Source organism: Aggregicoccus sp. 17bor-14 (assembly GCF_009659535.1).
GTDB lineage: Bacteria > Myxococcota > Myxococcia > Myxococcales > Myxococcaceae > Aggregicoccus.
This window is the reverse complement of sequence record NZ_VJZZ01000015.1, coordinates 1-112014: the sequence shown is the minus strand read 5'-3', so window position 1 is coordinate 112014 and position 112014 is coordinate 1. Positions and strand designations below refer to the sequence as shown.

Below are 112014 nucleotides of genomic sequence, written 5' to 3'. Positions count from 1 at the left end.
CCTTCGCGCCCCAGGGGATGCCGTGCAGCGGGCCGCGGTAGCGCCCCTTCGCGATCTCCTGGTCCGCTGCGCGCGCCTGCTGCAGCGCGAGCTCCGAGGTGAGCGTGATGACGCACTTGAGCTTCGGGTCGAAGCGCTGCAGGCGCTCGAGGTAGAGGTGCGTGAGGCGCTCGGAAGTGAGCGCGCGCGACTGCACCCAGCGCGAGAGGTGCGTGAGGGGCGCGAACGCGATGTCCTCGTCCTTCGCGGGGAGCGCCGGGGCCCTCTCGCTGCTGCGCACGAAGCGGCTGCGCGCGGGGCCCTGGGTGCCCCTGGCCACCTGCGCGGGGTTCCACTGCGTCGCGGGTGAGATCCCGGGCTCGAGCGCCACCTTGCGCGGGCCGGTGCGCCGCTCGTAGGCGGGCGCCATGGACTGGGCCCAGTTGCCGGCCGCCTGGGCGCGCTCGGCCGGGGTGAGCTGGACCTGCATCAGCTTCTCGGCCTCGGCGAAGGTGGCCGGCCCCACCTGCGGCCCCACCGCGGGCGCGGTGCCGAAGGCGGGCGGGGAGCCCGCGGGCGTGGCGCCGGGCGTGCCCGCATCAGGGCTTGCCGCCTCGGCGCTGCTGCTGCGCGCGGCGGTCAAGGCCCCGGCGACGCCGAGAGCGGTGGTGGTGAGGAACTGCCTTCGCGAGCCGGACATGGATGGGGACTCCAGGGCAAGGGGGCCCGCGGAGCTTGCCATGCCCGCACGGCGGCGTGCGCGCCCGGGCGCACCCGGCGCGCGCGCCAGCCAACAGGCGCCTCAGCCGCCGTGCAGCGGCAGGCGCTTGCGCGGGCCGCCCTTGCGCTTCACGCCCATCTGGCTCGGCGCCTTCTTGCGGCCCACCACGTCGTCCTTGCGCGTGCTCTGGGCGCGCCGGCGCAGCCCCGCCTCGCTCGAGGGGTGCTTGGGCTTGCCGTCCTTGCGGTAGCCCGCGGCCGCCTCGCTGGGCAGCGTCTTGCGCCGCGAGCTGCTGCTGCCAGACGCGTCGGGCAGGGGCAGCGAGTGCCCGCGGGCGCCCTTGCCCATCCCGGGGCTGCGCCGCGAGCTCACGCTGCGGTCGTCGAACTCGCCCTTGATCGCCCGCGACTCGACCGCGGCGATGCCCCGGCTCTTCTTCGTGGCGTGACTGCTGCGGCCGCTCGCCGCGCCCACGTCCGTGTCCTTCAGGATCACCGGCGTGCCCTTCTTCTTGGCCGCCTTCATGCGGATCCCCAGGCTCTTCTCAGGCATGTCTCGTCCTCCTGAACGCTCGCGTGCGCCGTGGCGCGCGCGGGCCGTGTGAGCCTTCAGGTAGGGACGATGGGGACCATCGGGCAGGGCCCGCCCCGCCCGCCGGGCTGGCGTCCGGCGGTGCGGCCGACCCTGGGCGCTAGAGCGTCTTGAGGTACTCGATGACGTCGCGCCGCTCGCGCTCGCTCAGGCCCTCCACCTGCTTCTCGTGGCCGCGGTTGGAGCGGCCCGGCTCGCGCGTGTCCACGAGCTTCGGCTCGCTCCAGGAGACGTAGCCCTCGGGCACGTCCCACAGGCCGTCCGGCCCGGGCTGCCCGGCGATGCCCACGCGCTCCAGGTCCAGCTTGTGGCCGCCCACGTAGAAGCGCGTGGGGCGCTCGGCGGGGGTGAGCAGGTGCCAGAGCGTGGGCACGCTGCCGTTGTGCAGGTAGGGCGCCGCGGCCCACACGCCCAGCAGCGGCGGGGGCTGGTAGCCGCCGGTGGGGCTGAGCTGGGCGACCTTCCCCGCCTCGCTCGCCGCGAGCGTTGCCGCGTCCGCCTCGGTGGTGGCCTGCGCGCGCGTCGCGTCCGTGCCCACCGCCGCCACGCTGAAGAGCCGGTCCGGGTACTGGTAGCGCCCGTCGCTGCCCTTGTCCCCGTGGCAGCCCGCGCAGCGCCGCCCGTACAGCGCATGGCCGCGCTCGGCCGCAGCCGCGTCCACCGGCCCGGGGAAGCGCGGGGGCTGCAGTTCGTCGAGGAAGGCGGTGAGCTGCGCGAGGTGCTCGCCCTCGGCCGCCGCGCGCGCGGGCGGGGTGCCCACGCGCGGCAGGTAGCCCACCAGGCGCTGCGCGAGCGCCACGTCCGCGGTCGCCTCCGCGTCCACCGCCTGCAGGCTGCCGTCCGCGAGGCTGCGACGCTTGAGCAGCGCGCCGAAGAGCGAGGGCGTCTTCACGTACGACGCCGAGAAGTCCCCCTCCCCCTGCGCCCCCGTGAGCGCCGAGCGCGAGAGCGCGCTGCCGTTGTGCATTCCCGGCCCGCCGAAGGACCAGGGCAGCGCGCGCCCGCCGCGGCCGCGCGCCGCCTGCGCCTGCTCGCGCAGCACCGGCAGCACGAGGCGCTGGTAGGTCTCGCGCTCCTGGGGCGCGAGGTTCGGGTACTTGCGCTGCAGCGCCGCCATCACCAGCGCGTCCGTTGCGCGCGCATCCAGCAGCGCCGCGGCCACCGCGGCGCGCAGGCCGTCCAGGTCCACCGAGTGGTTGGGCACGCCCCAGATGACCTCGCGCGTGGGGTTGCCCTGCGCGTCCCAGCTGCGCCCCGCGTGGCAGAGGCTGCAGTTGGCGGAGGCCAGCTCCAGCATCACCCCGCCCCGCTCCACCACCCCGCGCGCGAAGCCCACCGGCACGCCGCGGAAGTCGCTCTGCGCCTTCATGCCCACCGGCTGCGCCACGCGCGTGCCGTACACCACGCCGAAGCGGCGCAGCGGCTCCTCGAAGCGCGCCACCCACTCGTGCTGGCCCTGCGAGAAGAAAGGCTCGGGCACCAGGTCCGCGAGCACCCCCACCAGCTTCCAGGGCAGCGCCACCGAGCGCAGGTTGTCCGTGGAGAGGTTCCCGAAGTCGCCGTACAGCGCGTAGAAGCCGCCGCGCTGGGCCGGCGTCCACGCGTCCGCCCCCGGCGGCGGCGCCTCCACCAGATCCGCGGTGCCCGAGGCGCTGCTCCCGCCCACCGCCCCGCCCACGGACTTGCAGCCGGCGGCGACGAGCAGCGCGACAGAGAGGACGGACAGCGAGCGCAGGGCAAGGGAGCGTGGGGACATGGGCCCGTCCAGTTTAGCCCACCGCGTCATGGCGCGCGCCTTTCTGTCCACTGTCAATGCGCGCTTGAGCGCCCGGGCGGACTTTGGAGTATAGGGGGCGTCCCTTTCAGCCTGTGAGTCTCGCGTGTCCCGACCCCGTCTGATCAACCGCGACGAAGCCTCCTCCCCTCCGATCGAGCGCGAGCTGCTCGTCCGCATGCACGACCTGATGATCAAGGCGCGCGTGCTCGAGGAGCGCCTCATCCAGATGTACAAGCAGGGCCATGGCTACTTCTGGATCGGTGGCCCCGGCGAGGAGGCGTTCAACGTCTCGCTCGGCCTGCTGATGAAGAAGGGCCAGGGCCCGGCCTTCGACTACCTGCATGCGCACTACCGCCAGAGCGCGACCCTGCTCGCGCTGGGCGAGGAGCCGATCGGGGCGCTGCGCCAGATGAAGAACACGGCCAGCGACCCGTACTCGGGCGGCCGCAACTTCGCCGGCCACTTCAGCGCCAAGCGCCTCAACGTGGCGCCCGTGACCAGCCCCATCGAGGTGCAGTACGCCATCGCCCCGGGCACCGCCATGGTGCAGAAGCGCCACGGCGGCGACGGCATCACCATCGTCACCGGCGGCGACGCGGGCACGGCCGAGGGCGACTTCGCCAGCTGCCTCGTGTGGAGCAGCCGCCCGGCGAACCCCCTGCCCATCCTGATCATCGTCACCAACAACAAGTGGGGCATCAGCACCTGCTCGGACGGCCAGCACGGCGAGACCCGCATCTCGGACCGCGCCAAGGCCTTCAACATCAAGAGCAAGACCATCGACGGCAACGACGCCCTCACCTGCTACGCCGAGCTGAAGGAGGCGATGGAGTACGTGCGCACCGAGCGCAAGCCCTACTTCATCGAGGCCATGGTCAGCCGCCTCTACGGCCACTCCTCCGCCTCGGGCGCGAACTACGTCACCGAGGAGGTCGACTGCATCAAGCAGTTCGAGGCGCGCCTGGAGAAGGACGGCGTGCTCACCCGCCAGCAGATGGACGACGTGCGCGCCAAGTACACCGAGGAGATCGCCGCGGCGGCGCGCACGGTGCGCGACGAGCCTCAGCCCTCGGGCGATTCCATCTACAACCACATCTACGCGGAGAAGCGCTAACCATGGCCAACATGGCCCAGGCCATTCGCATGGCCCTCCACTACGCCGAGGAGAACCTCGGCGTCACCGACATCTTCGGCGAGGACGTGGGCGCGCCCTTGGGCGGCGTCTTCACCGCCACGCAGGGGCTCAAGACCACCTGGAACGCGCCGCTGGACGAGCGCGGCATCATCGGCGCCGCCATGGGCATCGCCATGGCGGGCGGCCGCCCGGTCGCCGAGATCCAGTTCGCCGACTACATCTTCAACACCATCGACCTGCTCAAGCTCGCCGGCAACACCTGCTGGAGCACGAACGGCGACTGGAACCTGCCCATGGTGGTGCGCACCCCGGTGGGCAGCGGCATCCGCGGGTCCATCTACCACTCGCACTCGTTCGACGCCGGCGCCACCCGCATCCCGGGCTGGAAGATCGTGATGCCCAGCAACCCGCTGGACGCCTACGGCCTGCTCATCAGCGCCTGCCAGGAGCTGGACCCCGTGATGTACCTGGAGCCCAAGGCGCTCCTGCGCGTGAAGGGCGACGAGCGCATCCCCGGCGAGCCCGAGGACGACCGCGCCCTCTCCAAGATGATCGACGCCCCGCTGGGCGACCGCTCCGCGTGGAAGGCGCAGTGGCCGCAGCTCGAGGCGTACGCGGTGCCCATCGGCAAGGGCAAGATCGTGCGCGAGGGGCGTGGGCTCACCGTGGTCAGCTACGGGCGCACCCTGCCCCTGTGCGTGAAGGCCGCGCAGGCGCTCGCCGAGGAGGGCGTGGACGCGGAGGTCATCGACCTGCGCAGCCTCTGGCCCTACGACTGGGAGATGATCAAGGCGAGCGTGCAGAAGACCGGCCGCGCGCTCTTCGTCAACGAGGACACCGAGGTCACCAACTTCGGTGAGCACCTCATGCGCCGCACGGTGGAGGAGCTCTTCTACCACCTGCTCGCCGCGCCCAAGCTGGTCGCCGGCAAGCACGTGCCGGGCATCGGCCTCGCGGACGCGCTCGAGATGGCCAGCGTGCCGCAGCTCGCGGACATCACGCAGGCCATGCGCACGCTCGCTGCAGAGCAGCCGTAAAAGTGCCGTCCCATGCGGCGTCCGGGGCTCCGGGCGCCGCATGTAGAACGGTGTAAGCGTCCGGGATTCCAGCAGAACCGTGGCCGGCGCGCCCCCGGGCGGGTCCTGGGTCGAGAGAGCGCAGCACCTCCCCCCTCGACCTGGAGTCCCCCTTGAAGCGCAGCCTCCTCCCCCTCCTCGGCGCCGCGGCCCTGCTCGCGGCCTGCGGCAGCGACGACCCGAACTGCGACCCCACCGATCCCAAGGCCTGTGACGCCGCGCTCGTGTGCGAGCAGGTGTCGGGCCTCGAGGCCGGCAAGGACTTCCGCTGCCTCGCGCCGGTGCAGGTGCAGGGCCGCGTGTTCGACCTCGCGAGCAACGCCGCGGTACCGAACGCCCTGGTCGCCGCGGTGGACGTGAACGGCGCGCCCGTGGGCACGCAGACCACCACCGGCGCGGACGGCAGCTACACGCTGCGCATCCCGGCCCTGCGCTCGGACGAGGCCGGCACGCCGGTGAACCAGCGCATCAGCCTGCGCGCCGCGGCGCGCGACTTCGCCCCCTTCCCCTCCGGGCTGCGCGTGGCGCTGCCCTTCGACACCTCGGTCGCCGCGCGCCCGGACGCGCAGGACGCGCAGTCGCCCTTCGTCATCCACGCGGACGTGACGGACGTGGGGCTGGTGGGGCTGCCGCAGGATCAGCGCGGCCGCCCGTCCATCTCCGGCCACGTGGACGTGGGCGATACCCACGGCGTGCTGGTGGTGGCCGAGGCCGGTGACGCGCTGGACCAGGGCCACAGCGGCATCGCGGATGCCTCGGGCTCCTTCACCCTCTTCAACGTGCCCGCGGGCGACTACAGCGTGAAGGCCTTCGGCCGCGGCGCGAACTGGACCCCGGCCAGCGTGACGGTGGCGACGGCGGACGTGGCCAACGTGCAGCTGCAGCGCTCGCAGACAGCGCCCGCCACCCTCACGGGCGCGGTCTCCTTCGTGGGCCCCGGCGCGGGCCCGGCCACCAGCGTGGTGATGGTGGTGGCGAGCACCTTCGATCCCGTCAGCGGCCGCGGCGAGGTCCCCCCGGGCCTGCGCGCGCCGGAGCCCGGCGTGGTGCCCAACGTGACCAGCGCCTTCACCATCACGGGCGTGCCGGACGGCCGCTATGCGGTGCTCGCGGCCTTCGAGAACGACAACAACGTGCGCGACCCCAACCCCGGCACCGCGGGCACGGACGTGCAGTTCGTCACCGTGACGAATGGCCAGATCGCGGTCGCTCCCTCGACGTTCAAGGTGACCAGCGCCATCACGCTCGTGGGCCCCGGCGCCGGCGAGGCAGTGGACGCGGTCGGCGCCACCCCCACCTTCTCCTGGCAGGCCTACCCCCAGACGGCCACCTACGACGTGATCGTGTTCGACACGCTGGGCAACACCGTCTGGGAGAAGACCGGGCTCACCGCCGTTACCAGCGGCGCCAACAGCCTCGTCTACGCCGGACCCGCGCTCACGGCCGGCAGCCTCTACCAGTGGCGGGTGACCGCGCGGCGCAACGGCGGCGACCCCATCAGCCGCTCCGAGGATCTGAAGGGCCTGTTCCGCGTGCAGCCGTAGACGTTCGCGTCCGCTGCCCGCTGCAACAGCCGTTGAGCTTCCAGGGCGCTCCGGTATGGTCCGGAGCGCCTTGGCCAACTACCCCACGAAGACCGGTCCGGATGGTCCCGCCTTCCGCATCCGCCGCGCCCGCCGCGGAGATGCCGAGGCGATCGGCAACCTGCTCAAGGAGCTGGGCTACCCGCTCGGCTCGGACATGCAGACGACCAACTGGGTCATCAGCCATCCGGAGATCGAGATCTTCGTGGCCAGTGACAGCCTGGACAAGCCGGTGGGCATGGTCACCCTCAGCCACCGCCCGCAGCTGCGGCTGCGCGGGCGCATCGGCACGGTGGACGAGCTCGTCGTCACCGAGAGCTGGCGCAAGAAGGGCGTGGGCCGTGCGCTGCTGCAGACCGTGGTGGAGCGCGCGCGCGCCTTGAGCATGAAGCGGCTCGAGATCGTGAGCCACGTGGCCCGCCTGGACACGGCGACCGGCTTCTACGCCTCCTGCGGCTTCGTGGAGGCGGACGCCATGGTGCTGCGCCACGCGGAAGTGGAGAGCCGCCGGACGTAGCGCCGCCGCACCTAGCGCGCGGCGCGCCGGGGCTCCTCGCCCACCACTTGCTGCAGCCGCGCCTGGTCGGGCGCGGCCACATCGACGAAGCGCACCCCCACCACCTTCGCCTCCGGGCGCACCCAGGCCACCACCGCCGCGAGCGCCCACGCCTCGCCCGCGATGCGCAGGCCCAGCTGCACCGGGTCGCCCACGGAGAGCGTGCGCGCGGTGCGCAGGCACAGCCCGCCGAGCACCTTCCCGATGGAGTAGGCCCGCAGCGCCCGCGCTGCCGTCTCCTGCTGTTCGAACCGCACCTCGAAGCGCGCCGGCACCGGGGTCCCTTCCTCGTCGCTCCGGCGCCAGGCCCTACATCCCGCCACACCGGAAAGTTGTGGCGGAGACACTACTCCAAACCGCCCCTCCTCGGGCAGCCCCCGCTGTAGGTCCGCGGACGGGGGTCGGGGCCGAGCCGGGGCCGCTCAGGTGGCGATCAGGTGGCGATCAGGTACCAATGCGCCGCAGGGAGATGAGCGGCCGCTCGTCCACCTTGCGGTCCACGAGGTCCACCACGCAGTCCAGCATCCAGTCCGCGTGGCCCTCGGGGTCGAGGATGCGCTGCTGGGCGTCCCACTGCCGCTCGCCCGTGGGCTTGAGCAGGGTCATGTGGGGGCGGCGCGCGGCCGGGGTGAGCACCACGCGGCCGTGCTCCTGGAGGTAGGGCTCCATCGCGGCCTCGAGCGTGCTGGGCATCCACTGGCCCTCGGGGTCGTGCAGCAGCCCCGCTGCGTCGTCGTAGCGCCGCTCGCCCAGCGCCTTGAGCAGCCGGTGCAGCTCCTCGCGCACGCGCGCGGCGAAGGCCTTGGGGTCGTCCGTCAGCTCGCGCGGCCCCTGGGGCACCACCTCCGGGCGCGCCTGGAGGATGGCGGCCGGGTTCTTCATCCGCTCCCACTCGTCCAGGAGGCTCGAGTCCACCTGGCGCAAGGTCGCGCGCAGGTGCTCGAGGATGTCCTCCACCTCCTCGGTGCGGAAGCGCTCGGGCACGGTCTGGCCGAGCGTCTTGTACGCATCCCCGAGGTAGCGCAGGAGCACGCCCTCGCTGCGCTGCAGCCCGTACTCGCGCACGTAGTCGTGGAAGGACAGGTAGCGCTCGAACATGTCGCGCGCGATGGACTTGGGCCGGATGTTCTCCTGGCCCACCCAGGGGTGCTTCGCGGCGAACCGGTTGAAGGTGAAGTAGATGAAGTCGCGGTTGGGCTTGGGCCACTCGAGCTTCTCGAGCTCCTCCATGCGCTGGTCGTACTCCACGCCCTGCGCCTTGAGCTCGTTCACCTTCTCGCCCTTGAGCTGGTTGAGCTGCGCGTAGAGCACCACCTCGGGGTTCTCGAGGATGCTCTCCACCAGCGTGAGCACGTCCAGCGCGTAGGTCTCGGCTTGCGGGTCCAGCTTCTCCAGCGTGTCCAGCAGGTAGAGCGAGAGCGTCTGGTTGAGGGAGAAGTCTCGCTGCAGGTCTCCCTTCAGGTACACGGCCGCGCCCACACCGAACTTGCCCTTCACCACCTCCACGATCCCCGCCTCGCGCAGCGTGCGGAACGCGCGGGCGGCCGTTCGCAGGTGCTGGCGCTTCGTGTAGTCGTTGCCGTGCGAGCGGCGGATGAGCTGCACGAGGCGGCGGTAGCCCGGGGTGGCCTCGGTCTCGTCGCTCTGCAGCAGGTTGAGCAGCAGCCCGTGCGTCACCTCGAAGCGGCTCTGCAGGGCCTCGGGCGTGCCGCTCTTCAGGCGCTCGAAGGTATTCGCGTCGAAGTGGACGTAGCCCTTCTCCGGCGGCTGCTTCTTCGGGCTCTTCTTCTTGCCCGCCGCCTCCTTCTGGGCCTGCTTCACGTTCTCCACCACGTGCTCGGGCGCCTGGGCGACCACGCTGCCCTGCGTGTCGTAGCCCTTGCGCCCCGCGCGGCCGGCGATCTGGAGGAAGTCGCGCACGCTGAGCACCGCGAGCTTCTCGCCGTTGAACTTGAAGAGCTGGGTGAAGAGCACGGTGCGGATGGGGATGTTCACGCCCACCCCCAGCGTGTCCGTGCCGCTGATGACCTTGAGCAGCCCCTTCTGCGCGAGCCGCTCCACCAGCAGCCGGTACTTGGGCAAGAGCCCCGCGTGGTGCATCCCGATGCCGTGGCGCAGGAAGCGCTGGAAGTCCTTGCCGTAGGGGGTGTCGAAGCGGGCCTCCAGCAGCTCCTGGCGGATGAGCTCCTTCTCCTCCTTGGTGCTGAAGTCCACGGACATCAGATTTTGCGCCTGCTCGGCGGCGGCGCGCTGGGTGAAGTTCACCAGGTAGACGGGGCTCTTCTTCTTCTCCACCAGCTCCTGGATGGTCTCGTGCAGCGGCGTGTCGCGGTACTCGAAGTCCAGCGGCACCGGGCGCTCGCTGCTCTTCACCACCGCCACCTCGCGGCCGGTGTAGTCCTGCAGGCTCTCCTCGATGAGCCGCGTGTCCCCGAGGGTCGCGGACATCATCAGGAAGGTGGTGTTGGGCAGGCTGATGAGGGGGATCTGCCAGGCGCCGCCGCGCTCCTTGTCCGCGTAGTAGTGGAACTCGTCCATCACCACGTAGTCCACGCGCGCGCTGCTCTGGCGCATGCCCAGGTTCGCGAGGATCTCGGCCGTGCAGCAGATGATCGGCGCCTCGCGGTTGATGCTCGCGTCGCCGGTGAGCATGCCCACGTTGTCCGGCCCGAAGGCCTCGCACAGGGCGAAGAACTTCTCGTTCACCAGCGCCTTGATGGGGCAGGTGTAGAACGACACCTTCCCCTCGCACATCGCCTTGAAGTGGAGCGCGGTGGCCACCAGGCTCTTGCCCGAGCCCGTGGGCGTCTTGAGGAACAGGTGCTTGCCCGCGAGCAGCTCCAGGATGGCCTCCTCCTGCGCCGCGTAGAGGCTCAGGCCGTTCTGGGCCACGTAGGTGACGAAGCGGTTGAGGATCTCGTCCGCGTCCAGCGGGCCCTCGCCGCGGGCAGGCAGCAGCGCTGCGAGGGGGGCGGCGGGAGCGGGGCTCGAGGGGCTCGGAGTGGGCTCGTTCAAGGGTCGGACACCCTATCGAAGTCGCCTCCGCGCCTCCACCCTCGTGAGACGTGCCGCGCCGTCCCCCGTCCGCGCACCCCTGAACACACATTCAGGAGAGAATTGACGCAGTAGCAACGGAATTATACAGCCTGCTACACTCCCAGTCGCGGGCGCTCGTCAGCCCGGTTCCCTAGGATGCTGCCCCCATGAGCACTTCGAACTCTGTGAAGCAGATCCCTGCGTCCATCGTGGAAGGCCTCTTCGTCCGCGCGCTCGGCACCCGCCTCACCCCCACCGCCCACGAGCGGCTGCGCCAGGCGGGCCTCGCGCTCGACCAGAAGCTCGAGCCCACCTATCCCCTGGAGAAATGGAAGGATTTCCTGCGCGTGGCGGCGGACCACGTCTACGCCGGCATGCCCCTGGAGGCCGCCTACTACGCCATGGGCGAGCGCCTCATGGACGCCTGGAGCGAGACCCTCACCGGCCGCGCGCTGCTCGGCGTGATGAAGCTCGCGGGCCCCATGCGCACCCTGAACCGCGCCGGGCGCACCTTCCTCTCGCACGACGCGGCGAGCGAGGTGCGCCTCACCGAGAAGGGCCCCAGCAGCGCCGAGCTGCGCGTGGGGGACGTGCTCGCGGACATGCCCACCTTCGCGGCCGGCGTGCTCAGCCGCTCGCTGGAGCTGGTGGGTGCGCACAACGTGGTGGCGCTGCCGGAGGCCTTCGACGGCACCGCCTGCACCTTCCACGTGCGCTGGAGCGAGGAGCCGGTGGGCTACATCACCGAGGTGCTGGCGGACTCCACTGTGGATGCTGCCGCAGCCGAGTCTCGAGAGCAGGCGTGAGCGGCTCCCCGTGCGGTGCCCGGCTGCTCGAGCGCTCCCAGCGCTCGAGCCAGCGGGCGCCGAGCGGGGCCTGCAGCGCCCCGGGGTGGACGGCCGCCACGGTCGTCTCCCCCTTCGTCCCGGTGGAAAGCCCCGCCCCCACGTAGAAGCCCGCGAGCAGCAGGGACACCCGCGTGGGCGTGGCGGCGCTATAGGTGGTGAGCAGGGCGTGGGCCTCTGGCTCCTGCCGGCACGCCCCGCGCACCCGTGAGAGCGTCCCCGGGGTCCACATCTCCGGGTTGGACGCCGGGCTGAAGGGGTCGAAGAAGACCAGCTCCGCGGGCGGAAACGCGCCTTGCGCCAGGTGCCCGCGCGCATCCCCGGGCAGCAGCTCCCAGCAGAGCCCCTCCCCCTGCCACCTGCCCTCCCCCATCAGCCGCTCGCAGGCGGCGCGGAAGGGCACGAGGAAGGGAAAGCCCGCGGGGTCCGCGAGCGCGAGCCGCAGCGGCGCGAGGTCCACCTCGAAGCTGACCACGTGCAGGGGGCGCCTTCGCGCGGGCCCCAGGCCCACGGCGCAGGTGAGCGCCGCCACGGCGTTGGTCGCGGCGCCCAGGCCCACGTCCAGCAGCACCAGGGGGGTGGCGTCCTCCCGCTGCAGCCGCTCGGCGAGGGCCCCCTGCTCCACGTAGAGGCGCTGCGCCTCGAGCCAGGGGCCCACCGCGGGGTGCATCACCTCGCCGTGGCCGAGGTGGCGCACGGCGCGGTGGCCGTTGCGCAGGGTGACCAGCTCGAAGTCGCCGTCGCGCGGGCCGGGCTCGCTGCCCGGCGCCGGCGCTGCCGTGAGGGGGCCTGGCACTAGCCCACCGCCTGCAGGTCCTTGAGGTCCTTCGCCGGGCTGATGCTCTCCTTCAGCTCGCGGTAGGCCTGGGCGTAGGAGCCCTTGAGGATGGCGTCGCGCATCTTCCAGGTGAGGACCTGGTAGTGGTGCACGTTGTGGAGGCTGAGCATGCGGCTGCCCAGGTGGTGCTTGCCGCGCATCAGGTGCTGCAGGTAGCCGCGGCTGTAGCGCTTGCACACGAGGCAGTCGCAGGTCGGGTCCAGCGGCTCGTCGCTCAGGCGGTACACCTGGCGCGTCGTGCGCACGAGGCCCTGGAAGGTGTAGGCGTAGCCCTGCTGCGCCATCTTGGTGGGGATGATGCAGTCGAACATGTCCACGCCGCGCGCCACCGCCTCGAGCAGGTCCGTGGGGGTGCCCACGCCCATGAGGTAGCGCGGCTTGTCCTGCGGCAGCGCGCGCGCGGCGCGCAGGGTCATGCTCTTGCGGTCCTCGTTGCCCTCGCCCACGGCCAGGCCCCCGATGGCGAAGCCGTCGAAGGGGTGCTGGGTGAGGAAGGCGGCGCTCTCGTCGCGCAGGTGCGGGTGGATGCCGCCCTGCACGATGGCGAAGAGGGCCTGGCCGGTCGAGACCTTGTCCTTCGCCTCCAGGCTGCGCAGCGCCCAGCGGTGGGTGCGCTCCATCGCCTCGCGCGTGCCGGCCTCGTCGGTGGTCGAGTCGATGCAGACGTCGAGCACCATCATGATCTCCGAGTTGATCGCCTGCTGCATGGCGATGCTGGTCTCGGGGCTGAGCAGCTGGCGGCTGTTGTCGTAGAAGGAGCGGAAGTGCGCGCCCTTCTCGGTGATGAGCCGGTCCTCGGGGAGGCTGAAGATCTGGAAGCCGCCCGAGTCCGTCAGCACCGCGCCCGGCCACTGCATGAACTCGTGGATGCCGCCGAACTTGCGGAACACGTCCGCGCCGGGGCGCAGCATCAGGTGGTAGGTGTTCGCGAGCAGGATGCGCGCGCCCGTGGCCCACGTCTCCTCCATGCCCAGGTGCCGGAAGCCCGCGTGGGTGGCCACCGGCATGAAGATGGGCGTGGGGAAGGAGCCGCGGCGGGTGTGCAGCACGCCGGCGCGAGCGCCGGTGGGGTCGGTGGTGACGAGTTCGAAGCGGACGGGCATCGCGGAGGGCCTTATACCCGGCCGGGCCCCCGGCGCACGCCTCCCCTGCGGGCCCTCGGCTGGCCGGCCGGGCCCCCAGGAATGGCGCGGCCCCGGGCGCCGGGACGGCGTGCACCGCCGCGGCATGAAGCGCATCCGAGCGGGGTTACATTCTGCCCCTCCGGAAGGCCCGGAGGTGCTAATGCGGCGCGCCGTCCGGCCGCGCCGGCCCCTTTACTCGGCAAGCGAGCACCCGCCCATGTTCACCATCTCCAACGTCTCCAAGGCCTACGGGCCCAAGAAGCTCTTCGAGGACGTGAACGTCGCGTTCTCGCCCGGCCGCCGCTACGGCCTCACCGGCCCCAACGGCGCCGGCAAGTCCACGTTCATGAAGATCCTCGCGGGCGACGAGGAGGCCGACAGCGGCACCATCAGCCGCCCCAAGCGCCTGGGCATCCTGCGCCAGGACCACTTCCGCTACGAGAACGAGCGCGTGCTCGACGTGGTGCTGATGGGCAACGCGCCGCTGTGGGCCGCGATGCAGGAGAAGAACGCGCTGCTCGCCAAGGCTGAAATCACCGAGGAGGACGGCAACCGGCTCGGCGAGCTCGAGGGCGTCATCGCCGAGGAGGACGGCTACGTGGCCGAGAGCGACGCGGCCGCGCTGCTGCAGGGCCTCGGCATCGACGAGAGCTTCCACGAGGGGCCGATGAAGCAGCTCACCGGCGGCCTCAAGCTGCGCGTGCTGCTCGCCCAGGCGCTGTTCGGCAAGCCCCAGGGCCTGCTGCTCGACGAGCCCACCAACAACCTGGACATCGAGTCCATCCGCTGGCTGGAGAGCTTCCTCAAGCAGTTCGAGGGCGTGCTCATCACCATCAGCCACGACCGGCACTTCCTCAACGCCATCTGCACGCACATCGCGGACATCGACTACGAGACCATCATCGCCTACACGGGCGGCTACGACGACATGGTCCACCAGAAGTCGCAGATCCGCAGCCGCGTGGAGAGCGAGACGGCGGAGAAGCAGAAGAAGATCGCCCAGCTGCAGGACTTCATCGCCCGCTTCAGCGCCGGCACGCGCGCGAGCCAGGTGCAGAGCCGCGCGAAGCAGATCGAGAAGCTCAAGAGCGAAGATCTCAAGCGCTCGAACATCGCCCGCCCCTTCATCCGCTTCGACCAGAAGGTGCCCAGCGGCAAGCAGACGCTGATGATCGAGGGGATCGCCAAGAGCTACGACGGCGAGAAGGTCATCCGCCCCTTCAACGCGCTCGTCACCAAGGGCGAGAAGATCTGCGTCATCGGCAAGAACGCGGTCGGCAAGAGCACCCTGGTGAAGATGATCGCCGGGCAGGTGGAGCCGGACGCGGGCAAGATCGTCTGGGGCCACCAGGCCAGCGTGGGCTACCTCCCGCAGGATCACCACGGCACCATCCGCAAGGGCACCACGGTCTTCAACTGGCTGCGCGACATCGAGGAGAAGCTCAGCAACGAGGAGATCTCCGGCATCCTCGGCCGCATGCTCTTCAGCGGCGAGGAGCGCATGAAGCCCACCGACACGCTCTCCGGTGGCGAGACCGTGCGCACCCTGCTCAGCAAGCTGATGATGACCCAGGACAACGTCCTGGTGCTCGACGAGCCCACCAACCACCTGGACCTCGAGAGCATCAGCGCGCTCGCGGAAGGGCTGCAGAAGTACCCCGGCACCGCGATCGTGGTCACCCACGACCAGGAGCTGATCAGCGAGGTGGCCACCCGCATCTGGTCGCTCGAGCTGGGCAAGGAGGTCGTGGACCACAACGGCCCCTACGCCGAGTTCCGCGAGAAGTACGTGCCCGAGCAGGGGCAGGGCCGGCGCCGCTAGGCGCGCGCGCCCTCTGCGCCCTGCCTCAGAACGGGATGGGGCGCGCCCCGGGCCGCACCAGGTCGATGGGGTTTCGCCCCCAGAGCCGGCAGGGCTGGTACGTGGCGACGAAGTTGATGGCGAACGAGACCAGCGCGAGCGCCACCACCGGCCCCACCAGCCACCGGCGCCACCGCCCCGCGAGCACGGGCATCAGGCCGAGCGCCACGAACGGGACCACGGGGATGAACAGGCGCGGCCCGTAGCACCAGGCGCCGTGCCACTGCACCCAGGCGGCCATCAGCCCCGCATAGAGCGCGAAGCCGCAGGCGCACAGGAGTGCGGGCCGCCGCGCCGCACCGCGCAGCAGGAAGGGCCAGCCCAGCAGCCCGAACGCCATCACCGGGGCGAGCGGCAGCAGGCCCCGGTTCCAGTCGAAGAGCATGCCCAGCGCTCCCTCGCGCAGGCTGCCCACCTGGAACACGATCGCCGTCTTGAACGGCGAGCCGAGCATGTACGCGTTGAGCGCGAGCACACCCAGCGCGGAGAGCGCCGGCAGGAGCGAGAGCAGCGCGAGCCGCCGCCAGCTGCGCTGCAGGAGCAGGTCCACCCAGAGCGGCACCAGCAGCAGCCCGAAGGGCGGCTTCATCTGCATGCCCAGGGCGATCAGCAGCCCCGCCAGCAGCGGCCGCTGCCGGAAGTGGAGCGCGTACGCCCCGAGGCAGAAGGCGAGCAGGAAGGGCTCGTTGAAGAAGGTGCGCGCGTAGTTCCACACGGGCGTGCACAGCACGCCGATGAGCATCACGCCATTGGCGAGCCGCACCGAGCCGCCCAGGCTCCGCACGATGGAGCGCAGGGCCACGGCCGCGAGCAGCGTGGCCAGGGCGGCGAGAAGCAGCCCGCCCACCTCCACACCTCGGGTTCCCCGGAAGGGCCAGAGCAGCAGCGCCAGCATCGTGGCGCCGGGGGGATGGAAGCTCCACTCCGGGGCGCCCTCCTTCGGCCTCGGTGCACCGGGAACCCGCGCGTGCCCATCCTCACCGCGGCCGTGCTCGAAGCGGCCGTCCCAGACGAAGGCCTCGCTCCACAGGACGTAGCGACCGTTCACGTTCACCACGGTGTGGTGGTTGCCGCCGTCGCCGCGAAAGAATTCCCCCTCCTCGCGGCCTCCCTCGTGCACCGCGGTGTAGTTGTTCGAGACGTCGAGATCGAGGTCCTCGAGGACGCTGTTGATCTGGACGAGGTAGTGCGGCTCGTCGCCCCCGCACACTCCCGCGAGCCCTACGCGGTGGTGGGGGCCCACCGTCACGAAGTGGGGAAGAAGCAGGGCGCAGGCGAGCAGCGCGAAGAGGAGCCGCGTGTGCGAGAGCGGGTCGGGCCGCCGCCACGGCGCCGGGCGCAGCGGCTCGGGTGCGGCGGTGCGCGGCATCGCTCCTTCCAGGGGTGCGGAGGCGTGGTGCACGTTCAGACCTCGCATGGAGAGCGGCGAAGAGGTGCGGCGAGGTGCCCCCTACCCGGCGGGCGCTGCGGTTTGGCCACGCCCTGCGACCCGGCGCGGCCACGGGCTCACGGCTCGGGAGGCTGCAGGTAGCGGAAGCGCTCGCTCTCCCCCACCTGCACCGCGGTGGTGTAGCCGAGCATCTGCAGGTACGCCGGGACCTGGGGGTCCGTTTTCAGGACCGCAATGCGCAGCGAGTGCTGCGGCAGCCCCCGCCAGCGGTTGCGGTTGCTCTGCGAGCGGTGGGTGAGGCCCCAGAAGGGCGTCGGGTCCCCGCTCTCGTAGCGCTTCCAGTTGATGTGGAACACCGTGGGCCAGACGAGGAAGTAGTCCCCGAGCATGTGGGTGGCGTGGTTGCGGGTGAGCTCGTCCGAGTAGCCACCGAGGCTCGTGTCGAGGGTGCGGTAGACCTCCGCGTAGGACGGTGGCCCGAAGCGCAGGTAGAGCATTCCCGCGAGCGCGACCAGCAGCGCGCCCGCGCGCCGCGGCGACAGGGTCCACTCCACCCTCCCCACGGCGAGGACACAGGCGCCGGCTGCCCACAGCGCGACCACCGGGATGAGGTAGCGCACGCCGTACAGATTCATCTTCAGCCACGTGAGTGCGCCCAGCAGCACGAAGTAGCAGATCGCGGCCGCGAGGAGCCCCAGACCACCGAGCGACGCATGCCGCACGCGTCGCCGAGCCCACGCGAGCAACCCGACGAGCACGAGCGCCACGCTCACCGCGAGCGCCCAGTCCCACCAGATCTGGTGGAAGTTGTCGCCCAGCGTCCTCCACGCCGGGACCCAGTCGGAGGTCGGAGCCAATCCGGTCTTCGTCACCCCCGCGTACCGTGCGAGGCGGGCCAGCTGCCCCATCAGCACGGCCTGGGCGATCGTGGGCAGGAGCAGCCAGAGCAGGTTGCGCAGCGCGTGGCGCGGCGTGTGCCCGGCAAGCACCTCCCGCGCGACGATGACGAGGCCGAGCACCAGCGTGGTGCTCGGGCTCACCCAGCTTGCCAAGCACATCGCCCCGAAGCCGAGCGCGTCTCTCGCCGAGGGCCGGTCGCGCCCCTCCGGGTCGAGCAGGACCAGCCCGAGGAACCCCAGCCCCATGGAGACGCCGTAGGGCTGCCCCAGGAGCCACTCGAAGGCCCACCTATGTGGCAGGCCGCAGAGCAACAGCACGTCCGCCGCGAGGCCCGCCCAGAGCCAGGAGCGCCCTCGCAGCAGGAAGCGCGAGACGAGCAGCGGCCCGAGCAGCGTGAAGAAGGACGCCACGGCGAACTGGGCGATCACGTTCCCCAGCGGGTGGCGGATCGGCCAGACCAGAAGCGGGACGAGCATCCCGAAGCGGTCCTGCTCCCAGTAGAAGGGCTCCCAGTCGTAGAGGCTGACCAGTGCCGGCACCAGTGAGTCCCCGTGCTGCATGGACTGGAGCCTGCTGAGGCTCAGCCAGGCGCTGGAAGCTGCGACCGAAGCGACCACGTACCACCACACGCGCGGCGCAGACACGGGGGCGGGGCTCTCGCGTTCGAGGCGCTCCGGCATGCCCTCCGGCGCGTCGGGGAGGCGGACCACTGCGGCTGTCTCGCTCGAACTCACTGCAAGCCCTCCCGGCGTGGCCCTCGTACTCGACTGCTCCAAAGCACTCTCTCTCCCTGGGCGCTCCGGCCCCCGGCAGGGTCGGCGCCTCGAACTGGTGAAAATGGGGCCGGCTTCTACCACGGTTTCTCGCGCGAGGACCTGAGAGCCCGGGGAAGCCCCACTACTCGGCTCACGCTGCGGGGCGCCCTCCCACCATGACCTCCAGCGTCGCGGCGTAGAAGAGGCGGGCTCCAGCGGGCCCGCCGAGCAGGCGAGCGCGTGGACCGTCGGCGAGGCGCAGGGCGTGCCTGCCTCCTCGCCCCCCGCGTGCTCCGTCCCATTCGACGAGGGGGGGCGGCCGGACAGCCGGGACCCGCTTTGCTCGTGCACCCCGGACAGCTAGTGTGCGCCGCTTCTCCCGCACCACCGCCGGTAGGGCCCGATGTCACTTCCCGCTTCCGCCCCGCAGCTGCCCGATGCTCCGCCCGCGTCCGCCCCGGGCGCGCTCACGCCGGCCTCCCAGGGCCAGGCCGCGCCCCCGGCCGTGGCCGTGCGCGGGGGGCGACTCGAGTTCCTCGACGCGCTTCGAGGGATCGCGGCGATGCTCGTCGCCGTGCAGCACTCGGTGGAGATCGTCTCGCCCCGCTACCTTCGCTGGTCCGTGGAGGTGTGGCGCCCCGGCGAGTTCGGCGTGGTGCTCTTCTTCCTCTGCAGCGGCTTCATCATCCCGGCCTCGCTCGAGAAGTATCACTCGCTCAAGCGCTTCTGGGTGGGGCGCGCCTTCCGTCTCTTCCCCCTGTACTGGGCGTGCATCGCGATCATCTGGGCGCTGCACGCCGTGCTGGGCCGGCCAGGGCTCTACGAGAAGATCGTGCAGCACCCGCTGCGCGAGACGCTGGTGAACATGACGATGGTGCAGTACCTCCTCAACCGCCCGCTCATCATCGGCGGCTCGTGGACGCTCGCCTACGAGATGGTCTTCTACATGCTCTGCTCGCTGCTCTTCCTCGCGGGCGCGCACAAGAAGACGGTTCCCCTCACCTTCCTCATGCTGTGCGCGGCGCCCGCGGCGGGCTACCTCGTCCCCACGCTGGTCTTCATGAAGGGCACGCGCACGGGCGCGCTCCTCGCCACCACCGCGTTCACAGCGCTGGCGCTCGCGGGCCTCTGCATGTGGACCGCAAAGCAGGACCGCGGCACCCGCCTCTCGATCGCGCTGCTCTCGGGCACGCTCGTGGCCCTGATCTTCAACCGCTGGCATCCGGGCTACTTCACGTTCAGCCTCCTCGCCACGATGTTCGTGGGCTCGCTGCTCTACCGGTACATGAAGGGCGAGGTCTCGCCGCGCCTCGCGTGGGGCCTCTTCGCCTTCGGCCTCGTCGCGATCTTCACGGCGCAGTTCCTCTACACCCCGGACGAGGTGCAGGAGATCTACGCGCACGCGTTCCACACGTGGCGCCCGGAGGTGGCGACCTTCCTCTCCGCGCACCTCGTGTTCGCGGCGGGCCTGGCGCTGCGCAAGTACGCCTTCCCGCGCGTCATCACCTTCCTCGGCACCATCAGCTACTCGGTGTACCTGATGCACGACGTGGTCATCCACGTGGTGCCGCAGGTGGGCGGCCGGGTCACGACCGTGGCCGTGTGGCTGGCCCTCACGGTGGCGTTCTCCGCCGTCACCTACTACGCGGTGGAGAAGCCCTTCCAGAAGTGGGGCCACCGGCTCGCGCAGAAGGGGCTGGCACCGCGCCCACGTGAGCAGGCGACCGCCGCCAGCTAGGCGCGCGTCCCGCGGCGCAGCAGCACCACGCCCAGCCCGAAGCCCGCGGCCCAGATGGCTGCGGCGAGCCCGGGCGGCTGCATCGGCGGGGGCGGCTTGCGGGCGGGCGGCCGCGGCGGGTGGAAGTCGGTGTTGCCCGGCAGCGAGGCGCCGCCCTTCTCCAGCTCGGTCTTGGTCGCGGCCGGCCCGCCCTCGCCCAGCTCGTGCTGGCCCGGGCTCTTGCCGTCCGGCGACTTGTGCTCGAGCACCGCGTTGATCTCCGCGCCCAGCAGGATGACCTGGCCGGAGATCCACATCCACATCAGCATCACGATCACGCCGCCCAGCGCGCCGTAGTTCGCGTCGTAGCTGCCGAAGTTCGCCACGTACTTGCTGAAGCCGTACGAGGCGAGCACCCACAGCGCCACGCCCACGATGGACCCGAAGGTGAGGAACTTGAACTCCTGCTCCACGTCCGGCAGCAGGTAGTAGAGCGCGGCCCACAGCAGCATCATCAGCAGGCCCGCCACCGGCAGGCGCGCGTAGAGCACCACGCTGCCCAGCGGCTCGCCCAGCCGCGCGGCGATGGCCGGAGTGGCCACGGCCACCAGTGCCGCCAGCAGCGCGATCAGCGCACCGCCCAGCGTGCACATCAGCGCGATGCCGCGCACCTTCCAGAAGGGCCGCGTCTCCTTCACGCCGTAGATGATGTTGAGCGCCTCCATGAGCGCGACCATGCCGCCGGAGGCCGCCCACAGCGCGCCGGCGCCGCCCACCGTGAGCAGGCCCACGCTGTCGCTGCTCGCCAGGTCGCGCAGCCGCTGCGCGATGATGTCCGTGGCCTCCCTGGGCGCCACGGTGGCCAGCTGCTGCACCAACTGCTCGGCCTGCTTCGGGTCGATGATGATGCCCGCGAGCGAGACGAGGAAGAGCAGGAAGGGGAACAGCGCCAGCACGGAGAAGAAGGTCAGCGCGGCGGCCGTGTTGCTCACGCGGTCGCGCCCCCACTCGTCTTTGAGGGTCTTGAAGAACTTCATCCAACCCATGGTCTTCCCGGGCCTTGCGATCTCCATGCACACCCTCCTCGGCGTCCTGAGGAAGGTGGGCATTCCGCCACCGAGCGACCCGCCGATCCTGCGCGGATGCCAGCCCCGAGGGCAGGCGACCGGGCAGGCAGCGCTAGCGGGCCGCGCGCCACTCGGCGTGGAAGCGCGCGAGGGCCTCGGCGAGCGGGAGGGGCCGGGCCTCGAGCTCGGCGGTGGCGCGTGCGCACGAGAGCCCGCCGCGCAGGGGCCGGGGCCCGGCGAGCGCCACGTCCGCCACCCGCACGGGGACGATGAGCCCGGGGTCGAAGCCGAACTCGGCGCACAGGGCCCTGCCGAAGGCGACGCGGTCGAGCACCTGCGCGCCGCAGGTGTGCCACACCCCGGAGTGCCGCGCCTCGCACAGCTCCAGGAGCTGCGCCGCCACGCTCTCGGCGAGGCTGGGCGAGACCTGCTGATCCTCGAAGAGGCGCACGGGCTCGCCGCGCGAGAGCGCCTGCACGAGCCACGCGCCGAAGTTGAGCCTCGCCGCGGGCGGCCAGCCGTACACCACCGCCGTGCGAGCGATGGCGCACCCGGGCGCGAGCGCCGCCGAGCGCTGCTCCCCCTCCCACTTGCTCGTGGCGTAGGCGCCGCGCGGGTGCGGGCGCGCGCGCTCCGCGTAGGGGCCCGCCTCGCCGTCGAACACGTAGTCGGTGGACACGTAGACCAGGTGCGCGCCGGCGGCGTGCGCCGCGCGGGCGACCGTCTCGCTGGCCTGCGCGTTGTTCGCGTGCGCCTGCTCGGGCGCGCGCTCGCAGGCGTCCACGTCCGTCATCCCGGCGGCGTGCACGACCGCATCCGGAGCAGCCCGCGCCACTGCGGCCGCCGCGTCCCCGGCGCGGGTGAGATCCACCGCCACGTAGTCCCAGGCGCCGGGCAGCCTGCGCGCCGCGCGCCCGAGGCCGATGACCTGGTGGCCACGCCGCTGCGCGAGCTCGCAGAGCCGGCCGCCCACGAGCCCGTTCGCGCCGGTGACCAGCAGCTTCACGGGCCCTCCGCCTCGAGCCGCCCCCGGTACTGCGTCTCGTAGTAGCTGCGGTAGGCGCCGTCGAGGACGCGCGCCCACCAGCCCTCGTGCTCCACGTACCAGCGCACCGTCTCGCGAAGCCCCTCGTCGAAGGCGTGGCGCGGCCGCCAGCCGAGCTCCTGGCGCAGCTTCGCGCTGTCCAGCGCGTAGCGGCGGTCGTGCCCCGGGCGGTCCGCCACGTGGCGGATGAGCTGCTCCGGCTTTCCCAGCTGCAGGAGGATGGCGCGCACCAGCGCCAGGTTCTGCCGCTCCTCGCCCGCGCCCACGTTGTAGACCTCGCCCGCGCGCCCGCGCTCGAGCACCGCGAGCAGCGCGGCGCAGTGGTCCTCCACGTGCAGCCAGTCGCGCACCTGCAGGCCGTCGCCGTACACGGGCAGGGGCTGGTCCCTCAGCGCGCTCACCACCATGAGCGGGATGAGCTTCTCCGGGAACTGGTAGGGGCCGTAGGTGTTGCCGCTGCGGGTGACGACCACGTCGAGGCCGAAGGTGCGGTGCGCCGCGAGCGCGAGCAGGTCCGCCGCCGCCTTCGAGGCCGAGTAGGGACTCGAGGGCTGCAGGGGGCTGTGCTCGCCGAAGAGGCCGGTGGGGCCGAGGCTGCCGTACACCTCGTCCGTGGACACCTGGAGGAAGCGCCCCACCCCGCAGGCCCGCGCCGCCTCCAGGAGCCGCTGCGTGCCGAGCACGTTGGTCTCCACGAAGGCGTCCGGGCCGAGCACGCTGCGGTCCACGTGCGTCTCGGCCGCCAGGTGGAGCACCGCGTCGATGCGCTCCTCGCGCAGCAGCGCCTCCACGAGCGCGCGGTCGCGGATGTCCCCGCGCACGAAGCGCAGGCCCGGGTCGCTCTCCAGCCCGCGCAGGCTCTCCAGGTTTCCCGCGTAGGTGAGGCAGTCCAGGTTCACCACCCGCCAGCCGGGGCGCTCGCGGCGCAGGTGGCGCACCAGGTTCGCGCCGATGAAGCCGCAGCCGCCGGTGACCAGCACCCTCACGGGAGGCCCCCGGCCGCAGGAGAGGGGCCCGGGCGCCGCCTGCTCGCCTGGGCTCGCCCGGAGGGGAGCGGCCCGCCGGGCCGGCGGATGGTGCGGCTGTTGGCCTTTTGACGTAAGAGTGGCGCCCGCATGTTCCAGAACCTCACCGAACTCTACCAGTACCGCGTCCTGCTCTGGAGCCTGACGCTGCGCGAGCTCAAGGCCCGGTACCGCGGCTCGGTGCTCGGCTTCCTCTGGACCTTCCTCAACCCCACGCTGCTGATGCTGGTGTACGCGCTGCTCTTCACCGTCTACATGAAGCAGTCGCTCGAGCACTACACGCTGTTCATGTTCGTGGGGCTGCTGCCCTGGATCTGGTTCTCCACCTCGGTGGGCTCGGGGGCCTCGGCCATCTCGGACCGCCGCGACCTGCTGACGAAGGTGAAGTTCCCGCCGCAGGTGCTGCCCGCCACGGTGGTGCTCACCAACGGCATCAACTACGCGCTCTCGCTGCCGCTGATGGTGGGCATCTCGCTGCTCTCCGGCGTGCGCCCCACCCTGCACCTGCTGCTGCTGCCGCTGGTCGCCCTGCTGCAGCTGCTCTTCACGCTCGGCGCCACCTACCTGGTCAGCGCGCTCAACGTGAGCTTCCGCGACCTGCAGCACGTGGTGAACAACCTGCTCACGCTCGCGTACTTCCTCACACCGGTGCTCTACCCCGTGACGAACATCCCGCTCGAGTACCGGCCGCTCGCGCTCTACCTCAACCCCATGGCGGGCTTCGTCACCGCCTACCAGGATCTCGTCTACTACCACCGGCTCCCCGACCCCGGCCCCCTGCTCTCCGCGGGGCTGGTCTCGGTGTTGCTCCTCGTCCTGGCCTCCAGCTTCTTCAACGCGCGCCGCGAAGACTTTGCGGAGCTCGTCTAGCCCGCATGTCTCCTCCCGAATTCGCCGTCGAGGTCCGCCAGGTCACCAAGCGCTTCAAGCGCCGCACGGTGAAGGGCGGCTACACCACCTTCAAGACCCAGCTGGTGGGGCTGCTCTCGCGCAAGCGCCGCGAGCGCTTCGAGCTGCAGGACATCCAGGTGCTCAAGGGCGTGGACCTGCTCGTGCCGCGCGGCAAGACCGTGGGCGTCATCGGGCAGAACGGCAGCGGCAAGAGCACGCTGCTCAAGGTGCTCACCGGCATCTACGCCCCCTCCAGCGGCACGGCGCTCATCCACGGGCGCGTTTCCGCGCTGCTCGAGCTGGGCGCCGGCTTCCACCCGGACTTCTCCGGCCGCGAGAACATCTTCATCAACGGCGTCATCCTCGGGCTCACCCGCGCGCAGATCCGCGAGAAGGTGGACGAGATCATCGCCTTCTCCGAGCTGGGCGACTTCATCGACGAGCCGGTGCGCACCTACAGCAGCGGCATGTACATGCGGCTCGCCTTCGCAGTGGCCACCTTCGTGGACCCGGACGTGCTCATCATCGACGAGATCCTCTCGGTGGGTGACGAGCACTTCACCCGCAAGAGCCGCGCGAAGATGGAGGAGTTCAAGGAGCGCGGGAAGACCATCGTGCTCGTCACGCACGACCTGGGCACCGTGGAGAGCTGGTGCGACCTGGCCGCGTGGATCGACGGTGGGCGCATCGCCGAGTTCGGCGACCCGCGCCGCGTGGTGGCGGCCTACCGCCAGCGCGTGGCGGAGCGCGAGGTGGCGGCAGACCGTGCCGCGGAGCTCTCCCCTGCCCCCACCCTGCCGGACGCCGGGCCCGCCCAGGCGGAGGCCCCCGCCGACGGCGCTCCCGCCGGCGCCCCCGCGCCCGAGGCCCACCGCTGGGGCAATGGGCTGGTGCGCCTCACGGACGTGCGCCTGGTGGATGCGAAGGGCGAGCCCGCGCCGGTGCTCGACCCGGAGGCCAGCGCCACGATCGAGCTCGCCTTCGCCACGGACGCGAGCGTGCACGACGCCGTCTTCGGCATCGGCCTCTTCCGCGCGGACGGGCTGCAGCTGTACGGCAGCAACACGCTCATCGAGCAGGTGCCGCTGCCCAAGCCGCTGCCCGCCTCGGGCAGCGTGCGCATCCACCTGGAGCGCCTCGGCCTGCTCGAGGGCAACTACCTGGTGGACGTGGCCGTGCACGCCAAGGACGGCACCGCCTACGACTACCGCAAGGGCGCGCTGCACTTCGCCGTGCGCTCCACCCAGCACGACGTGGGCGTGGTACGCCCCGCCCACCGCTGGGAGCTCAGCGCGCCGGGCCTCGAGTCACGCGCCCGGCTTCAGGCGCGGTAGCCGACGATCGCGTAGTCCTGCGGGCCGCAGAGGATGGCGTTGAGGGTGTCCGCGAGCTGGGCGCTCTCGCCCGTGGCGTGGAACTTCTTGTCCATGGGGTGCAGCGGCAGCGCCTGCACCCGCACCAGCCCCCGCGCCTCGGCGAGGAAGGACATGGTCTGCGGGTGCAGCGGCCGGCGGTGCGTGGGATCCATGTAGAAGGTGTTCGCGCCCACCAGCACGTTCTCCGGGTTGGGCGTCTCGAGGATGACCACCCCGCCGGGGCGCAGCACGCGCAGCGCCTCGTCGAAGAGCCGCAGCTGCTCCTCGTGCGAGAGGTGCTCGATGACGTGGATGGCGGAGAGCGCGCCGCAGCTCTCGTCCGGCAGCGTCTCGAGGAAGCCGAAGAGGTCCCCCTGGGTGACGTCCAGCCCCAGCGCGCGGCACTGCTCCACGGCCACCTGGTTCATGTCCAGCCCGCGCGCCGCGAGGCCGTTCTCGCGCAGCAGCTCCAGCCACTCGCCGCGGCCGCAGCCGAGGTCGATGACGGGGCGCTCCTTCGCGCCCGCGCCGGCCGCCTTCACCAGGTCCAGGTAGGGGCGGCTGCGCTCCTTGATGTCCTCGCGCGTGCCGCGGAAGCGGTCCTCGAAGGAGATGTAGAGCCCGTCCGCCATCTGGGCGCCCGCGTCCGCGAGCACCTTGAGCTGCTGCTCGTCCAGTGCGCCCGGCATGCGCTTGCGCGCCTCCTCCAGCAGCACCGAGAGCCGGTTCTGCTGCAGCGACACGCTGGTGCGCAGCCGATCCACCGCGGCGAGCACCTCCGCGCGCTGCCGCTCCTGGGCCGCGGAGAGCTCGCGCACCCGCCCGTCCAGCGCCTCCACCACCTGCTGCAGCGCCCGCCCCTGCTCCGCGAGCCGGTCGTCCAGCGCGCCCTTGTGCGCCGCCACCTCCTGCTCCACCAGCGGCCGCAGCGAGCCACCCTGCTGCTGCACCGCATCGCGCAGGCCGCGCAGCGCCCCGAGCACGTTCTCGTTGAAGGAGCGCTGGTCGCGGGTGATGAGCTGCGCCACGCGCAGGGCCATCCGCGCCGCCGGCGTCACCACCTTGCGCGCCACGCCCGAGACGCGGTGCATGGGCGGCAGCTCCAGGCCCACCGCCCACACCCGCTCCGCCTGCTTCAGCGCGTGGTCCACCACCGTGAGCGAGGGGCGCTCGATCGGCGTGAGCGGCACCGGGCGCTCCCCGGCCTGCTCCGAGCGGCGCACCACCTCGCGCACGCGCTCCAGCAGCCGCTCCACCTCGATCTTCGGATGCTTCACGACCAGCATGCTGACCTCGTCCGCGCGGGCAGTGCCCGACGCATCGATGTGCCGCGCCTTCAGGCGGCGAGATTCTCTCCGGCCCGGGCCGGAGCGTCGAGGCACAGCCCCTCGACCATGTGGGCGAGCCGGCGGGCGAGCACGCCCCACGCGTTCGCCTGCACCCAGCGCGTCTGCAGCTCCAGCTTGCGCTCGCGCTCGGCGTCGTCCGTGAGCACGCGCGCGAGCCCCTCCGCCATCGCCTCGGAGGTCCAGCCCGGCAGCCGGTGCACCACCTCGGACACGTCGTGGAAGATCTCGTTGGGCGTGCACACCACGGGGCGCCCCGCCGAGAGCCCGAAGCGCACCGCCCCGCTCGCCCCCTCCGCCGTCTGCTGGTAGGGGAAGACCACCGCGTCCGCGCACTCCAGGAGCCGCAGCGACTGCGCGTCCGGCAGGAAGTCGTGCACCCGCACCACGCGCTCCTCCAGGCCCAGCTGCGCGACGAGTTCCTCGCAGCGCCGCTCGAGCACGCTCGACTCGGCCACCGGGTAGAGCGCGTTCACCATCAGCAGGCGCAGGTCCGGGAAGCGCTTGACCAGCGCCGGCATCGCGCCGAGCAGCTGCTCGAGGCCCTTGTGCGGCAGCAGGAAGCCGTAGGTGGCCAGCACCGGCCCCTGGGCGGGCAGCCCCAGCTCCGTGCGCGCCTGGGATACCGTGCGGCCCGAGATGGGCAGCATGCCGTGCGGGAACAGGGTGCTGTTCTTGTGCAGCCCGAGCCCGTAGAGGAACTGCAGGTCCGGCTCCCCGTGGACGAGCAGCCGGTCCGCGAGCGCCAGCTCCTCGCGGATGGTGCGCAGCGAGGCCTTGAAGTCCGGCTTGTCCACGTCCTTCGTCGAGTGGAAGGTCACCACGGTGCGCACGCCGCGCCGGTGCAGCTGCGTGAGCAGCCGCCCGAGCGCCGCGACCGGGAAGAAGCCGAAGTTGAACTGGATGACCACCGCGTCGAGCGGGCGGCGCAGCAGCTCCGCCTCCAGGTCCTCGAGGTGCGGCACGTTGTAGTCGTCCCAGCAGCGCACCACGTTGGTGCCGTCGGGGCCCAGCGGCGTGTCCTTGCGGCTCGCGAACACGGTGGTCTCCACCGAGGGGGGCAGCCGCTCGATGAGGAACTGCGAGTAGGTGGCGATGCCGCACTTCGCATTCCAGCTGCTCACCCACCCGAGGCGCAGCGAGGGCCGCGCGAGCGGCGGGCGCGCCTGCAGCTGCTCCGCGAAGTCGCGCAGGCCCTCGGCGCAGCGCGTCCAGGTCAGCTGCTCGCTGGCCACGGCCTTCGCCGCGCGCACGCGCCGCTCGAGCTGCGCCTTGGAGGCGCCGCGCACCTCGCGCAGCTGCTGCACCAGCGAGGCCTCGTCCGGCTCGAGCCACAAGGAGCCCAGCTGCCCGATGTGGCTGCCCGAGCGCGCGGGCTTGCAGCCCACCAGCCACGCGGTCTCCGGCGTGCAGAAGTCCGCCTGGCCGCCCCAGGAGGTGGTGATGACCGGGACCCCCAGCAGCATCGCCTCCGCCATGGGCAGCCCGAAGCCCTCGCCGCGCGTGGGCGCCACGAAGGCGTTCGCGCGCTGGTAGAGGTCCAGCATCATCCCGGCCGGCAGGTCCTCGTTGATCAGCACCACGCGCGGGAAGTCCGCGCGCGCGGCGCGCAGGCGCGCGAGCTGCTCGGGCACGTCGTTGTGCGGGTTGGGGAACACCTTGAGCACCAGCGTGACGTCGTCCGCCGCGCTGAAGGCCTGGCCGTACGCGCGCAGCAGCACGTCCGCGCCCTTGCGGGGGAAGGCCGAGGAGACGTGCAGGAAGCGGAAGCCCGAGCCCAGGTCGCCCGCGTAGCGCTGGCGCTGCTCGCGCAGGATGTGCTCCACGCCGTGGGGCACCACGCGCACGGGCACGCGGGTGCCCGAGTCGATCAGCGCCTTGCGCACGAACTCGGAGGGCACGGCGATGCCGTCCAGCGCGTCGTTGAAGTCCTCCACCCACCGCGCCGGGACCTGGCTCTCCTCCCAGGCGAAGTACAGCAGGTTGCACTGGCCATCGGCGTCCGCCACCCGGGGCGGGTAGAGGTTGCGCAGCAGCACCGGGGGGCGCGCCGCGGGACCGCCCCGCCGCCACAGGGGCTCCAGGTCCGGCACCTTCGCCAGGTCCTCGGGGCGCGGCACGTAGTCGCCCGGGCCCTCGGTGGCGTGCAGCGCGACCTCGCCCGGCATCGCGCGCTCGAGCGCGCGCGCCACCTCGCGGTTCACCAGCGCCAGGCTGTAGCTCGTCTCGAAGGGCCCCTCGAGCTGCCAGCGCGGGCCCGGCGCCTCGGCGCGCCGCGGCGGCAGCGGCCGCTCGGCGGAGATCCCTGCGTCGCCCAGCGCCAGGGACAGCTCGCTCAGCAGCCGCGCCTCGGAGAAGTCCTGCACCCGCGCGCGCTGCGTCTCGAGCACGGCCGTGCGCAGCGGCCGATCCTCGGCGAGCACCTGCAGCAGCCCGGCCACCATCGCCGGGTCCTTCTTCTCGAGGAGGATCCCCGCGCCCGAGAGCGTGCCGGGGATGCTGCTGCTCGCGTACGCGAGCACCGGGACGCCGAACACCATCGCCTCGATGAGCGGCACCCCGAAGCCCTCGTGGTCGCTCATGCAGACGAAGGCGCGCGCCGCGCGGTACCAGCCGTAGAGGTCCGCGGTGGGCACCTTGCCCGTGAACAGCACCCGGCCCTCGAGCCCCAGCGCGCCCACCAGCTCCTGCAGCCGCAGGTAGTAGGGGCTGTCCGGGTCGTAGCCGCCCACCAGCACCAGCTGCGCCTCGCGCTCGTGCATGCGGCTGAAGGCGGCGAAGGCGCGGATGACGTCGTCGATGCCCTTGTGCTCGGAGACGCGGCCCACGAAGAGCACCGTGAAGCGCCGGGCCTGCTCGGCCGCGAGCGCCGCGTTCCACGGCGCGCGCAGCATGCGCTCCGGGTCGAAGAGCAGCGGGACGACGTGGATGTTCTCGTACCCCAGCGCCTCGAGCTCGGCCGCGTTGTACGCGGACACGCAGATGCTCGCAGCCACCGCCCGGCGCAGCGTCTCCAGCTGCCGCCGCCCCTTCTCGGCGTAGGCCCGCAGGGGCGACTCCGGCGCGAAGAAGTGGGAGGGGGTGATGTTGTGGTAGACGAGGATGCGGGTGACCGGCAGCTTCAGCAGCCAGTCCTCGAGGTCGTGCCCCATCGAGTGGTGCACTAGCAGCGCGTCCCCGGGCTGCGGCTGGTAGCTGCGGTAGGGGCGCAGCTGCGAGGCGAGCTCGGGCGCCACGTGCTCGACGTAGATCTCCGAGCGGTAGCCGAGCTGACGCAGGAGCCCCTGCGTGAGCAGCATCGAGTTCGTCACCGCGTCGCCGTAGGCCGACCCCGAGTGGAACTGGTGGATGGCGCCGCACCGGGCGCGCGGCGGCTGCGAAGAGGTCTGGGAGTCGGACATGGGGACGGGAGCCGATGTCGGCCGGCAGCGGCGAGCGAGCCCTCCGTCTAGCATCCTCGCCCCACGGCGCAAGAGGCAGGCGGCCGGGCACGGAGCCCTGCCCGAGCGGCCCTGGCCGCGATCGAGGCGGCGGCCACGGGGAGGGCGGGAAAAGAAAAAGGCCCCCTGGTTTCCCAGGGGGCCTCTTTGGAGCGGGAAAAGGGATTTGAACCCTCGACCCTCGCCTTGGCAAGGCGATGCTCTACCGCTGAGCTATTCCCGCGTATCGACTTCGTTTTTCCTGCTGCGTGCTGCCGAAGTGAGGCGGTTTATAGAGATCTCCCCCGCGCTCGTCAAACACTTTGTGCATCGGGGCGATCTTCGTCCCCCCGGCGAGCGAGCATGGCCAGGAACGCCCGGAAGTACACCACCATGCTCCACACGGAGAACGCGGTGGAGAGGTACACGAGCACCTTGCCCACCAGGTTGAAGTTCACCGGCACCACCCGGTAGCCCAGGTCCAGCGGGTGCACGTAGTGCACACACAGGGAGATGATGCCCACCAGCTGCAGCGAGGTCTTCCACTTCCCCTCCTGCCCCGCCGCAATGACCATCCCCTCGCTCGCGGCGATGGTGCGCAGCCCCGTGACGATGAACTCGCGCGCGAGCAGCACGATCACCACCCACGCGGCGATGCGCCCCAGGCGCACCATCATCACCAGCGCCGCCATGGCGATGAGCTTGTCGGCGAGCGGGTCCATGAACTTGCCCACCACCGTGATGAGGTTCCAGCGCCGCGCGAGGTAGCCGTCCACCACGTCCGTGATCGAGGCCACCGCGAACACCACCGCGGCGAGCATCGAGTAGAGCGGGTCCGCGTCGTAGGTGAACCAGACGAAGAGCGGGATGAGGGCGATGCGCCCCAGGGTGAGCATGTTGGGCAGGTTCCAGAACTCCTGCACGAGCACGCTCGGACGGCGCTGCGCGCGCCGCGCCGCGCGCGCCTCCCGCTGCCGCTGCTTGCGATTGGCTCTCTCCACGGCGCTGCCTCTTAGCCCATCACCGGACGCAACGGCAGCGCGATGAGCGCGTGCCCCTCGCCGGACAACTCCACGCCCACCCCACCCTGCTGCAGTCCCAGCAGTCGCGGCGCGAGCGAGCCCTGCCAGCCCACCAGGTGCTCGATGGGCACGCTGACCGCCTCGCCACCGCCCACCGGCACGCTGCGGAGGATGCCCGGCAGGCTCAGGAGCACCGCCCCCGGGCCGTGCAGGTGGACCAGGTCCAGGTCCGTGGGGCTGCCCGGCGGGGCGCTCCCCTCCAGCGGCACCCGGCCGTTCTCGAAGGTGACGGACTCCTGGAAGCCGAAGACGCAGCCCTCGCTCAGGTACGCGTCCTCCTCGCCGAGCAGCACCGGCACGAGCACCCGGCCCCCCGTCTCGAGGAACACGCTGCCCTCGCCCTGCAGCCGCATCATGCGCGAGGCGCCCTCGCCGAAGGGCTTCTCCGTCGCGCGGCCGCGAAAGCGCTTGGGCTCGGCCGCGAGGTGCAGGCTCCCGCGCGAGGCGACCAGCCCCTGCAGCCGCAGGAGCAACTCCCCGGAGACGCGCACACAGGCCACCCCGTGCTCGACGTGGAAGGGCTGCGCGGCCTCGGGCTGGGGCAGCGCCACGGCGTGCACCAGCGCCGCGAGCTGCCCGGCCTGCGCAGGTCCCGCCGGGCCCGCCTCCGCAGGCGCAGTCCCGAGCCGCGGCGGGTGCACGGCCTCGTCCGCCGAGAGCGCCAGCTCGGGCAGGCCCGCGGCGAGCGGTGCGCTCGCGGCGAGCGCGGCCGAGGTCTCGGCGAAGGGATCGTCCACCGGCACCGGCGTCCGGGCGGAGCGCGCGGCCGGGGGTGGGGGCGGCGGTGCGGCGCGCTCGTCGGCGCTCGGCCCCTCGTCCTCGGCGAAGCGGATCTCCTCCTCCTCGAGCGGCTCGGGGGGCAGCGCATCGGGCGGGGCGGCGGCGCTCGTCTGTCCCGCGCCGTCCTCGAGGCCGAACTGCGCGCCCCAGTCCTCCTCCGAGCTCCCGGACGCGCTCGCGGCCGGCGCGGGAGGTGGCGGGGGCGGCGCCGCGCGCGACGAAGCAGGAGGCGGGGGAGGCGTGGGGCGCGCGTAGGCCTCGCCCGCGATGGCGCGCGCCATCTTCTCCGCCATGGCGTCACTGCCGGCGAGCAGGAAGTGCTCGCGCGCGCGCCCGTACTCGCCCGCCTGCGCGAGCGCGAGCCCCAGGTAGTTCTGCGCCTTCTTGTGCTCGGGCGCGAGATCCGTGGCCACCTCGAACTCGCGCACCGCGCGCGCGAGCGCCTGGGTCTTGAGGTAGACGAGCCCCAGGTTCACCCGGAGCGTCGGCTCCACGGGGTTGTCGCGCACGAGCCGCTCGTACAGCTCCGCCGCGCGGTCGAAGAGGCCGAGCCGGAAGTAGGCCAGCCCGAGCAGGTTCTGCCCCTTCTCGTTCTTCGGCTGGAGCCGGTGCGCGCGCTCCAGGTAGTCCTTCGCCTCCGCCACCTTGCCGGCCGCGAGCAGCTCGCCGCCGCGGTGCAGCTGGTGGAGGAACTCGTCCTCAAGGGAGGGTGCTTCGCTGGGACCCGTCGGGCCCCGCCCCATCACGCGCGTCGTCGCCATCGCTGTTCGCCTCGCGGGGCTCGTTCAGCGCGAGCCGCTCGCGCTCTTTGTAGTGGAAGTAGAGCTGGATGACCTTGCGCACGTAGGCCTGGGTCTCCGCATAGGGAGGCACGTTGCCCCCGTACTTGCGGATGGCCTCGGGCCCGGCGTTGTACGCGGCGACCATCTTCACCATGTCGCCGCCGTACTGGTTGGCCAGCACGCGCAGGTAGCGGGTGCCGCCCTCGATGTTCTGGCGCGGGTCGAAGATGTCCTTCACGAACATCTCGCGCGCCGTCTCCGGCATCAGCTGCATCAGGCCGCTCGCGCCCTTGGGCGACAGCGCGCGCGAGTCGAAGTTGCTCTCCGCGTGCACCACCGCGCGCACCAGGCTCGCGGGCACCTTGTAGCGCCGCGCCGCCGCCTCGATGTGCTGGTCCAGCTCCGCCGTCGGGGCGGCCTTGAGGCGCGCGGGCTCCGAGGGGCTCGGCGCCGGGTGGAAGGTGCCCTTGAGCTTCTGCGCCTTGCGCCCCGCCGGCGGCGGCACGTTCGTGTACACGATGGTGCCGTCCTTCTCCTCGTAGCGGTAGATGCCCGCGCCCGCACGGGCGGTGAGCGGGGCGAGCAGCAGCGCGAAGAGGAGGGAGGTGTGCAGGCGCATGGGAGTCAGGCCCGTGAACCTTAAACCTCCGCTGGAAAGTCCTCAAGAAATCGCCTTGTTTCCAGCACTTAGGACAGTTAAGGCTGCGACCATGCCCCAGCGGTTCGACTTCCTGGTCCTCGGCGGCGGAGTGGCGGGTCTCTCGTTCGCCCTGAAGGCAGCCGAGCACGGCAGCGTGGCGGTGCTCACCAAGCGCGAGCGCGGCGAGGGCAACACCACCTACGCCCAGGGCGGCATCGCGAGCGTGCTCGCCCCCACCGACACCTTCGACGCCCACATCCAGGACACCCTGGTGGCCGGCGCGGGCCTCAACCACCGCGACGCGGTGGAGGTCACCGTGAAGGAGGGCCCCACCCGCGTGCGCGAGCTGGTGGAGCTGGGCGCGGAGTTCGCGCGGCGCGCGAGCGGCGAGTTCGACCTCACCCGCGAGGGCGGACACACCGCGCGCCGCGTGGTGCACGCCGGAGACATCACCGGCCGCGAGGTGGAGCGCGCGCTGCTCGCCGCCTGCGACGAGCAGAAGAACATCACCTTCTTCCCGCACACCGCCGCCATCGATCTCATCCTCGACCGGCGCCGCACCGCAGGCGCGAGCCGCTGCCTCGGCGCGTATGCCTTGCGCGACGGCAGCGCGGACGGCGGCCGCGTGGAGACCTTCCTCGGGAAGGTGACGGTGCTGGCCACCGGCGGCGCGGGCAAGGTGTACCTGTACACGTCCAACCCGGACGTGGCCACGGGCGACGGCGTGGCCATGGCGTGGCGCGCGGGCGTGCGGGTGGCGAACATGGAGTTCTACCAGTTCCACCCCACCTGCCTCTTCCACCCCGAGGCCAAGAGCTTCCTCATCAGCGAGGCGCTGCGCGGCGAGGGCGGCAAGCTGCGGCTCAAGAACGGGCAGAGCTTCATGGAGCGCTACCACCCCATGGGCGCGCTCGCCCCGCGCGACGTGGTGGCGCGCGCCATCGACGCCGAGCTCAAGCGCACCGGCGAGGAGTGCGTCTACCTGGACATGACGCACCTGGGCCGCGCCTTCCTCATGGAGCGCTTCCCCAACATCTACGCCACCTGCAAGGCCTTCAACGTCGACATGACGGTGCAGCCCATCCCGGTGGTGCCCGCGGCGCACTACCAGTGCGGCGGCGTGGTCACGGACCTGGACGGGCGCACGGACCTGCAGGGGCTCTACGCCATCGGCGAGGTGGCGCACACGGGCCTGCACGGCGCGAACCGCCTCGCCTCCAACTCGCTGCTCGAGGGGCTCGTGTTCGGCCACCGGGCCTCCATCGCCGCGGCCGCCGAGCTGCGCACGGGCAGCGTGCCCGAGCGCGAGGTGCCCGAGTGGGACCCGGGCAGCGCGGTGGAGAGCGACGAGAGCGTGGTCGTCACCCAGAACTGGGAGGAGGTGCGCCGGCTCATGTGGAACTACGTGGGCATCGTGCGCACGGACAAGCGCCTGATGCGCGCGCGCCGCCGGCTGGATCTGCTGCGCGAGGAGATCCGCGACTACTACTGGCACTTCAAGGTCACGCGCGACGTCATCGAGCTGCGCAACATCGCCGACGTGGCCAGCCTCATCGTGGACTGCGCGAGCCGCCGCAAGGAGAGCCGCGGCCTGCACTACACGCTCGACTACCCGAACCTCGACGATCACCACTGGCTCAAGGACACGGTCGTGTCCCGCGAGCTCTAGAGGCCCCATGGTCAGCCCCCGCGAGCCACGCCGCGTGCTCGAGCCCGTCGACCCGCTCGAGCCCCTGCCCACGCAGGAGCAGACGCCCGTCCCCGCGCGCCGCATCCCGTGGGTGTGCGGGTTCGTGATGGCGGCCTCTGTCGCCCTCTTCCTCCTGCAGGCCCGGCTCGCCATCCCGGTGCAGGTCAGCGGCGGAGGCGTCGAGGAGGTGCCGCGCTTCGCCCTCTTCGGTCCGTGGGTACAGGCCGGCCAGTACTGGCGCCTGCTCAGCTGCGCCTTCGAGCACGGCGGCGCGCTGCACATCTTCTTCAACATGTCGGTGGTCTACAGCCTCGGCTTCGGCCTGGAGCGCGCGATCGGCAGCGCGCGCTTCCTGCTCATCAGCGTGGTGTCGGCCCTCGGAGCCAGCGCCTTCTCGCTCTTCTTCAACTTCCACACCGTGATGCTGGGCGCCTCCGGGATGATCCTCGGCTGGGCCGGCGCGATGCTGCTGCTCGTCACCCGCGAGGGGCGCCGCAGCCTCGGCGTGTGGCTCGCACAGATTGCCGTCATCAGCCTCATCCCTGGCGTGAGCTGGGCGGGCCACCTGGGCGGCTTCCTCTTCGGGCTTCCCTGCGGCTTCGCGCTGAAGAAGGGGCCTCAGGTCTTCCGCTACGCCGCGCCCGTCATCCTCTTCGTCACCGCGGTGGTTGCGTTCGTGTCCGCTCACCCCGAGCGCTTCGGACTCGCGCGATGACCGCTCCCCTCCCCTTCACCAGCGTCTGTGTCTTCTGCGGCTCGCGCCCCGGCGCGCGCCCCGCCTTCATGGAGGCCGCGCGTGCCTTCGGCGCGGAGCTCGCGCGGCGCGGGCTCACGCTGGTGTACGGCGGCGCCGGCATCGGGCTGATGGGCGCGGTGGCGGACGCGGTACTCGAGGGCGGCGGGCGCGTGGTGGGCGTGCTGCCGCGGGGGCTCGAGAAGCGGGAGATCGCCCACAAGGTCCTCACCGAGCTGCACGTGGTGGACTCCATGCACGCGCGCAAGGCGCTGATGGCCGAGCGCGCCGGCGCCTTCGTGGCGCTGCCCGGCGGCTACGGCACCTTCGACGAGCTCTTCGAGATCCTCACCTGGGCGCAGCTCGGCCTGCACCACAAGCCGGTGGGCCTGCTGGACGTCGAGGGCTTCTGGCAGCCCCTGCGCGCGCTCGCCCAGCGCGCCGCGGACGACGGCTTCCTCGCCCGGGAGCAGGCGCGTGCGCTGCTCGTGGAGTCCTCGCCCGCCGCGCTGCTGGACCGGCTGCAGGAGGGCGCGGCGCGCATCCCACCGAGCGCGAGCCCGCCGCCGGCGCCTAGCGTGAAGCCCTAGGCTACTGCGCGTCCACCTGCAGCTCGAGCTGCCCCAGCGTGGAGGCGACCCGCAGCGTGACCTTCCCGGTGCCCTCGGGGATGACGGGGGTGCCGTTGGAGAACTGCCGCGGGAAGCGCAGCCAGTACCCCACCCAGAAGTCGCCCGCGTACGGATAGTAGGCGCGCATGGGCAGGTTCGCGCGCCCGATGCGCCGGATCTGGATGGGCGTCACCTCGCCCGCGGGGGTGAGCAGCGTGAGGCGCCACACGGACTTCCCCGTGCCCTTGTCGAAGTCGTCCATGCGCGGGTCGTTCACGTGCGCCGCGAAGAAGAACTCGTGCGCCGCGGCGGCCTGGGCCTGCTCGTTCGCGAGCAGCGCCTGCACCTTTTCGGGGGGCAGCAGCTCGAAGGCCGCCTGGCGGCGCACGCGCGCCTCGCGGTACGCGGGCGCCTGGAAGGTGGCGCCGGCGAAGGCGCGCGTGTCGAAGAGGGCGTAGATCTCCCCCCGCGCGCTGTAGCGCTCGAGCACCTTGGTGTACGCGCGCTCGGCGTCCAGGTCGCGCAGCGTGGGCGCGGGGTCGCCGACGATGGGCGGAACCTTGGCACAGGCGGCCAGCGCGAGCAGCGCCAGCGCGAGGCGGGGCAGCCCCTTCACGGGATGAAGTCCTTGCGGGTGAACAGCGTCGCGAGCTTGTGGCCCTGCGCCTCCACCGCCTCGCGCCCGCCCTCGAGCCGGTCCACCAGCGCGAAGGCGCCGAGCACCTGCAGCCCCTCCTGCTGGGCGCGCTCGATGGCCTTGAGCGTGGAGGCGCCCGTGGTGACCACGTCCTCGAGGATGGCCACCGGAGCGCCCTTGCGCAGCGCGCTCATGCCCTCGATCCACTGCCCCGTGCCGTGGCCCTTGGGCTCCTTGCGCACGATGAAGGCCGGCAGCGGGTGGCCCGCGAGGTAGCTGGTGAGGCTCACCGCGGAGGCGAGCGGATCCGCGCCCAGCGTGAGCCCACCCACGCCCTCGGCGGTGGGAGCGCCCGCGCGCACGGCCTCGAGCAGCAGCCGCCCGATGAGGAAGTGCCCCTCGGCGAGCAGCGCGGTGCGCTTGCAGTCGATGTAGAAGTCCGACTCCTTGCCGGACGAGAGCACCACCTTGCGCCGCTCGAAGGACTTCTCGGTGAGCAGCTCCAGCAGGCGGGCGCGGTCGCGCATCAGGGGCGAGGCCATGGGCAGGGTGTCCTAGAGGTTCTCGAGGTAGGCGACGAGCTCGGCCGAGTAGCGCAGCTGCATCAGCAGCTCCGCGCGGCGCGACTCGTCCAGCGCGGCGAACACGTCCGCGAGCAGGGAGAGGTCCTGGTTCAGGGCGCCCAGGCGCTGCGCCACGTCCGCGGCGAGCTCGTCCGCGTCGATCTCCTCTTCCACGCCCTCGGGCGCGAGCGAGCTCTCGGTGGCGAGCGCCTTCTCGAACATGTCGCGCGCGGCGGCCGACAGCCGCCCCTCGGCGTCCAGGCGGTCGCGCAGCTCGGTGAGCTCGTCCGCCGAGACCGGCGCCGCGTGCACCGCGGCCGCCACCGCCATCAGCAGCGCGTCCTCGTCCGAGAGGTCCGTGTGCAGGCGCGCGAGCACCACGTCGCGCTGCAGGAAGCGCAGCGCCGCCACGCGCCGGAAGCCGCAGATGAGCTGGTAGCGGCCCTCGCCCACCTGGCGCACGTCCACGGGGAAGAGCTGGCCCAGCCGCGCGATGTCCGTGGCGAGCCCCGAGAGGTCCCCCTCCGGGCGCACCCGGAAGGTCGCGTCCTCCTCGATGCTCGCGAGCGACAGCGCCGCGGGCGCCACGTGGCCCCGGCGGCGCGCCTCCACCGCGGGGAGGCCCGTGCGCGCAGGCGGGCGCGGGGGCGCGGGCGGAGCAGCCGGCTCCGTGTCCGCGGCGCCCGGCGCCTCGCTCAGGCTCTCGCCCAGGGTGTCACCGAGGGTCTCACCAAGGGTCTCCTCCGTGTCCGCGTCCGGGCCCACCTCGAGCACGTCCACCTGCCGCGAGGTGACCTCCCCCGGAGCCTCGAGCTCGGCCTCGCCGCGCGGCGTCTCGTCCGGAAAGATCCCGGTGCGGCTCGCCTCCTCCGCGAGCACATCGCCCTGAGGCGCTTCGCCCTGGGAGGCCTCCGCCGGAGCAGACGCCTCCGCGGGCGCCGCATCCTGCGCCGTGGGCAGCGCCTCGTCTCCGTCCACCTTCGAATCCCCGTGCATCGGATCCCCTGGCTGGGCAAGGCGCCGCGCCCCCGGAAGGGCGCGGCATCCGCTCGCCCTAGCGTCCCTTCTTCTTCAGGACGACCTTCTTCTTGGCACCGGCCGCCACCGTCGGCGGCACCGGCGCGGCGCGCGTGTCCGCAGCCGTCTTGGCGGCGGGCGGAGGCGGCGGCGGCAGCGGCTTGGCGCCCGCAGGCCGGGCACCGGCCGGGGTCGCACCGGCGGCAACGCGCGGCGCCGCAGTGGCGGTACCGGGCGCGGGCGGGCGCGGAGGCGCCGGCGGGGCCGTGGGCCGTGCGACCGGCGCGGGGGCCGCGCGCACCGTGGGGCGGGCCACCGGGGGACGCGCCACCGGCACGCGACCCGGCTCCACCTCGCCCATGTCCACGCGGCCGCGGAAGCTCGCGCCGTCCACGATGATCACGCGCGGGGCGCGGATGTCGCCCACCATGCGGCCCTCGCGGGTGAGCTCCACGCTCTCGGTGGCGTTGATGTTGCCGACCACCACGCCGCTCACGATGGCGTTCTTCACCGCCACGTTCGCCTTCACCACGCCGGAGGGCTCCACGATGAGCGTGTGGCTCAGCGTGACCTCACCCTCGACGCGGCCGCGGACCGTGAGGTCCTCGTCACCGGTCAGCCGACCGCTGATGAGGATGGAGGGCCCCACCACGGTGTTGTTGCTCGCTCCTGCCAGATCCTTGGTCGCCATGCGTCAGCGGCCCTTCTGGTCCATGTCGACGTTGCCCTTGAACGAGGCCCCGTCGGCGATGAGGATGCGCGGCGCCTTGATGTCGCCCACGACGCGGCAGTCGCTCTTGAGCTCGACCTTGTCGCTCGCGGCGATGTTGCCCGTCACGCGGCCGGCGATCTCCACGTTCTGCGTGTCGATGTCCGCCTCGACCACGCCGCTACCCTCGACGTAGAGGCTCTCCTTGAGGGAGATCTTCCCCTTGACCGTGCCCTGGATGACCAGGTCCTCGTCGCCGGAGATCTCCCCGTCGATGACGATGCTCGAGCCAATGACCGTGTTCGCCATGAGTGCCTTCCACTCCTCGTGAAGCGTGGTGGGGGATGCGTGCGCTTGCGGGTGACTGCGCCTAGATGTCGTCGGGCAGCTTCACGTCCATCTCGATGGACCCGTTGAAGACTGCCCCGTCTTCGATGACCACGCGCGGCGCCTTGATGTCACCGGCGACCTTCGCGCTGGTGTTGATCGCCACGCGGGTGGAGGCGTCGATGTTGCCGCTCGCCTCGCCGTTGATGGTGAGCTCCTCGGCGCGGATGTCCGCCTGCACGCGTCCGGTGCCCTCGATGGTCAGGTGGTTCTTCAGGGCGATCTGCCCCTCCACCCGTCCCTCGATGACCAGGTCCCCACCGCCGGTGAGGTTGCCCTTGATGACGATGCCCTTGCCGATGATGTTGATCTGATCGCCCTGTGCCATGCGGTGTGTCCCTCGGAGCGCCGCTCGTCGTCAGTGTGGGTGCCGGTGCCGTTTCATCGCGCCGCCGCCGGGCGGCGCAAGCTACGTCAGAGATGCCTGGAGATCCAGCCGGAGATGTCCCGGAACACCTCGTCCCGGCCCACCTCGTTCAGGGGCTCATGTCGCATGCCGGGGTACTCCTTGTAGGTCTTGTCGGCAGAGGCGACGGACTCGAAGAAGGCGCGCGAGGCCACCGTGGACGCCACCCCGTCCTTCTCCCCGCAGAAGAGGAACAGGGGCACCTTCACCGAGGGGCCCGACGCGAGGGTCTGGACCTGGGCGCGCGAGGACTGGGTGAACCAGCCGGGCGTCGCGATGTCCAGGTAGAGCGGGTCCGAGAGGGTGGCTGCCTGGATGGCCTCGTCCCGCGTGAGGTCCGCCGCCTTGAGCCCGCTCTTGATGGGCAGCCAGGGCAGCACGGTGCCGACGACCCGCGCCGCCGCGACCTTCAGCGCGGGCGGCGAGAGCGCGAGCTGCAGGTAGGGCGCCGAGAGCACCAGCCCGCTCAGGCCCTGCACGTCCCGGCTCAGCCACTGCAGCGCCATCAGCCCGCCGTGGCTGTGGCCGAGCAGGAAGGTCTTCTGCGCCCCGGCCGAGCGCCGCACCCGGGCCCAGAAGACCTCCAGGTCGTCCACGAAGTCCTGCCAGCGCTCCGCATGGCCGCGCCGCCCGTCCGCCCGGCCGTGGCCGCGGTAGTCGAAGCTGTGCACCGCGAAGCCGTCCGCCACCAGCGCCTCGATGGCCGGCCGGTAGCGCCCCGAGTGGTCGCCGTAGCCGTGCACGAGCGCCACGTGCGCCCGGGGTGCCTCGGGGACGTCCAACACCCAGAAGAGCCGGAGGTTGTCCTTCGCGTTGAAGAAGCCCTCGTCGTGGTGCGGCATAGGCGTGTCACCTTAGTCAGCCGGCGCGCGGGAGGACAGCATCTTGAGCTTCTGCTCGAGCGCCGCGCGCTCCGGGACAGGCTCGCCTGCCTCCGGCTCGAGCACCGCGAGCGCCTCCAGCGCGCGGCGGTACGCCCCGGCGGCCTCGGTGTGCCGCCCCGCGGCCCGCAGCGCATCTCCCAGGTGCTCGTACACCCCGGGCTCCACCGGGCCGAGCGCCACCGCGCGGGCGAGCAGCTCGGCCGCCCGGGCGGGCTCCCCGCGCTGCGCGAGCAGCGTGCCCAGCAGCCCCAGGCCGGGACCGTGCTTCGGGTGGGCCTTCAGCAGGCGCCCCAGCGTCTGCTCCGCCTCGCTCCCCCTCCCCGCCCCGGCCTGCACCCGCGCGAGCGCGTAGAGCAGGCGCTCGTCCGAGGGCGAGCGGGCGAGCGCCGCGTCGAGCAGCTGGGTGGCCTCCTGGGGAGCGCCGCGCCGGGCGCGGACCTGGGCCAGCGTCACGTACAGCTCGCTGCCGGGCGACCGGGCAATCGCCTCGCGAAGCGCATCCTCCGCCGCCTCGCCCTGCCCGCTGCGCTCGAGCGCCTGCGCGAGGGCCCGGGCGCGCTCGGGGTCCTCCGGATGGGCCGCGAGCGCCTCCCGCAGCAGCGCGATCGCGGCCGGGTGCTCGCCGAGCAGCGAGAGGCAGCGGGCCCGGCGCAGGCGCGCGTCCTCGAAGAGGCTCTCGCCGTCCTCCGCACCTGGAGGCGCGACCGCGGCATAGGCCGCCGCCGCGCTGGACAGCTCCCTCCGTTGCTCGTGGATGCGGCCGGCGAAGTAGGCCACCCGCGCATCCCCCACCCCGCCCGCGCGCGCCGCGTCCAGCAGCCGCGCCGCGGGCGCGACCGCGTGCGCGCCCACCAGCGCGGAGGCCGCCTGCAGCGCCCACTGCGAGGCCCCGTCGAGCGCGAGCAGTCGCTCCAGCAGCGCAAGCCCCTCGGGCTCGCGCCCCTGGCGAACGGCGAGGAGCCCTGCGGAGAGCAGCGCCTCGCCGGACTCCGGCGCCTGCGCGAGCGCGCGCGCATAGGCCTCGGCGGCGGCGTCCCGCTGCCCCAGCGCCTCCCGGGCTGCGCCCAGGGCCCGCCACGCCTCGGCGTCCCCGGGGGTGCGCGCGAGCGTCCGCTCCAGCAGCGGGGCCGCGCGCGCGGCATCCCCGCGCCCGGCGAGCGCGAGGCCCAGGCGCCGCGAGGCCCGGGCGTCGCCGGGACGCACCGCCTCCAGCGCCTCCACCGCCGCGACTGCGCGCTCGGCCGCGCCCGCGTCGAGGCAGGCCTGGGCCAGCGCCAGGTAGGCCGCGGGCTCGCGCGGCCGGAGGGCCAGGGCGCGCCGCAGCTCACGCTCCGCCGCCGCGGGGCGCCCCGCCTCCAGCAGCACCCGCCCGAGCAGCACGCGGGCCTCGTAGTCGCCGGGGGAGTGCGCGAGCACCGTGCGCAGCTCGCGCTCCGCTGCGCCGCGCTGGCCCAGCCGCGCGTAGGCCTCGGCAAGCCGCGTGCGCAGCAGCGCGCTGCCGTCGTCGCTGGCGAGCGCCTCTCGCAGCGCCTCCACGCTCCCCGGCACGTCGCCCGCGTGCGCGCGCAGCCGCGCCTCGAGGAACTGGGCGTAGCTCGACGCGGAGGCAGACTCGTCCTCCAGCGCCGCCGCCTCCATCGCCTCGCGCATCGCCGCCTCGTCCACGCCGAGGGGCGGGCGCGGCGCCGAAGCGCCGGCGAGCAGCGGCGCCAGCGCCAGCAGGGCGAGGGCGCGCAATGGGCGGTGGCGGAAGGGAGCGCTCACGGCGCCCCGCAGTGTAGCGCGGCGCCGGAGCGCCTGCGGGAGGCGCTGATGTAGGTACGGGTGTCGGTGTTCAGGCGCGGGGCGGCAGCGCGCCGAGCCGCTCGAGCAGCCGCTCCACCGGCTCCGCGTCCTGGGTGAGGTCGCGCACCGCGCTCTGGTACGCGAGCCCCGTCGCAGCCTTCAGGTCCGGCAGCAGCCGCTCGATGACGGCGCGGGCGGCGGGCTCGGCGCACTCGGGCAGCACCACGGTGAAGATGCCGGAGCCCAGGTGCGCGAGGATGTCCGGCACCCGCAGCCGCAGGCGCAGCACGTCCCCGACGTTGCGCGGCACGTCGAAGAGGGGCCGCTCCGGGCGCAGCACCGCCACGCTCAGGGGCCGCTCGTAGCGGCGGCTGCGGGAGATCTCCTCCTCGAGCCGCACCAGCAGCCCCGGGTGATCCAGCAGCCCGGTCACCGGATCGCTGCCGGGGCTGCGCCGGCCCGCGCCGAGCATGCCCAGGCCCGCGCCGCGCGACGTCCCCGGCTGCTGCAGGGCCCGCTCGGTGCGCGCGAGCAGCTCCAGCGCCTGGAAGGGCTTGGCCAGGTAGTCCACCGCGCCGAGGTTCAGCGCCCGCACCTTCTCCACCACGCCCTGGTGCGCCGAGAGCAGGATGACCGGGATGTCCGCCGTGTCCGAGGAGGACTTGAGCGCCACGGCGCAGTCCAGGCCGTCCAGCTTGGGCAGGAACACGTCCATCACCACCAGGTCCGGGTGCAGGGCGCGCGCCTTGGCGAGCCCCTCCTGACCGTCTCGCGCGAGCTCCACGCGGTAGCGCGCGCGCAGCACCTCGGAGAGCTGCGCGGCCACCTCCGGCTCGTCCTCGATGACCAGCACGCGCGCCTGCTCCACGGCGGGCACGGGCGGGAGCGCGGCGGTGGGCAGCGCGCGCTGCGCCTGCTGCGCGAGCGGCAGCGTGAAGACGAACGCACAGCCGCCCTCGGGAGGCGTCTCGGCCCAGATCTCCCCGCCGTGCAGCTCCACGAACTCCTTGCAGATGGCGAGCCCCAGGCCCGTGCCGCCGGGGCCGTGGCGGTAGCGGTCGAAGACCAGGTGCAGCTGCTCGGCGGGGATGCCGCGCCCGTCGTCCTGCACCACCACCCGGGCCGCGTCTCCGTCCGGCCGCTTGAGGCGCTGCGCGCGCACCTGCACGGTGCCCGCGGCGGCCGCGTGGTGGATGGCGTTGGTGACGAGGTTCTGCAGCACCTCGTGCAGCTTCGTGGGGTCGCCGATCGCCATCAGCGTCTCGCTGCAGTCGGCGCGCAGGCGCACCTGCCGCTCGGCGGCGAGGATCTCCAGCTCCGCGGTGGACTCCGCGCACAGCTGCGCCACGTCCAGCAGCCGCGGCTCGAGCGAGAGCCGCACCGCCTCGCCCTTGCCCTTCTCCAGCAGCGACTCCACCAGCTCGAGGATCTTGCGCCCCTGGCGCACCATCGCCTCGGTGCTCGCCTGCTGCTGCGGCGGGAGCTCCTCGTCCAGCAGCAGCCGCCCGTGGCCGAGCAGGATCTGCAGCGGCGCACGCAGGTCGTGGCTGCAGACGGCGATGAGCTCGTCCTTGAAGCGGTTGAGCTCCTTGAGGCGGCGGTTCGCCTCGCTCAGCTCGCGGTAGCGGTCCACGTACGCGGACTCGAGGTCCTCGTGCTTGCGCCGCAGCGCCGTGTGCAGCTGCGCGTTGCGGATGGAGTTGGCCAGGGCCGCGGCCACCGCGCGCGCGAACTCCTGGTCCTCGCGGTCAAAGGAGCTCTCCGCGCGGCTCATGCGCAGGAACAGCGCGCCCACCAGGTCGTCCTGGCTGATGAGCGGCTGCACCAGGATGGAGCGCACGCCCAGGGGGGTGATGGCGTCGCGCACCTCGGACATCAGCGGGTCGCGCGTGGCGTCCTCCACGTGCACCGGCTGCCGCGTCTCCAGCGCACGGCGCAGCTCCGGGTAGCGCGCGAGGTCCAGGTCGAGCGCCCCCAGCTGCGGCGCCTCGCGGGTCGCCACCACGCTGGCCACCCGCGGCTGGGTCGCCTCCACCAGCACCACCGAGCAGCGGTCCGTGGAGATGACGCGGCCCACCTTCTCCACCGCGATGCGCAGGATCTCCTCGAGCTGCAGCGAGCTGGTGGCCGCCTGGGTGATCTCCAGCAGCATCTCCATCCGCAGCCGCGAGCGCTCGTCGCGCGCGACGAGGCGGCGCGCGCGCAGCGCGGACTCGAGGCGCAGGGAGAGCTCGTCGAGGCTGTGGACCCAGTCGTCCACGCCCAGCTTGCGCAGCGCGCTCGCGCGCGGCCGCGTGCCGTCCGCGAGGACGGGAAGCCCCTGCAGCTGCGCGTCCTGGCGGATGAAGCTCAGCGCCTCGGCGGCGTGGCGGCCGCTCGTGGAGAGCAGGATCGCCTCGGGCTGCAGCGTCTGCGCCACGCTGCGCAGCGCCTCGGCGCTGTCCGCCACCGCGGCCTGGAAGCCGCTGAAGGACAGCCGCTCGAGCAGCGCGTCGCAGGCCTCGCTCGCCCCCACGACCAGCACCCGGCCTCGGGCCGGAGAAGGCGGGGCGCTGCGCGCGACGACCTTGGCGCTCATGCGCCCTCCCGGACTGCAATGTCCTGGCGCCCAGAGGAACTGCGTGCGCCGTGTGCAGAAAAACCCATACCAGACGGACATCATGCCTGGTCAAAGCGGGCGAAGCCAGAGAGGTCCAGATTTCTACGGCCGGGCAGGCGGGCTGACCACGGCCTGACCCTTCTCTGCGACCAGGAGCGCCTCGACATTGCCCGCCGGGCCCGGGACGGTGGAGTCCATCAGGCCGCGCACGCCGAGGCCCTGCTCGCGCACGAAGGCGGTGACGGCGTCGATGGCCTCCTGGCGCGCCTGCGCATCGCGCACCACGCCGCCCTTGCCGAGGCGGTCGCGGCCCACCTCGAACTGCGGCTTCACCAGCGCCACCAGCAGGCCGCCGGGCTGCAGGAACGGCAGCACCGCGGGCAGCACCTGGGTGAGCGAGATGAAGCTCACGTCGATGACCACCACGCCCACCGGCTCGGGCAGGTCCTCCGCGGTGAGGTAGCGCGCGTTGACGCGCTCGCGCGAGCGCACCCGCGGGTCCACCCGCAGCTTCTCGTGCAGCTGGCCGTAGCCCACGTCGATGGCGTGCACGCGCACCGCCCCCTCCTGCAGGAGGCAGTCCGTGAAGCCGCCGGTGCTGGCGCCGATGTCCGCCGCCACCCGGCCGCGCACGTCCAGGCCGAAGTGGTCGAGGGCGCCCTTGAGCTTGAGCCCGCCGCGCGACACGTAGGGGAGCACCTCGCCCTTGAGCCTCAGCTCGCTCTCCGTGGCCACCAGCGCCCCCGGCTTGTCCACGCGCTGGTCACCCACGACCACCTGCCCGGCGAGGATGAGCGCCTGCGCCTTCGCGCGCGACTCGGCGAGCCCGCGCTCCACCACCAGCACGTCCAGCCGCTCCTTGCGCGCCTTCATCGGCCCTCCAGCGCCCGCGCGGCCGCCGCGAGCCCCGCTGCATCCAGCCCGTACGCCGTGCGCTGCACCCGCGCATCCCCGTGCGGCACGAAGGCGTCCGGCATGCCCACCAGCCGCACCCGCGGCCCCAGGCCCTCGGCGGCGTAGAGCTCCAGCACCGCGCTGCCGAGCCCGCCGCGCGTGCTCCCCTCCTCCGCCACCAGCACGCGCCCGCAGGCGGCCGCCTCGCGCAGCGCCGCCACGTCCAGGGGCGCGGCGAAGCGCGCATCCAGCACGCTCCAGGTGGGCTCCCCTGCCGCGGCCTCCAGCGCAGCGAGCCCCACGGGCCCCAGCGTCACCAGGGTGAGCGTGGGCTTCGCCGCACGCTTGAGCCAGCGCGCGCCCTCGACCGGGGGCACCGGCAGCGCGAGCCCGGGCGGCACGGGGGGCAGCGTGCCGCGGGGAAAGCGCAGCGCCGTGGGCCCGCTGCTCGCGAGCGCGTCGCGCAAGAGCCCCGGCAAGTCCTCTCCCACCACGGGCGCCGCCACGCGCATGCCCGGAAGGGGGCGCAGCATGCTCACGTCGTAGGCGCCCTGGTGCGTGGCGCCGTCCGCGCCCACCAGCCCCGCGCGATCCAGGCCGAACACCACCGGCAGCCCGGGGAGGCACACGTCGTGGATGACCTGGTCCAGCGCCCGCTGCAGGAAGGTCGAGTAGATGGCGCACACCGGCTTGAGGCCTGCCGCTGCGAGCCCCGCGCAGAAGGTGACGGCGTGCTGCTCGGCGATGCCCACGTCGTGCACGCGCGCGGGGTAGCGCTCCTTGAGCGCCACCAGCGCCGAGCCCTCGAGCATCGCGGGCGTCACCACGTGCACGAGTGGATCCTCCGCGAGCACGTCCTCCAGCGCCGCGGCGAAGGCCTCGCTGTAGGTGCGCTGGCCTCCGCGCGAGCGCACCAGCTTGCCGTCGCGCCACTCGTAGGGGCCCATGGCGTGGCCGCGCGTCTGCAGGTCTGCCTCGGCCGGCGGAAAGCCCCGCCCCTTCTGGGTGAGCGCGTGCACCACCACGGGGCGCGAGGAGCGGCGCGCCTCGCGAAGCGCCGGCACCAGCGCGGCGAGGTCGTGCCCGTCCACCGGCCCCAGGTAGGTGAAGCCCAGCGCCTCGAAGAAGGCGCGCGCCTCGTGGGTGCGCAGCAGCGCCGGGATGGCGCCCACGTTGGCCGAGATGGACATCTGGTTGTCGTTGAGCACCACCACGAGCGGCAGGCTCGCGCCGCCCGCGTTGTTCAGCCCCTCGAAGGTGAGCCCGCCGGTGAGCGCGCCGTCGCCCACGATTGCCACCGCGTGGCCTGCGCGCCCGCGCGCCCGCTTGCCCTCGAGGATGCCCAGCGCCGCGGACACCGCCGTGCACGCGTGCCCCGCGGCCACCGCGTCGTGGGGGCTCTCGCGCGGGTCGAGGAAGGGCGCGATGCCGCCCGCCTGCCGCAAGGTGCCCATGCGCTCGCGCCGCCCGCTCAGCAGCTTGTGCGCGTAGGCCTGGTGGCCCACGTCGAAGACGAGCGCGTCCTGCGGCGAGCTGAACACGCGGTGCAACGCGACGATCAGCTCCACCGCGCCGAGCGAGGCGCCCAGGTGGCCGCCCACCTTGCCGCAGACGGAGACGATCTCCTCGCGCAGCTCCTCGCACAGCCGCGGCAGCTCGGCCTCGGGCAGCGCCCGCACGTCCGCGGGCGTGGCCACGCGGGCGAGCACCCCGGTCACGAGCTGCGCTCCACTGCGTAGCGCGCAAGCGCGGCGAGCGGACCGTCACCCGGCTCCAGCGGCCGCACCGCCTCCACCGCCTCGGCCACCTTGCGCGCCGCGAGCTCGCGCGAGCCCTCGAGCCCCAGCACCGCGGGGAAGGTGAAGCGCCCCGCCGCCGCGTCCGCGCCCACCGGCTTTCCGAGCTCGGCCGCGCTGCCCGTCACGTCCAGCAGGTCGTCGGCAATCTGGAACGCGAGCCCCACCGCCTCGCCGTAGGTGTGCGCGCGCTCGAGCGCGCCGGCGTCTCCGCCCGCCGCGAGCACGCCCATGCGGCAGGCGGCCCGGATGAGCGCGCCCGTCTTCAAACGGTGCAGGCGGGTGAGGTAGCCGAGCTCGGCGGGGCGGTCCTCCGCGATGTCCAGCACCTGCCCGCCCACCATCCCCGCGGCCCCCGCGCCCTGCGCGAGCTCGCGGCAGAGGCCCGCGCGGCAGGGCTCCGCCCCCGCCGCCACCAGGCCCAGCGCCTCGGTGAGCAGCGCGTCGCCGGCCAGGATGGCCATCGCCTCGCCGTAGACCTTGTGGTTCGTGGGGCGGCCGCGGCGCAGGTCGTCGTCGTCCATGGCCGGCAGGTCGTCGTGCACGAGCGAGTAGGTGTGCACGTACTCGAGCGCGCACGCCGCGTCCTCCGCCGCGCGCCCGCCTGCGCCGCTGCTGCCGCCCACGGCCTCCGCGAAGGCGAGGCACAGCACCGGGCGCAGCCGCTTGCCACCGCCCAGCAGCGAGTAGCGCATCGCCTCGAGGAGGCGCGGCGGCACCGCGGGCGCGAGTGAATCCATGCGCGCCGCGAGCAGCGCCTCCACGCGCGCCGCCTGGCGGCGCAGGTAGGGTTCCAGGACGAAGTCGGACGTCATGTGGGGACTCAGGGGAGAATCAGGGGGCCCGGCCGGGGCTGGGCGCGGAGCCAGAGCCGGGAACCAGCGTACGGATGCGCGTGATCAGCGCATCGAGGTCCAGCGGCTTCACGAAGTAGTCGGAGGCGCCCACCTCCTTGCCGCGCTGCAGGTCTTCCGGGCTCGAGCGCCCGCTCACGAAGATGACCGGGATGTCCCGGAAGCCCTCGTTCTTCTTCACCGCGCGGCACAGCTCGAAGCCGTCGATCCAGGACATGTTCACGTCCAGCAGGATGACGTCCGGGCGGTTGAGCTGCAGCGAGGCGATGAGGCGCAGCCCGTTGGCCGCCGCCGTCACCTCGAAGCCCTCGCCCTCGAGCGCGACCGCGAGCAGCTCCCGCGTGTCGCGGTCATCGTCGACAATGGTGACCTTGAGCTTTCCCATGGCGCTCACGAGGGGGCTAGAAGGGCACGTCCTCGTCCGCGGAGGGAGGCCCCTTGCGCGGGGCAGCCGGCAGGGTGGGCGGCTTCACGCCCGTCTGCAGCCGCACGGCCGTGTCCTTGCCGTCCTCGCTCAGCAGCAGCTCGATGCGCTGCTCGGCGGCATTGAGCAGGCTCTCGCCGCGGCGCACCAGCTTGATGCCCTCCTCGAAGGCCTTGAGCGAGTCCTCCAGCGAGAGCGTGCCGGCTTCCAGCTGCGCCACCACCCCCTCGAGCCGGCCCACCACGTCCCCGTACTGCTCGGGCGGGGCGCTGCCCGGCTCCTTGCCGTCCTTCGCCGTGTCCTTCGCGCTGTCCTTGGCCACGATGTGCTTGCCGCCTTCGAGAAGAGAGAGAGCTTGGGCCCTCTATAGAGGACGGCGCGCTGGCTTGCACCCCCCTTTGTCCCGGGGAGCAGGGGTCAACAGTCGCCCGGCCCACTCAGCGCCGTCACCGTGGCCTCGATCTCCTCGCAGGCCCCCAGCGTGCGGGCCCCGCCGTTGGCGAACTTCACCCCCAGCGCGTCCCCCACCTGCACGTCCGCCATGCTGCGCACCACCCGGCCGTCCGCCTTGCGGAAGGCCACCGCGTAGCCGCGCGACATCACCTTGAGCGGGCTCATCGCGTCCAGCCGGGCCGCGAGCCGCTGGAAGTGCGCCTGGGCCTGCCCCTGGGCGAGCCGCTCGCCAGCAAGCAGGCGAGCGCGCCGGTCCAGCAGGGCCGTGCGCTGGGCGGCCACGAGCGCCGCGGGCGAGGCGCGCTCGAGCCGGAGGCGGTCCCCCGTGAGCTGCGCGCGCTGGGCGCTGAGCTGCGCGCGCAGGGCCTCGGTGAGCCGCGCATGCAGCTTGAGCAGGCGCTGGCGCTGCTCGGCGAGCCGCGCCTGGGGCGCCGCGCGCTGCAGCCGCTCGTCCAGCGCCTGCAGCCCCGCGCGCCGCTGGCGCAGGGAGGGGCGCAGCACCCGCATCGCGCGCTCGAGCTGCTCGGAGAGGTGCAGCCGCTGCTGCCCGAGCTGCCGCCGCGGGTCCACGAGCCGCCCCGACTGCGCGCTCAGCCCCCCGCGCAGCTCCAGCACCCGCCGCGTCGCCGCCTGGCGCAGCCGCGCCTCCTGCGTCGCGAGCGTGAACTGCAGGTCCGCGAGCACCGGCGCGAGCCGCTCGGCCGCCGCGCTCGGCGTGGGCGCGCGCAGGTCCGCGACGAAGTCCGCGATGGTGAAGTCGATCTCGTGGCCGATGGCGCTCACCACCGGCACGGGGCTCGCGTGGATGGCGCGCGCCACGCGCTCCTCGTTGAAGGTCCAGAGGTCCTCCACCGAGCCACCGCCGCGCGTCACCACGATCACGTCCACGTCCGTGCGGGCGAGCCGCTCGATGCCGCGCGCCACCTCCTCGGCGCTCCCCTCCCCCTGCACGCGCGCGTCGCACACCAGCACCGGCAGGCGCGGGTGGCGCGAGTGCAGCACGCGCAGGAAGTCCTGCAGCGCCGCGCCCGTGCGGCTCGTCACCACGCCGATGCGCCGGGGCAGGAAGGGCACGGGCCTGGGCGGCCGGATGCGCCGGTCGCCGATGAGCCCCTCGGCCGCGAGCCGCTCCTTGAGCTGCTCGAAGGCGAGCGCGAGCGCCCCCTCCCCCTCCGGCTCCAGCCGGCTCACGATGAGGCTGTAGCGCCCCTGGGGCTCGTAGAGGTCCACGCTCCCCTCGGCGACCACCGCGAGCCCGTCGCGCAGCGCGAAGCGCAGGCGCGCCGCCTGCGAGGCCCACAGCTTCGCGTCGATGGAGGCGCCCGCGTCCTTCATCGTGAAGTACAGGTGCCCGCGCGCGTTCGCACCGCGGAAGCTCGAGACCTCGCCGCGCACGATGACGCGCGTGTACTTCGTCTCCAGCGTGTTCTTGATCTGCCGGGTGAGCTCGCCCACCGTGAGCACGGTGCGCGCGGCCTTGGCGGCGCCGTTGGGCGCGCTCGCGGCGGGGCTGCCCGCGAGCGGCGCGAGGGGCTGGGAAACCTCCTGAGCAGGGGCGGGAGCGGGAGGCGGCGCCGGCGCACGCTCGGCCGCAGGGCGCACGGCCCCCGCGCGGGTGGGAGGGGCGCTCTTCGGCAGAGCGGTGCCGAAGAGGTCGGCCTGCTGGAGCGGGGACTGGGGCGGCGCCTCGGGGGCGCCCTTGCGCTTCGTCATCGGGAGAGCTTGTCCACCCAGCCCTTGGCCTTCTCGTAGGTCTCGTCGCCAGGTGCCGTCATCTGCATCACCTCGCGAAAGCGCGGGAGCGCCTCGTCCGGGCTGGTGTCCTTGAGGGAGTAGGCGGAGAGATACAGGTCCTTGGCCCGCGTGCGAAGCTCCGTGAGCAGGTTCGAGGCGCCCGCGTGTCCGGGATCCGCCTGCAGGGTGCGCCGCGCGTACTCGCCCGCCTTGCCCCACTGCCCGCTCGCCTTCGCCGCCGAGGCGCTCTTGTAGAAGATGCTCGCCGCGCGCGTACCCGCAGTGCGGGCCATCTTGCTCGCCCGGCCGTCCGTGATCTCCCGGTCCAGCGCGAGCAGGCGTGCGAGCCCCTTCGCGTCCAGGTCCTCGAGCTTGCGGTACAGGCCCCCGAACTCGCTCATCTGCCCGAGCAGCGCCTTGCAGCGCGGGGCGCGCCCCACGCAGGCGTTGGCCAGGGCGGCAGCGCCGGTGAGATCCCCATCGATGAAGCGCGCCACCGCGGGCTCCCACGGCCTGGGCGCGGCGCCCTGCGCGGAGGGCGGCGGCGCATCGCGCAGGCGGATGGCCTGCGCGGCCTGCTCGTCCAGCAGCTTCGCGTCGCGCTGGTCGGGGAAGGCCACGAGCACGTCCGCCGTGACGGCCTTCGCCGCGTCCAGCTCGCGCGCGTCCAGCAGGCGCTTCGCCTCCAGCACCCGCTGCCCGGAGAGCGTGAGCAGCTGGGCGCGCAGCGCGCGCACCGCGTCGTACTGGGTGGTGTCCGGCGTCACCTGCGCGAGCGCCATGGCGGCAGGGCCCAGCGCGCTCTTGGCGAGCGCGCCCCGCGCCTCCTCGAGGTGCGCCTGGTTGGGGACCTCCTTCGCCGCGCGCTCCAGGTAGTCCTGCACGCCGGGGTAGTCCGGCCGGGCGGCGGCGAGCGTGTCCAGGCGCGCCTTGGCCTCGGCCCACTTCCCCTCGCGCACCAGGTTCTTGCTCTCCTGGAACAGCGCGCCGAGCCGCGCCCGCTGCGCCGCGGCCACCCGCGCGCTCTCCTGCGCGTGGCGCGCGTCCGCATCCAGCTTCGCCTTGAGCCCGATGAGCAGCAGCATCAGGACCGCGAACGCGCCGCCCGCGATCATCAGGCGCTTCTTGCGCAGCGCCTGCGCCTCCGGAGCGCTCGCCGCGGCCGCCCGGCTCGCCCGGGCGCTGCGCACGCGGGGGCCGGGGCGCGCGGGCCCCCCGCCCGCGTCCGCCATCGGCACCGCGTGCACCGTGACGGGCGCAGGCACCGGCAGCCGCGCCGGCAGCGTCATCAGGGTGGTGGCCTGCCCGCCGTCCTCGAAGCGCAGCTCGGAGTCACCCAGGGTGAGCGTGTCGCCGCTCGCGAGCGGGCGCTCCTCCTCGACCGGCTCGCCGTTGACCAGCGTGCCGTTGCCCGAGCCCAGGTCGCTCACCGCCCAGCCGCCGCCCACCCGCCGCAACAGCGCGTGCTTGCGCGACACCGAGCTGTCGGGAATCGCCACCGGGTTGTCCACGGCGCGGCCCACCACCACCTCGTCCAGCTCCGGCAGCTGCAGCTCCTCGCCCGCGCGCGGTCCCGCGGTGAAGCACAGGCGCGCGCTGGAGGGCGGCGCCTCGGGCAGCTGCACGATGGCGGTGTTCGGCTCGGTGCGCGCGAGACGCTCCGCCTCGGGCGGGAGCGTGCGCGCCCCGCGGCGCACGGGCGGCGTTCCGGTGGACATCGCGAGACCCCTTCCAACCCGGCCGCCGCGCTACAGCGCGTACCGGTTTCGCTGTTCGAGTGCGAGAGTGTGGCAGCGATGCTCGGTCGTAGGGAAGTGCCGCAGCACGTCCTCGAAGGCCTCGCGCACCGCCTTCGCGTCCCGGTACTGCACCCCTCGCTGGAATTCCAGCATCAGCCGCGCGCACTCCCGGTCCAGGTCGGCGCTCACCTGGGCGAGCGCGTAGCGCACGTCCCGGTACAGCTCGGGGCGCTCGTCCAGGGCCTCGAGCGTCACCCACGCGAAGCGGTAGTTCTTCCAGGCGCGAAAGAGGTTCTCGCTCCCCGCCGCGCGCTGCACGTCGTAGGCGCGCGCCTTGGCCACCGACTCGCGCGCGCTCGCGAGCAGCTCCGCGGGCGGCAGCTCGGGCACGGGGATGATCTCCACCCGCAGCCCCTCGATGCGCCAGGGCTCGTGGCCCGGCGGGTTCTTCACGTTGTCGAAGATGAGCTGGTTGCGCGCGTTGCGGTGCAGCGCCGAGGGCGGGAGCACCAGCTCCAGCTCGCGCTCGGAGGCGCCGCCCGCGTCCGGCGGGACCCAGCCCTGGTCGATGCCGTTGACGCTGACGCTCACCTCGTCCTTCGAGATGCCGCTCGCCTGGTAGCGCAGCAGCGCCACGGCGCGCGTGGGCGCGGTGAACTCGAAGGTGAACACCTTCATGTCCGGCCGCTCCCACGTCACCCCGTCCCCGAGGCCGAAGGAGCCGCGCAGGGGCGTGGCCGTGAGCTGCGTGGGCTCGGGGCCGAGCTCCTCTCGCGCGGCGCTGCGCGGCTGGAACAGCGCCACCAGCGTTCCCGCCATGGCGAGCAGCGCGGCGAGCGCGAGCGCACCCGCGACCGACTTGCCCCGGCGATCCAACCCCTCCCACGCGAGGCGCAGCTGCCCGCCCAGGGTGCCGCTCACCGCACGGCGCCGGCGGGCGCGCTCGGCGGCGGTGGGAGCTGTCTCAAGCGGTGCCTCGGTGCGTGCCGCCGCCCCGGCAGGCAGCTTCGCACCGGGGCGCGGCGTCACGGTCTCCAGCGCCGCGGCGCGGGCAGGCGCGCGCGGGCGCACCTCGGCCGCGGCGAGGATGCGCGTGCTGTCCGCTGCGGCGTGGGAGAAGACCAGCTCCACGGGCCCCAGGCAGATGCAGTCGCCGTCCTCGAGCGCCTGCGGGCCCTCGAGCAGCACGCCGTTGAGCTCGGTGCCGTTCGCGCTGCCCACGTCCTCCACCAGCAGCGCTCCACCTTGCGCATAGATGCGCGCGTGGCGGCGCGACACCCCCGCGTCCGGCAGCACGAGCTCGTTCTCCGGCCCGCGTCCGATGCGCAGCTCGCCCTGCCCGAGCGCGAGCTCGCGCCCCGCCTGCTCCCCCTTCGAGATCCGCAGCGAGTAGCCCACGCGCGCCTACTCCATCTGCCCGAAGAGCATCTTGAACACGATGGGCCCGAACAGGACCATGAACACCGTGGGGAAGATGCACGCGATGAGCGGGAAGAGCATCTTGACCGGCGCCTCGCCCGCGAGCTTCTCGGCGCGCTGTGTGCGGTCGATGCGCATCTGGGTGGACTGGATGCGCAGCACCTTGCCCAGGCTGGTGCCCATCTTGTCCGCCTGGATGAGCGCGGTGACGAAGGTGGTGAGCGCGGGCAGGTCCACCCGGGCGATCATCGACTTGAGCGCCTCCTCGCGCGTCTTGCCCATCTTCAGCTGCTTGAGCACCAGCTGCAGCTCCTCCTTGAGCGGGCCGTCCTTGCCCTTCTCCACCACCTTCGCGAGCGCGCCGGTGAAGTCCAGGCCCGCCTCCACCGAGAGCGTGAGCAGGTCCAGGCTGTAGGGCAGCGCGCGCCCGATGAGCAGGTGGCGCTTCTTCACCTGATCGCTCACCCAGAGCAGCGGGTAGTAGGCGCCGAGCAGGAGGAAGAGCACGCTCCAGCCCAGGCTCTGCCCCACCCCGTTCACCAGGATGAGCCCGGCGAAGAGCCCCACCACCGCGGAGAGCTCCTGCAGCGCGAGGATGTCCTCGGGCTTGTAGGCCTGCGGGTCGCCGCCCTTCACCAGGCTGCGGCGCACGCGCGCCTCGTAGGCTGGCGTCATGAAGCGCCGGTTCACCACGCCCAGCTTGCGCACCAGCACCATGCCGGCGCCCTTCACGCCGCCCGAGGACTCCTCGCGCACCTCGGTGAGCAGGCGCCCCAGGTAGCTCTGGTACAGGCCGTGGCCCAGCAGGCTCACGGAGGCGGCCACCGCCACCGCCGCCGTGCCCAGCATCATGTTCGAGAGGATCTCCATCGCGCCGGCCCTGCCCCTAGATGTCGATGTTCACGATGCGCCGGATGATGAGGACCCCGAGGACCTCCATCACCGCCACCAGCGTCACCAGCACGTAGCCGAAGAGGTGCTCGAGCATCGGCTGCATCAGGTCCGGGCGCATGGCGTTGAGCACCAGCCCCAGCACCAGCGGCATCGCCGCCACGATCCACCCCTGCAGCTTTCCCTGGCTGGTGAGCGCGTCGATCTTCCCCTCGAGCCGGAAGCGCTCGCGGATGACGTTGGAGATGGTCTCGAACATCTCCGCCATGTTCCCGCCCAGCTGGCGCGAGATGTTCGTGGCCACCACCACCAGCTCCAGGTCGTCGCTGCCCACGCGCCGGCCCATGTTCATCAGCGCGTCCTCCATGGGGACGCCCAGCTTGATCTCCTTCACGAAGAGCCCGAACTCCTGGCCCAGCGGCGCGAGCGCCTCCTTCGACACCGTCTCGATGGCCTGGGGGAAGGTGAGCCCCGCCTTGAAGGCGTTCGCCATGGCCTGCAGCGCGTCCACCAGCTGCACGTTGAACTTCTTGATGCGCCGCTTGCGGTAGTGGCGCACCAGCAGCATCGGCAGGAAGAAGCCGAACACCGTGGCCACGATGCACAGCAGAGGATTGAAGAGCACGTAGCTCAGGATCCCCAGCAGGCACATGCACGCCACGTTGAGCGCGAGCATCTGGCGCGGGTCGATGAACAGGAACATGTCGCTCAAGTCGTTCATCGACTTGACGACGTAGCGCTCCTGGTACTGCTCGTACGCCTTCGCCAGCACGGTCGCGATGACCAGGCTAAAGAAGAAGACCGAGCCGGTGACGAGGAGGAGGACGAGTCCGGAGAGCATGGGGAGCGCGCTCGCGAGGGCGACGGGCTACGGCGCGCTGCGGCTTCCCACCGCGCTGTGCTCGCCCGAGCCCTTGATGATCTGGATGACCTCCTGGCGCCGCTGCTCGAGCACGCGCGTGCGCTCGCCCGAGAGCAGCGTGCTGATCGTCGCGCGGCCGCGCTCCTCGATCATGTCCACGTCGTCCTCGTTGCGCAGGCTCACCGTGAGGCTGCCGAGCTCCTGCGCGAGCGTGATGATCTCCGCCTCCTCGGGGATGACCAGCAGCGTGATGTTGTTGTAGTCGCGGTCCGCCTCGGGCAGCAGGTTCACGTTGGTGGTGCCGGTGATCTTCCCGGTAGCCAGCACGATGATGTTCTGCAGCAGCGTCACCGACACCGTGTCGTTGCTCTGCGGGTCGCGGAAGGTGCCGATGAGGTCCACGTGATCGTTGGGGCGGATCCACCCGCCCACCGAGGTCTTCGGGCTCGCATCGATGGTGATCGCGCGCCCCTTCTTCTGCACCTTGGTGCTGAGGCGCTCGCCACCCTTGTTGCTCGCGAACTGGCTCCACAAGAGCGGGTCGCCCGCCTGCAGCGGGACCAGCACCTTGCTGCCCTCCACGTAGCTCGCGGACTCCGGCTTCACCACGGACGAGGTCACGAACTGCTCGGGCACCTTGCGGTTGGCCATCATGTCCGCGGTCACCACGGTGCCCTGCGGGATGTCCTGCTTGGCCACCACCACCATCACCGGCGTCCAGCCCTTGCGCACCGCCGCTTCCTTCGTCTTCAGGGCCGTGTACGCGAGCACGCCCGCGAACAGGCCGAGCACGAGGGCGACGACGAGGGGGGTCTTACCCTTCAGCATGGCTCGAGTTCTCCAGAGGCGCGCCCGCAGGGACGAGGCGGGCAGTTGAGTCGATGAGACGACGATGCGGGGAGCGCTGCGCCGCGAGCGTGCTGCTCGATGCTAGCGAGCGCGCTTCGAGGGTGTCAAAGCGCGCGTCCCCATTCCATGAACGCCGTGCGTCTTGCCGCCCAGTTGCAATTGCAGCACTGCGGCATGCGCGCTGGAGCCGGGAAAACGGCCTCATGGCACCGCCGGGAGCACGGACGCGGGCTCGGAAGCGCGCGGCAGATCCGGGTTGAACAGCCCCTTGAGCACGAGCGCTCCATGCGTCTCCGGATCCATCAGGAGCGCAGGCTGTCCCCCGTCGGGCGCGAAGCCTGCGAGCCGCAGCTCGAAGGTGGCCCCGTCCGGGGACACCCAGACCAGCACTTCGCCCGGGACGAGGCCCTCGGGCACGGCGTCCGCAGCAGCGGTGACGCGCACCCGCGGCGGCTGCGCTCGCAGGAGACGGTCGCGCACGCGGTCCTCGCGCGCCGTGGCGCCCGCGAGCGCTCGCGCCCACGTGGCCTCGTCGCGGGCGACCTCGCCGTCCTTCTGGAGTGCGCCCACCATCGCGAGGTGCACGCGCCGCCCCACCTGCAGGAACGCGAGGTTCGCGCGCGCCTCCGAGCGCTCCAGCCCGGTGCCCGCGCCGCGCCCCTGTGCGGCCCACGCGAGCAGCAGCGCCGTGAGCACCGCGCCCGAGGCCCACAGCGGCGCGGAGCGGCCCCGCACGAGCCCCCCGAGCAGCCGCAGCGCGCCCGCCGCGGCGAGCAGCGCCCCCGCGAGCAGCGCGGCACTGGGCGGCGCGCCCGCGTGGAAGGGCTGCGAGAGCGCGTGCGCGAGGTGGCGCCACTCGGGCGCACTGCCCCAGAGCACGGGCGCCGCGAGCGCGAGGAAGACGAGCGCGTGGAGGACGCGCAGCGCGAGCGGCGAGGCCGCGGCGCGGGACGGGGAGGCGCTTCTCACGGGATGGGCAGGTTCAGCACGAACAGGTAGGAGTCGTAGTAGGTCTGGTAGCTGCGCAGGAACAGCTCGATGACGCTGCCCTTCACGTCGTCGGTCCACTCGATGCGCACCGAGGCGCCGAGCGCGAGCGCCATCACCAGGAACCAGGTGACGACCGAGTACTCGAGCATCGCCTGGCCGCGCTCGCTGCGGCGCGGAGCGCGCGCCGGCCTCTTCACGGGTCGCATCACTCGCCCTCCCCTTCCGGCAGCTGCGGCAGCTTCGCGAAGGCCTCGTCCAGGTACTCGAGCCTCACCTTCGGCGCATCCGGTGGCGGAATCTGCATCAGCGGCTTCGCGTCCACGCCGAAGTCGCGCACCTCCATCGCCTGGCCGATGCCCGGGATCTCGATCTTCGCGATCTGCAGCACCGGGATCTCGCGGCTGAACCACAGGCGCTTCACCACCGTGTTGCGGTAGCGCATCTCCAGCGGCACCGCCGGCACGGTGCCAGCCAGGGTCATCAGCTGTACCTCGCGACCGGCCTGGATGGCAGGGCGCGGCCCCTGCCCGGGCCCCGGCGGCGCGGGCGCGGCCGTTGACGGTTCCTTGCGCAGCGCCGCTGCGAGCGCCTCGGGCGAGTACTCCTGCGGCCGGTCGAAGCCGGTGGCCACGATGAGCCGCGTGATGCCCTGCGCGCTGAGGCCCACGTCTTTCGCCACCAGCATCTTCATCTGCGCGAGCGGCGCCGCCATGCCGGGGTGGGTGCCCATGTCGACCTCGATCCACAGCGCGTCGCGGCCCAGCCGGTCCTTCTCCGCGGACACCGCCGCGAGCCGCCAGTAGTGCACGCGCTTGCCGCCGCCATCCAGCTTGTAGGTGACCCAGTCGCCCACCTGGGTCTTGCGGATGCCGCGCGCCATGTGCTCCACCAGCGTGCGCACGGCCGGGGGCGTCTGCGCGCGCGCAGGCAGCGCCGCGAGCAGCACTCCGAGGACCAGGGCCCTCATCGCTGGGCCCCCTTCTCCTCGCGCTTCGCCTTGCCCGCGCGCACGGCCGCGTCGTTGGAGACGCCGTCCAGGCGGTCCGAGCCCACCGACATCTGCACCACCGCGGTGAGCTGCGGCTCCATCTCGGTGAGGCTCGCCACCACCTGCTGCGCGCCGGAGGCGAACTCCAGCGTGAGCTGGGGCCGGCCGTCCACCTGCTGGCGCGTCTCGCGCGTGCGCCTGAAGCCCGCGCTCGCGAGCTTCGCCTCCAGCTCCTTCTGCACGCTCGCGAGCGACTGCTCGATGAGCGAGGTGCGGTGCTGCGAGTCGCCGTCCGCGTCCCGGCTGCCCACGTCCGCGCTGTACATCGCGCCCTCCAGCTTCACCAGGCCCGGCGTGGCGGAGGCGGGCGGACGCTCCCACAGGTCGCGCAGCACCGTGAAGCCCAGCGTCTTGCCGTCGTGGCGGCGCAGCACCACGCCGCGCTGCAGCCCCTCGCGCGTGTAGAGCGCGGAGACCACCGCCTCCTCGTGCAGGTCCCCGTCCACCACCGTGGGGTAGCCCTGCTCCTTCCACTGCTTCTCGAAGTAGCGCGCCACCTGCTCCATCGGGTCCGTCGTGGTGAAGTACGCGAGCCGGTAGAACTCGCCGCCGATGACCAGGTCGTTGCCGATGCGGGTGTGCACCACGCCCGGGTACACGGGCAGCTGCTGCTCGGCGCGCGCGAGTCCCGCGAGGAGCAGCGCCGCCATGAAAACGAGCGCCCTACTCACAGTTCACCACCGAGGTGTTCTCGTCCGCCGTGGTGGCCTCCTTGCTGTTGAGCTCGGAGGGGTCCTCGGCCTGCGCGTTCTTGCACCCGAGGAAGTACTCCCCGCGCGACTTGAACATGGCCATGTAGCCATTGAGGTCGCGGCCGTCCGAGCCCTTGTTGTTGTAGTCCATGCGGTCGCGGAAGGGCGCGGTGTCGAAGCAGCGGGGACGGTACACGTCGTCGCCGTCCAGGTTCTCGTACTTGCCCTTGCGGTAGAAGCTCTGCAGGCCGCCGCGCGCGTCCTGCGAAGGGTTGTTCGCGTAGCCGGGGTAGCCCGGGATGCCGGCGCAGTCCGGCGCGTCGGCCGCGTTCTGCGGACCGTAGTTGCGCGCGATGACGAAGGTGCCCAGCGGGTTGGGCAGCGCCTTGCCCATGTAGTCGAGCACCTGCCCGATGCCCACGTTGTTGAGCTTGTCGCGCAGGCCCAGGAAGGTCATGCGGCTCACCTGCTTGTACAGGCCGTGCGGCTTGCTCAGGTCGCCGTCGCGGTGGGCGCCGGCGCGCCGCGAGCGCACCACGGCATCCTTGCCGTCCGCCATGGCCCACGAGTCCGCGTAGAGCGAGAGGTGGCTGTTGAGCGTGAGCGTGGTCAGGTCGTGGCCGCCGGTGAAGTCCGTGGTGAAGAGGCCGCTCTCGCCCTCGTCCAGGTAGTGGCGCGGCAGGAGCCGGTTGTTGAAGTCCATCCTCACGCGGGAGGTGACCATTCCCTCCTTGTTGAAGCCCCAGAAGCCCAGCAGGTAATTGGCGCCGCCGTTCACGGCGCCGAGCACGTCACTGGCCCAGCCGCCCTCGGGGTCATTGCCCAGCACCAGCCCCGCCTCGATGAAGGGGATCTCGCTCTTCTCGATGGTCACCTGCAGGTTGCTCACGTCCGCGATGAAGCTGGGCTGCAGGTCCACCTCCACCGAGTCCATGTCGCCGAAGCGGTTCACGGCGTCCTCGTGGACCTTGTCGTGCGCCTCCGTCCACGCCTTGTCGTGGTCCCCGGTGGCGAAGTCGCTCAAGGGATAGCTCGTCATCTCCCAGGCCGCGTGGCGCGCGGCCTCGTGCATCTTGAGCTTCGCGCGCACCAGCTCGGTCAGGTACATGCTGAAGAGCAGGACGACCACGAGCAGCGGCACCACGAGCGCGAACTCGACGGTGGCGGCGCCGCGGCGCGAGCGCAGGCTTCGGGCGGGGTTCGATCGCATCGGCGGCCCTCTCAGTGCGTCACGATCTTCGGCAGCGCCACGTTGGCGGGCCCGAGGAAGCCCTTCACCTTGTCCAGCAGGGGCAGCTGATCCAGGCCCTGGTAGACGGAGGCGAGGCGCGGGCGCCAGTACGGGTTGAAGAAGTTGGGCTGCTCCGCCCAGTTGCCCGGCCGGTGGTAGTAGGTCTGCCCGCGCGCGATGACGAAGGGGCTGCTGTAGCCGAGGAAGCCCTTGCGGTTGTTCTCCATCACCAGCGTCTGGCCGCCCGAGCCGCCGAAGCTGTACTTCAGCGTGCCCTGGTCGTTGAGCAGCGCCGGCACGTTGTTGCCCGCCGAAGGGTCCTTCTCGTTGCGCAGCTGCGCGGTGCTCTTGCTCAGGGCCACCCAGGTGGAGGGCTGGTTGAAGTCGCGGTGGCGGCTCACGGCGAGCTTGTCGTTGGGCTTGCCGCTGGGGCTGCAGTTGTCGTTGCTGAAGTCCATCGGCTCGAAATGCATGAACGGGACGATGCCCTTCCACGGGTGGTTGCCGTCACCCACCGGCCGCACGAAGGCGCTGAAGACGGAGATCTCCACCTTCGGCGCGAGCGAGATCTTCGACTCGTTCACCCCGACGTCCTTCTCGGGCCCCTTGGGTGACTGGTGCCAGGCCCAGCCCTCCGAGTTCTGGGCGTAGTTCACGCGCCAGTGCACGCCGCCGTTGCTCGGCGACTTCTCGAACTCGTTCATCGCCCAGATGCTGGTCTTCATCGTGCTGCGGTAGGGCGTGTACTCGGTCTTCGAGTTGCCCAGCCCCTTGCGCGGATCGCCCCAGCACTCGTTGGGGTTGTCGTTCTTGCCGCACGAGAAGGGGTTGTCCACGCTGATGGGGCCGAGGCCGAACTTGTCCGGGCCGATGTTGAGCCAGTAGATGTCGTCCGAGCCCATGTTGTCGCCCTGGGCCAGCATGCCCATGGGGACGGTGGGGCCGTCCTTCCACTCGCGGATGAAGTTGTTGCTCTTCCTCACCTTGTCCGCGTTGGGGTTGTTGCGCGTGAGGAAGCGCGTCTGCCCCATCTTGCACCACGTGTCGCTGCAGCCGTTGAGGAAGCTCTTGATGACCTTGAGCGAGTCCGGCAGCGGCAGCAGGTCGCCGAGCTGGCGGCTGGTGACGAAGCCCTCGGGGCACACGCCGCCCTCGGAGTCGCAGGGGTAGCGGCTCGCGTTGGTGATGTTGCCCATGACCCGCTTGGCGCGCGCCGTGCGGTCGTCGTTGCCCTGGTAGGCGTTGGGGTCCAGCGGCTTGAAGGGGTTCTTGGGCTTGAGGTCCAGGGGCCTGCCGCCGGCTTCCTCGAAGTGCGCCCGGTTGAAGAGGCACTGGCTCGCGAGCCCCGAGAGCGCCTGGGAGAACTTGGGGTCCAGGTCCGGGTCGTTCTGCGCAATGAGGCTGTCCACCGTCTGCAGGATGTGCGTGGAGGTCGAGTACATCACCCCCTGCGACGCGAAGAACATCGCCGAGTTGAGCGTGCGGTGCGCAGGGATGACGTACTTGCCGATGATCTTGTCCGGGTTGAGCCCCTTCACGATGTCCTGGAAGCCCACCAGCACGGTTCGGAAGACGTCGATGACCTCCTCGATCGCGATGATGATCTCCCCGATGACGGGAATGGCCTCGAGCAGCTTGCAGGCCACCTTCCAGAAGAGGCTCCCCTTGCCTCCGCACGGGCTGAGGGTCCGCATGAACCCGTACATGTCCGTGAAGAAGGCCTCCGCGAAGTAGATGAGGCTGAGCAGCGACTGCCACATCATCGCGGACACGTAGTGCGAGACCTGGGTGCGGTTCGCGTACGCGTAGAAGTTGAAGGCGCGCGCCTCCATGGCGGCCATGGAGTACGCAGCGGAGTCCGCCGTGTTCTGCAGGCGGATGCGCTCGCTCACGTTGTGGCCGATGTTCACCGTGGTCAGCACGGCGATGGCGAGCACCAGCATCAGCAGGCAGGCCATCACGAGCGCCTGGCCCTCCTGGCGGCGCATGCCGTTGCGGATGGAGCGGGTGAGCATGCGGGCTCCTAGAGGTTCCAGTCCGGGTTGATGTGCATGATCCACTTCTTGTGGAAGTTGGACTGCATGCGCATCGACTGCGTGGCGGTGAGCGGGATGAAGTACTTCTTGCCCACCACGCGCGAGAGCAGCGGCACGGTGCCCTGCGAGAGCCGCCACAGCACGACCATCTCGGTGGGGTACACCGAGTCGTAGCCCTGGTTGTGCGCGATGCCCTTGCCCTTGCTGCCGAGCGGCTCGAGGTTGCCGTCCGCCGTCATGTTCGCGCCCGGCTCCACCGTGGGCTTGTCGATGCCGCCCGAGAGCGCGACGTCCGAGTTGGACGCGAACCAGGCGGTGAAGATCACCCAGTTGGCGAAGGGCACCGTGAGCTCGTACCAGTAGCGCAGGCGGATCTGCAGCAGCGTGGCCTTGCGGTACTGGACCTCGGAGGAGTCCGGCTCCGGGAGGTTGAAGAACTTGCGGATCTTGTCCTCGAAGCCCGGGATCTCCGGGTAGGTGTCCGCCCCGTCGAAGTCCAGCTCCTTCCAGTTCGCGCCCGCGCGCAGCTTCCAGATGCTGCCGATGGGATCCCAGAGCGAGGGCCGGATGGTGTCCACGCGGATGAAGCCGAAGAGGTTCGAGCCGTTGAAGGCCGCCGGATCGATGACCTTGCCCTTGCCCATCTGCAGCTGGCGCATGGCGAGGTCCCAGCCCTTGTGCAGCGCCCAGGTCTTGCCCAGCTCGAACACGTCGTCCGTGCGCCCGAGCGTGGGCAGCAGCGCCACGACGGCGGCGTCGTGCATGCGCTCGTTGTTGCCGTTCCACACGATGCCCGCGCGCGCCGCCTGGTACGCCGCGTACTCGGTCATCAGCTTGGCGTGCTGCATCATGGTGAGCTGGATGATCCCCAGCACCATGAAGGTCATCAGCGGCAGCACGAGGGCGGCCTCCACGGCCACCTGCCCTCGCTGTGCACCCGCGCGGCTCATCCCCATGCGGAGCATTGTCCCGGAGTCACACCGGGGCGCCCATCGGTCAGGTGGCCGACCCACCCACGTCCGATTCCGCCAGTTGCGCTCTTATTGAGCCGGAACGGAAGTGCGGTCGAGCCGTTCGAGGACGGCCTGGGCCGCGCGGGCCTCGGCCGACCCCGGGCTCTCGGCAAGCACGGCGCGGCAGGCCTCGCGCGCGGCCACAGCCTGGCCGCGTGCCGCCTCGGCCTCGCACAGCCGCCGCAGCAGCGCGGGGCGCTCGCGAGCCGGCGCCCCGCCGAGGGCCTCGCGCAGCAGCGCGGCCTCGCCGCTGCGGTCCCCTGCCCTGCGCGCCGCATCCGCCTCGCGCGAGAGCGTGGCGGTCTGCGCCCCGGGCGCGTTCGCATACCCGAGGTTGGCGGCGCGCTGCTCGTCCTTGGACGGCGCCGCAGAGGGCGCCGCCGCTGCCGGCGCTGCCTCCGCCTTCGAGGCCGCGGGAGCGCTCCGCGCCGCCTTCGAGGGAGCGGCCGCCACCTGCGCGGGCGGCGGCGAGGCGGGCGCGGAGGACGCAGCGGCTCCGTACGAACCGGTCCCGGTCGAGTGGGCGCTGAACGTGTCCACGCCGGAAGCCCCGGCGCGCGCCCCCTGGGGGCGAGCGGGCTCTGCCTGCGCGACCCCCGCCGCAGCGGCGTTGGCCGCCGCGCCGGCAGCTGCCTCGTCCTCCTTGTCGGCGAGTGCGCCGGAAAGCTCCGCCGGAGCCTCCGCAGACGCGGGCGCGGCCTTCTTCGCGGCGCTGCGCTGGGCGAGCACGCCCCGCTCGGCGCGCGAACGCTCGTCCGCCGCGACCTTCGCGCGGCGCTGCTCCTCGGCACGCAGGGGCGCACCGGCCGAGTCCGCAGCCTTCTGCTCCTGCTCCTGCGCCTCGCCGAGCATGGGCGAAGGCGCAGGCGGAGGCTGCTCCACACCGGAGGCCTGCGGCTCGGCCCGAGCGGAGACCACCTCCCGCAGGGCCTCGGGGCCGCGCGCATCGAGCGCCTCGTGCTGACGCACCACCACGATGCCGAAGAGGCCCGCGGCGAGCGCACCGGAGAGCGGGAGCACGAGCCGGCGCCACCCGCCGCGCGCCGGGGCACGCGAGGGCTCGGCATTGCGGCGCGCGGTGCTCTGCGCATACGCGAGCAGCGAGTCCAGCCCCGCGTGCGGCACGGGCTCCTCGGCGAGCGGCGCCATGGCGGTGCGCACGCCGCGGATCTCCCGCAGGGACTCGGTGCAGCGCGGGCAGTCCTCGAGGTGCACCTCCACGGCGCGCGCCTCGGCGGGCGGCAGCTCCCCGTAGGCGTACTCCAGCAGCCGGTCCTCGTGACCTTGGGGCGACTGGGGCTTCATCCGGCCACCGTCCTCTCGCCGTCCGCGAGGTCGCCGTCCACGCCGAGGGCCGCGAGCGTGCGGCGCAGCGACTCCAGCGCGTAGCGCATGCGGCTCTTCACGGTGTTCTCCGACACGCCCGTCACCTCGGCGATCTCCTTGAATGCGATGCCGCTGTACTCGCGCAGCACGAACACCTCGCGCTGCTCCTCGGGGAGCTGCGCGAGCGCGCGCTCCAGCAGGGGGCGCAGCCGCGCCGCGTGGGCGCCGCGCTCCGGGCTCGCGCCGCCGTCCGGCAGCGCCTCGCCCAGCGGACGCGCCCCCTCCTCTGCGCGCGCGGAGGCCGGCGCCTCGAGCGACTCCGTCTGCCGGTAGCTCTCCTTTCGCGCACTGTCCACGCAGAGGTTCCTTGCGATCGTGTAGAGCCAGGTCGTGAACTTGGCCCGCGGCTCGTACTCCCGGGCGCTGCGCACCACCTTGAGCCAGGTCTCCTGCAGCAGGTCCTCCGAGCGCGCCCGCTGCCCGGAGAACCGGAGGATGAAGTGGAAGACGGGCCCGCGATGACGGCGCACGAGGGCCTCGAACGCCCTCGCGTCGCCCGCGCGGAACGCGAGCATCAGCTGCTCGTCTGAGGCCTCCGCTGCCACCGCACCCCCGTCACGGGCCATCCGGGCCCTCGTCCTGCATTCCTTCAACGGCCGGGCCCGCATTTGGGTCTACGCGCCGCAGCCGGAGGACGATGACAGGGAGCGCCACGGCTGTCACCAGGGCGCCCTGCGCGAGGAGCACCGGGGGCAGCGGGCGCTGCAGGTGCACGTGCAGCGAGCGGGCGAGCGCGGCGCCCAGCAGCACGCCCGTGAGCGCGCGCTGCACGTTGCCGCCCCACGCAGGCCGCAGCTGCCCCACGCTCCAGTCCACCAGGGCGGGCAGCGTGAGCAGCAGCACCCCCGGCACGTCCCAGCGCCACGCGAGGGGTGCACGCAGGGTGAAGAGCAGCGCGAGCCCCAGCGCCAGCGCCGGATAGGTGCCGAGGCAGCGCGCGCACACGTGCACGCCGCCCAGCCGCACGGTGCGGTGCCGCTCAGAGGCCCGGTGGTGACTCAGCCAGAACACGTGCGCCTCACGAGGTAGCGGGATCGTTGAGGTGGCAGGCCGCCACGTGCCCGCCGCCCACGTCGTAGAGCGGGGGCACCTCGCGGCGGCAGCGCTCGAAGGCGTAGGGACAGCGCGGGTGGAAGGCGCAGCCCGGCGGCGGCGCGAGCGGCGAGGGCACGTCTCCCTGCAGCAGGAGGCGCTCCTTGCGCAGCGCGGGGTCCACCTCGGGCACCGCCGAGAGCAGCGCCTGCGTGTAGGGGTGGCGGGGGCGGCGGTAGAGGTCTTCCGCGCCCGCCAGCTCCACGATCTTCCCCAGGTACATCACGGCCACGCGCGTGGAGATGTACTCCACGATCTTCAGGTCGTGCGCGATGAACACGTAGGTGAGCCCCAGCTCGCGCTGCAGGTCCACCAGCAGGTTCACGATCTGCGCCTGGATGGAGACGTCCAGCGCGCTGATCGGCTCGTCCGCCACCACCAGGTCCGGGCGCACCGCGAGGCTGCGCGCGATGCCGATGCGCTGGCGCTGCCCGCCGCTGAACTCGTGCGGGAAGCGGTCCATCGCGTCGCGCGGCAGGCCCATCAGCGCGAGCAGCGAGAGCACCTGCCGCTCGCGCTCGGCCCCGCGCGCGAGCCCGTGGATGGCGAAGGGCTCGCCGACGATCTCGCGCACCGTGAGGCGCGGGTTGAGGCTCGCGTAGGGGTCCTGGAAGACGAGCTGCATGCGCCGGCGCAGCGCGCGCAGCTCGCGCGCAGGCATCCCCACCAGCTCCTGGCCGTCGAAGCGCACCGAGCCCGAGGTGGGCTCGACGAGCCGCAGCAGGCTGCGGCCCAGTGTGCTCTTGCCGCAGCCGCTCTCGCCCACCAGCCCCAGCGTCTCGCCGCGCGCCACCTCGAAGCTCACCCCGTCCACGGCCCGCACCGTGCCGCGCACGCGCCCGAGCACCCCGCCGCGCACGGGGAAGTGGGTGCGCAGGTCCTTCACCTGCACCAGGGGCCCGCTCATGGCGCGGGCACCGGGTTGTGGCAGGCGGCGAGCTGCCCGTCGCGCTGCGGCGCGAGCGGCGGATCGATGCGGGCGCACACCTCGAGCGCGCGCTCGCAGCGCTCGCGGAAGCGGCACCCTGCAGGGCGGTTGCCCAGCGAGGGCACGATGCCGGGGATGGCCTGCAGTCGCCCCCGCGTCTTCGAGGACCTGGAGGACGGAATGGAGCGCAGCAGCCCGGCCGTGTAGGGGTGCGCCGGGCTCGCGAAGAGCCGGGCCGCGGGCGCCTGCTCCACCACGCGGCCCGCGTACATCACGAGCACCTGCTCGCAGGTCTCGGCCACCACGCCCAGGTCGTGGGTGATGAGCATCACCGCCATGCCGCGCTCGCGGCGCAGGCGCCCGAGCAGGTCGAGGATCTGCGCCTGGATGGTCACGTCCAGCGCCGTGGTCGGCTCGTCGGCGATGAGCAGCGCCGGATCGCACGCGAGCGCGATGGCGATCATCACGCGCTGGCGCATGCCGCCGGAGAGCTGGTGCGGGTAGTCGTCCACGCGGCTCGCGGGCGCAGGGATGCCCACCTGCTCGAGCATCTCGATGGCGCGCGCCCGGGCCGCCGCACGCGAGAGCCCCTGGTGCAGGCGCACGCCCTCGGCGATCTGCGCCCCCACCGTGTGCATGGGGTTGAGCGAGGTCATCGGCTCCTGGAAGATCATCGACACGCGGTTGCCGCGCAGCCTGCGCATCTCGCGCTCACCGAGCTGCAGCAAGTCCTGGCCCTGGAGGAGGACCTCCCCGCCCACGATGCGCCCCGGCGGATCCGCCACGAGCCGCATCACGGAGAGCGCCGTCACGCTCTTGCCGCAGCCGCTCTCCCCCACCACGCCCAGCGTGCCGCCCGCCGGGATGGAGAAGGACACGTCGTCCACCGCGAGCACGTCGCGCGTTCCACCGCCGTCCGCCGGGAGCGAGAACCGGGTCTTGAGGCCGCGCACCGCGAGCAGCGGCCCACCCTCGCGGGGCTGCGGCAGGAGCGGCGCGGCGCTGCGGGGCGTGGACATGAGGCGGAGTCGAGGGCGGGGCGCGGGAGGAGCAGATCTACCACAACGCGTGAGCCCTCCCCTCCTGCACGCGACTGCCCGCCAGGCGGGGAGGCTCAGGAGCCGGGCGGCGCGAGGGGGGCCTGGGGCAGCGGGCGCCCCTGGCCGTCCACCTCCACCACCGGCACCCCCTCGGGCGCTGCGAGCTCGAACATGGTGAGGTCCGGAGGCCCGTTGAGCGTGACGTCCGTGTAGCGCAGCTCCAGCGTGGTCTGCGCCTGCGGGGCCTGCAGCTTCGCGGTGCGCGGGAAGGAGAGCTTGCCGGACTGAAGGAAGTCACCGAAGCCCAGCTCGTACGCGTCCATGCCGTGCACCTCGCTGTGCAGCACGCGGTAGTGGGTGGGGTGCACGGTGAGCACCTGGGTGACCTTCGTCGGCGCGCCGCTGCGCGAGGGCACCTCTCCCTCGAGCGTGAGCACGTAGCCGCCCGCCTTCGCGTCCACGCGCAGGGACACCGGCTGCTCGGCGATGCGCGGCGCCTCGCCGAGCAGGAGCGAGACCAGCTCGTCGCCGGGGATGACCACGGGCAGGAAGCGCGAGAGGTTCTCCGGCGTGGCGGGTCCGCGGTAGTAGCGGTTCTCCTGGGCCTGGTAGAGCCCGAAGCGCTGCCCGTCCGAGACGAGCACCGCGAGCGGCTTGCCGAAGAAGTCCAGGGTCTCCAGGTGCAGCATTCCGGGGCGCGCGATGGCGCCGTAGAGGGTCACCGTGCCCTTGGCGTCCGGCGACTCCACGCGCAGGCGGCTCTCACCCTGCAGGGTCGCCACCCTGGCCTCGGCCTGGCGCACGAGCGCGAGCAGGGCGGCCGGGTCCTTCACCTCCCCCTCGGGGCCGAAGTCCAGGCGCTTGGGACAGCCCGTGCACAACAGGGTCAGGAACATTGCGGCGGCTACGCGGTTCATGGAGTAAGTCTCCGCCGAGGAGTCGGCCTTTGGCCATTACTGCATGAGCTTCTCCGATCTGCTCCACTACCTTCGTCTGGGAGGCGTCACTCTCGCCCTCCTGCTCCTGGCCTCCGTGCTCGCGCTCGGCGTGGCGGTCGAGCGCCTCATCGCCCTGTGGGGCGTGAGCGAGCGCTCGCGCACCCTGAGCGAGGTGGTGCACAAGCACCTGCTGCGCGGGGACCTCACCGCCGCCCGCACCGCCGCCGAGCGCTCGGACGCGGTCGCCGCGGACATCTACCTCGCGGGCTTCCAGCGCCTCGAGCGCAGCCGCCGCGTGGACGACGCGGTGGTGGGCGCGGTGGAGCGCGAGCGCACCCAGGTGGGCCTGCGCCTGCGCCGAAACCTCTGGCTGCTCGCCACCATCGGCTCCATCACGCCCTTCGTGGGCCTGTTCGGCACGGTGGCCGGCATCATGCGCTCGTTCAAGGACCTGGGCCTGGACGTGTCCTCCGGAGGCACCGGCGGCACGGCGGCGGTGATGACCGGCATCTCCGAGGCGCTCATCGCCACGGCGGTGGGCATCCTCGTCGCGGTGCAGGCGATGATCTTCTACAACTACTTCCAGGCGCGGCTGGGGCGCGTGGTGGTGGAGCTGCGGCTGCTCGCGGACGAGTTCGTGGAGCTGCTGCGCGAGCGCCCCACGGGCCCGGGCGTGCCCGGCGCCGAGCTCCCTCCCCCGCCGCCGCCTCCCGCGGTGGGGAGCTAGGCGCGCGCCATGGCGATGGGAAAGGCACCGGGGTCCGGTGAGGACGAGGGCGGAGACGGCGTCTTCGCCGAGATCAACATCACCCCGCTCACGGACATCTTCCTCGTGCTGCTCATCATCTTCATGGTGACCAGCACCGTCATCGTGCAGCAGGGCCCCGGCGGCGGCGCGCAGGCCGGCCTCAAGGTGAACCTTCCCTCGGGCGCCGCCACGGACGTGAAGGCGCGCACCAGCGACCTCTCGGTGGCCATCCTCTCCGATGGCCGGCTCGTGCTCTCCGGCAACGTGGTGAGCGCCGACGAGCTCAAGGCGGCCTTCGCCAAGGCGCAGGCGCAGAACCCGCAGACCATGGTCATCGTGCAGGCGGACGAGGGCGTCCCGCACGGCAAGGTGGTGGAGGTGATGGAGTCCGCGAAGGCCGCGGGGCTCGCGCAGCTGGCCATCGGCGTGCGCGACCCGGGGCACTGAAGCGGCCCTTCCGGTGTCTCGTGAAAGCAGCGAGGCCGCCCGGGAGTGCTCCCGGACGGCCTCGTGGCGTTTCAGGCTCTGAGCGGCGCGGCCTAGGCGCTCTGGAACATCGCGTCCGCGATCTGCAGCGGGGTGCTGTCCTCGAGCGCCATCATCTTCGCGCCGTGCTCCACGTTGGGCAGCACGTTGCGCGCGTACCAGACGGCGCTGTAGCGCTTGCCCTCGTAGAAGGCGCGGTCCGGGTGGTCCGCGCTCAGCCCCGCGGCGCTCTTCTCCGCGAGCACGCCCGCCTCGAGCAGCAGCCAGCCCACGGCGACCTCGGACATCATGTTGAGGAAGCGGTTCGCCTGCAGCGGGATGAGCGGCGTCTTCTCCGGGTCCTGGCTCCAGCCCAGCAGCGCCATCGCGCTGGAGAGCAGGCCCTCCTGGGCCGCGGCGAGCAGCTTCACCTCGGCGCCGAAGGTCTTGTGCTCGCGGTTCGCCTCGATGAAGGTCTGCACGTCCCCCATGAACTGCTGGAAGTGCATGCCGCCGGCCTGGCCCATCTTGCGGCCCACCAGGTCCATGGCCTGGATGTGGTTGGTGCCCTCGTAGATGGAGAAGATCTTCGAGTCGCGGCAGTACTGCTCCACCGGGTAGTCCTGGATGAAGCCCGCGCCGCCGTACACCTGGATGGCCTGGGCGCTGAGGCGGAAGGCCTGGTCGGAGGCGTAGCTCTTCACCAGCGGGGTGAGCACCTCCACCTGGCCGCGGTGGTACGCCGCCTGCTCGTCGTCCTTGCCCGCCAGCTGCTTCGCCTTGTCCGTGTGCATGGCGAGCTTCACCACCAGCGCGCGGATGCCCTCGGTGTGGGCCTTGAGCTCGAGCAGCATGCGGCGCACGTCCGGGTGCTCGATGATGGCGACGCGCGGCGCGGTCGGGTCCTTCCACTTGGTGAAGTGGCCCCCCTGCTTGCGGTCCTTCGCGTACTCGAGCGCGTTGTAGTAGGCGGCCGCCGCGAGGCTGAGCCCCTGGATGCCCACCGCGATGCGCGCGCCGTTCATCATCTTGAACATCTGGCTCATGCCGACGTTCTCGACGGTGCCCACCAGCTCGCCCACGCAGGCGTCGTTCTCGCCGAAGTTGAGCACGCAGGTCGCAGACCCGTTGATGCCCATCTTGTGCTCGATGCCGCCCAGGGCGACGTCGTTGGAGCCCAGGGTCTCCGCGTTCGCGCCCAGGCGCAGCTTGGGGACGATGAAGAGCGAGAGGCCCTTGGTGCCGGGGGCCGCCCCCTCGATGCGCGCGAGCACCAGGTGGATGATGTTCTCGGCGAGGTCGTGGTCACCGCCGGAGATGAAGATCTTGGTGCCGCGGATGCTGTAGGTGCCGTCCGCGTTCTTCTTCGCGGTCGTCTTCGCGGCGCCCACGTCGCTGCCCGCCTGCGGCTCGGTGAGGCACATGGTGCCGCCCCAGGTGCCATTCAGCATGCGCTCCACGTAGAGCTTCTGCTGCTCGGGGGTGCCGAACTCGGCGATGACCTCGGCGGCGCCGTAGGAGAGGCCCGGGTACATGTTGAACGCCACGTTGGCGCCCGAGAGCAGCTCCTCCACCAGCACCTGCAGCATCAGGGGCGCGCCCTGGCCGCCGTGGCCCGGGTCGATGGCGAGCGTCTTGAAGCCGCCCTCGTAGATGCCCTTCCAGGCCTCCTTGAAGCCCTTGGGCGTCTTCACCGCGCCCGCCTCCACCCGGCAGCCCTCGCGGTCACCGGAGGAGTTGAGGGGCCCGAGCACCTCGCGCGCGAAGCGGTAGGTCTCCTGCAGCACCGCCTTCGCCTCGTCCGGCCCCCAGGCCTCGTAGGGAGCGCTGCCGGCCACCTGGCCGAAGCCGAACTGCTCCAGCAGGACGAAGGACAGCTCGCGGAGGTCGCTCTTGTAATGGTTCACGCCGGTGGACATGCAGGGCTCCTGATCGCCCAGGCTCGCTGCCCCGCCCTCCGGGGTCCGCGGCCCGTGATCGAACACTGCAAGTCTTACGTCCGCTGATTCTGGAGTCAACCTTCGATTGACGCCTCGCGTTGAGGAGGCGTCAGAAGGCAGCCCGCAAGCGTCCGCCACCGGGCGGGAGCGGGCGTCGCGAAGGACAGGGCCACCGGACGCGCCCCGGAAGAGGCACGGCCCGGTGGCCCCGGGGCCCTGCGGCTACTTCTTGGGCTTCTTCGCCGCGGGCGCGGCGGGCGCCGCCGCGGGCTTCTCGCGCGGGGGGCTGCTCTTCTTCGCGGCCGCGGAGGCCGGGGCCTTCTTCGCCCCCGTCTCCTCGCCCCGGGTCTCGGGGGCGGCCGCGGCCCCCTCGCCGCCCGCGGCCGGCACGCGCAGGCTCTCGCGCGGCACGTCCACGACCAGCGGCGCCTGGCCCGAGCGCTGCCGGTTCTCGTCCTCGAGCGAGTAGAAGAGCTGCAGCTGCGCCGCGCCCTTCATCACCAGCTCGCCGCGCTGGTTCTCGGCCCAGAGGTCGATCTCCGCGAAGTAGCGCCCGCCCTGGCCGTGGCGGTCCGTCACGCGGCCCTTGCAGACCACCGTGTCCGCCGGCCACACCATCTTGATGAAGCGCACGTTGTAGCGGCGCAGCTGGCCGCCGCGTCCCCAGTCGCTCACCAGCTGGCCGAGCATGCCCATGATCAGCATGCCGGGCGCGTACACGGACGGCATGCCCACGCTCTTCGCGTAGAGCTCGTCCACGTGCACGGGGTTGTAGTCCCCGCTCGCGCCGGCGTAGCGGCTGAGCTGCACGCGGTCGATGGGGCTCTTGGCGAGCGCGGGCAGCTCGTCACCGACGCGGACGGCCTCGAAGTACAGCTTGCGCGCGGGCATCAGGCGTTCTCCTTGGCGGCGCGGACGACGAGCGTGCGGCGGGCGCGGAACACGAGGTTGCCCTCCTCGTCACGGCCCTCGTCCTCGATGATGGCGACGTCCATCTTCCCGGCAGGGCCCGTGCGCTCGAGCACGTCCGCCACGCGGGTGGACACGAAGATGCGGTCTCCCGCGAAGATGGGCCGCTCGTACTCGAAGGCCTGCTCGGCGTGCAGCAGGCTCTTGATGCCCACCCCGAGCAGCTCGCGCAGGTCCGCGGCCGAGTGGAAGCTCGCGGGGAAGGTGGGCGGCGCCACGATGGTGGGGTAGCCGGAGGCCCGGGCGTACTCCTCGTCGTAGTACACCGGGTTGTAGTCCCCGAGCGCCTCGGCGAAGCGCCGGATGGCCCCCTTCTCGACCTCGTTGAGCGTCGGCGGGCTGGCCCGGCCGATCGCGTTCTTGTCCAGCATGGTGTCTCCTCTCAACGGTCGGCGGTCTTGCAGTGTCGGGCGCGCAGGTGAGGCTAGCGGCCCGCGGGCAGCTCCAGCACGGTGAGCAGCCCCGGCTCTGCGGCCGTCAGGCGCGGGGCGGCGTTCACCAGGAGGCTGGCCGTGGCCGCGTCCCCGGGAACTCCACCCGCAATCTCCAGCGTCAGCTTCGGATCAGCGTCCAGCTCGATGCGGTCTCCGGGCGCATCCGCGCCCACCGCGATGGTCAGCTCCAGGCGCACCCGCTCCTGGCCCTCCTCCAGCCCCACCGCGGACTGGAAGATGCCGGCCACCTGGCCCTTCTTCACCGGGAAGGCGCCGCCCGCGATGTCCTCCTCGGCGAACACCGGGACGATCTCCTCCTCGAAGTCGTCGCAGTCCATGCCGAGCCCGAGCGCGCACAGGGCCGCGCTCTCCACCAGCCCCACGTGCCCCAGCTCGTCGCGGTCCACCCGCGCGAAGAACTCCTCCTCGCTCAGGCCCGCCCCCACCTTGCGCTGCAGCGCCTCGCGGCGCGTGCGCGCGTCCACCACGCGCGTCACCGTGGCGTGGCGCACGGGCCCGCACACCTGCCCCAGCGTGGCCGGCAGCCGGTCCAGCACGAAGCCCGGGTTCACCCCGGCCCCCAGCACCGCCACGTTCGCCTTCTGCGCCGCGCGGTCCAGCTTCTCCGCGAGCTCCGGGTACTTGAGGTGCGGGAACGCGAGCTCCTCGCAGGTGGAGGCCACGCACAGCCCCAGCTTCAGCGCCGCGAGCAGCTCGGGCATCACCTGCTCGAGCCGGCTGCCGGTCGCGTGCAGGAGCACCGCGCCTTCGTACTTGCCCTTGCCCAGGGCCTTCGCCAGGTCCGGCTCCACGGTGAGCTTCGGCGCAGGGGTGCCCAGCACCTCGGAGAGCGGGCGCCCCACGAGCTTCGGGTGGGAGTCCACCACCCCCACCAGCTCGACCTCGGGAGAGGCGAGGGCCGAGCGCACCAGCGACTGCCCGATGGAGCCCAGCCCCATCACCAGCACCGGGACCGGCCCTTCAGGGGCTTTAGCCATCCGAGAAGTCTCCAAAAATCAACGATTTGCGAGTCAAACCGGCGTGGTCGCGGACCATAATCCAGTGGGTGCAGGCAGGCAAGCGTCACTGCGAAAGTCCACGGTGCAACCTCCCGTAACCGCAGGCTTCCCGCGCCGCGGGGCAAAGTTCGGGGAAAAAAGCCCCGCAGTGTCCCACCCGCCGCCCGCCTCCCCCCCTGCTGTGCCGCGCCCGCCCCGGCGTGTATAAAGCCGGACAGCCTCGCTTCCGGAGTAAAAGTTTTGACGACCCGCATCCTCGTGGTGGACGACGACGCGCTGATCCTCACCGCGCTCTCGCGCATCCTCCAGTCCGAAGGCTACGAGGTCGTGACGCACAACGACCCGCTCGCGGCCGCGCAGGAGCAGGGGATCCACGTGGTGCTCACCGACTTCATGATGCCGGGGATGAACGGCATCGAGCTGCTCGCGGCGCTGCGCGAGAAGAACCCGCGCGCCGTGCGCCTCATGCTCACCGCCGCGGCGGACTTCCGCATCGCCTCGGACGCGGTGAACCGCGGCGAGGTGTTCCGCCTGCTGGGCAAGCCCTGGACGCTCGGCGAGCTCATCAGCTGCGTGCGCCAGGCGGTGGAGCACTACTGGCTCGTGGAGCAGAACGAGCGGCTCACCCGCGAGGTGGCGGAGAAGAACGAGGCGCTCACCACCATCAACTCGCACCTCGAGCAGCGGGTGGTGGAGCGCACCAACGGCCTGCTGGACGGGATGATCAGCGCGCTGGACTACCGCGACACCGAGACCCAGTGGCACAGCCGCCGCGTCTCGCTGTTCAGCCGCCGGCTCGCCCAGGAGGTGGGCCTCACCGGGCACGACCTGGACGTGGTCGAGCAGGGCGCGCTGCTGCACGACATCGGCAAGATCGGCGTGAAGGACTCCATCCTGCTCAAGCCGGGCCCGCTCACCCCCGAGGAGTGGGTGGAGATGAAGAAGCACCCGGAGTTCGGCTACCGGATGCTCGCCAAGATGCCCTACCTGCACGAGGCCAGCCTCATCGTCCTGCAGCACCAGGAGCGCTGGGACGGCAAGGGCTACCCGCAGGGGCTCACCGGCCACGACATCGTGATCGGCGCGCGCATCTTCTGCATCGCGGACACGGTGGACGCCATCACCAGCGACCGGCCCTACCGCAAGGGCCGGCCCATGACCGTGGCGCGCGCGGAGATCCAGCGCTGCGCCGGCACCCAGTTCGACCCGGTGCTCAGCCAGGCCTTCCTCGCGGTGCCCGACAGCGAGTGGGAGAAGATCCGCACCCAGGTCGAGCAGATGGAGGCCGCCGAGAGCGCGCGCTGGGGCAAGGCGGGCAGCTTCCCGCTGCCCGAGGCCCCCATCCGCGCCACCGGCTCCTAGCCGGCAGTCACCTCGAGGATCTCGTCGCCCTCGAGGAGCTCGTCCACCACGTCCATGCCCTCCACCACCTGTCCGAAGGCCGTGTAGCGGCCGTCCAGGTGGGGCTGGGGCGCGTGGGTGACGAAGAACTGGCTGCCGCCGGTGTCCTTGCCGGAGAGCGCCATGCCCAGCGTGCCGCGCGTGTACGGGCGGCGGGTCATCTCGCAGCGGATGCTGTAGCCCGGGCCCCCCTCGCCGTCGCCGCGCGGGTCTCCGCCCTGCGCCACGAAGTCCGGCACCACGCGGTGGAAGGTGACGCCCTTGAAGTAGCCCTTCTGGGCGAGCGCCCAGAGGTTGCCCGAGGTGAGCGGCGCCTCGGCCGTGTCCAGCGCCACCCGGAAGGTCCCCTTCGCCGTGCGGAACCGCAGCTGCGCGCCCGCGGGGGCGGGCTCGGGCCGGGGCGCTCCCTCGGGGCGCACCACCTGCCCGGCCGGGACGTTCACCCCCGTGGCCTCCGTGAGCAGGCGCGCCGCCACGTGGCGCACGTTCGCGTCCGGCGACTGCAGCCAGGGGCGCAGGTCCCCTTCCGCCGCGCGCCCCATGAAGGCCACCAGCGCCGTGCCCACCGGCTCCGCCACGTCCGGCACCTTCGGCACGCGCGCGGCGAGCGCGCGCACGAGGGGCAACGAGGCGGGGTCCTTGAGCTTCGCGGCCACTCCGGCTGCCGCGGCCGCCTCGATGACATCCGGGCTCGCGATCAGCTCGCGCAGCCGCGGGAGCCACTCGGGCTGCGGGCTCGCCGCCGCGAGCTCCAGCGCGGCGAGCCGCACCCGCGCGTCCGGGTGCGAGAGCGCCTCGGGCACCGCCGCGACGTCCGGCGCCTGCGCCTGCGCCACCTCGCGCAGGCCCAGGGTGAGCCGCCGCGCACCGGGCACCTGGCCGAAGCCGCAGTCGCGCACCTGGTCCAGCTTGCCGCCCTGCCGGTCCATCGCGCCCGCGAGCCGGCAGTCCAGGTTGCCCAGATCCTGCGCCCCCGTCCCCGCGGCGCGGGGCAGCTCGGCCTTCAGCGCCGCGCGCAGCTTCGCGAGCACCGGGCGCCCCTGCGCGGGGAGCCCCGCCTGCGCGAGCGCGAGCAGTGGATGGCCCGCGCTCCCCTCCCCCGCCGCGACCGCCGGCGCGCGCTGCGCCAGGGTCTCCAGGGCCTCGAGTGCGCGGCAGGGGCCGCTGCACGCCGCGGCGCGCTTGGCCAGCGTGCGCGCCGCCTCGGCCGCCACGCGCGCCACGGGGTCTGCGAGCAGCGGCGAGAGCTGCGCCACGTCCGAGGGCTGCCCGCCGTCCGCGAGCCCCTTCGCGCACAGGGCGCGCACGTCGGGCTCCGCATCCGCGAGGCAGCCGAGCAGCGCGGGCGCGGCCTCGGGGCGCTTCGTCTGCGAGAGGAGGTAGGCGCCCGCGTAGCGCGAGGCCAGCGGCAGCGCGGGCGCGAGCAGCGCCTGGGCCGCGGACACCGCCTCGGACGGGAGCGCCGCGCCCCTGCGCGCCGCCACCGCCAGCGAGAGCGCGGCGCGCGCCGTGCGCGGGCTCTCGGGCGCGCCGTGCGCCTCCTGGAGGAGCAGCGTGAGGGCGTCCGGCGTCGCGAGCTTTCCGAGCGACTCGAGCAGCGTGAGGCGCACCGCCGCGTCCTGCTCGCGCGGCTCGGCGCCCACCAGCGTCTGGGTGAGGCGCGCCTTCACGTCCTCCGCGAGCGGCTCCCAGGAGAGCGCGAGCTCGCCCGCGGCGAAGGCGGCCTCGTCGCGCACGTGCGGAACCGGGTCCGCGAGCCCCGCGAGCACGGCGTCCAGCCCTGCCGGGTCCTGGATGCGGCCGAGTGCGCGCAGCGCCCGGGCCCGCAGCGCCGGGTCCTGCGCGCTGAGGGTGAGCACCTGCAGCTCGCCTAGCGCGCGCCGGTCCTCCCAATCTTGAATGCGCGCGGCATCCGGCGGGCGCGCCGCGGCGGCCTGCGGGGGCGGTGCGGACGGCGGCCCGTGCGAGCAGCCGAGCCACAGCGTCAGCAGCATTCCTGCGCAACAGCGGAAACCGGCTCCTTGCGTCGTGCCCATGGGGCGATCGCTTAGGCGAATTCTCCGGGGAGATCCACGCCGCGGCGCCGCGGGGTTTGACTTGGCGGCACCTGCCCCGGAAGGATTCCGCGGCATGAACTGCCCAGGCTGCAGCGCGCAGGTGGCGAAGGACGCCGCCATCTGCCCCCACTGTGACTTCATCATCGACGGCTCGTTCATCTCGGGCGCCGCCGCCGCGCCCGAGCCCCTGCCGGCCGCAGGCCCGCGAGCGAGCGCCACGGCCGCCGCCGCGCTGCCAGGTGCCCCCACCATCACGGATCCCGCCGAGCTCTTCGCCCAGGCGCGCGCCTTCGTGCTCGAGCGCACCCGCTCCGACCGCCTCGCGCTCGGTGGGCTGGGGCTGCTGCTCTTCTCCTGCTTCATGCCCTGGCGCGAGACGGCGGAGGACGGGGACATCCTCGGGCTGATGAGCCTGGGCGCGCTCGCCTTCGCGGGCGCGCTGCTCGCGCTCGGGGCGCTCTACGCGCGCGTGCGCGCCGCCCACCCGCGCCTGGGCGCCCACGGCGCGTGGCTCTTGCAGCTGGGGACCTCGGCCTTCTGCGTCTTCTGGTGCGTCGTCTGCCTGCGCCTCGCCTCCGACAGCACGAGCCTGCCGTCCGCCTCGGGCAGCTACGCCATCGTGCGCTCCACCCCCTCCTTCGGGCTCTTCCTCGCCCTGCTCGGGGCGCTGGGCGCGCTCGGCGGAGCGCTGCTCGCGCTGCGCGACCCCGCCCCGTAGGACGCGGGGCACGGCGCGCAGAAAAAATTCAGCGCAGTCAAGGCTTGATCTTTGGCGCGTCTTGGCCCTCGAAAAAGGGCCCTTTCGCGCCGCCCGGCCTCAATGACGCCGATCGCTGCGGAGCCGATTTACCGGCCCTGGAGAAGACCCCCTTTACAGACCGGACCCGCTCCCCACAATGCGGCGCTTCGGTGGCGCGGCCCCCCGCGGCGTGGGGAGGGGCGCAGGTCTGAGCAACCTCGGAGGTCGGGTCTTGGCGGAGCTCGCAAGGGTGGAGTCAGCAGCGGGTGTGACGGGGCTCACCCGGTTCCACGAGCGGCTGCTCGCCGAGGAGCTCACCGCGAAGAGCGGTGACACGCAGAAGCGGCTCGCCAGCGCGCTCTCGGACGCGCGCGTGGACCTGAACCCGCACCAGGTGGAGGCGGCCACCTTCGCCATGGACTCGCTGAGCCGCGGCGGCTGCATGCTCGCGGACGAGGTGGGGCTGGGGAAGACCATCGAGGCGGGCATCGTCATCGCCCAGCTCGTCGCCGAGGGGAAGAACCGCATCCTCATCCTCGCGCCCGCCACCCTGCGTGCGCAGTGGCAGACGGAGCTGCGCGAGAAGTTCGACCTGGAGAGCGTGCTGGTGGACGGGCGCACCGTGCGCGCCACCGGCAACTGCTTCGACCAGCCCTTCCCCGTCATCTGCTCGCACCCCTTCGCCGCGAACAAGGCGGACCTCACCGCGCAGATTCCGTGGGATCTCGTGGTCATCGACGAGGCCCACCGCCTGCGCAACGCGTACAAGGCGAGCAACAAGACGGGCAAGGCGCTGCGCAGCTCGCTCGCGGGCCGCCCCAAGCTGCTGCTCACCGCGACGCCGCTGCAGAACGACCTGCTCGAGCTCTTCGGGCTCATCTCGCTGCTGGACGAGCAGATCCTCGGCCCCGAGCACGCCTTCCGCAGCCGCTACCAGGTGGACCCGGACGCGGGCGGCCTGCGCGAGGACGCGGGCCAGGAGCTCAAGGAGCGGCTCGCCCCCGTGGTGCAGCGCACCCTGCGCCGCCAGGTGCGCGAGTTCGTGCGCTACACGAACCGCCGCAGCATCGTGGAGGACTTCACCCCCTCCCCCGAGGAGCAGGACCTCTACGACAAGGTGAGCGAGTACCTGCGCCGCTCGGAGGCGGCCGCCATCGAGCCGGGCAAGAAGACCCTGCTCACGCTCGTCTACCGCAAGCTGCTCGCCTCCAGCACCTACGCCATCGCCCCCACCCTGCGCAGGCTCTCGGACAACCTGGAGAAGCGCCTGCACGCGGCGCAGCTCGGCGCGCAGGCCCTGGCGCTCTTCGAGCCCGAGGAGGCGAAGCAGTTCGCCGAGGAGGGCGAGGAGTGGAGCGACGACCCTTCCCGCCCGGTGAGCGTGCGCACGCTGCAGAACGAGCTGTGGGAGCTGCGCCAGTACGCGGACCTCGCGGACTCCATCAAGGTGAACGCCAAGGGCGAGGCGCTCAAGCGCGCCCTGGACCGCACCTTCACCGTCGCCCGCGCGCACCAGTGGCCCGAGAAGGCGATCATCTTCACCGAGAGCCGCCGCACGCAGGAGTACCTCTACAACCTGCTCAGCGACCACGGCTTCCGCGGGAAGATCTCCCTGCTCTCCGGTGACGCCGGCACGCCCGAGGAGCGCCGCGCGCTGGTGGAGGAGTTCCGCGACCGCACCCAGCTGCTCATCTCCACGGAAGCCGGCGCCGAGGGCATCAACCTCCAGTTCTGCAACATCCTGGTCAACTACGACCTGCCCTGGAACCCGCAGCGCGTGGAGCAGCGCATCGGCCGCTGCCACCGCTACGGCCAGCAGCGCGACGTGCTGGTGCTCAACTTCCTCAACCGCTCCAACGCGGCGGACGCGCGCCTCTACGAGCTGCTGGAGAAGAAGCTCAACCTCTTCGACGGCGTGTTCGGCGCCTCGGACGAGATCCTCGGCGCGCTGGAGAGCGGCGTGGACTTCGAGCGGCGCGTGCTCGAGATCTACCAGGGCTTCCGCAAGGTCGAGGACATCAACGCCGCCTTCGACGCCCTGCGCGCGGACATGGAGAGCCGCATCAGCGCGCGCATGACCGAGGCGCGCAGCACCCTGCTCGAGCGCTTCGACGGCGACGTTCGCAAGCGCCTGCGCGTCGCGGGCGAGCAGACGAAGGAGACCATCGCCAAGCGCCGCCAGGCCACGCGCGCCCTCACCGGCTCGGTGCTGGGCAACAACGTGGCCAGCGGGCGGCTGCAGGTGGCCAAGGCCGCCTACTCCGTGCGCGAGCGCACCAACGACGCCGTCAGCTACCTGCAGCTGGACGCGGCGGGGCTGCCGAGCCGCCTCGCGCGCCTCGCCGGCAGCGAGGGCTGGTGGTTCGTCTACAAGTTCGAGCTGAGCGGCCTCAAGCCCGAGGAGAGGCTCGTGCACCTGGTGCTGGTGAAGGACCGGGACGGCACCTTCCGCGCGCTGCCGGTGGCGGACGGCGAGCACTTCGTGCGCCTCGCGGCGAAGGAGGAGAAGCGCCGCCAGCCGGACGCGGTGAGCGTCTCGCTCGTGCAGGAACAGGCGCTGCTCGCCGCGAAGGACGAGCTGGTGCGCGCCGCCGAGCGCAAGAACGCGCTCGAGCTGGACCTCGCCAAGGAGCGCGCGGACCGCTACGCCGAGGACTGCCTCCTCGAGTCGCGCCAGGGCATGGAGTCGGCGCGCGCGCAGTGGATGGAGGCGCGCAAGCAGGTGGCGGGCGTGGACGAGCCCTCGGAGCGCGTGAAGGCACGCGCGAACGCCGAGCGGCTCGAGCGCGAGTACCGCCGCAAGCTCGCGAGCTTGCGCAACGAGGAGGAGAAGCGCTACCTCGCGAAGGACCGCGCCATCGCGGACCTCACCCAGAAGGCCAAGGTCGTGGAGAAGCGCTCGCTCATCGCCTCCGCCTACTTCTGGCTCTCCTGAGCCCCGGGCGCGCGCAGGTACACCCAGGTCGCGCCCCAGCCGCCGTCCTGCTCCTGCGCGGACTCGAAGCGAAGCACCTCGGGGAGGCGCGAGAGCAGGCCGTGCACGCGGCGGCGCAGCGCGCCCGTGCCCTTGCCGTGCGCGATGCGCACCTGCAGCACGCCCTTCTCGCGGCACGCGGCGAGGTACTCCTCCACCACGAGTGGAGCGTCGCGCGGGGCGAAGAGGTGCAGGTCCAGCTCGCCGTCCAGCGGCAGCGCCACGGGGGCCTCGGGGTCCCAGGGCTCGGCGTCCCCGGCGTCCTCCGGGCCGGGAGCCTCAGCGTCGGGCGGCCTGCGCCTCACGGGCCTGCGCCTCGCGCGAGCGTGCGTAGTCCTGCCGGAGCGTGGCGACTTCTTTTCTCAGGGTGGCGAAACTCTTTCCCGCCTCCCGCCAGGTGCGCCCCGGCGGCGGACGGCGCCCCGCCGCCTCCGCCTCCATTCCCGCCCCTCCCGCCACCACGAGGCGGGTCGCCACCACCACCATCAGCACCGCATGCATGGGGGCATCCCCAGGCAAGGCGCGTGCCGAGCCCTGTCCCGGGGTCAGGGCGCACTGTTCTCCAGCACGATGCTCTCGGCGAGCTTGAGGGCGGAGAGGGGCGCGCTGCCCTCCGCCTTGTTGTTGATGATGACGAAGGCGGCGCGGCCTGCGCGCACCGCCTGCACGCTGAGGCGCGCAAGGGCCTCGCGGGTGGTGAGGTCCTCGTCCACCAGGTGGCGGAAGGGCGCGTAGCGCGCGCGGGCCTCGTCGTAGCCGAGGTGCGGCGGCAGCATCCAGCGCACCACCAGCGCGCGCGAGGCGAGCGCCCGGGTGCGCTCGGCCTGCTGCTCCACTTCGGGAAGGTTGCGCCAGGCGGCGAGCACGGGGCTCGCGCCCACGTCCGCGAGCGCTGCGGCGAGGTCCTCCGTGAGCAGCTCCTCGTTGCGCAGCTCCACCGCGTAGAGGGGCCCCGGGGGCAGCGCTGCGAGGAAGCCGTGCAGCCGCTCGACGAAGGCCTCGGGGCCGCCGAACTGCGCCGTGTCCTGCGGGGGGAACTGGAAGACGAGCGGGCCGGCCTTGTCGCCCAGGCCCTCGACGAAGGGGGCCACCACCGCGTCGCGCGCGTAGGCGGCATCGAGGAAGCGCGCGTTGAGCTCGCCGCGGTGCGCGCCGTAGCGCGCGTGCAGGGGGTAGCGCGCGAGCGTGCAGGCCTCGTGGGCCTTGGCGAGGAAGCGGAAGCCCTCGGGCACCTGCGCGGCGTAGGCCGCGAAGGTGGCCGCGGGCACGGGCCCGTAGAAGGTCCGGTCGATGCCCACCGTGCGCAGCACCGGGTGGTGCGCGTAGGCGGCGAGCCCTTCGCGCGCGAGCCGCACCTGGGTGGCCGCGCGGTCGTAGACGATTCCCTCCCAGCCCGGGAAGGTCCACGAGGAGGTGCCCAGGAACACGCCCTGCGGCAGGTGCGCGCCCACCTCCTGCACCTCGGCGGGCTGCGCCACGGCGCCCACCGGCTCGCTGCGCGTGGCGCCTGCGCGGCGGCGCGGCGGCGGGCGCGGCGCGGCGGACTCCGTCGGAGCGCCGAAGAGATCGAGCTGGTCGGGTCCCCGTGGGGCCATGGGTCAGGTCTCCGGAAGGTCGCGCGAGTCTGGCGCGGCGGGCGCTCTCGACACCAGGGCCGGCGGCGCCCCCGCGTCTGCTTTCGTAACGCGCCGGGGCCCGGATTTCCGGCCTCGCGGCACGCTCCGCACGCCCTACAGGTAGCCGAGCTCCACCGCCCGCAGCACGGCGCGGGTGCGGTCGCGCACGCCCAGCTTGGAGAGGATGCTCGAGGCCTGGTTCTTCACCGTGCCCTCCGCCGTGCCCAGCGCGAGCGAGATCTCCCGGTTGCTCAGGCCGCGCGCCATCAGCCGCAGCACCTCCTGCTCGCGCGCGGTGAGCGCGTCCGGCAGCTCGGCGCTCGGGAAAGAGGCGGGGCCCGCCGTGGCGAGGCTGCGCAGCGCGCGCTCGGTCGCCGCCGGCAGGGGCAGCGTCTCGCCACGCGCCACCCGGCGCACGGCCTCGGCGAGGGGCGCGAGGCCCACGTCCTTCAGGAGGAAGCCCTGCACCCCCACGCGCAGCGCCTCGATGACCACGGCGTCGTCGTCGAAGGTGGTGAGCAGCAGCACGCGGCGGCCCGGGTCTCGCGCGCGCAGGCTGCGCAGCACCGCGAGCCCGTCCATCCCTGGCATGCGCACGTCCAGCAGCGTCACGTCCGGATCCAGCGAGGCGATGAGCGCGAGCGCCTCCGCGCCATCGGAGGCCTCGCCCACCACCTGCAGGTCCGGCGTCAGCTCCAGGAGGCTGCGGATGCCCTGGCGCACCAGCGGATGATCGTCCACCAGCAGCACGCGGCTCATGCGCCCTCCGGCAGCCACGCGCGCACCTCGAGCCCCTGCCCTGCCTCGCCCCGCACCTCCACGCCGCCTCCCAGCGCCCGGAAGCGCTCCTGCATGCCCCTGAGCCCCGCTCCCGGCAGCACGCGCCCCGCCGCGGCGCCGCGGCCGTCGTCGCGCGCGTGCACCTGCAGGCCCCCCGGACCGCGCTGGATGTCGATCCACAGGTTGCGCGCGGCCGCGTGGCGCAGCGTGTTGGTGAGCAGCTCCTGCACGCAGCGGAAGAGGCTGAGCGCGGCCTCGGGGGTGGCGAGCGCGAGCGACTCCGGGACCTCGAGGTGCACGGCCAGGCCGGGTGCCTCGGCGACCAGCGCGCGCAGCGCCGGCGCGAGCGCGGAGGGCGGAGGCTCCCGCAGCGCGCTCACCACGCCGCGCACGTCCGCGAGCAGCTGCCGGGTCACGCCCTGCGCCCGCTCCACGTGGTCGCGCCCGGGCCCCTGCACGGTGTGCCCTGCGGCCTCCAGGTTGAGCGAGAGGGCCGTGAGGTGGTGGCCCACCGAGTCGTGCAGCTCGCGCGCGATGCGCAGCCGCTCCGCCTCGCGCTCACGCCCCGCAAGCAGCGCCTGCGCCGCCTGCAGCGCGGCATTCGCCTCGGCGAGCTCGGCGCGCGCCTTCGCCTCGCGCTCGGCGAGCGAGGCCACGCCGAACGCGAAGAGCTGCAGGCCGGTGTACAGGCCCGCCGTCACCAGTGCGCGCAGGGGTGGCAGCCCGAGGAGCAGCAGCGCGAGCAGCGCCGCGCTCTGCGCGGCCACCCACGCGCCCGCACGCCGCGGCGAGCCGAGCGCCGGCGCCATCCCGGCCGTGATGCCCAGCAGCGCGGGCTCGAAGCCCGAGTGCCCCAGCGCGCACAGGGCGAGGGCGCACAGCGTCTGCGCGAGGAAGCCCGGCACCGGGAGCGCGCCCGGGCGGCGCGTGTTGTGCGCGTAGAGCGCCCCGAAGAGCAGGAAGGCCGTGAGCAGGCCGAGCGTGGCGGGCTCGCGCAGCAGCGCGGGCGCGCTGGCGAGCCGCAGCAGCTCGGGCACGCCGGCCGCGAGCCAGGTGAGCAGGCCCGTGGCGTTCAGCAGGCGATCGGAGCGGCGGGGAGCCATGGCGTGCTCGAGCATAGAGCGCCGCGCCCCGCCCGGGCATGTGCCGGAAGTCACACGCGCGGGGCCATGACCACTGCCACATGTGCGCGCAGGGAGAGGGGTGCACCGTGGGGCCCATCACGACGTGTCCCGGAGGTCCCCCATGCCGCTGTTCCGCTTCGCCCTCACGCTGCACATCCTCGGAGGGGCGCTCGCCCTGCTCTCCTTCTGGCTGCCGCTGGTCTCGCGCAAGGGTGGCCGGCTGCACCGGTACGCCGGCTGGCTCTACGTGGGCGCCATGGGGCTGCTCGCCGTCACCGGCGTATACATCAGCGGCTGGCGCGCCCTGTGGGGCCCTGCCGCCCAGCGCCCCGTGAACCTCTTCCTCCTCTTCATCGCGCTGCTGAGCGTGAGCGGGGCGAGCATGGGCCTGCGCGTGCTGCGTGCGAAGGGGCGCACCGGGGCCCATCGCAACCCCTTCGACCTGGGGCTCTCGGCGCTGCTGCTGCTCGCGGCGCTCGCGCTGGAGGCGTACGGGCTGCGCCTGGGCCACCCGCTGCTGATGGGCTTCGCGCCGGTGGGCATCTACGCGGGCGCGAGCCAGCTCTACTACTGGCTGCGCCCGCCCACCTCGCGCATGCACTGGTGGCTCGAGCACATGGGCGCGATGGGCGGCTCGGCGCTGGGGGTGATCGTGGCGTTCCTCGTCCTCAACGCCCGCCACCTGGGCCTGCCCTCCACCGGCCTCGGCCTGTGGCTCACGCCGGTGCTCGTGGGCGTCCCGGGGCTCAAGCTGTGGCAGCGCGTCTACCAGCGGCGCTTCGCCGCGCGCCGCGCCGCCGCCGCCCCGCTGCCTACACCTTGAGCCGGATGGCCGAGGGCAGGACGGAGACGCGCGCCGGAAGCGAGCCGGGCACCTCGCCGTCGACGTCCAGGAGGGTGGGCTCCTCGGCCTCGGCCGTGACCGTGCGGCAGCGCAGCGTGCGCGTGCCCTTCCAGTTCACGTGCTCGCCGTTGTAGGCGCCCTTGCTCTTGAGCGCGAAGTCCACGATGCCGTAGCCGCTCCACACCGTGACATCGAGCAGGCCGTCGCGCGTGTCGGCGAGCGGGGCCACCTTCATCCCACCGCCGAAGTAGCGGCCGTTGCACAGGGCCACGGCCGTCACGTCCACGGTCTCGGCGGGGCCGCCGTCGAAGGAGAGGCGCACCGGGCGCATGCGGTACTTGAGCAACCCCTTCACGGTGGCCCACATGAAGCTGCCCTTCGCGCCCAGGGCCTTGGTGCCCTGGTTCGCCTCCTCCGCCACCACCGCGCTCACGCCGAACGAGGAGATGTTCGCGAAGTAGCGGCTGCCTGGCGCGCCGTCGCGCCCCGTGAACTCCACGCGCCCCACGTCGAAGGGCGCGGTGTGCGGAGAGGCCAGGCGCGCGATGGCGGAGTCGAGCTCCAGGTCCCAGTCGAAGGTGCGCCGGAAGTCGCCGCCGGTGCCGCGCGGCAGGACGCCGAGCGCGGCGGCGGGGTTGAGCGCCTTGCCGTCCGCGAAGAAGCCGTTGGTCACCTCGTTGATGGTGCCGTCACCGCCCACCGCCACGATGCACTCGTAGCCCTCCTCGATCGCGCGGCGCGCGAGCCGCTCGCCGTCCATGGGGCGCTCGGTGAAGCCAAAGCCCACGTCGCCGAGGCGGCGCGCGACGCGGGCGGAGATCTCCGCCCAGCGCCGGCCCGTGAGGCCGTTGGCGCTCTGGGGGTTCACCACGAGGAAGGTCTTCATCGGCGCTCGGTCCTCCGGCCAGGAGCTGTCCCCCGGGCGGATGGACACGGCGAGGCCCGGGGAGGCCCGCAGCCTACCCCGGCGCCCGCCCCTGGCGCTGCCCCTACTTCTGGGGCGGGAGCACGGCGCGCACGTGCAGGTCGCTCAGCTGCTTGTCGTCCACGTCGCCGGGGGCGCCGGTCATCTGGTCCGTGCCCGTCTTCGTCTTGGGGAACGGGATGACGTCGCGCAGGCTCTCGGCGTTGGTGAGCAGGAAGGCGAGCCGGTCCATGCCCAGCGCGATGCCGCCGTGCGGGGGCGCCCCGTACTTGAGCGCGTCCAGCAGGAAGCCGAACTTCTGGCGCGCCTCCTCCTCGGCGATGCCCAGCGCCTTGAACACCTCGGCCTGCACCTTCGGGTCGTGCAGGCGGATGGAGCCGCCGCCGATCTCGAAGCCGTTGAGCACCACGTCGTAGCGGTGGCACTTCACGCGGCCCGGGTCCGAGAGCAGGAAGGGCACGTCCTCGTCGTGGGGGCGCGTGAAGGCGTGGTGCGCCGCCGCCCAGGTGTGCGTCTCCTCGTCGTACTCGAAGAGGGGCGGGTTCACGACCCAGAGGAAGTTCCACACCCCGCCGCTGCCGTACTCGGGGATGTAGCCGAGCTTCTTCGCCACGTGCACGCGCAGGTTCGCCATCACCGTGTGCACCAGCGACTCGCGCCCGAACTGGAACAGCAGCAGGTCGCCCGTCTTCGCGCCGCAGGCCTGGTTGATGGCCTGGCGCAGCGCGGGGGTGATGCTCTTGGAGAGCGGGGACTGGGTCCACTCGCCGCCCTCGCCCACCTTCGCGCGCGCGAGCCCCGCGGCCCCCGCCTGCTTCACGAAGTCCTCGAGCTTGTCCGTCTCGGCGCGGCTCATGGCCTTCTCGGCCGGCACCACCATCGCCTTGACGATGCCCTTCTTCTGCACCGCCTCGTACATGAGCGGCACGCCGCCCGCCTCGCCGTGCTCGCGGATGAGGTCCGTGAGCACCACGTGCTCGAGCCCGAAGCGCAGGTCCGGCTTGTCGTTGCCGTACTTCGCCATCGACTCGTCGAAGTTCATGCGCGGGAAGGGGGTGGGCACGTCCACGCCCAGCACGTCCTTCCACAGCTTCTTGATGAGCCCCTCGATGATGGTGAAGATGTCGTCCTGGGTGACGAAGCTCATCTCCACGTCGATCTGCGTGAACTCGGGCTGCCGGTCCACGCGCAGGTCCTCGTCGCGGAAGCACTTCACGATCTGGAAGTAGCGGTCGAAGCCCGCCACCATGAACAGCTGCTTGTAGAGCTGCGGGCTCTCGGCGAGCGCGTAGAACTTGCCCGGGTTGAGCCGGCTGGGGACGAGGAAGTTGCGCGCGCCGCCCGGCGTGTACTTGCCCATGAAGGGCGTCTCGAGCTCGAGGAAGCCCTGCTCCACCATGTACGCGCGCGTGATCGCGTTCATCTTCGAGCGCGTCATCAGGCTCTGCTGCAGCGGCTGGCGGCGCAGGTCCAGGTAGCGGTACTGCAGGCGCTTCTCCTCCGAGGTGGTGATCTTGTCCTCGATGGGCAGCGGCGTCGGCTCGGAGCGGTTGAAGATGGTGACGGCCGTGGCCCGCACCTCGACCTCGCCCGTCTTCATCCGCTTGTTCACCTGGGTGCCGCGGCTCACCACCTTGCCCTGCACCCCGATGCAGTACTCGAGGCGCAGCTGGCCCGCCGTCCCGTGCGCCTCGGCCTGGTCCGGCTCGAAGACGATCTGCGTGATGCCGTCGCGGTCGCGCAGGTCGATGAACACCGCGCCGCCCAGGTCCCGCCGGCTGTTCACCCACCCGAAGAGCACGACCTCCTTGCCCACGTCCGCGGCCGTGAGCTGACCGCAGGTGTGGGTACGCTTGACCTCGGAGATGAACGGGACCGCCATGGCGCCTGGGCTTTCTTGCTGGAGGTGAAACCGGAAGGGGCGGCACCCTAGCGAGCGCGAAAACGGGGCGTCAAGGAATCACAGCGCGCTGCGCCACGGCCGCGAGCCCCCGAAAGGGGTGAAAAGTCAGTGGCTTACGCTGCCAACGCGCCCCCCGGCGCCGCCCTTCCCGCGCACCCCGTCCGCTGCCACGCAGGGCGGAAAGTTTTTCCCGATCGCAGCCCTCCGCGTCGCCTCCCGCCCCACCCCGTCCGAGCGATTCCGGGGGGTTGGGTCGTTGGCACACCTACTGCTTCGCACCGCCCCGGGGCAGGGGTGGCACAAGGGGGCGGGGATGAAGGGCGGGCAGGGACCTCAGCTGGATCCGATCTGCGGGCGGCGGCTGGAGGAGGCGGAGGGGCAGCCCTCCACCGAGTACAAGAAGCGCCAGTACTTCTTCTGCTCGGAGGGGTGCCGCAGCGCCTTCCAGCGGCAGACGGAGCGCTTCCGGGTGAGCGACCTCGCGCGCGCGGGCGCCCTGATGACGCCGGGGCGGGTGCGCTGGGGCATCGCCTAGCGGGCCGGGCCCGGAACGCCGGAGGCGCGCGACTCAGGCGCCCGCGGGCCGCAGCGCCTTGAGCTTGAGCTGCAGCCGGCGCTGGCCGCGGAAGGTGTCGATGCCGGCCTGGAAGGCCAGGTCCACCGGGCCGCTGAGCAGCGGGGCGCGCTCGGCCATCCCGAAGCCGATCGCATCCAGCGCGGGCGCCGCCTGCAGGCTCAGCTTCAGGTGCCCGGCCCCGCCGGACTTGTGCGGCAGGACGCGCGGGTGCGCCACCTGGTGCTTCAGCGCGAGCACGGGCTCGGGGTTGCCCTGGCCGAAGGGGCCCAGGCGCTGCAGCGACTCCACCGCGCGCTCGTCCAGCTCGTGCAGCCCCACCACCGCGTCCACCCGGCAGCGCGGGATGAGATCCTCGGGGTTGAGCCGCGCGAGCGCGATGCGCTCGAAGGCCTCACGGAAGGCCGGCAGGCGCCCCGCCTCCACGGTGAGCCCGGCCGCGTGCTTGTGCCCGCCGAACTTCACCAGGTGCTCGGCGCAGCCCGAGAGTGCGTCGTAGAGGTGGAAGGCCTCGATGCTGCGCGCGCTGCCCTTGCCCACCCCGTCCTTCACCCCGACCATCACCGTGGGGCGGTGGAAGCGCTCCACCACGCGGCTCGCCACGATGCCGATGACGCCCGGGTGCCAGCCGTCCGCGAACAGCACGAGGCCCCGCGCGCCGCCCTCCTGCGCGATGCGCTCCTCGGCCTGCGCGAGCGCCGCGCCCAGGATCTGGCTCTCGATGCCCTGGCGCTCCGCGTTCGCCTGATCCAGCACCTGCGCGAGCGGCCGCGCCCTCTCCAGCGTCTCGGCGCACAAGAGCTGCAGCCCCAGGGACGCGTCCTGCAGGCGCCCCGCCGCGTTGATGCGGGGCCCGAGCCGGAAGCCCACCTGCCCCGCGCTCACCGCGGCGGACGGCTCGAGGCCCGCCACTTCCTTCAGCGCCCGGATGCCGGGGCGCTGCGCCTGCGTGAGCTGCTGAAGGCCGTGGTGCACGAGGATGCGGTTCGCCCCGAGCAGCGGCACCACGTCCGCCACGGTCGCGAGCGCCACCAGGTCCATCAGCGCGCGCAGGTTGGGCTCGCGGCGCGTGGCGAAGAAGCCGTCGTCGCGCAGGCGCTTGCGCAGCCCCATGCAGAGGTTGAAGGCCACCCCGGCGGCGCACAGCACCTTGGTGGGGTAGTCGCAGCCGGGCTGGTGCGGGTTGAGCACGGCCACCGCCGGCGGCAGCGTGGGCAGCACCGTGTGGTGGTCCACGATCACCACGTCCAGCCCGAGCTCCCGCGCGCGCGAGATCTCCGCCACCGAGGTGATGCCGCAGTCCAGCGTCACCAGCACCCGGGTGCCGTCCGCGGCGATGCGCTCCACCGCCTGCAGGTTCAGCCCGTAGCCCTCGCCCAGCCGGTGCGGGATGTAGGTCGCGGGGCTCGCGCCCAGCTCGCGCAGGAACAGCGTCATCAGCGTGGTGGAGCACACCCCGTCCACGTCGTAGTCGCCGTAGAGGGTGATCTTCTCCCCCGAGCGCAGCGCCCGCGTGAGCCGCTCCACCGCCGCGCCCATCCCCTTCATCCGGAACGGGTCCGGCAGGTCCGCGAGCCCGTCCGCGAGGAAGGCGTGCGCCGCCTCCGGGGTCTGGTAGCCGCGGTTCACCAGCACGCGCGCGGGCAGCGGGTGGAGCTGCAGCGCCGCCGCGAGCTTCGCGGCCTGGTCCTGCGTCACCTCCGGCAATAGCCAGCGCACGTGCTTGCGGTCCTCGCGTGGGAGCCGTGGGGGGCCTGGTCGCCTGCCCCCTCCCCAGTCCTCTTGCGCCCCAAGGCTAGCGCGGGTCCCTGACAGCCCGCCGCTCTTTTTGCCCGCCCGCCCGTCCGCCCCCCTGCCCTCTTGCCGCCCGCTCGCCCCGCGCACAGGCCCGTGCGGCGCCGCGCGCCGTGCACAGCTTGTGCGGGGAAGCCCCCTTCCGCCTCGCCCCCAGTGCGAGTCGGCTCGACCCCCTCTAGCCAGGAGAACCGGATGGGAAGCGCAAACCTGCGGGCCGCAGCGGGCGCCCTCCCCGCCCTGGCGCTGGCCCTGACCCTGAGCGCGCCGGCGGCCGCCAGCACGCAGGGCGACTTCAACGTCTTCGTGAAGGGCGGCGCGGGCGACTACACCGGCAGCCTCGGCGCCTTCACCCACCCCGGCCCCACCTGGGGCGCCGTGCTCAACTTCCAGCCCTACGACTTCCTCGGCGTGGAGCTGGGCTACGAGGGCTCGCGCCAGACGGTGGACGACAACCGCTTCGCCTCGGGCGACGCCCCCACCCTCCTGCGCAACGGCGGCGCGAGCCTCATCAAGCTCTCGCCGCCCTTCCTCGAGCGCGTGCGCCCCTTCATCGGCGCGGGGCTGGGCGCCACCTACGTCCACGTGGCGGGCGAGGCCAACGGCCTCTACGTGAGCGACTTCATGGAGGAGGTGCCGCTCGCGGCAGGGCTCGAGTTCAACGCGGGCGCCCTCACGGCCGGGGTGCGCGCCACCTTCCGCGTGCTGCTCAACCAGGCCTTCGCGGATGCGGCGCTCGCGCAGAGCGGCCCCGACGGCGGCCTCTTCGACGCCGCGCTCACCCTGGGCGCGCGCTTCTAGGGTCCGCAAAAAGGCAAAGGGCCCGCCGAACCCGCGCTGGGTTCGGCAGGCCCTCGGGCGAACAGCACCCCGGCACCCGGAGGAGCTAGGCCGCCTTGGCGCTGATCTGCGCGCGCTGCTGCTTCGCGTGCGCGCGCTCGTCGAGCCAGATGGTGAGCGGGCTCGCGATGTACACGGACGAGTAGGTGCCCACCACGATGCCCACCAGCATCGCCATGGCGAAGTCCCAGATCTCGCCCACGCCGAAGATGAGCAGACCGATGAGCGAGAGCGCCGTCACGCCCGAGGTGAGGATGGTGCGGGAGAGCGTGTCGTTCACCGCGATGTTGATGACCTCGGCGAGGCTCTTGCTGCGGTACTTCGCCATGTCCTCGCGGATGCGGTCGTAGATCACGATCGTGTCGTTCACCGAGTAGCCCACGATGGTGAGCAGCGCGGCGATGGAGGTCAGGTTGAACTCGTGGCGGCTCACCAGGTAGTAGCCGCACACCATGATTACGTCGTGGAGCATGGCGAGCAGCGCGCCCGGGCCGAACTTGAAGTCGAAGCGGAACGCCACGTACACGAGGATGGCCACCATCGAGTACAGCAGCGCCATGATGCCGCGGTTGCGCAGCTGCTTGCCCACCTGCGGGCCCACGTAGTCCACGCGCCGGGTCTCGAAGTCCGGCTTGTCCAGGCCCTGGCTCAGCGCCGCGGTGATCCGCTCCGCCATGCCGCTCGCCACCACCTGGTAGTCGAAGCCGCCGCCCTGCGCCTCACCCAGCGAGCGAACCTCCTTCACGCCCACGCCGGTGGAGGCCACCGCCTCGCGCGCCGCCTTGGGATCCACGGGCTGCGTCGAGCGGAAGTTCACGATGCCGTTGGCCACGTCCGGGTAGACGCTCTTGATGTTGCCCAGCCCCTGGATGGCGGTGCGCGCCTTGGCCGCGCCCTCCTCCGTCAGCTGGGTCACGCCGCCCAGGCGCAGCAGGAACGAGTTCTCGCTCGCCGCCCCGATGTTCTGCACCGACACGTCGTGCAGGCCCGCCGCCTCGGCGCGCTTGCGCACGTCCGCCGCGCTGACCGGGTGGTTGTACTTGAGCTCCACCACCGTGCCGCCGGCGAAGTCCACGCCGAAGTTGAAGCCCCAGATGGCGAGCCCCACCAGGATGGCGAGGTTGATGAGCGAGGAGATGTAGACGGCAATCTTGCGCTTGCCGATGAAGTCGATGTGCGTGTCGCGCTTGAGCACTTGCATGTTCGCGTGTCCTCGGGCCTGCGGCGGTTAGACCGACACCGTCTGCGCGTTGCGGCCGTGGATGAAGTACGTGGTGATGGTGCGCGTCACCACGATCGAGGTGAAGAGCGAGGCGATGAGGCCCACGATCAGCGTCGTCGCGAAGCCGCGCACCGGACCCGTGCCCGTCATGAAGAGGATGAAGCCCGCGATGAGGCTGGTCACGTGCGCATCGAAGATGGTCCAGAAGGCGCGGTCGTAGCCCTGGTCCACCGCCTGGCGCGCGGTCTTGCCGTGGCGCAGCTCCTCGCGGATGCGCTCGTTGATGAGCACGTTCGCGTCCACCGCGATGCCCAGCGTGAGCACGAAGCCCGCGATGCCCGGCAGCGTGAGGGTCGCGTTGAAGAAGGCGAGGCCCGCGAGGATGAGCAGGCCGTTGAGCACCAGCGCCACGTCCGCGATGAGGCCCGACTTCTTGTAGTAGACGGCCATGAAGATGACCACGAGCGCCAGGCCCACCAGCGCCGCGAGGCCGCCCTTCTTGATCAGCTCGTCACCGAGGCTCGCGCCCACCTGGCGGATCTCGCCCGTGGTCACCGGCGCCGGCAGCGCGCCCGCCTTGAGCACCAGCGCCAGCGTGTTCGCCTCCTGCAGGCGCTGATCCATGCTGGTGCCCGCGCCGCGGCCCATGGTGATGCGCGCGCGGCCGCCGGGGATCTTCTCGTTGATGCGCGGCGCCGAGTGCACGTTCTCGTCCAGCACGATCGCCATGCGCCGGCCCACCCACTGCTCGGTGAGCTTCTCGAACTCGCGCGCGCCGGCCGCGTCGAAGGTGATGCTCACCTCCGGCTCCTGCAGCTGGCTGATGGAGGCGTCCGCGCCCGCGAGGCTCTCGCCCGTGAGCGGCACGTTCTTGTCCACCAGGTAGGTGGCGTAGCTCGCGCAGTCGCCCTTCTTCGCGCCCTGCCCCTCCTGGCACTCGAGCAGCACCTCGCGGTCCTGCGGGACCTTGCCCTTCACGTAGGCGAGCAGCGCCTCGCGGTCCTTGCTCACCAGCGCCGGGAAGCCGTCCGCCGTGCCCAGCTGGATGCCGCTCTCGGGCGCCGGCGGGCTGTTGCGGAAGGTGTCCTGGAAGAAGGTGCCCGTGTCGTCCACGAGCCGGAACTCGAGCTGCGCGGTGGTGCCCACCAGCTCCTTGGCCTGCTCGGCGTTCTGCTGGCCGGGCAGCGAGATCTGGATGGAGTCCGTGCCCAGCTTGCGCACGTCCACCTCGGCCACGCCCCACTTGTCGATGCGGCGGCGGATGACGAGCATCGCCTGGTCCACCGCCTCGTCGCGGAAGCGGTTCACCTGGCTGTCATCCGGCGCGAGCACCAGCCGGTTGCCCTCGCGCGCCGCCACGGTGAAGTCCTGGTAGCTCGAGAGCACCTCCTTCTCGATCGCGGGCAGGGTCGCCGGGTCCTTCGCGGTGAGCGTGAGGCGCAGCGCCTCGGGGTCCGTGTCCGCCGTCACCTCGCCGATCTTCTTCTCGTTGAGGTAGTTGGCGATCTGCTGGCCGCGCCGCTCGGTGCGCTTCTGCAGCGCCGTGCGGGTGTCCACGCGCATCACCATGTGGATGCCGCCCTGCAGGTCCAGGCCCAGGTTCACCCGGTGCTTCGCGGACGGCGACCACTTGGGCAGCCGCGCCTGCAGCGCCGCGATGTTGTTGCGCTCGGCCCGGTCCAGGACGAACAGCGAGTAGTAGGTCGGGGTCAGGTACCAAATCGTGCCCAGGGTCACCAGGACGATCAGCGCCAGCTTCCAATACCAGGAGCGCTCCATCGCTTACTTCTCCTCCTTCTTGTCTTCCACCTTCACCGCCGCCGCAGGGGCTGCGGGCGCCTCGACCGCGTAGCGGCCGGCGATCGAGGTCTTGAGCACGCGCACGCGCACGCCGCTGGCCACCTCGAGCGTCACCGTGCGATCCGCGACCTCGTAGATGCGGCCGACGAGGCCGCCCTGGGTCACGTACTCGTCGCCCTTCTTGAGCCCGGCGAGCATGGTCCGGTGCTCCTTCATCTGCTTCTGCTGGGGCCGGATCATCACGAAGTACATGATGGCGGCCATCGCAACCAGGATGGGCAGCATGCCGAGGGGGCTGGAGTTGCCCCCGGCTGCCTGCGCCAGGATCAGAAAGCTGTCTGCCACAAACGCCTCGTCGCGCAGAGAAGGAACGGCCCACTGCAGAGCCCAGGACTGGACACTGCCGGGCAGAGGAAGGGGCGCGTTCTACCAGCAGGCCTCCGCCCGGGCAAGAAGCGCCGGGTGTGGTCTACCCCGGCCCGCAGCAGGGGCCCGCCCTAGCGCGCCCTGGGGAGTGGGCCGAGCACGCCCTCCAGCTGATGCAGCACCGTCTCGCGCGCCAGGTGCTGCTTCGGCAGGAAGCCCTGCGCCCGGGCGAGCAGGGAGGTCAGCTCCCCGGGCGCCAGCCGCTTGGCCGACTGCACGATCACCGGGACATCGCGGGTGAGCGGGTCCGCGCGCAGGGCCTCCAGCACCTCGGGGGCGCCCATGCCCGGCATCACCAGGTCCAGGAAGATGAGCCGCGGCAGGTGCGAGCGCGCGAGCGCGAGCCCCTCCGGCCCTCCCGGCGCCTCGAGCACCCGGTAGGGCGTCTCGTCCAGGGTGCGCCGCAGCAGGTAGCGGAACACCTCGTCGTCGTCGATGATGAGCAGCTCCCCGTGCGCGCTCGCCTCCCCTGCCGCCGTGGGGGGCGGCGGCCGCAGGAGCCCGAGCAGCGTGCCGTCCGCCAGCGCCTCGCGGGGCAGGACCCGCAGCCCCGGGTGCGCCCCCTCGCCGAGCCCGAAGCAGGGCACCTGCGCCGCCTCCGCCTCCGGCAGCAGCGCGAGCGCGCCCTCGAGCGCCTCGGGCCCCTGCGCCAGGTCCACCACCAGCGCCGCGGGCCGCAGCCGCCCGAGCGCCACCCGCGCGCGTTCCTCGCCCGCCACCGGGAGGAGCTGCAGCCCGGCCTCCCGCAGCGCAGGCGGCTCGGGGGAAAGGGCTTCGCCCGGGCCCGGGGGCTCGCCGAGCAGCAGCAGCACCGGCTGCAGGCCCGGCTCGAGCCGCCACGCGAGCTCGAGCTCGGGAGGCGCGTCCGTGCGGCCCGGCGCGAGCCCCATCACCGAGGCGGTGAAGGTGGAGCCCTGGCCCGGCACGCTGTGCACGCTGAGGCTGCCGCCCAGCAGCTCCGCGAGCCGGCGGCTCAGGGGCAGCCCCAGTCCCGTGCCGCGCGAGCGCTGGTGGGGGCCGGCGATCTGCGTGTACTCCTCGAAGATGCGCTCCTGGTCCTCGGGGGCGATGCCCACCCCCGTGTCGCGCACGCTGAACACCACCCGGCCGCCCGAGCCGCGGCGCGCGCTTACCCGCACCTCGCCGCGCTCGGTGAACTTGAGCGCGTTGGAGACGAGGTTGCGCAGGATCTGGGCGAGCTTGCCCTCGTCCGTGTAGAGCAGCGGCAGCCCGGGCGCCTCGTCGATGACGAGCTGCACCGCGTCGTCGCTGCGCAGCGGGCGCAGCATGCCGCGCAGGGTCGCGAGCAGCTCGGGCACCCCGAAGGCGCGCGGACGCACCTCGGCCTTGCCGGCCTCGATCTTCGCCAGGTCCAGCAGGTCGTCGATGAGCTCGCTCAGCGCCTCGGCGGAGCGGCGGATGAACTTCACCTGCCGGGCCTGCTCGGGCGTGAGCGGGCCGTCCACCTCGTCCTGCAGCAGGCGCGAGAGGCTGAGCACCGAGTGCAGCGGCGTGCGGAACTCGTGGCTCACGTGCGAGAGGAACTGGCTCTTGAGCTGGCTCGCGCGCTTGAGCGCCTCGGCCTGCACGTCCAGCTCGGAGTAGAGCGCCACCACGCCGCGGTTCGTCTCGGCCAGCTCGCGGTTGAGCCGGTCCAGCTCCGCCTGGCGCTCCTCCAGCGCCCCGATCGTCTCCACCAGCGCGGCGTTCTGCGCCCCCAGCTCGTCCAGCACCGCCACCGGCCCCTGCGGCGGCGCGCGCCGCCGCAGGGCGTGGAGCTGCCCGGGCTGCGGAGGCGTGCGGCCCGCAGGCAGCATCTGCCCCATCTCCACCACCGTCCCCTCCGGCCCCGAGCGCACGCTGAAGCGGTCCATCAGCCGCCGCGAGCCTGCGATCCCCAGCCCCAGCCCCGTCTTCGAGTCGTAGCGCCCCTCGAGGATCTCCTCGAGCGCGGGGATGCCCGGGCCCCGGTCGCTCACGCGCACCCAGAGCGCGAGTGGAGGGCCCTCGGCGTAGCGCAGCTCCGCCTCGCCTCCGCCCGCGTAGACGAACGCGTTGCGCGCGATCTCCGACACGGCCGTGGCGATCCGCGTCTGCTCGAGCCCGCTGAAGCCCAGCTGCGCCGCGAGCTCGCGCGCGAGCCTGCGGCACTGCACCACGTCCTGCTCGGTGCGCAGCGGCAGCTGCGCGAGGAGCTGAGCCTTCGCGTCCATCAGCCCCTCCCGCCGCGCACCGCGACCACCGTCACGTCGTCGCGCCCCCGCGCGAAGTCGCGGTAGAGCACGCCGGCCACGAGCGAGGGGTGGCGCGCGAGCAGCCCCGGGTAGCGCTCCGGGCGCCACTGCGTGCCCAGGCCGTCCGAGGCCATCACCAACAGCGCGCCCTCGGGGTACACGTAGGGCAGCTCCTGGACCAGCGGCGTGTCGTGGCCGAGCGTGCCGTTGTGGCTCACCAGATGCGTGCGCTGCGCCTCCAGCAGCACCGTGCCCGTGATGTTGCCCACGCCGCTGTACTGCAGCACGCCCGCGCGCACGTCCACCGCGGCCACCGCCGCCGCGCAGCCCCGCGTGGCGTGCAGCCCCGCGTGCAGGCGCCGCAGCTGCTCGCCGGGCGCGAGCCGGGGCTGGGCGCGCAAGAGCCGCACCGCCTCGAGCGAGGCCGTGGCCGCCTGCGGCCCGTGGCCCAGCCCGTCCGCCACCAGCACCGTCGCCCCCTCCGGGTGGCACTCCACCCACCAGGCGTCTCCGCAGGCGCTCTCCCCGGGCTTCGCCACGCACACCGCGCCCACCACCACCGGCCGGTCCGAGGGCTCCCCTCCCTCGGCCCACAGCTGCGAGAGCAGCGCCGTGCCCTGGCCCATCGGCGCGTAGAGGTCGAACACGGTGGACTGGCGCTGGATGGCGCCCAGCCCCTCGCCCGCCGTGCCCGCGGTGGAGTAGCCGTCGCGCAGGCTGCGCGCCACGTCCGCGATGCCGCTGCCGCGGTCCAGCGCGAGCAACTCCACGCCCGCCTGGCTCCCGGTCTCGACCGCGCGCAGCAGCACCTCGCCGCCGCCGCCGTGGCGCAGCAGGTTCGTCGCGGCCTCGGTCGCGATGAGCCCTGCGCGCGCCTGCAGCTCCGCATTCATACCCAGGCCCGCGGCGATCAGCACCGCGCCGCGGCGCGCCTCGCCCACCTGGGAGGACTCCCTCACGGTGATGGCCTGCGAGTGCAGCATCCCCGGCGCGCCTCCGCTCACTTCCACCGGGTGAGCGTCACCCGGGTGCCCTCGCCCAGCCGCGAGTGCAGCTCGAACTCGTGCGAGAGCCGCTTCGCGCCGCCCAGGCCCAGCCCCATCCCGCGGCCGGAGGAGTAGCCGTCGCGCATCGCCTGCTCCACGTCTGCGATGCCGGGGCCCTTGTCCTCGAACACCAGTCGCAGCCCGCGCCGCGCCCCGTCCTCGAGCTGCTCGAGCCGCACCTGGCCGCCGCCGCCGTAGTCCAGCGTGTTGCGCGCCAGCTCGCTCGCCGCGGTGACCACCTTGGTCTGGTCCACCAGCCCGAAGCCCAGCGACTGGCTCCAGGTGCGCACCGCCTGGCGCACCACCACCAGGTCCTGCGCGGAGCGGATGGGCAGGGTCTCGGCCTTCGCGGTGCTCATGGCGAGCTCTGGGCCAGCAGCCGCGTGAGCAGCTGCATCCCCTTCTCCACGTTCAGCGCCGTGCGCACGCCGGGCAGGGACATGCCCAGCTCCACCAGCGTGATGGCCACGTCCGGCTGCATGCCCACCACCACCGTGTGCGCGTCCAGCACCCGCGACATCATCGCGATGTTGCCCAGCACCCTCCCGATGAACGAGTCCACCACCTGCAGCGCGGAGATGTCGATGAGCACCGCGCGGGCGCCCGTCTCCGAGATGCGGTTGGTCAGGTCGTCCTGGAGCGTGGTGGCGAGCTGGTCGTGCATGTCCACCTGGATGGTCACCAGGAGGAAGCTGCCCATGCGCAGGATGGGGATGCGGTCCACGGCCCGGCCCTAGCCCTTCCCGCCGCCCGCGCTGCCGCCGCTACCGACGGAGAGGCCGCGGCGCTGCAGCGCGAGCTGGAAGGCGCCCTGCAGCGTCGCCTTGGTGAGCACCCCGCTCAGGTTCACGCCCAGGTGCACGATGGTCTGGGCAATCTGCGGCCGGATGCCGCTGATGATGCACTCGGCGCCCATCAGGCGCGTGGCGGTCACGGTCTTGAGCAGGTGCTGCGCGGTGAGCGTGTCCACCGTGGGCACGCCGGTGATGTCGATGATCGCGATCTCCGCCTCGGTCTCCACGATGCGCTTGAGCAGCGACTCCATCACCGTCTGGGTGCGCCCGCTGTCCAGCGTGCCGATGAGCGGCAGCGCGAGCACGCCCTCCCACAGCTGCACCACCGGCGTGGACAGCTCGAGCATGTCCTCCTGCTGCCGGCGGATGACCTCCTCGCGCGCGCGCTGGTGCTCCTCGGTGGTGAACAGCCCCATCCGGTCGACGAGCTCGGTCACCTCCCACAGCTCCGCGCCCAGGCGCTGCGCGTCCCCGGCGAGCGCCTCGCGCAGGCGGCTGAACAGCGGCTGCTTCGCGCTGAAGACGAACGAGGCCGTCTCCGAGGGCGTGAAGCCCTGCTGCCCGCGCGTGCGCGAGATGTGCGAGAGCAGGTCGCGCATCGGCACCCACGCGGCGCCCCCGAAGTCCGCGCGGCCCCCGCCGCTCAGCGCCTCGGCGAGCAGGCGCAGGAACTCCGCGCACTGCTCGCGCAGCTCCGCCTCCTTCATCAACAGGTCGCGGCGCAGGCCGGAGGCCGTGAGGTTGCGCCACCAGTCGTCGAGGATGGCGCGCTCGTGCGTCTTCACCAACTCCGCCAGCAGGCTCTTCAAGGTCGCAGCTCCTCCCGTGCTCTGGCGGCGGCTGCTGCCGAGCAGTCGATCGCTCTAGCACGGCGCGCGGCCGCGCCAACGCGCATTCGCCGACACCCGGCGCTCAACGTCCGCCTGTACGCTCGCTCTCCTGCTCTCTCGCACGCGCGCGGAACTCGCGGGCGAAGGCGGCGTAGCGGTCCTCGGCGATCGCGCGGCGCACCTGGGCCATGAGCCCGAGGAAGTAGTGCAGGTTGTGCAGCGTGTTGAGCCGCATCGCGAGCAGCTCCTTCGCCGCGAACAGGTGGCGCAGGTACGCGCGGCTGAAGGTGCGGCAGGTGTAGCAGCTGCACGCGGGGTCCACCGGGCGCTCGTCGCGCGCGTACGCGGCGTTGCGGATCACCACCTTGCCCTCGGAGGTGAAGAGCAGGCCGTTGCGCGCGCAGCGCGTGGGCAGCACACAGTCGAACATGTCCACCCCGCTCTCCACGCAGGTGACCAGGTCCAGCGGCGTGCCCACCCCCATCAGGTAGCGCGGCTTGTCGCGCGGCAAGAGCGGCGCCGAGAGGCTCACCCCCTCGTGCATCGCCTCGGGCGTCTCGCCCACCGAGTAGCCGCCGAGCGCGTAGCCCGGCAGGTCCACCGCGCACACCTCCTCGGCGTGGCGGCGGCGCAGGTCCGCGTGCAGCCCGCCCTGCACGATGCCGAAGAGGCTCGAGCGCTCGCGGCTCCAGGCCTTGCTGCAGCGGTGCAGCCAGCGCGTCGTCCGCGCGAGCGAGCGCTCCAGGTAGTCGCGCTCGGAGCCCGAGGGCGGGCACTCGTCGAAGGCCATGATGATGTCCGCGCCCAGCGTCTCCTGGATCTCGATGGAGCGCTCGGGCGTGAGCAGGTGGCGCGCCCCGTCCAGGTGGCTCTGGAACGCGGCCCCCTCCTCGGTGATCTTGCGCTTCTCCGAGAGGCTGAAGACCTGGAAGCCGCCGCTGTCGGTGAGCATCGGCCGGTCCCACGAGATGAAGCGGTGCAGCCCGCCCATCTCCCCCACCAGCTGCTCTCCGGGCCGCAGCATCAGGTGGTAGGTGTTGCCCAGGATGATCTGCGCATCCAGCGCGAGCAGATCGTCCGGCCCCACGCCCTTCACGCTGCCCACCGTGCCCACCGGCATGAAGATGGGCGTCTCGATGGCGCCGTGCGGCGTGTGCAGCCGCCCGCGGCGCGCCTTCGTGCCCGCATCCTCGTGCAGCAGCTCGAACTTCACGAGCCCCGGCGCCACCCGCGTATCGCCCTTCCCTTGACCCTCGCGCATCCCTACTCCGTCACCAGCATGGCATCGCCGTAAGAGAAGAACCGGTACCCCTGCGCCACCGCCTCGCGGTAGGCGGCGAGCGTGCGCTCGCGGCCGAGCAGCGCGCTGACCAGCACGACGAGCGTGGAGCGCGGCAGGTGGAAGTTGGTGAGCAGCACGTCCACCTGGCGGAAGGCATGGCCGGGGCGGATGAAGATGTCCGTCTCCCCGTCGCCCGGGCGCAGCCTTCCGGTCGCAGGGTCCGTCGCCGCCTCGAGCGTGCGCACCACCGTGGTGCCCACCGCCACCACCCGCCCGCCGCGCGCCCGCGCCTCGGCGATGGCGTCCGCGGTGGCCTGCGGGACGTGGAAGCGCTCCGGGTGCATGTGGTGGCGGTCCAGCTGCTCCTCGCGCACCGGCAGGAAGGTGCCCGGCCCCACGTCCAGCGTCACCGCGTGGCGCTGGATGCCCTGGGCCGCGAGCGCCTCGAGCAGCGCGGGCGTGAAGTGCAGCCCCGCGGTCGGCGCGGCCACCGCGCCCGAGGCGCGCGCGTACACCGTCTGGTAGCGCTCGGCGTCCTCTGCCGAGGGCTCGCGCTGGATGTAGGGCGGCAGCGGGAGCCGGCCGGCCGCCTCGAGCGCCGCCGCGAGGCTCAGCGCCCCGTCCGCCGAGAAGCGCACCCGGTACTCGCCGCCCCCCAGCGCCTCGAGCACCTCGGCGTGCAGCCCCCCGTCGAAGCGCAGGCGCGCCCCCGGCTTGAGCCCCTTCGAGGCCTGGCCGAGGCACACCCACTCGAGCAGGTCCGCGGCCGAGCCCAGCGCCGCCGAGGTCAGCGTGGGCGCGGCGGGCCGCACCACGAGCAGCTCCACGCGCCCCCCCGTGCCCTCCTTCGTCCCCAGCAGGCGCGCCGGGATGACGCGCGCGTCGTTGACCACCAGCACGTCGCCCGGGCGCAGCAGGCCCGTCAGCTCGGAGAAGCGGCGGTGGGTCCACGCCCCCGTCGCGCGGCTCACCTGCATGAGCCGGGACGCGTCGCGCGTGGCGAGGGGCGCCTGGGCGATCTGCGCCTCGGGCAGCTCGAAATCGTAGTCAGAGAGGAGGGACGACACGGCTGCGGGCTTGTACCAACCCTTGCGCCGGGGCACTACCGCCGAAGTCGGCCGGAGCCGGTCAGTACAGCTGCTGCAGCTCGGCGCCCGGGTAGTAGTGGGCGAGGATGTCCTTGTAGCCCTGGCCGCGGTCCGCGAGCACCTTCGCCCCCCACTGGCACAGCCCCGCGCCGTGGCCGTAGCCGCGCCCCGTGAAGCGGAAGCCCTGCGCATTGCGCTCCACGTCGAACGAGAGGCTCTTGATGCGCGTGTAGCCGAGGCGCTGGCGCAGCTGCGCCGCATCGAGCGAGCGGGCCCCCGCCGCCACCCGGCTCACCCGCCCGGTGGCCGTGCGGGCCGCCGTGCGCAGCCCCGCGGAGGCGAAGCGCAGCGCGGCGTCCATCTCCGCGGTGCTCACCTGGGCGGACCAGTGGCTCGCGGGCAGCTCCCCGCAGGGGCAGTCCACGGGCTTGAGGTAGGGCAGGTCGCGCTGCAGCGCCGCGGCGCCCGACTCGGTGCGCCCGCCGCAGGAGGCGTGGAAGTAGGCCTCGATGGGCGCCAGCTCGTAGGTGAGCACCTGGCCGCGCGTGGCGGCCACGGCGGCGCGCGTGCGCGCATCCTCCCGGTCCATCCCGCCGTACACCTGGTGCAGCACGCTGCTGCCCATGTGGAAGGGGCTGCCGTAGGCCTCGAGCTTCTTCTGCAGGGCATAGGTGCGCGCCGCCACCGCCTGCGCCTTGAGGGCCTCGAGCGGGAAGGAGACGGGCATCTCGCTGCCCAGCACCGCGGCGAGGTAGTCCTCGAGCGGCAGCACGTTGATCAGCTGCAGCCGCGTGCCCGCGAGGCGCACCACCACCTCTCCGCGCACCTCGCGCCCACCGGCGCGCAGCGGCGCCACCTCGGCCACGCCGGCATCTGGGCTCTCGGTCTCGGCGCGAAAGCGCACCGCGTCGCCCAGGATGGGCGCACCGTTCACCTCGAGCCCTCCCCCGCCGCGACGACGCACCCGGGCCTCGGCCGCGCCGACGCGCACGAAGTCCCCCTCCTCGCTGTCGCCCCCGAAGCGCAGGCCGGGCCCCGAGATGCGCACCTCGGCGCCCTCCACGTCGCCCATCGAGATGCGCATGGTCTCCACCGCGGCGGCAGGGGTGGAGGCGAGCAGCAGGGCGAGGAGCGCAACAGGTCGCAACATGGGGCGCCCAGTGTAGGAGGGACGCCCGCACGCTCAAGAAATCGGCCGGTCGGTGGCACACTGCCGCGGATGCCGCCCGCCCTCTCCCCCACCCCCGCCGAGCTCGCCCGTGCGCTGCGCGCCCTGCCTCCGCGCGAGGCAGCCCTCCTGCGCCGGGTGCTCCTGGAGGGCCAGGGCGTGGAGGCGTGCGCGGGGCTCTACGGCAGCTCGCCCGAGGCGCTCGCGGTGCACCTGCTCCGGGCGTGCCTCGCGCTCGAGGCGGCGCTGGTCGCCGCCGCGCCCGTGCGGGTTCCGGATGCCGAAGAGCCGCGCTGGGCCGCGCGGCTCGTGCGCGCGCTCGAGGGCGGGCGCGTCGCCCCGGGAGCCGTGGGCGCACGGCACCTGAAGCAGCACGCGGCCGCGGTTCGCGCCGAGCTCGCGGCGGCCGAGGAGCAGGAGTTGCGCTCTCCCCAGCACCGCCGCAACGAGTGGCTGAGGCGCCTGGCGGTGGCGCTGCTGCTCGCGCTCACCGCCTGGTACACCTTGCACCGTCCGCCCGAGCCTCCCGCGCGGGTGAGCGCGCCTCGACGCTGAAGCCTCACGGCGCCTCTCGAGGCTCGAAGGGCATTGTGGGTGCGGCCGCGGCGTTCCTAGAGTGGGGTTCTGCCCTTCTCCTGGAGGCCTTCGTGGTGCGCCACGCCCTGCTCGCCGCCGCCCTCGCGCTCTGCGTCGTGCCCGCCGCACGGGCGCAGGAGCCGCTCACGCCGGAGAAGCTCGCGCGCGTGCGCTTCGAGGAGGAGAAGGCACTCGCCCGCGTCGATGCCGCCCATGGGCACCGGCCGCCGTCCGAGATGAGCGCGGAGGAGCGCCGTCAGGTGATCGCAGAGCAGGCGGCGGCCACCGAGGCAGCGCAGCGGCGCGAGGGCGTGGACGCCAAGACCTACGCCCGTGCGACGGCAGGGCTCAGCCGCGAGGAGCACGCGCGCATGGAGTCCACGCTCGAGGGCTTGAGGGCGCCTGCGGCACCCCGCCCGCCGCAGCGCACGGCGCCCGGCGAGATCGAGATCGACTACGGGACGCCGGTGGACCTCACGCCCCCCGAAGAGGCGGCCGGGGGTGGAGAGATCCCGATCGAGTACGGGACGCCCATTCCCATCGAGCCCCCCGCCGAGCCCTCCGGCGAGGCGCTACCGCCGGGGAAGTGAGGCGGCCTGGCGCTGCCAGGTCTCCTCGTAGGGGCAGCTGCAGTCCGTCTCCTCGGGCTCCGGGTACGCGTAGCGCTCGCCCTTGAAGTTGCGGAACACGGTCTGGGAGGCGCCGCGCTCGACCACGTAGTCGGGCTGCAGCGTCACCTTGCCGCCGCCACCCGGCAGGTCGACCGCGAGGTGCGGCACGGCGAGGCCCGTGGTGTGGCCGCGCAGCTGCTCGAGGATCTCCACGCCCTTGGCGATGGGCGTGCGCAGGTGCTCGCAGCCCTCGGCGACGTCCATCTGGTGCAGGTAGTAGGGGCGCACGCGGATGCGCAGGAGCCGGTGCGACAGCTCCTTGATGATGCGCGCATCCGAGTTCAGGCGGCGCATGAGCACGGCCTGGTTCTCCACCGGCACCCCGTGGTCCACGAGCCGCTCACAGGCCTCGCGCGCCTCGGGGGTGATCTCCTTCGGGTGGTTGAAGTGCGTCACCACGTAGACCGGCGCGTAGCGGCGCAGCGTGCGCGCGAGCGCATCGGTGACGCGCATCGGCAGGCACACCGGGATGCGCGTGCCGATGCGGATCATCTCCACGTGGGGAATCTCGCTCAGCGGCGCGAGCAGCTCCTCGAGCCGCGCCTCCGTGAGGAGGAACGGGTCTCCGCCCGAGATCAGCACGTCGCGCACCTCGGGATGGCGCCGGATGTACTCGATGCCCCGGCGCATCTGCTCCTTGCTCAGCTCCGCCTCGCCACCCTTGGTGATGCGGCGGCGGGTGCAGTGGCGGCAGTACACCGAGCAGGTATCGAGCGCGAGGAAGAGCACCCGGTCCGGATACTTGTGGACGATCGCCTCTTCCGGCCGCGTCTTGTCCTCGCCCAGCGGATCGGCGAGCTCGCCCGGGCGCACGCGCGCCTCCGCGCGGGCGGGGATGGACTGCATCCGCACCGGGCAGAACGGGTGCTCGCGGTCGATGAGCGAGAGGTAGTACGGGCTGATCCCCATGCGGAAGATCGCCTGCGTCTCCTGCACGCCGGCGCGCTCGTCCGCGGTGAGCGGCACGTAGCGCTCCAGCGCCTCGAGGCTCTTCACCGCGTGGCGCATCTGCCAGCGCCAGTCGCCCCAGTCCGAGGCGCTGACGTCGGCGAACAGCGGGTGCCGCGCGCTCGCGGGAGAGGCGGGCGCGCGGCTCGACGGGAACTGCGCCTCCATCACGCCGCCTGGGCCTGGCTCCGCCACCACGCCTGACCAGAGGGAGGCAGCGAGTCGATCGGATCGAAGTACTCGTACTTGCGCGTCAGGGCCTCGGGGTCGTTCGCCTCGATGCCCGTGCGGTAGTTCTTGGTCCAGTACGAGATGCCCTTCTCGCGGTCGTACTCGGCCACCTGGTGCACCCAGCGCTTGCCCACGAAGGGCACGTCACACACGATGCGCGGCGTCGCGAAGCCCGGCATGTACCCCATGATGTCGTGCTGCAGCTCCTGCGCACGCGCCACCGAGACACGCCAGTGCTCGGAGTTGGGGATCATGTCGCACATGTAGAAGTAGTACGGCATGATCTTCGCGTGGTCGAGCAGCGTGAAGCACAGGTCCAGGAGATCCTTGGGCGTGTCGTTCACGCCGCGCAGGAGCACGCCCTGGTTGCGCACGTCGCGGATGCCCATGTCCAGCAGGCGGCGCACGGCCTTGCCCACCAGCGGGGTGATCTGCCGTGCGTTGTTCACGTGCGTGTGCAGCGCGAGGTCCACGCCCCGCTCGTTGGCCTTCTTCGCCAGGCGCTCCAGCCCCTGTGACACGCTGTCCTGCAGGAAGTGCTGCGGGATCGCCATCAGCCCCTTCGAGGCGAGGCGGATGTCGCGGATGTTCGGGATGTCCATCAGCGCGCTCACGAAGGGCTCGAGCGCCTGGATGGGCAGGTTGGCGATGTCGCCGCCGCTGACCACCACGTCGCGCACGCTGGGCGTGCGGCGCAGGTACTCGAGCATCTGCTCGTAGCGGTCCTTCTGGCTCACGGTGAACTTGTGCTTCGCCACCTGCGGGACGTCGTTGCCCACCAGGTCCATGCGGGTGCAGTGGCCGCAATACTGGGGACAGGTCGGCAGCATCTCCGCCAGGACCTTCGTCGGGTAGCGGTGGGTGAGCCCCTCCACCACCCACATGTCCTGCTCGTGGAGGCTGTCGCGGCTCGCGCGCGGGTGGTTGGGCCAGTCCGTGCGGCGGTCGCCGTAGGCCGGGATCATGTAGAGGCGGACCGGGTCGTTCCACAGGTCCTTCTCGTCCATCGTGTTGAGCATCTGCGGGGGGATGAGCAGCGACATGGTCGCCCGCTCCCGCTGATCCCGCTCGATGCTGAACATGAGATCATCGGGGATGAGCTCGCCGAAGACCGCCTTCAGCTCCTTGAGGTTCTTCACCGTGTGCTTGCGCTGCCACACGGAGCTCTCCCACTCGGCCGCCGTCACACCGCGATACCCGGGCAGTCGCGTCCAGTCCGGCTCGACGAACTCGCGCTTCAGGGGGTAGCTGAACGGCTGCTGCGCCGGTCCGGTCTCGGGCTTCGCTCGGGTGGGAGGTGTGTGCATGGCTCTCCTACATTAGCCCAAAGGGGCACCAAGGACGAGCGCGGCGCGCGCCGTCGGAGGACAACAACCGAGAAGGGAAATTGATGCCTGGGTGCGTCAATCCATCGGCACGTTGACGAGCTTGGCCACCTCGTCCGCCGTGATGGTCACCTGCGCGGGCTGGGACTGCTTCCCGTTGAGCTTGAAGACCACCCGGTGCGCCCCGACGGGCAGCATCAGGGGGTTGCCCAGCGCGACCGGCGTCTGCCGCCCCGTGTTGCGCCCATCCACCCAGACCTGCGCACCGGCCGGCTGGGTGCTGCAGGCAAAGCGACCCTTGGCGGTGACGGGTGCGCGCGCGGCCGCCACCACGGGACGCGGCTCCGCCGCGGCCGGCCGCTTGGCCTCCGTGGGCAGCTCCCGCTCCAGCGCAAAGGCCACCTTCACCTGGGGAGCGCCCTCGGACTGGAACTGACCGTGGAAGGGCTTGAAGCCCGCCCGCGTCACGGTGAACGCATAGCGGCGCCCCACCGCGAGGTTCGCCAGCCGGGCTTCGGGAGTCTTGCCCACCGGCTTGCCGTCGACCTGGACCTCGGCACCCGGCTCGCCGACGAAGATCGCGACGAAGGTGCTCGGGGCCGAGAGGACCGGCTTCGCAGTGGAAGGCCCCGCGGGGTGGACGGCAGCGGCAGGCGCGCGGTCCGCTGTGGAGGCCGCCGCCGCAGGCTTGCCGCCGGTCGCCGCCTCAGCACGAGGCGCGGCGGGCGCCGCGCGCTCGGCGACCGTCGCCGCAGGGGTCTCGGGCGGCTGCACCTGAGGGGTGGGGACCAGGTTGAGCTCGAGCACCGGAGGCGTCGCTGCGTCTGCGACGAGGAGCTCCCGCTCGAGCCGCTCGAACCCGGGCGCACTCGCCACCACCCGGTGGCGCCCGAGCGGCAGCTGAGCGACGGCGTTGGGCGTGACGGTGCGGCCGTCGATCTGGACCTGCGCACCGGTCGCGGGGCGCACGAGGACGAGAACGTCCCCCGTCTCCCGCCCACCCACGAAGAGCGGCAGCGCCGCGGCCACGACCAGCAGGACGGCGCCGACTCCCAGGGCCACCTGCTTGCGGCTGAGCGAGCGCAGCGAGAATGCGGGCGTACGCCGGGGCGGCGAACGGGGCGCCGGCTCCGGACGCGCGGTGGGCGCAGCCGCATCGGCCGCGGGAACCGGGTTCTGGGTCGCCGAGGCATCGACCTCCGCGGTCGCCTCGGCGACGGGAGCCGCCTCGGTGGCAGGCGCAGCGGGCTCTTCGGAGCGCGCGCGCCGGCGTGTGGCGCCGGCGTCCGGCGAGCGACGGCTCGGCGCGCGACCGATCACGGTCTCGGCGGGAGCCGATGCCCCCGGAGCCCCGAGCACCACCTGTTGCCGCGGGCGGCCAACGGCCTCGGCCAGTTCCGCGGACTCGCCGGCCTCCCCTCCTCCCGGCGCGCTCTCGGCAACGCGGGGCTCGGAAGTACCGCTCGCCGCGCCGAGGTCAGCGTCCTGGTTCTCCACGAAGACGGAGACGGGACCCGGAGAGGCATCCGGGGAAGGCTCCGGCACAGCCTCCGACGCGGTCGGGTCGAAGATCTGGGTCTTGTCGGCGGACGAGTCGCCCGCCTCCGACGACGTGTCGGGGACGCCCAGCTCTCCCGAGGCCGGTTCCGGGAGCGACTGTCGCTTCGAGGGTGTCGCCTCACGCTCGGTTTGCGCAGCGCTGACGGAGCGCTGAACGTCATCCGGACCCGTGATCGAGGAGTAGCGCTCCATCCGGTCCGCCTCGCGCTGCAGGTCGTCGGCGAACGACTCCTTCATGAACCCGGCGAGCGTCTTCGACGAGTAGACGGAGTCTCCCGTGCGGAGGAACCTCAGGAGGTCCTCCTGGAGCTCGCTCGCCCACTGGTAGCGCTCGTTCGGATCGCGGGCCAGCGCCTTGAGCAGCACGCGCTCCAGGTCCGCGGGAATCTGCGGATTGAGGCGGGTGGGAAGCGGGACCTCCGCGTTGCGCACCTTCTCGAGCGTGGAGAAGTCGGACTCGCCGACGAAGAGCTTCTCGCCGGTGAGCATCTCGAAGAGGATGACGCCGACGGCGAAGACGTCGCTGCGCCGGTCGATGGGCTGTCCCCGCACCTGCTCGGGGCTCATGTAGCCGAACTTCCCCTTGAGGATGCCGGCCTGGGTCTTCTGAGAGCGGTTCGCGGCCTTCGCGATCCCGAAGTCGATGATCTTCACCTCGCCTTCGTACGAGATGAGCATGTTCTGCGGAGAGACGTCGCGGTGGATGATCTGCAGGTCGCGCCCACGCGAATCCTTGCGGCGGTGCGCGTAGTCGAGCCCCTCGCAGATCTTCGACGCGACGAAGACCGCCTGCGCGGTGGGCATCGTGGTTCGCCGCTTGCGGAAGCGCTCGATCAACGTGCGCACGTCACGCCCGGAGACGTACTCCATGGCGATGAAGTAGTTGTCCTCGTACTTCCCGAGCTCGTGGATGTGCACGATGTTCGCGTGGTTCAGCTGGAGGCTGATCCGCGCTTCGTCGATGAACATCGTGATGAACTCCTGGTCCTCCGCCATGGTCGGCAGGATCTTCTTGATGGCCAGGATCCGCTCGACACCCTCGATGCCGAACTCCTTGGCGATGAAGATCTCGGCCATTCCCCCGACGTTGATGCGCTCGAGGAGGAGGTACTTCCCAAGGAAGGTCGGCTTCTTCATGGAGCGGAGCCGCGGGGTCGGGAAGATGCCGCGCAGCCAGAGGCTGGCGACAGACCGGGCGGTCCGCCGACTTTAGTGCTCGCCGAGCGTGCGAGTCAAACCAACCCCAGCCAGTTTCACCATACTTTTCCAGCACTTACGCGGGCGAGAGATCCGGCCGGGCGCCAGGATTGGGAGCGTTGCGAGGCACGTCAATCCACTGTCTGCACCAGCCGCCCCGGCGAACCCCGCTGCGTCCGCGTCGTGCCCTTCCGGACTCGTCGGGAGGCGCCGCTGGATCAGTCAGACAGTCATGACGGGGGCAATCACAGCTCGCGGTGTCGACAGTGAATGTGTCGACACACTGCATCTGCCTCCCCCGTCCCCTGCCATGCCACTGCTGTGAGGCAGACGCGGCAGTCTTGGAGATCGAGCCCAAGCCTCCGGAGGCGCGACTCGAGTTGCGGTCCACCGGAGACGCAGGAGGCCTGGGCTGCAGCTCGAGGGCAGCCGGGGATGCGCCCGCCGGATGAGCCAGGATGCGGTCGAGCCAGGTTCGAGCCTGAGGCGCAGGGTGCGCAGCGGGCGGAGGAGCCGTGCGCGGGGCGCAGGCGGCCGGGGCTGCCGCCCGGGGGCAGCCCCGGGGCGGCGCGGGGGCGACTGAGCCCGGAGGCACTCGCGCCCGAAAGGGGCCCTGGGGGCGCCGGGGGCGCGCGGGCGGCACCGCAGTGCGGGGGAGGCCGGGCCCGCGCGAGACGGCGCCCGGGGCGAGACGGCGCCCTGGGCGAGAGGGCGCCCGTCCGGGACGGCGCCCGTGTCCGGGAGGGGGCGCGGCGCGGGGGCGCGGCAAGGGCGCGCAGGGCCCGCAAAAAGGCCAACGCCCCCAGGCGAGTCCTCGGTGGGGA

The 112014-nt window shown here is 72.4% G+C and carries 99 protein-coding genes and 1 tRNA gene (1 of these 100 only partly in view); 22 read left to right on the top strand and 78 right to left on the bottom strand.

Translation table 11 applies throughout. The features are described 5' to 3' along the window. The 3 genes from FGE12_RS24575 to FGE12_RS24565 all read right to left on the bottom strand — a co-directional run. A protein-coding gene (locus FGE12_RS24575; protein WP_153869025.1) for an amidase crosses the window boundary here: on the bottom strand, positions 1-679 show its 5' portion. The gene continues 1148 nt to the left of window position 1, outside the view; the window shows 679 of its 1827 coding nt (coding positions 1-679); it begins with the start codon at positions 677-679; its stop codon lies beyond the left edge, outside the window. A gap of 102 nt (positions 680-781) precedes the next feature. Beyond that, the gene (locus FGE12_RS30480; protein WP_228531061.1) at positions 782-1252 is read right to left on the bottom strand and encodes a hypothetical protein; all 471 of its coding nucleotides are present in this window, start codon (positions 1250-1252) and stop codon (positions 782-784) included. Between the two features lie 139 nt (positions 1253-1391). Next, positions 1392-3047 (bottom strand): hypothetical protein, encoded by a 1656-nt coding sequence (locus tag FGE12_RS24565; RefSeq protein ID WP_153869024.1) that lies wholly within the window; start codon positions 3045-3047, stop codon positions 1392-1394. A 124-nt stretch (positions 3048-3171) separates the two neighbouring features. On the opposite strand from FGE12_RS24565, the gene FGE12_RS24560 reads away from it, so the two are divergent. From FGE12_RS24560 to FGE12_RS24545, 4 genes are all read left to right on the top strand, one after another. Further along, entirely contained in the window at positions 3172-4182 is a 1011-nt protein-coding gene (locus FGE12_RS24560; RefSeq protein ID WP_194798235.1) for a thiamine pyrophosphate-dependent dehydrogenase E1 component subunit alpha, read from the top strand. 2 nt (positions 4183-4184) lie between these two features. Next, the gene (locus FGE12_RS24555) at positions 4185-5240 is read left to right on the top strand and encodes an alpha-ketoacid dehydrogenase subunit beta (protein ID WP_153869023.1); all 1056 of its coding nucleotides are present in this window, start codon (positions 4185-4187) and stop codon (positions 5238-5240) included. A 152-nt stretch (positions 5241-5392) separates the two neighbouring features. Continuing rightward, positions 5393-6823 (top strand): carboxypeptidase-like regulatory domain-containing protein, encoded by a 1431-nt coding sequence (locus FGE12_RS24550; RefSeq protein WP_153869022.1) that lies wholly within the window; start codon positions 5393-5395, stop codon positions 6821-6823. A 70-nt stretch (positions 6824-6893) separates the two neighbouring features. Next, positions 6894-7379, top strand: a complete 486-nt coding sequence (locus FGE12_RS24545) for a GNAT family N-acetyltransferase (protein WP_228531060.1) — start codon at positions 6894-6896, stop codon at positions 7377-7379. A gap of 11 nt (positions 7380-7390) precedes the next feature. Here FGE12_RS24545 and FGE12_RS30730 read toward each other — a convergent pair whose 3' ends face one another. Both FGE12_RS30730 and FGE12_RS24535 read right to left on the bottom strand, forming a co-directional pair. After that, positions 7391-7741, bottom strand: a complete 351-nt coding sequence (locus FGE12_RS30730) for a PilZ domain-containing protein (RefSeq protein ID WP_370459134.1) — start codon at positions 7739-7741, stop codon at positions 7391-7393. A gap of 121 nt (positions 7742-7862) precedes the next feature. Then, complete coding sequence (locus tag FGE12_RS24535) at positions 7863-10433, bottom strand: RNA helicase (RefSeq protein WP_153869019.1); 2571 nt, start codon at positions 10431-10433, stop codon at positions 7863-7865. Between the two features lie 188 nt (positions 10434-10621). Between FGE12_RS24535 and FGE12_RS24530 the strand changes: the two genes are divergently transcribed. Then, positions 10622-11260, top strand: coding sequence for a DUF2378 family protein (locus FGE12_RS24530; RefSeq protein ID WP_153869018.1), 639 nt, complete (start codon positions 10622-10624; stop codon positions 11258-11260). Here FGE12_RS24530 and FGE12_RS24525 read toward each other — a convergent pair. Continuing rightward, entirely contained in the window at positions 11196-12095 is a 900-nt protein-coding gene (locus FGE12_RS24525) for an MnmC family methyltransferase (protein WP_370459133.1), read from the bottom strand. The genes FGE12_RS24530 and FGE12_RS24525 overlap by 65 nt on opposite strands. Then, entirely contained in the window at positions 12095-13240 is a 1146-nt protein-coding gene (gene tgt / locus FGE12_RS24520; RefSeq protein WP_153869017.1) for a tRNA guanosine(34) transglycosylase Tgt, read from the bottom strand. Before tgt (FGE12_RS24520) ends, FGE12_RS24525 begins: the two co-directional genes overlap by 1 nt. 238 nt (positions 13241-13478) lie before the next feature. Here tgt (FGE12_RS24520) and FGE12_RS24515 point away from each other — a divergent pair, with 238 nt between their 5' ends. Beyond that, positions 13479-15083 carry an ABC-F family ATP-binding cassette domain-containing protein gene (locus tag FGE12_RS24515; RefSeq protein WP_153869016.1) on the top strand — a complete coding sequence of 535 codons (1605 nt, stop codon included), beginning with the start codon at positions 13479-13481 and terminating at the stop codon, positions 15081-15083. A 25-nt stretch (positions 15084-15108) separates the two neighbouring features. On the opposite strand, the gene FGE12_RS24510 is transcribed toward FGE12_RS24515, so the two are convergent. Together FGE12_RS24510 and FGE12_RS24505 are read right to left on the bottom strand one after the other, a co-directional pair. Beyond that, positions 15109-16491 carry a hypothetical protein gene (locus tag FGE12_RS24510; RefSeq protein WP_153869015.1) on the bottom strand — a complete coding sequence of 461 codons (1383 nt, stop codon included), beginning with the start codon at positions 16489-16491 and terminating at the stop codon, positions 15109-15111. A 137-nt stretch (positions 16492-16628) separates the two neighbouring features. Next, positions 16629-17972: a hypothetical protein gene (locus FGE12_RS24505; RefSeq protein ID WP_153869014.1), complete on the bottom strand. Its 1344-nt coding sequence runs from the start codon at positions 17970-17972 to the stop codon at positions 16629-16631. Between the two features lie 598 nt (positions 17973-18570). Here FGE12_RS24505 and FGE12_RS24500 point away from each other — a divergent pair. After that, entirely contained in the window at positions 18571-19905 is a 1335-nt protein-coding gene (locus FGE12_RS24500; protein WP_153869013.1) for an acyltransferase, read from the top strand. Here the strand turns inward: FGE12_RS24500 and FGE12_RS24495 are convergent. From FGE12_RS24495 to rfbB, 3 genes are all read right to left on the bottom strand, one after another. Next, a complete protein-coding gene (locus FGE12_RS24495) occupies positions 19902-20951 on the bottom strand; it encodes a YihY/virulence factor BrkB family protein (RefSeq protein ID WP_194798245.1) in 1050 nt (349 codons plus the stop codon). The two genes, FGE12_RS24500 and FGE12_RS24495, sit on opposite strands and share 4 nt — an antisense overlap. Before the next feature lie 112 nt (positions 20952-21063). Next, positions 21064-21957 (bottom strand): SDR family oxidoreductase, encoded by an 894-nt coding sequence (locus tag FGE12_RS24490; protein ID WP_194798233.1) that lies wholly within the window; start codon positions 21955-21957, stop codon positions 21064-21066. Continuing rightward, positions 21954-22982, bottom strand: coding sequence for a dTDP-glucose 4,6-dehydratase (rfbB, locus tag FGE12_RS24485; protein WP_194798232.1), 1029 nt, complete (start codon positions 22980-22982; stop codon positions 21954-21956). Before rfbB ends, FGE12_RS24490 begins: the two co-directional genes overlap by 4 nt. Before the next feature lie 129 nt (positions 22983-23111). Between rfbB and FGE12_RS24480 the strand changes: the two genes are divergently transcribed. Both FGE12_RS24480 and FGE12_RS24475 read left to right on the top strand, forming a co-directional pair. Then, a complete protein-coding gene (locus tag FGE12_RS24480) occupies positions 23112-23891 on the top strand; it encodes an ABC transporter permease (RefSeq protein WP_153869010.1) in 780 nt (259 codons plus the stop codon). A 5-nt stretch (positions 23892-23896) separates the two neighbouring features. After that, on the top strand, positions 23897-25246 hold the full coding sequence (locus FGE12_RS24475; RefSeq protein WP_153869009.1) for an ABC transporter ATP-binding protein: 1350 nt from the start codon (positions 23897-23899) through the stop codon (positions 25244-25246). Here the strand turns inward: FGE12_RS24475 and FGE12_RS24470 are convergent. From FGE12_RS24470 to FGE12_RS24445, 6 genes are all read right to left on the bottom strand, one after another. Then, positions 25234-26553: a bifunctional 2-polyprenyl-6-hydroxyphenol methylase/3-demethylubiquinol 3-O-methyltransferase UbiG gene (locus FGE12_RS24470; RefSeq protein ID WP_153869008.1), complete on the bottom strand. Its 1320-nt coding sequence runs from the start codon at positions 26551-26553 to the stop codon at positions 25234-25236. The two genes, FGE12_RS24475 and FGE12_RS24470, sit on opposite strands and share 13 nt — an antisense overlap. 50 nt (positions 26554-26603) lie before the next feature. Continuing rightward, positions 26604-30014: a glycosyltransferase gene (locus FGE12_RS24465; RefSeq protein ID WP_194798231.1), complete on the bottom strand. Its 3411-nt coding sequence runs from the start codon at positions 30012-30014 to the stop codon at positions 26604-26606. Between the two features lie 187 nt (positions 30015-30201). Then, a tRNA-Gly gene (locus FGE12_RS24460) sits at positions 30202-30276 on the bottom strand. Between the two features lie 70 nt (positions 30277-30346). Then, the gene (pgsA, locus tag FGE12_RS24455; protein ID WP_194798230.1) at positions 30347-31033 is read right to left on the bottom strand and encodes a CDP-diacylglycerol--glycerol-3-phosphate 3-phosphatidyltransferase; all 687 of its coding nucleotides are present in this window, start codon (positions 31031-31033) and stop codon (positions 30347-30349) included. Between the two features lie 11 nt (positions 31034-31044). Beyond that, a complete protein-coding gene (locus FGE12_RS24450; protein WP_228531059.1) occupies positions 31045-32655 on the bottom strand; it encodes a tetratricopeptide repeat protein in 1611 nt (536 codons plus the stop codon). Further along, a complete protein-coding gene (locus FGE12_RS24445) occupies positions 32594-33295 on the bottom strand; it encodes a lytic transglycosylase domain-containing protein (protein ID WP_194798229.1) in 702 nt (233 codons plus the stop codon). The genes FGE12_RS24450 and FGE12_RS24445 overlap by 62 nt, the downstream gene beginning before the upstream one ends. 91 nt (positions 33296-33386) lie before the next feature. Here FGE12_RS24445 and nadB point away from each other — a divergent pair, with 91 nt between their 5' ends. From nadB to FGE12_RS24430, 3 genes are read left to right on the top strand one after another with little or no spacing between them, the layout of a single operon-like run. Then, positions 33387-34985 carry an L-aspartate oxidase gene (gene nadB / locus FGE12_RS24440; RefSeq protein WP_153869005.1) on the top strand — a complete coding sequence of 533 codons (1599 nt, stop codon included), beginning with the start codon at positions 33387-33389 and terminating at the stop codon, positions 34983-34985. 7 nt (positions 34986-34992) lie between these two features. Then, a complete protein-coding gene (locus FGE12_RS24435; protein WP_153869004.1) occupies positions 34993-35721 on the top strand; it encodes a rhomboid family intramembrane serine protease in 729 nt (242 codons plus the stop codon). Then, complete coding sequence (locus FGE12_RS24430) at positions 35718-36329, top strand: TIGR00730 family Rossman fold protein (RefSeq protein ID WP_153869003.1); 612 nt, start codon at positions 35718-35720, stop codon at positions 36327-36329. Before FGE12_RS24435 ends, FGE12_RS24430 begins: the two co-directional genes overlap by 4 nt. A 1-nt stretch (position 36330) precedes the next feature. Here the strand turns inward: FGE12_RS24430 and FGE12_RS24425 are convergent, their stop codons facing one another. The 33 genes from FGE12_RS24425 to FGE12_RS24265 all read right to left on the bottom strand — a co-directional run bounded on the left by FGE12_RS24425 (position 36331) and on the right by FGE12_RS24265 (position 69625). After that, on the bottom strand, positions 36331-36966 hold the full coding sequence (locus FGE12_RS24425; protein WP_370459131.1) for a hypothetical protein: 636 nt from the start codon (positions 36964-36966) through the stop codon (positions 36331-36333). Continuing rightward, positions 36963-37529 carry an orotate phosphoribosyltransferase gene (gene pyrE, locus FGE12_RS24420; RefSeq protein WP_153869002.1) on the bottom strand — a complete coding sequence of 189 codons (567 nt, stop codon included), beginning with the start codon at positions 37527-37529 and terminating at the stop codon, positions 36963-36965. Before pyrE ends, FGE12_RS24425 begins: the two co-directional genes overlap by 4 nt. Before the next feature lie 12 nt (positions 37530-37541). Further along, complete coding sequence (locus FGE12_RS24415; RefSeq protein WP_153869001.1) at positions 37542-38546, bottom strand: ParB N-terminal domain-containing protein; 1005 nt, start codon at positions 38544-38546, stop codon at positions 37542-37544. Positions 38547-38604: 58 nt separating this feature from the next. Continuing rightward, the gene (locus FGE12_RS24410; protein ID WP_153869000.1) at positions 38605-39258 is read right to left on the bottom strand and encodes a polymer-forming cytoskeletal protein; all 654 of its coding nucleotides are present in this window, start codon (positions 39256-39258) and stop codon (positions 38605-38607) included. Between the two features lie 3 nt (positions 39259-39261). After that, the gene (locus FGE12_RS24405) at positions 39262-39585 is read right to left on the bottom strand and encodes a polymer-forming cytoskeletal protein (protein WP_153868999.1); all 324 of its coding nucleotides are present in this window, start codon (positions 39583-39585) and stop codon (positions 39262-39264) included. Between the two features lie 61 nt (positions 39586-39646). Continuing rightward, a complete protein-coding gene (gene bacN, locus FGE12_RS24400; protein WP_153868998.1) occupies positions 39647-39991 on the bottom strand; it encodes a bactofilin BacN in 345 nt (114 codons plus the stop codon). 86 nt (positions 39992-40077) lie between these two features. Then, complete coding sequence (locus FGE12_RS24395) at positions 40078-40911, bottom strand: alpha/beta hydrolase (RefSeq protein WP_153868997.1); 834 nt, start codon at positions 40909-40911, stop codon at positions 40078-40080. Between the two features lie 12 nt (positions 40912-40923). Further along, a complete protein-coding gene (locus FGE12_RS24390; protein ID WP_153868996.1) occupies positions 40924-42717 on the bottom strand; it encodes a tetratricopeptide repeat protein in 1794 nt (597 codons plus the stop codon). 70 nt (positions 42718-42787) lie between these two features. Further along, the gene (locus FGE12_RS24385; RefSeq protein ID WP_153868995.1) at positions 42788-45316 is read right to left on the bottom strand and encodes an ATP-binding protein; all 2529 of its coding nucleotides are present in this window, start codon (positions 45314-45316) and stop codon (positions 42788-42790) included. Between the two features lie 123 nt (positions 45317-45439). Continuing rightward, on the bottom strand, positions 45440-46210 hold the full coding sequence (locus tag FGE12_RS24380) for a TlyA family RNA methyltransferase (protein WP_153868994.1): 771 nt from the start codon (positions 46208-46210) through the stop codon (positions 45440-45442). Beyond that, entirely contained in the window at positions 46207-47949 is a 1743-nt protein-coding gene (locus FGE12_RS24375; protein ID WP_194798228.1) for a 1-deoxy-D-xylulose-5-phosphate synthase, read from the bottom strand. The genes FGE12_RS24380 and FGE12_RS24375 overlap by 4 nt, the downstream gene beginning before the upstream one ends. Beyond that, positions 47946-48842 carry a polyprenyl synthetase family protein gene (locus tag FGE12_RS24370; protein WP_153868993.1) on the bottom strand — a complete coding sequence of 299 codons (897 nt, stop codon included), beginning with the start codon at positions 48840-48842 and terminating at the stop codon, positions 47946-47948. Before FGE12_RS24370 ends, FGE12_RS24375 begins: the two co-directional genes overlap by 4 nt. Positions 48843-48861: 19 nt before the next feature. Then, positions 48862-49266, bottom strand: coding sequence for a PleD family two-component system response regulator (locus FGE12_RS24365; protein WP_153868992.1), 405 nt, complete (start codon positions 49264-49266; stop codon positions 48862-48864). A gap of 16 nt (positions 49267-49282) precedes the next feature. Beyond that, the gene (gene xseB / locus FGE12_RS24360; RefSeq protein ID WP_194798227.1) at positions 49283-49627 is read right to left on the bottom strand and encodes an exodeoxyribonuclease VII small subunit; all 345 of its coding nucleotides are present in this window, start codon (positions 49625-49627) and stop codon (positions 49283-49285) included. A gap of 95 nt (positions 49628-49722) precedes the next feature. Continuing rightward, the gene (xseA, locus tag FGE12_RS24355; protein ID WP_153868991.1) at positions 49723-51471 is read right to left on the bottom strand and encodes an exodeoxyribonuclease VII large subunit; all 1749 of its coding nucleotides are present in this window, start codon (positions 51469-51471) and stop codon (positions 49723-49725) included. Next, the gene (locus FGE12_RS24350; RefSeq protein WP_153868990.1) at positions 51468-53210 is read right to left on the bottom strand and encodes an FHA domain-containing protein; all 1743 of its coding nucleotides are present in this window, start codon (positions 53208-53210) and stop codon (positions 51468-51470) included. Before FGE12_RS24350 ends, xseA begins: the two co-directional genes overlap by 4 nt. Before the next feature lie 30 nt (positions 53211-53240). After that, positions 53241-54629: an FHA domain-containing protein gene (locus FGE12_RS24345; RefSeq protein WP_194798226.1), complete on the bottom strand. Its 1389-nt coding sequence runs from the start codon at positions 54627-54629 to the stop codon at positions 53241-53243. Between the two features lie 6 nt (positions 54630-54635). Next, positions 54636-55520 carry a type II secretion system F family protein gene (locus tag FGE12_RS24340; protein WP_228531058.1) on the bottom strand — a complete coding sequence of 295 codons (885 nt, stop codon included), beginning with the start codon at positions 55518-55520 and terminating at the stop codon, positions 54636-54638. 16 nt (positions 55521-55536) lie between these two features. Continuing rightward, a complete protein-coding gene (locus FGE12_RS24335; RefSeq protein ID WP_153868989.1) occupies positions 55537-56382 on the bottom strand; it encodes a type II secretion system F family protein in 846 nt (281 codons plus the stop codon). Positions 56383-56409: 27 nt separating this feature from the next. Next, a complete protein-coding gene (gene cpaB, locus FGE12_RS24330) occupies positions 56410-57231 on the bottom strand; it encodes a Flp pilus assembly protein CpaB (protein WP_153868988.1) in 822 nt (273 codons plus the stop codon). A gap of 222 nt (positions 57232-57453) precedes the next feature. Beyond that, positions 57454-58221: a hypothetical protein gene (locus FGE12_RS24325; protein ID WP_153868987.1), complete on the bottom strand. Its 768-nt coding sequence runs from the start codon at positions 58219-58221 to the stop codon at positions 57454-57456. Beyond that, a complete protein-coding gene (locus FGE12_RS24320) occupies positions 58218-58448 on the bottom strand; it encodes a hypothetical protein (protein WP_153868986.1) in 231 nt (76 codons plus the stop codon). Before FGE12_RS24320 ends, FGE12_RS24325 begins: the two co-directional genes overlap by 4 nt. Further along, on the bottom strand, positions 58448-59209 hold the full coding sequence (locus FGE12_RS24315) for a hypothetical protein (RefSeq protein ID WP_153868985.1): 762 nt from the start codon (positions 59207-59209) through the stop codon (positions 58448-58450). Before FGE12_RS24315 ends, FGE12_RS24320 begins: the two co-directional genes overlap by 1 nt. Beyond that, complete coding sequence (locus tag FGE12_RS24310) at positions 59206-59940, bottom strand: hypothetical protein (protein ID WP_153868984.1); 735 nt, start codon at positions 59938-59940, stop codon at positions 59206-59208. The genes FGE12_RS24315 and FGE12_RS24310 overlap by 4 nt, the downstream gene beginning before the upstream one ends. Positions 59941-59953: 13 nt before the next feature. Further along, the gene (locus FGE12_RS24305) at positions 59954-61192 is read right to left on the bottom strand and encodes a TadE/TadG family type IV pilus assembly protein (RefSeq protein ID WP_153868983.1); all 1239 of its coding nucleotides are present in this window, start codon (positions 61190-61192) and stop codon (positions 59954-59956) included. An 11-nt stretch (positions 61193-61203) separates the two neighbouring features. Then, on the bottom strand, positions 61204-63228 hold the full coding sequence (locus FGE12_RS24300; RefSeq protein ID WP_153868982.1) for a Tad domain-containing protein: 2025 nt from the start codon (positions 63226-63228) through the stop codon (positions 61204-61206). Positions 63229-63236: 8 nt separating this feature from the next. Next, positions 63237-64199, bottom strand: a complete 963-nt coding sequence (locus tag FGE12_RS24295) for a TadE/TadG family type IV pilus assembly protein (protein WP_228531057.1) — start codon at positions 64197-64199, stop codon at positions 63237-63239. Between the two features lie 90 nt (positions 64200-64289). Further along, positions 64290-65567, bottom strand: coding sequence for a zf-HC2 domain-containing protein (locus FGE12_RS24290; protein ID WP_153868980.1), 1278 nt, complete (start codon positions 65565-65567; stop codon positions 64290-64292). Further along, positions 65564-66214 carry an RNA polymerase sigma factor gene (locus FGE12_RS24285; RefSeq protein ID WP_153868979.1) on the bottom strand — a complete coding sequence of 217 codons (651 nt, stop codon included), beginning with the start codon at positions 66212-66214 and terminating at the stop codon, positions 65564-65566. The genes FGE12_RS24290 and FGE12_RS24285 overlap by 4 nt, the downstream gene beginning before the upstream one ends. Then, on the bottom strand, positions 66204-66659 hold the full coding sequence (locus FGE12_RS24280; RefSeq protein WP_194798225.1) for a DUF2085 domain-containing protein: 456 nt from the start codon (positions 66657-66659) through the stop codon (positions 66204-66206). The genes FGE12_RS24285 and FGE12_RS24280 overlap by 11 nt, the downstream gene beginning before the upstream one ends. Positions 66660-66666: 7 nt before the next feature. After that, a complete protein-coding gene (locus FGE12_RS24275; protein WP_153868978.1) occupies positions 66667-67647 on the bottom strand; it encodes an ABC transporter ATP-binding protein in 981 nt (326 codons plus the stop codon). Then, positions 67644-68687 (bottom strand): ABC transporter ATP-binding protein, encoded by a 1044-nt coding sequence (locus tag FGE12_RS24270; protein WP_153868977.1) that lies wholly within the window; start codon positions 68685-68687, stop codon positions 67644-67646. Before FGE12_RS24270 ends, FGE12_RS24275 begins: the two co-directional genes overlap by 4 nt. Positions 68688-68782: 95 nt before the next feature. Then, positions 68783-69625 (bottom strand): DUF4292 domain-containing protein, encoded by an 843-nt coding sequence (locus FGE12_RS24265; RefSeq protein ID WP_153868976.1) that lies wholly within the window; start codon positions 69623-69625, stop codon positions 68783-68785. A 43-nt stretch (positions 69626-69668) separates the two neighbouring features. On the opposite strand from FGE12_RS24265, the gene FGE12_RS24260 reads away from it, so the two are divergent. Both FGE12_RS24260 and FGE12_RS24255 read left to right on the top strand, forming a co-directional pair. Beyond that, positions 69669-70373 carry a MotA/TolQ/ExbB proton channel family protein gene (locus FGE12_RS24260; RefSeq protein ID WP_153868975.1) on the top strand — a complete coding sequence of 235 codons (705 nt, stop codon included), beginning with the start codon at positions 69669-69671 and terminating at the stop codon, positions 70371-70373. 9 nt (positions 70374-70382) lie between these two features. Beyond that, entirely contained in the window at positions 70383-70841 is a 459-nt protein-coding gene (locus FGE12_RS24255; protein ID WP_153868974.1) for a biopolymer transporter ExbD, read from the top strand. Positions 70842-70933: 92 nt separating this feature from the next. On the opposite strand, the gene FGE12_RS24250 is transcribed toward FGE12_RS24255, so the two are convergent. The 4 genes from FGE12_RS24250 to FGE12_RS24235 form a co-directional block, all read right to left on the bottom strand. Further along, complete coding sequence (locus tag FGE12_RS24250) at positions 70934-72778, bottom strand: acyl-CoA dehydrogenase (RefSeq protein WP_153868973.1); 1845 nt, start codon at positions 72776-72778, stop codon at positions 70934-70936. A gap of 243 nt (positions 72779-73021) precedes the next feature. Further along, a complete protein-coding gene (locus FGE12_RS24245; protein WP_153868972.1) occupies positions 73022-73690 on the bottom strand; it encodes a MaoC family dehydratase in 669 nt (222 codons plus the stop codon). Beyond that, positions 73690-74139 carry a MaoC family dehydratase N-terminal domain-containing protein gene (locus FGE12_RS24240; protein WP_153868971.1) on the bottom strand — a complete coding sequence of 150 codons (450 nt, stop codon included), beginning with the start codon at positions 74137-74139 and terminating at the stop codon, positions 73690-73692. Before FGE12_RS24240 ends, FGE12_RS24245 begins: the two co-directional genes overlap by 1 nt. 53 nt (positions 74140-74192) lie before the next feature. Beyond that, positions 74193-75200: a dihydrodipicolinate reductase gene (locus FGE12_RS24235; RefSeq protein WP_153868970.1), complete on the bottom strand. Its 1008-nt coding sequence runs from the start codon at positions 75198-75200 to the stop codon at positions 74193-74195. A gap of 261 nt (positions 75201-75461) precedes the next feature. Between FGE12_RS24235 and FGE12_RS24230 the strand changes: the two genes are divergently transcribed. After that, entirely contained in the window at positions 75462-76583 is a 1122-nt protein-coding gene (locus FGE12_RS24230) for an HD domain-containing phosphohydrolase (RefSeq protein ID WP_153868969.1), read from the top strand. Here the strand turns inward: FGE12_RS24230 and FGE12_RS24225 are convergent. Beyond that, entirely contained in the window at positions 76580-78616 is a 2037-nt protein-coding gene (locus FGE12_RS24225; protein WP_153868968.1) for a peptidylprolyl isomerase, read from the bottom strand. The two genes, FGE12_RS24230 and FGE12_RS24225, sit on opposite strands and share 4 nt — an antisense overlap. Before the next feature lie 136 nt (positions 78617-78752). On the opposite strand from FGE12_RS24225, the gene FGE12_RS24220 reads away from it, so the two are divergent. Both FGE12_RS24220 and FGE12_RS24215 read left to right on the top strand, forming a co-directional pair. Continuing rightward, entirely contained in the window at positions 78753-79397 is a 645-nt protein-coding gene (locus FGE12_RS24220; RefSeq protein WP_153868967.1) for a hypothetical protein, read from the top strand. 271 nt (positions 79398-79668) lie between these two features. Beyond that, the gene (locus FGE12_RS24215; protein WP_370459130.1) at positions 79669-82353 is read left to right on the top strand and encodes an SNF2-related protein; all 2685 of its coding nucleotides are present in this window, start codon (positions 79669-79671) and stop codon (positions 82351-82353) included. On the opposite strand, the gene FGE12_RS24210 is transcribed toward FGE12_RS24215, so the two are convergent. The 5 genes from FGE12_RS24210 to FGE12_RS24190 form a co-directional block, all read right to left on the bottom strand. Next, entirely contained in the window at positions 82335-82697 is a 363-nt protein-coding gene (locus FGE12_RS24210; RefSeq protein ID WP_194798224.1) for a Smr/MutS family protein, read from the bottom strand. The genes FGE12_RS24215 and FGE12_RS24210 overlap by 19 nt on opposite strands. Then, entirely contained in the window at positions 82672-82893 is a 222-nt protein-coding gene (locus tag FGE12_RS24205; RefSeq protein WP_153868965.1) for a hypothetical protein, read from the bottom strand. The genes FGE12_RS24210 and FGE12_RS24205 overlap by 26 nt, the downstream gene beginning before the upstream one ends. A gap of 44 nt (positions 82894-82937) precedes the next feature. After that, positions 82938-83987, bottom strand: coding sequence for a DUF72 domain-containing protein (locus FGE12_RS24200; protein ID WP_153868964.1), 1050 nt, complete (start codon positions 83985-83987; stop codon positions 82938-82940). A gap of 135 nt (positions 83988-84122) precedes the next feature. Beyond that, positions 84123-84767 carry a response regulator transcription factor gene (locus FGE12_RS24195; protein ID WP_153868963.1) on the bottom strand — a complete coding sequence of 215 codons (645 nt, stop codon included), beginning with the start codon at positions 84765-84767 and terminating at the stop codon, positions 84123-84125. After that, positions 84764-85891, bottom strand: coding sequence for a sensor histidine kinase (locus FGE12_RS24190; RefSeq protein ID WP_228531055.1), 1128 nt, complete (start codon positions 85889-85891; stop codon positions 84764-84766). The genes FGE12_RS24195 and FGE12_RS24190 overlap by 4 nt, the downstream gene beginning before the upstream one ends. A gap of 142 nt (positions 85892-86033) precedes the next feature. On the opposite strand from FGE12_RS24190, the gene FGE12_RS24185 reads away from it, so the two are divergent. Beyond that, on the top strand, positions 86034-86735 hold the full coding sequence (locus tag FGE12_RS24185) for a DUF2306 domain-containing protein (RefSeq protein WP_153868961.1): 702 nt from the start codon (positions 86034-86036) through the stop codon (positions 86733-86735). On the opposite strand, the gene FGE12_RS24180 is transcribed toward FGE12_RS24185, so the two are convergent. Then, positions 86725-87642, bottom strand: coding sequence for a diacylglycerol kinase family protein (locus tag FGE12_RS24180; protein ID WP_153868960.1), 918 nt, complete (start codon positions 87640-87642; stop codon positions 86725-86727). The genes FGE12_RS24185 and FGE12_RS24180 overlap by 11 nt on opposite strands. Positions 87643-87745: 103 nt before the next feature. Then, entirely contained in the window at positions 87746-89563 is a 1818-nt protein-coding gene (gene aspS, locus FGE12_RS24175) for an aspartate--tRNA ligase (RefSeq protein WP_153868959.1), read from the bottom strand. Positions 89564-89897: 334 nt separating this feature from the next. Here aspS and FGE12_RS24170 point away from each other — a divergent pair, with 334 nt between their 5' ends. Continuing rightward, entirely contained in the window at positions 89898-90119 is a 222-nt protein-coding gene (locus FGE12_RS24170; protein ID WP_153868958.1) for a YHS domain-containing protein, read from the top strand. A gap of 33 nt (positions 90120-90152) precedes the next feature. Here FGE12_RS24170 and recJ read toward each other — a convergent pair whose 3' ends face one another. Continuing rightward, entirely contained in the window at positions 90153-91877 is a 1725-nt protein-coding gene (gene recJ / locus FGE12_RS24165; RefSeq protein ID WP_194798223.1) for a single-stranded-DNA-specific exonuclease RecJ, read from the bottom strand. Positions 91878-92147: 270 nt separating this feature from the next. Between recJ and FGE12_RS24160 the strand changes: the two genes are divergently transcribed. Next, a complete protein-coding gene (locus FGE12_RS24160) occupies positions 92148-92753 on the top strand; it encodes a hypothetical protein (RefSeq protein WP_153868957.1) in 606 nt (201 codons plus the stop codon). 85 nt (positions 92754-92838) lie between these two features. Here FGE12_RS24160 and secF read toward each other — a convergent pair whose 3' ends face one another. From secF to FGE12_RS24105, 11 genes are all read right to left on the bottom strand, one after another. After that, a complete protein-coding gene (gene secF / locus FGE12_RS24155) occupies positions 92839-93993 on the bottom strand; it encodes a protein translocase subunit SecF (RefSeq protein ID WP_153868956.1) in 1155 nt (384 codons plus the stop codon). Positions 93994-94020: 27 nt separating this feature from the next. Further along, a complete protein-coding gene (gene secD, locus FGE12_RS24150; protein WP_153868955.1) occupies positions 94021-95793 on the bottom strand; it encodes a protein translocase subunit SecD in 1773 nt (590 codons plus the stop codon). Positions 95794-95796: 3 nt separating this feature from the next. Beyond that, on the bottom strand, positions 95797-96159 hold the full coding sequence (gene yajC / locus FGE12_RS24145) for a preprotein translocase subunit YajC (RefSeq protein ID WP_194798222.1): 363 nt from the start codon (positions 96157-96159) through the stop codon (positions 95797-95799). Positions 96160-96311: 152 nt separating this feature from the next. Then, a complete protein-coding gene (locus FGE12_RS24140) occupies positions 96312-98453 on the bottom strand; it encodes an ATP-binding protein (RefSeq protein ID WP_153868954.1) in 2142 nt (713 codons plus the stop codon). Continuing rightward, the gene (locus FGE12_RS24135; RefSeq protein WP_153868953.1) at positions 98453-99457 is read right to left on the bottom strand and encodes an ATP-binding SpoIIE family protein phosphatase; all 1005 of its coding nucleotides are present in this window, start codon (positions 99455-99457) and stop codon (positions 98453-98455) included. The genes FGE12_RS24140 and FGE12_RS24135 overlap by 1 nt, the downstream gene beginning before the upstream one ends. 17 nt (positions 99458-99474) lie before the next feature. Continuing rightward, positions 99475-99879 (bottom strand): anti-sigma regulatory factor, encoded by a 405-nt coding sequence (locus FGE12_RS24130; protein ID WP_153868952.1) that lies wholly within the window; start codon positions 99877-99879, stop codon positions 99475-99477. Next, positions 99876-100244 (bottom strand): STAS domain-containing protein, encoded by a 369-nt coding sequence (locus tag FGE12_RS24125; RefSeq protein WP_194798221.1) that lies wholly within the window; start codon positions 100242-100244, stop codon positions 99876-99878. Before FGE12_RS24125 ends, FGE12_RS24130 begins: the two co-directional genes overlap by 4 nt. Positions 100245-100253: 9 nt before the next feature. After that, positions 100254-101123, bottom strand: a complete 870-nt coding sequence (locus FGE12_RS24120) for an STAS domain-containing protein (RefSeq protein WP_153868951.1) — start codon at positions 101121-101123, stop codon at positions 100254-100256. A gap of 103 nt (positions 101124-101226) precedes the next feature. Continuing rightward, positions 101227-102405 (bottom strand): tRNA guanosine(34) transglycosylase Tgt, encoded by a 1179-nt coding sequence (tgt, locus tag FGE12_RS24115; protein ID WP_153868950.1) that lies wholly within the window; start codon positions 102403-102405, stop codon positions 101227-101229. Positions 102406-102407: 2 nt separating this feature from the next. Beyond that, complete coding sequence (gene queA / locus FGE12_RS24110; RefSeq protein WP_194798220.1) at positions 102408-103493, bottom strand: tRNA preQ1(34) S-adenosylmethionine ribosyltransferase-isomerase QueA; 1086 nt, start codon at positions 103491-103493, stop codon at positions 102408-102410. A gap of 61 nt (positions 103494-103554) precedes the next feature. Further along, on the bottom strand, positions 103555-104664 hold the full coding sequence (locus FGE12_RS24105) for a SpoIID/LytB domain-containing protein (RefSeq protein WP_153868949.1): 1110 nt from the start codon (positions 104662-104664) through the stop codon (positions 103555-103557). Between the two features lie 69 nt (positions 104665-104733). Here FGE12_RS24105 and FGE12_RS24100 point away from each other — a divergent pair, with 69 nt between their 5' ends. Both FGE12_RS24100 and FGE12_RS24095 read left to right on the top strand, forming a co-directional pair. Beyond that, positions 104734-105237, top strand: a complete 504-nt coding sequence (locus FGE12_RS24100) for a hypothetical protein (RefSeq protein ID WP_153868948.1) — start codon at positions 104734-104736, stop codon at positions 105235-105237. 92 nt (positions 105238-105329) lie between these two features. Then, complete coding sequence (locus tag FGE12_RS24095; protein WP_153868947.1) at positions 105330-105848, top strand: hypothetical protein; 519 nt, start codon at positions 105330-105332, stop codon at positions 105846-105848. On the opposite strand, the gene FGE12_RS24090 is transcribed toward FGE12_RS24095, so the two are convergent. The 3 genes from FGE12_RS24090 to FGE12_RS24080 form a co-directional block, all read right to left on the bottom strand. Beyond that, positions 105831-107045, bottom strand: a complete 1215-nt coding sequence (locus FGE12_RS24090) for a KamA family radical SAM protein (protein ID WP_153868946.1) — start codon at positions 107043-107045, stop codon at positions 105831-105833. The two genes, FGE12_RS24095 and FGE12_RS24090, sit on opposite strands and share 18 nt — an antisense overlap. Continuing rightward, a complete protein-coding gene (locus FGE12_RS24085) occupies positions 107045-108415 on the bottom strand; it encodes a KamA family radical SAM protein (RefSeq protein ID WP_153868945.1) in 1371 nt (456 codons plus the stop codon). The genes FGE12_RS24090 and FGE12_RS24085 overlap by 1 nt, the downstream gene beginning before the upstream one ends. A gap of 96 nt (positions 108416-108511) precedes the next feature. Next, the gene (locus FGE12_RS24080) at positions 108512-111130 is read right to left on the bottom strand and encodes a serine/threonine-protein kinase (RefSeq protein WP_153868944.1); all 2619 of its coding nucleotides are present in this window, start codon (positions 111128-111130) and stop codon (positions 108512-108514) included. Between the last annotated feature and the right edge of the window lie 884 nt (positions 111131-112014).

Bases quoted from the DNA above. Each gene is read 5' to 3' on its own strand.
- FGE12_RS24340 (WP_228531058.1), bottom strand. From the start codon at position 55,520: ATGGAGATCCTCTCGAACATGATGCTGGGCACGGCGGCGGTGGCGGTG.
- FGE12_RS24300 (WP_153868982.1), bottom strand. From the start codon at position 63,228: ATGCTCACCCGCTCCATCCGCAACGGCATGCGCCGCCAGGAGGGCCAG.
- FGE12_RS24565 (WP_153869024.1), bottom strand. From the start codon at position 3,047: ATGTCCCCACGCTCCCTTGCCCTGCGCTCGCTGTCCGTCCTCTCTGTC.
- FGE12_RS24365 (WP_153868992.1), bottom strand. From the start codon at position 49,266: ATGGGAAAGCTCAAGGTCACCATTGTCGACGATGACCGCGACACGCGG.
- FGE12_RS24260 (WP_153868975.1), top strand. From the start codon at position 69,669: ATGAGCTTCTCCGATCTGCTCCACTACCTTCGTCTGGGAGGCGTCACT.
- FGE12_RS24510 (WP_153869015.1), bottom strand. From the start codon at position 16,491: ATGCCGCGCACCGCCGCACCCGAGCCGCTGCGCCCGGCGCCGTGGCGG.
- FGE12_RS24135 (WP_153868953.1), bottom strand. From the start codon at position 99,457: ATGCTGCACTCGCAGGCCATCACCGTGAGGGAGTCCTCCCAGGTGGGC.
- FGE12_RS24160 (WP_153868957.1), top strand. From the start codon at position 92,148: ATGGGAAGCGCAAACCTGCGGGCCGCAGCGGGCGCCCTCCCCGCCCTG.
- FGE12_RS24200 (WP_153868964.1), bottom strand. From the start codon at position 83,987: ATGGCCCCACGGGGACCCGACCAGCTCGATCTCTTCGGCGCTCCGACG.
- FGE12_RS24465 (WP_194798231.1), bottom strand. From the start codon at position 30,014: ATGTCCGACTCCCAGACCTCTTCGCAGCCGCCGCGCGCCCGGTGCGGC.
- FGE12_RS24180 (WP_153868960.1), bottom strand. From the start codon at position 87,642: ATGAAGACCTTCCTCGTGGTGAACCCCCAGAGCGCCAACGGCCTCACG.
- FGE12_RS24445 (WP_194798229.1), bottom strand. From the start codon at position 33,295: ATGCGCCTGCACACCTCCCTCCTCTTCGCGCTGCTGCTCGCCCCGCTC.
- FGE12_RS24450 (WP_228531059.1), bottom strand. From the start codon at position 32,655: ATGGCGACGACGCGCGTGATGGGGCGGGGCCCGACGGGTCCCAGCGAA.
- FGE12_RS24430 (WP_153869003.1), top strand. From the start codon at position 35,718: ATGACCGCTCCCCTCCCCTTCACCAGCGTCTGTGTCTTCTGCGGCTCG.
- FGE12_RS24295 (WP_228531057.1), bottom strand. From the start codon at position 64,199: ATGAGCCGCGCGGGTGCACAGCGAGGGCAGGTGGCCGTGGAGGCCGCC.
- FGE12_RS24435 (WP_153869004.1), top strand. From the start codon at position 34,993: ATGGTCAGCCCCCGCGAGCCACGCCGCGTGCTCGAGCCCGTCGACCCG.
- FGE12_RS24480 (WP_153869010.1), top strand. From the start codon at position 23,112: ATGTTCCAGAACCTCACCGAACTCTACCAGTACCGCGTCCTGCTCTGG.
- FGE12_RS24515 (WP_153869016.1), top strand. From the start codon at position 13,479: ATGTTCACCATCTCCAACGTCTCCAAGGCCTACGGGCCCAAGAAGCTC.
- FGE12_RS24185 (WP_153868961.1), top strand. From the start codon at position 86,034: ATGCCGCTGTTCCGCTTCGCCCTCACGCTGCACATCCTCGGAGGGGCG.
- tgt (WP_153868950.1), bottom strand. From the start codon at position 102,405: ATGCGCGAGGGTCAAGGGAAGGGCGATACGCGGGTGGCGCCGGGGCTC.
- FGE12_RS24245 (WP_153868972.1), bottom strand. From the start codon at position 73,690: ATGCCCGCGCGCAAGCTGTACTTCGAGGCCGTCCGCGTCGGTGACGAG.
- bacN (WP_153868998.1), bottom strand. From the start codon at position 39,991: ATGGCACAGGGCGATCAGATCAACATCATCGGCAAGGGCATCGTCATC.
- pyrE (WP_153869002.1), bottom strand. From the start codon at position 37,529: ATGGCCTCGCCCCTGATGCGCGACCGCGCCCGCCTGCTGGAGCTGCTC.
- FGE12_RS24275 (WP_153868978.1), bottom strand. From the start codon at position 67,647: ATGAGCGGGCCCCTGGTGCAGGTGAAGGACCTGCGCACCCACTTCCCC.
- FGE12_RS24405 (WP_153868999.1), bottom strand. From the start codon at position 39,585: ATGGCGAACACGGTCATTGGCTCGAGCATCGTCATCGACGGGGAGATC.
- xseA (WP_153868991.1), bottom strand. From the start codon at position 51,471: ATGACGAAGCGCAAGGGCGCCCCCGAGGCGCCGCCCCAGTCCCCGCTC.
- aspS (WP_153868959.1), bottom strand. From the start codon at position 89,563: ATGGCGGTCCCGTTCATCTCCGAGGTCAAGCGTACCCACACCTGCGGT.
- FGE12_RS24320 (WP_153868986.1), bottom strand. From the start codon at position 58,448: ATGCGACCCGTGAAGAGGCCGGCGCGCGCTCCGCGCCGCAGCGAGCGC.
- FGE12_RS24310 (WP_153868984.1), bottom strand. From the start codon at position 59,940: ATGGCGGCGCTGCTCCTCGCGGGACTCGCGCGCGCCGAGCAGCAGCTG.
- FGE12_RS24240 (WP_153868971.1), bottom strand. From the start codon at position 74,139: ATGCTGGACAAGAACGCGATCGGCCGGGCCAGCCCGCCGACGCTCAAC.
- secD (WP_153868955.1), bottom strand. From the start codon at position 95,793: ATGGAGCGCTCCTGGTATTGGAAGCTGGCGCTGATCGTCCTGGTGACC.
- FGE12_RS24090 (WP_153868946.1), bottom strand. From the start codon at position 107,045: ATGGAGGCGCAGTTCCCGTCGAGCCGCGCGCCCGCCTCTCCCGCGAGC.
- FGE12_RS24195 (WP_153868963.1), bottom strand. From the start codon at position 84,767: ATGAGCCGCGTGCTGCTGGTGGACGATCATCCGCTGGTGCGCCAGGGC.
- FGE12_RS24225 (WP_153868968.1), bottom strand. From the start codon at position 78,616: ATGCTGCTGACGCTGTGGCTCGGCTGCTCGCACGGGCCGCCGTCCGCA.
- FGE12_RS24530 (WP_153869018.1), top strand. From the start codon at position 10,622: ATGAGCACTTCGAACTCTGTGAAGCAGATCCCTGCGTCCATCGTGGAA.
- FGE12_RS24130 (WP_153868952.1), bottom strand. From the start codon at position 99,879: ATGAGCACCGCGAAGGCCGAGACCCTGCCCATCCGCTCCGCGCAGGAC.
- FGE12_RS24235 (WP_153868970.1), bottom strand. From the start codon at position 75,200: ATGGCTAAAGCCCCTGAAGGGCCGGTCCCGGTGCTGGTGATGGGGCTG.
- FGE12_RS24085 (WP_153868945.1), bottom strand. From the start codon at position 108,415: ATGCACACACCTCCCACCCGAGCGAAGCCCGAGACCGGACCGGCGCAG.
- FGE12_RS24335 (WP_153868989.1), bottom strand. From the start codon at position 56,382: ATGCTCTCCGGACTCGTCCTCCTCCTCGTCACCGGCTCGGTCTTCTTC.
- FGE12_RS24380 (WP_153868994.1), bottom strand. From the start codon at position 46,210: ATGAAGGCGCGCAAGGAGCGGCTGGACGTGCTGGTGGTGGAGCGCGGG.
- FGE12_RS24370 (WP_153868993.1), bottom strand. From the start codon at position 48,842: ATGACGTCCGACTTCGTCCTGGAACCCTACCTGCGCCGCCAGGCGGCG.
- secF (WP_153868956.1), bottom strand. From the start codon at position 93,993: ATGCAAGTGCTCAAGCGCGACACGCACATCGACTTCATCGGCAAGCGC.
- FGE12_RS24100 (WP_153868948.1), top strand. From the start codon at position 104,734: ATGCCGCCCGCCCTCTCCCCCACCCCCGCCGAGCTCGCCCGTGCGCTG.
- FGE12_RS24285 (WP_153868979.1), bottom strand. From the start codon at position 66,214: ATGGCCCGTGACGGGGGTGCGGTGGCAGCGGAGGCCTCAGACGAGCAG.
- FGE12_RS24250 (WP_153868973.1), bottom strand. From the start codon at position 72,778: ATGTCCACCGGCGTGAACCATTACAAGAGCGACCTCCGCGAGCTGTCC.
- nadB (WP_153869005.1), top strand. From the start codon at position 33,387: ATGCCCCAGCGGTTCGACTTCCTGGTCCTCGGCGGCGGAGTGGCGGGT.
- FGE12_RS24500 (WP_153869013.1), top strand. From the start codon at position 18,571: ATGTCACTTCCCGCTTCCGCCCCGCAGCTGCCCGATGCTCCGCCCGCG.
- FGE12_RS24170 (WP_153868958.1), top strand. From the start codon at position 89,898: ATGAAGGGCGGGCAGGGACCTCAGCTGGATCCGATCTGCGGGCGGCGG.
- FGE12_RS24265 (WP_153868976.1), bottom strand. From the start codon at position 69,625: ATGAACCGCGTAGCCGCCGCAATGTTCCTGACCCTGTTGTGCACGGGC.
- cpaB (WP_153868988.1), bottom strand. From the start codon at position 57,231: ATGCTGAAGGGTAAGACCCCCCTCGTCGTCGCCCTCGTGCTCGGCCTG.
- FGE12_RS24505 (WP_153869014.1), bottom strand. From the start codon at position 17,972: ATGCAGCACGGGGACTCACTGGTGCCGGCACTGGTCAGCCTCTACGAC.
- FGE12_RS30480 (WP_228531061.1), bottom strand. From the start codon at position 1,252: ATGCCTGAGAAGAGCCTGGGGATCCGCATGAAGGCGGCCAAGAAGAAG.
- FGE12_RS24385 (WP_153868995.1), bottom strand. From the start codon at position 45,316: ATGAGCGCCAAGGTCGTCGCGCGCAGCGCCCCGCCTTCTCCGGCCCGA.
- FGE12_RS24080 (WP_153868944.1), bottom strand. From the start codon at position 111,130: ATGAAGAAGCCGACCTTCCTTGGGAAGTACCTCCTCCTCGAGCGCATC.
- FGE12_RS24205 (WP_153868965.1), bottom strand. From the start codon at position 82,893: ATGCATGCGGTGCTGATGGTGGTGGTGGCGACCCGCCTCGTGGTGGCG.
- FGE12_RS24395 (WP_153868997.1), bottom strand. From the start codon at position 40,911: ATGCCGCACCACGACGAGGGCTTCTTCAACGCGAAGGACAACCTCCGG.
- FGE12_RS24410 (WP_153869000.1), bottom strand. From the start codon at position 39,258: ATGGCGACCAAGGATCTGGCAGGAGCGAGCAACAACACCGTGGTGGGG.
- FGE12_RS24105 (WP_153868949.1), bottom strand. From the start codon at position 104,664: ATGTTGCGACCTGTTGCGCTCCTCGCCCTGCTGCTCGCCTCCACCCCT.
- FGE12_RS24350 (WP_153868990.1), bottom strand. From the start codon at position 53,210: ATGTCCACCGGAACGCCGCCCGTGCGCCGCGGGGCGCGCACGCTCCCG.
- FGE12_RS24270 (WP_153868977.1), bottom strand. From the start codon at position 68,687: ATGTCCACGCCCCGCAGCGCCGCGCCGCTCCTGCCGCAGCCCCGCGAG.
- FGE12_RS24140 (WP_153868954.1), bottom strand. From the start codon at position 98,453: ATGGACGCGAAGGCTCAGCTCCTCGCGCAGCTGCCGCTGCGCACCGAG.
- tgt (WP_153869017.1), bottom strand. From the start codon at position 13,240: ATGCCCGTCCGCTTCGAACTCGTCACCACCGACCCCACCGGCGCTCGC.
- FGE12_RS24290 (WP_153868980.1), bottom strand. From the start codon at position 65,567: ATGAAGCCCCAGTCGCCCCAAGGTCACGAGGACCGGCTGCTGGAGTAC.
- FGE12_RS24415 (WP_153869001.1), bottom strand. From the start codon at position 38,546: ATGCACGGGGATTCGAAGGTGGACGGAGACGAGGCGCTGCCCACGGCG.
- FGE12_RS24470 (WP_153869008.1), bottom strand. From the start codon at position 26,553: ATGCTGGTCGTGAAGCATCCGAAGATCGAGGTGGAGCGGCTGCTGGAG.
- FGE12_RS24305 (WP_153868983.1), bottom strand. From the start codon at position 61,192: ATGCGATCGAACCCCGCCCGAAGCCTGCGCTCGCGCCGCGGCGCCGCC.
- FGE12_RS24315 (WP_153868985.1), bottom strand. From the start codon at position 59,209: ATGAGGGCCCTGGTCCTCGGAGTGCTGCTCGCGGCGCTGCCTGCGCGC.
- FGE12_RS24555 (WP_153869023.1), top strand. From the start codon at position 4,185: ATGGCCAACATGGCCCAGGCCATTCGCATGGCCCTCCACTACGCCGAG.
- FGE12_RS24190 (WP_228531055.1), bottom strand. From the start codon at position 85,891: ATGGCTCCCCGCCGCTCCGATCGCCTGCTGAACGCCACGGGCCTGCTC.
- FGE12_RS24220 (WP_153868967.1), top strand. From the start codon at position 78,753: ATGAACTGCCCAGGCTGCAGCGCGCAGGTGGCGAAGGACGCCGCCATC.
- FGE12_RS24255 (WP_153868974.1), top strand. From the start codon at position 70,383: ATGGCGATGGGAAAGGCACCGGGGTCCGGTGAGGACGAGGGCGGAGAC.
- FGE12_RS24475 (WP_153869009.1), top strand. From the start codon at position 23,897: ATGTCTCCTCCCGAATTCGCCGTCGAGGTCCGCCAGGTCACCAAGCGC.